The following is a 115,343-nucleotide window of genomic DNA, read 5'->3' as shown; positions in this document are numbered from 1 at the left end:
TGCGCGTGACTGGAACGATGTAATCTGGGCCATCACTACCCGTATGGACCCGGCGCGCGACACCGTTCTGGTAGAAAACACGCCGATCGATTACCTGGATTTTGCCTCGCCGGTTTCCGGTTTGGGTTCAAAAATGGGACTGGACGCCACCAACAAATGGCCCGGCGAAACCCAGCGTGAATGGGGTCGTCCGATTCAAAAAGATCCGGCGGTGGTCGAACGTATCGACGCCATCTGGGATCAACTGGCCATTTTTAATGACGGTAAAAGCGCCTGACGCAACCGTTGCGGTTTTGCAATATTGACCCGACAGAGGGAACGCATGACAACCTTAAGCTGTAAAGTGACCTCGGTGGACGCGATCACAGAAACCGTGTACCGCGTTCGTTTAGTACCCGACTCACCTTTTTCTTTTCGTGCAGGCCAGTACCTGATGGTGGTGATGGACGAGCGCGACAAGCGCCCGTTCTCGATGGCTTCAACGCCGGACGAGCAGGGTTTTATCGAACTGCATATCGGCGCATCGGAGCTTAATCTCTACGCGATGGCAGTGATGGACCGCATTCTTAAAGACCGCGAGATCGTCATCGATATTCCCCACGGCGATGCCTGGCTGCGTGACGAAGACGATCGTCCGCTGATTTTAATCGCGGGCGGCACCGGGTTCTCCTATGTGCGTTCTATTCTGTTTACCGCGCTGGCGCGTAACCCTTCCCGTGAAATCGCCATTTACTGGGGCGGCCGCGAGGAAAAACATCTCTACGATTTAGCCGAGCTGGAAGCGCTGTCGGTTAACCACCCGAATCTTTGCGTGGTGCCGGTAGTGGAACAGCCGGAAGAAGCGTGGCGTGGACGCAGCGGAACGGTGCTGACGGCGGTAATGCAGGATTTCGGTACGCTGAGCGAGCACGACATCTATATTGCCGGGCGCTTTGAGATGGCGAAAATTGCCCGCGACCTGTTCTGCAACGAGCGTGGCGCGCGTGAAGACCGGATGTTTGGCGACGCGTTTTCGTTTATTTGATCGTATAAAAAAACCCGCCCCTGACAGGCGGGAAGAACGGCAACTAAACTCTTTTCTTTCTTGCCTTTGTCACCGTAGCGGCGTTTTATTTCCTGCCGCTACGGTGTCGTGTAACACTTAAACCCGCTCAAACACCGTCGCGATGCCCTGACCTAAACCAATACACATCGTGGCAAGCCCAAACTGCGCGTCTTTGCGTTCCATCAGGTTAATCAGCGTGGTGCTGATACGCGCCCCGGAACATCCCAGCGGATGTCCTAACGCGATGGCACCGCCGTTGAGATTTATCTTCTCGTCGATCTGCTCCATCAAGCCCAGATCTTTAATGCATGGTAAGATCTGTGCGGCAAACGCTTCGTTCATCTCAAACAGATCGATATCCGCTGCGCTCAGGCCCGCTTTCTTCAGCGCCAGCTTCGAGGCTGGAACCGGGCCGTAACCCATAATCGACGGATCGCAACCGACCACCGCCATTGAGCGGATACGCGCGCGCGGCGTCAGGCCCAGTTCCCTGGCGCGGCTTTCGCTCATCACCAGCATGGCTGCTGCACCGTCGGACAGGGCAGAAGACGTCCCTGCGGTGACCGTTCCGCTGACCGGATCGAACGCGGGTTTCAACGTCGCCAGGCTTTCCACGCTGGTTTCCGGGCGGATCACTTCATCGTAGTCGTAGCGCTTCAGTACGCCGTCGGCGTCATGGCCGCTAACCGGGACGATCTCATTTTTGAAATGTCCGGCCTGAGTCGCTGCCCATGCGCGCTGGTGCGAGCGGGCGGCAAAGCTATCCTGCATCTCACGGCTGATGCCGTGCATCCGCGCCAGCATTTCCGCCGTCAGGCCCATCATGCCCGCGGCTTTCGCCACGTTGCGGCTCAGGCCGGGGTGGAAGTCTACGCCGTGGTTCATCGGCACGTGGCCCATATGCTCCACGCCGCCGATCAGGCAGGTTTGGGCATCGCCGGTCATGATCATGCGTGCGGCATCGTGCAGCGCCTGCATCGACGATCCGCACAGGCGGTTAACCGTTACCGCCGGTACGCGGTGAGGGATTTCCGCCAGCAACGCGGCGTTACGCGCAATGTTAAAACCCTGCTCCAGGGTTTGCTGCACACAACCCCAGTAAATATCATCAATCGCTGAAGGCTCCAGCGCCGGGTTACGCGACAGCAGGCTGCGCATCAAGTGCGCCGACAGATCTTCCGCCCGCACCTGGCGAAACGCGCCGCCTTTGGAACGGCCCATCGGGGTGCGGATTGCGTCAACAATTACCACCTTTTCCATCTTTCGCTCCTTAAGCCGTTTTCAAATCGCCAACCGGGCGCGCGGGTTCAACCGGGGGATAATACGGTTCGTTGAGACGCGCTTTGGCGCGCAAACCGTCCGGCACCGCATACAACGGACCGAGGTGTTGATATTGCTGAGCCATATCCAGATATTTGGCGCTGCCCAGAGTATCCAGCCAGCGGAATGCGCCACCGTGGAACGGAGGGAAACCGAGACCGTAAACCAGCGCCATATCCGCTTCCGCCGGGCTGGCGATAATGCCTTCTTCCAGGCAACGCACCACTTCGTTGACCATCGGGATCATCATGCGGGCGATAATTTCTTCATCGCTGAACTCGCGCTTCGGCTGGCTGACTTCCGCCAGCAGGCCTTCCACGGCCTCGTCCTGCTCTTTACGCGGTTTGCCTTTGTTGTCTTCTTTATAACGCCAGAAGCCAAGACCGTTTTTCTGACCGTAACGACCAGCGTCGAACAGGGCATCAATCGCATCGCGATAATCTTTCGCCATTCGCTGCGGGAAGCCTGCCGCCATGACTGCCTGAGCGTGATGCGCGGTATCAATGCCGACCACGTCGAGCAGGTATGCCGGGCCCATCGGCCAGCCAAACTGTTTTTCCATCACTTTATCGGTCTGGCGGAAATCCGCGCCGTCACGCAGCAACTGACTGAAGCCGGCAAAATAAGGGAACAGCACGCGGTTGACGAAGAAGCCAGGGCAGTCGTTAACCACAATCGGGGTTTTACCCATTTTGCTGGCCCACGCCACCACTTTGGCGATAGTGTCGTCAGAGGTTTTCTCGCCGCGGATCACTTCAACCAGCGGCATACGGTGTACCGGGTTGAAAAAGTGCATTCCGCAAAAGTTTTCCGGGCGCTTCAGCGCGCTGGCTAATTCGCTAATCGGGATGGTGGAGGTGTTCGATGCCAGTACGGTATCCGGACGGATTTTGTCTTCAGTCTCCGCCAGCACCGCTTTTTTGATTTTCGGGTTTTCGACAACCGCTTCAACCACGACATCCACACGCTCGAACCCGGCATAGTCCAGGGTCGGGTGAATGGTAGAGATCACGCCAGCCAGTTTCAGACCGTCGATTTTACCGCGCTCAAGCTGTTTATTCAGCAGTTTGGCGGCTTCTGTCATACCAAGCGTTAACGATTTGTCGTTAATATCCTTCATGATCACCGGTACGCCTTTCCACGCGGACTGATAAGCGATGCCGCCGCCCATAATCCCCGCGCCCAGCACAGCCGCCTGTTTCGGCGTCTCGACCGATTTGGACTGCTGCTTCGCCAGGCCTTTTACGTACTGATCGTTCAGGAAAATTCCCACCAGGGCGCGCGCCTGCGGCGTGTGCGCCAGCGGAACAAAGCTTTGGTTTTCTAATTTTAATGCTTCATCACGGCCCAGCGTGGCAGCGGCTTCGATGGTTTTCACCGCCGTGATGGGTGCCGGGTAGTGTTTGCCTGCCGTTTGCATCACCATGCCTTTGGCGATGGTAAAGCTCATGGCAGCTTCGATTTTGCTTAAGTGCAGCGGCTCCAGCTTCGGTGCGCGCTTCGCTTTCCAGTCCAGATCGCCGTTAATGGCCTGACGCAATACGCTTAACGCGCCGTCGACCAGTTTCTCGGGTTTAACAATCGCATCGACCAGGCCGACGCTCAGCGCCTGTTCAGCGCCCACGTCTTTACCCGCAGCAATGATTTCCAGCGCGCTGTCCGCACCCAGCAGGCGAGGCAGACGCACCGAGCCGCCAAACCCCGGCATGATCCCCAGCTTGGTTTCCGGCAGGCCAATACGCAGATCCGGCGTGGCGATACGGTAGTCGGTGGCTAACACGCATTCGCAGCCGCCGCCCAGCGCATAACCGTTAACGGCGGACAGCGTCGGTACCGGCAAATCTTCCAGGCGATTAAAGACGCTATTGGCAAAATGCAGCCACTGGCTAAGTTGCTCCTGCGGAACCAGGAACAACGAAAGGAATTCGGTAATATCCGCGCCGACAATAAATGCCGCTTTTTCTGAGCGCAGCAGCAGGCCTTTGAGTTCGCTTTGTTTTTCTAATACATCCAGCGCGTGGCCGAGGCTTGCAACCGTCGCGGTATCAAGTTTGTTTACTGAGCCGGGGGCATCGAACACCAGTTCGGCGATGCCGTCTTCCAGCCAGTTAACGTACAGGGTGTCGCCTTTGTAGAGCATGTCAGTCTCCTGAATCCAGCATGGGGATCTGGTCGTACCAGATGAGTCGGAGTGTGGAATTGATGTTAATGAAATGCAAATGACTTTTTAAATATTTGCAAAGGGGATCACGGATGGTCGAAATCACTGCGGTGCTGAATCGGTGTGCTAATATGCGAGAATTTATTGTTGAACAAGAAGAAGGGTAGATTATGGATTCGCTGGCCACACTTTATAAAAATCACCTGGCGACGCTACAGGAACGCACGCGGGATGTGCTCTCTCGTTTTCAACTTGATGCGCTACTGATCCACTCCGGTGAGCTGTTTAATGTCTTTCTTGATGACCATCCGTATCCGTTCAAAGTGAATCCGCAGTTCAAGGCGTGGGTGCCCGTCACCCAGGTGCCAAACTGCTGGTTGTTGGTAGATGGCGTGAATAAGCCCAAACTGTGGTTTTATCTGCCGGTGGATTACTGGCACAACGTCGAGCCGTTGCCGACCTCGTTCTGGACCGAGGAAATCGACATTGTTGCGCTGCCGAAAGCCGACGGCATTGCCAGCCAACTGCCTGCGGCGCGCGGTAACATGGCGTATATCGGGCCGGTGCCTGAGCGCGCGCTTCAGCTGGAGATTCCTGCCGACAATATCAACCCGAAAGGCCTGATTGATTACCTGCATTACTACCGCTCTTATAAAACCGACTATGAACTGGCCTGTATGCGTGAAGCGCAGAAAACGGCGGTAAACGGGCACCAGGCGGCGCACGAAGCGTTCCTGTCCGGGATGAGCGAGTTCGATATCAACCAGGCGTATCTCACCGCCACCGGTCATCGCGATACCGATGTGCCGTATAGCAATATCGTGGCGCTGAACGAACATGCCGCCGTGCTGCACTACACCAAACTCGACCACCGCGCGCCTTCTGAAATGCGCAGCTTCCTGCTTGACGCCGGGGCGGAATACAACGGCTATGCTGCGGATTTGACCCGCACCTGGGCGGCGAACAGCGATAACGACTATGCGCAGCTGATTAAAGACGTTAATGAAGAACAACTGGCGCTGATCGCGACCATGAAAGCGGGCGTGCGTTATACCGAATACCATGTGCAGTTCCATCAGCGCATCGCCAAATTATTGAAGCGTCATCAGATCGTCACCGATATCAGCGAAGAAGCCATGGTGGAAACCGATATTACCGGACCGTTTATGCCGCACGGGATTGGGCATCCGCTGGGTCTACAGGTGCATGATGTAGCAGGCTTTATGCAGGATAACAGCGGCACTCATCTTCCTGCCCCGGCAAAATATCCGTACCTGCGCTGCACCCGCGTGCTTGAGCCGGGCATGGTGCTGACCATTGAGCCAGGCATTTACTTTATTGAGTCGCTGCTGGCCCCGTGGCGCGAAGGGCAATACGCGAAACACTTCAACTGGCAGAAAATCGACGCGCTGAAGCCGTTTGGCGGGATTCGTATTGAAGATAACGTCGTGATCCATGAAAACAGTATTGAAAACATGACGCGGGATCTGAAACTCGCCTGATGGATAGCTGGCTTATCCCGGCGCAGCCGGTCACCCTGACGGAAGAGATTAAAAAGAGCCGCTTTATTATCCGCCTGGCGCATACGCCAGGCGTGGAGGCGGCAAAAGCGTTTGTGGCGCAGATGCGCGCGGAGTATCCCGATGCGAGGCACCACTGCTTTGCCTGGGTGGCGGGGGCGCCGGATGATTCGCAGCAGTTAGGTTTTTCGGATGACGGCGAGCCCGCAGGCACGGCGGGCAAGCCGATGCTGGCCCAGCTTATGGGGAGCGGGGTAGGGGAAATCAGCGCCGTGGTGATCCGCTATTATGGTGGCGTGAAGCTCGGCACCGGTGGTCTGGTAAAGGCCTATGGCGGCGGCGTTCAGCAGGCGCTGACGCAACTCTCCACGCTGCGCAAAGTGCCGCTGACTGAATATACTTTGCAGTGTGATTATGCGCAGTTGGCGGGCGTTGAAGCACTGGTTAAGCAGCATAATGGTCTGATTGTGCACAGCGATTTTCAGGCCAGCGTGCAGTTACGCATCGCGCTGCCGCATCTGCAACTGGCGGAATTTACAGCAAAGCTTACGGATTTTAGTCGCGGCGCATTGCATTTGTTACCGATTGAATAATAATCCACACCTCTTTTTTGACTTCTAAGGAAGTGGCTAATGCAACTTCGCGCGATTACCCGCATCGTAGGGCTACTGGTGATTCTGTTTTCAGGGACCATGATCCTGCCGGGGTTGGTGGCGTTGATCTACCGCGACGGCGCCGGGCGCGCATTTACCCAAACTTTCTTTGTGGCGCTGGTGATTGGTTCCATGCTGTGGTGGCCGAACCGCCGTGAGAAAAAAGAGCTCAAATCCCGGGAAGGCTTTTTGATTGTGGTCCTGTTCTGGACGGTGCTGGGCAGCGTCGGGGCATTACCGTTTATCTTTTCTGAACAGCCCAACCTGACTGTCACCGACGCCTTCTTTGAATCCTTCTCCGGGTTAACCACCACCGGCGCGACCACGCTGGTGGGGCTGGATTCGCTGCCGCACGCCATTCTGTTTTACCGCCAGATGCTGCAATGGTTTGGCGGTATGGGGATCATTGTACTGGCCGTGGCGATACTCCCGATACTCGGCGTCGGGGGGATGCAGCTGTATCGTGCGGAAATGCCCGGCCCGCTGAAAGATAACAAAATGCGCCCGCGTATCGCCGAAACGGCAAAAACGCTGTGGCTCATTTATGTATTACTGACTGTAGCCTGTGCGCTGGCGCTGTGGTTTGCCGGGATGCCAGCCTTTGACGCCATCGGCCATAGCTTTGCCACAATCGCGATTGGCGGGTTTTCTACCCATGACGCCAGCATCGGCTATTTCGACAGCCCGACAATTAACACCATCATCGCCATCTTCTTATTAATCTCTGGCTGTAACTACGGCCTGCATTTCTCATTGCTGAGTGGCCGTAACCTGAAGGTGTACTGGCGTGACCCGGAGTTTCGGATGTTTATCGGCGTGCAGTTTACCCTGGTAGTGATCTGCACGCTGGTGCTGTGGTTCCATGACATCTACAGTTCGGCTGTCACTACGCTCAACCAGGCGTTTTTCCAGGTGGTGTCGATGGCGACCACGGCGGGCTTTACCACCGACAGTATCGCCAAATGGCCGCTGTTTTTGCCGGTCCTGCTGTTGTGCTCTGCATTTATCGGCGGCTGTGCGGGGTCGACGGGCGGCGGGCTGAAGGTCATCCGTATTCTTCTCTTATTTAAACAAGGCAACCGCGAGTTGAAAAGGCTGGTGCATCCCAATGCCGTGTATAGCATCAAGCTCGGCAACCGTGCGCTACCCGAACGTATTCTCGAAGCGGTATGGGGCTTCTTCTCCGCCTATGCGCTGGTATTTATTGTCAGTATGCTGGCGATTATCGCGACGGGTGTGGATGACTTCTCTGCCTTTGCTTCTGTGGTGGCTACGCTGAATAACCTTGGGCCTGGCCTTGGCGTGGTGGCAGATAACTTTGCCAACATGAACCCGGTGGCGAAATGGATTTTGATCGCCAATATGTTGTTCGGGCGTCTTGAGGTCTTTACCCTCCTGGTGCTTTTTACCCCAACATTCTGGCGCGAATAACTGGAGCGTATCGTGAAAACCTTAATATTGTTCTCTTCGCGTGATGGACAGACCCGTGAGATCGCCGCTTTTATTAGCTCAGAGTTAAAAGACCAAGGGATTGAAAGTGACCTGGTGAATTTGCACCGCACCGAGGAAATCCACTGGGATAGCTATTCGGCGGTGGTGATTGGCGCGTCTATCCGCTACGGTCATTTTCATTCGTCCCTCAACGCCTTTGTGAAAAAGCACTTCCAGACGCTGAACGGAATGCCGAGCGCGTTCTTCTCGGTCAACCTGGTGGCGCGTAAAGCCGAGAAGCGTACGCCGCAAACCAACAACTATACGCGGAAGTTCCTGATGCAATCCCCTTGGCGGCCTGATATCAGCGCGGTGTTTGCCGGTGCGCTGCGCTACCCGCGCTACGGCTGGCTCGACAAGATGATGATCCGCCTGATTATGAAGATGACGGGCGGAGAAACCGATACGTCTAAAGAAGTGGTCTATACCGACTGGCAGCAAGTCACCAGTTTTGCGGGCGATATCGCACGTTTATCGACCGAAAGGCGCGTTAAATAGACGTATCGCCTGGAAAGTGAGCGAACAAAAACTTTTTTGAATTTAACACTTGTCAGATTCTGATTACTCCCTATAATGCGCCACCACTGACACGGAACAACGGCGAATGAGCCGGCCGGTCAGTGAAGTCCCTCCGGGGAGTTCGGCAGGGAAAAGCGAAAATTAACGCTTGACTCTGAAGCGGGAAGTCGTAATATACGCACCCCGCGCCGCTGAGAAAAAGCGAAGCGGCACTGCTCTTTAACAATTTATCAGACAATCTGTGTGGGCACTCGCAGGATTGATATCTCAGCATCTTCGGATGCACATAGAATTATCAAGTCTCTGAGTGAACACGTAATTCATTACGAAGTTTAATTCACGAGCATCAAACTTTTAAATTGAAGAGTTTGATCATGGCTCAGATTGAACGCTGGCGGCAGGCCTAACACATGCAAGTCGAACGGTAACAGGAAGCAGCTTGCTGCTTTGCTGACGAGTGGCGGACGGGTGAGTAATGTCTGGGGATCTGCCTGATGGAGGGGGATAACTACTGGAAACGGTAGCTAATACCGCATAACGTCGCAAGACCAAAGAGGGGGACCTTCGGGCCTCTTGCCATCAGATGAACCCAGATGGGATTAGCTAGTAGGTGGGGTAACGGCTCACCTAGGCGACGATCCCTAGCTGGTCTGAGAGGATGACCAGCCACACTGGAACTGAGACACGGTCCAGACTCCTACGGGAGGCAGCAGTGGGGAATATTGCACAATGGGCGCAAGCCTGATGCAGCCATGCCGCGTGTATGAAGAAGGCCTTCGGGTTGTAAAGTACTTTCAGCGGGGAGGAAGGGAGAGTGGTTAATAACCGCTTTCATTGACGTTACCCGCAGAAGAAGCACCGGCTAACTCCGTGCCAGCAGCCGCGGTAATACGGAGGGTGCAAGCGTTAATCGGAATTACTGGGCGTAAAGCGCACGCAGGCGGTCTGTCAAGTCGGATGTGAAATCCCCGGGCTCAACCTGGGAACTGCATCCGAAACTGGCAGGCTTGAGTCTTGTAGAGGGGGGTAGAATTCCAGGTGTAGCGGTGAAATGCGTAGAGATCTGGAGGAATACCGGTGGCGAAGGCGGCCCCCTGGACAAAGACTGACGCTCAGGTGCGAAAGCGTGGGGAGCAAACAGGATTAGATACCCTGGTAGTCCACGCCGTAAACGATGTCGACTTGGAGGTTGTGCCCTTGAGGCGTGGCTTCCGGAGCTAACGCGTTAAGTCGACCGCCTGGGGAGTACGGCCGCAAGGTTAAAACTCAAATGAATTGACGGGGGCCCGCACAAGCGGTGGAGCATGTGGTTTAATTCGATGCAACGCGAAGAACCTTACCTGGTCTTGACATCCACAGAATTCTGCAGAGATGCGGAAGTGCCTTCGGGAACTGTGAGACAGGTGCTGCATGGCTGTCGTCAGCTCGTGTTGTGAAATGTTGGGTTAAGTCCCGCAACGAGCGCAACCCTTATCCTTTGTTGCCAGCGGTCCGGCCGGGAACTCAAAGGAGACTGCCAGTGATAAACTGGAGGAAGGTGGGGATGACGTCAAGTCATCATGGCCCTTACGACCAGGGCTACACACGTGCTACAATGGCGCATACAAAGAGAAGCGACCTCGCGAGAGCAAGCGGACCTCATAAAGTGCGTCGTAGTCCGGATTGGAGTCTGCAACTCGACTCCATGAAGTCGGAATCGCTAGTAATCGTGGATCAGAATGCCACGGTGAATACGTTCCCGGGCCTTGTACACACCGCCCGTCACACCATGGGAGTGGGTTGCAAAAGAAGTAGGTAGCTTAACCTCCGGGAGGGCGCTTACCACTTTGTGATTCATGACTGGGGTGAAGTCGTAACAAGGTAACCGTAGGGGAACCTGCGGTTGGATCACCTCCTTACCTTAAAGATACCACCCGCGCAGTGCTCACACAGATTGTCTGATAGAAAGTAAGAAGCAGGGTGTCTGCGAAAGATGTATGTCCCTTTCGTCTAGAGGCCCAGGACACCGCCCTTTCACGGCGGTAACAGGGGTTCGAATCCCCTAAGGGACGCCACCTGCTTGGTACGCAAGTGAAAGGTGCGCGCCCGTGATACTTCAGAATACACCCTGTGTGTATTGCGAAGTATTTGCTCTTTAACAATCCGGAACAAGCTGAAAATTGAAACGGCATGCCGTCGCATTTCTCCGTAATAAGGAATGACGATGCCATGCCAGAGTCTCTCAAACACTTGCAGCACGAAGCAGAAACTGCTCCGGGTTGTGAGGTTAAGCGACCAAGCGTACACGGTGGATGCCCTGGCAGTCAGAGGCGATGAAGGACGTGCTAATCTGCGAAAAGCGTCGGTAAGGTGATATGAACCGCTATAACCGACGATGTCCGAATGGGGAAACCCAGTGCAATTCGTTGCACTATCGTTAACTGAATACATAGGTTAACGAGGCGAACCGGGGGAACTGAAACATCTAAGTACCCCGAGGAAAAGAAATCAACCGAGATTCCCCCAGTAGCGGCGAGCGAACGGGGAGCAGCCCAGAGTCTGAATCAGCATGTGTGTTAGTGGAACGGTCTGGAAAGTCCGACGGTACAGGGTGATAGTCCCGTACACAAAAGCGCATGTGCTGTGAACTCGATGAGTAGGGCGGGACACGTGACATCCTGTCTGAATACGGGGGGACCATCCTCCAAGGCTAAATACTCCTGACTGACCGATAGTGAACCAGTACCGTGAGGGAAAGGCGAAAAGAACCCCGGCGAGGGGAGTGAAAAAGAACCTGAAACCGTGTACGTACAAGCAGTGGGAGCCTCATTTATGGGGTGACTGCGTACCTTTTGTATAATGGGTCAGCGACTTATATTCTGTAGCAAGGTTAACCGTATAGGGGAGCCGCAGGGAAACCGAGTCTTAACTGGGCGTTAAGTTGCAGGGTATAGACCCGAAACCCGGTGATCTAGCCATGGGCAGGTTGAAGGTTGGGTAACACTAACTGGAGGACCGAACCGACTAATGTTGAAAAATTAGCGGATGACCTGTGGCTGGGGGTGAAAGGCCAATCAAACCGGGAGATAGCTGGTTCTCCCCGAAAGCTATTTAGGTAGCGCCTCGTGAATTCATCTGTGGGGGTAGAGCACTGTTTCGGCTAGGGGGCCATCCCGGCTTACCAACCCGATGCAAACTACGAATACCACAGAATGTTATCACGGGAGACACACGGCGGGTGCTAACGTCCGTCGTGAAGAGGGAAACAACCCAGACCGCCAGCTAAGGTCCCAAAGTCATGGTTAAGTGGGAAACGATGTGGGAAGGCCCAGACAGCCAGGATGTTGGCTTAGAAGCAGCCATCATTTAAAGAAAGCGTAATAGCTCACTGGTCGAGTCGGCCTGCGCGGAAGATGTAACGGGGCTAAACCATGCACCGAAGCTGCGGCAGCGACGCTTATGCGTTGTTGGGTAGGGGAGCGTTCTGTAAGCCGTCGAAGGTGGACTGTGAGGTCTGCTGGAGGTATCAGAAGTGCGAATGCTGACATAAGTAACGATAAAGCGGGTGAAAAGCCCGCTCGCCGGAAGACCAAGGGTTCCTGTCCAACGTTAATCGGGGCAGGGTGAGTCGACCCCTAAGGCGAGGCCGAAAGGCGTAGTCGATGGGAAACAGGTTAATATTCCTGTACTTGGTGTTACTGCGAAGGGGGGACGGAGAAGGCTATGTTGGCCGGGCGACGGTTGTCCCGGTTTAAGCGTGTAGGTGGGTGTTCCAGGTAAATCCGGAATGCTGTTAACACTGAGGCGTGATGACGAGGCACCACGGTGCTGAAGTAACAAATGCCCTGCTTCCAGGAAAAGCCTCTAAGCATCAGGTAACACGAAATCGTACCCCAAACCGACACAGGTGGTCAGGTAGAGAATACCAAGGCGCTTGAGAGAACTCGGGTGAAGGAACTAGGCAAAATGGTGCCGTAACTTCGGGAGAAGGCACGCTGGCATGTAGGTGAAGCGGTTTACCCGTGGAGCTGAAGCCAGTCGAAGATACCAGCTGGCTGCAACTGTTTATTAAAAACACAGCACTGTGCAAACACGAAAGTGGACGTATACGGTGTGACGCCTGCCCGGTGCCGGAAGGTTAATTGATGGGGTTAGCGGCAACGCGAAGCTCTTGATCGAAGCCCCGGTAAACGGCGGCCGTAACTATAACGGTCCTAAGGTAGCGAAATTCCTTGTCGGGTAAGTTCCGACCTGCACGAATGGCGTAATGATGGCCAGGCTGTCTCCACCCGAGACTCAGTGAAATTGAAATCGCTGTGAAGATGCAGTGTACCCGCGGCAAGACGGAAAGACCCCGTGAACCTTTACTATAGCTTGACACTGAACACTGGTCCTTGATGTGCAGGATAGGTGGGAGGCTTTGAAGCGTGGACGCCAGTCTGCGTGGAGCCATCCTTGAAATACCACCCTTTAATGGCTGGTGTTCTAACGTGGACCCGTGATCCGGGTTGCGGACAGTGTCTGGTGGGTAGTTTGACTGGGGCGGTCTCCTCCTAAAGCGTAACGGAGGAGCACGAAGGTTGGCTAATCCTGGTCGGACATCAGGAGGTTAGTGCAATGGCATAAGCCAGCTTGACTGCGAGCGTGACGGCGCGAGCAGGTGCGAAAGCAGGTCATAGTGATCCGGTGGTTCTGAATGGAAGGGCCATCGCTCAACGGATAAAAGGTACTCCGGGGATAACAGGCTGATACCGCCCAAGAGTTCATATCGACGGCGGTGTTTGGCACCTCGATGTCGGCTCATCACATCCTGGGGCTGAAGTAGGTCCCAAGGGTATGGCTGTTCGCCATTTAAAGTGGTACGCGAGCTGGGTTTAGAACGTCGTGAGACAGTTCGGTCCCTATCTGCCGTGGGCGCTGGAGAATTGAGGGGGGCTGCTCCTAGTACGAGAGGACCGGAGTGGACGCATCACTGGTGTTCGGGTTGTCATGCCAATGGCACTGCCCGGTAGCTACATGCGGAAGAGATAAGTGCTGAAAGCATCTAAGCACGAAACTTGCCCCGAGATGAGTTCTCCCTGAGACTTTAAGTCTCCTGAAGGAACGTTGAAGACGACGACGTTGATAGGCCGGGTGTGTAAGCGCAGCGATGCGTTGAGCTAACCGGTACTAATGAGCCGTGAGGCTTAACCTTACAACGCCAGAGTGGTTTTGGTGCTGGGTGATTGAGAGAGATTTTCAGCTTAACCGGATTAATGCCTGCGGCCCTGTGAGAAATAACCAGTGCGGCAGGTGAACAGAATTTGCCTGGCGGCAAGAGCGCGGTGGTCCCACCTGACCCCATGCCGAACTCAGAAGTGAAACGCCGTAGCGCCGATGGTAGTGTGGGGTCTCCCCATGCGAGAGTAGGGAACTGCCAGGCATCAAACAAAGCAGAAGCCCATCCTCACGGATGGGCTTTTTGCTGTCTGCAATCCAGAAAAATACACTTAACCTTCCTGCCAAAAGCTTTGAAACCCACTATTGCTCTCCATCGGTTAACCCATGATACAAGCCTTACGCTGCGCGATCGGGTAAACTAGCGGGATCGTAGTATCAGGAAAAAATCATGCGTATCTCCCTCAAACCTTTTAATAGTTTTAATCTGGAATGCCGCGCTAAAAAGCTGATTGAGGCGGCGACACCAGAGTCGTTACAGCAGGCCTGGCTTGATGCAGTACGGCAGGGCGAACCGGTGATGATTCTGGGAGGGGGCAGTAATGTTCTTTTTCTTAAAGACTTTGACGGTACGGTAATTATCAATCGCATTGCAGGCATCGCCGTGACAGAGACGGAAGAAGCCTGGCATATTCATGTTGGCGCAGGGGAGAACTGGCACAAGCTGGTCGAATACACGCTCAACAATGGCATGCCTGGACTTGAAAACCTGGCGCTTATCCCCGGCTGCACCGGATCGTCGCCGATCCAGAACATCGGCGCGTACGGCGTCGAGCTTAAGCAGGTCTGTGAATACGTCGACTGCATTGAGCTCGCAACCGGCAAAATATTGCGTGTCGATAATGCTGATTGTCAGTTTGGCTATCGGGATAGCATCTTCAAGCAGGCCTATCAGAACCGCTTTGCGATTATCGCAGTGGGGCTGCGCCTGAACAAACGTTGGATGCCCGTTTTGACCTATGGCGATCTCGCCCAATTAGATCCTGCGACTGTAACCCCACAACAGGTCTTTCATAGCGTCTGTCATATGCGGCAAACCAAACTGCCCGATCCCCGTGTACAGGGCAATGCAGGCAGCTTTTTTAAAAATCCTGTCATTAGCGCTGAGCAGGCTGCACGGCTCATTGAGCAGTTTCCCCGCATACCTCATTACCCTCAGGCCGACGGAAGCGTTAAGCTCGCCGCGGGCTGGCTGATCGATCAATGCCAGTTGAAGGGATACCGGGTGGGAGGCGCAGCCGTACATCGTCAGCAAGCACTGGTACTGGTTAATCTGGATAACGCGACCAGCCAGGATGTGGTAAGCCTGGCACATCATGTGCGACAGCGCGTGGGTGAGCGATTTAACATCTGGCTTGAACCGGAGGTGCGTTTTATTGGTCAGGCTGGCGAAGTGAATGCCGTGGAGACAATTTCATGAAGGATAATAAGATACCTTTAACGCTTATCTCTCTCCTTGCGGATGGCGAATTCCATTCGGGTGAGCAGCTGGGCGAAAAATTAGGTATGAGCCGTGCGGCGATTAATAAGCACATCCAGACGCTGCGCGACTGGGGCGTGGATGTGTTTACCGTACCGGGAAAAGGTTATAGCCTCCCTGAACCTATCCAACTGCTGGATGCATCGTTTATTCAGAGCCAAATTGATGCCAGATCAGTAAGCGTGTTACCGGTTATCGACTCTACCAACCAGTATCTTCTCGACCATCTGGCAAGCCTCTCTTCCGGCGATGCGTGTATTGCGGAATATCAGCAGGCCGGTCGTGGCCGTCGCGGCCGGAAATGGTTCTCGCCATTCGGCGCTAACCTCTATTTATCGATGTACTGGCGTCTTGAGCAGGGCCCAGCCGCTGCGATTGGCCTAAGTCTGGTCATCGGTATTGTCATGGCTGAAGTGCTGCATGAATTGGGCGCCGATCAGGTGCGTGTTAAATGGCCGAATGACCTGTATCTTCAGGACCGAAAGCTGGCGGGTATTCTGGTTGAATTAACCGGCAAAACTGGTGATGCGGCGCAGATTGTCATCGGTGCGGGCATTAACCTGGCAATGCGTCGGGTTGAAGAAGAGGTCGTTAACCAGGGCTGGATTAACCTGCAGGAAGCGGGTATTCATATCGATCGTAATAAGCTCGCCGTACGGCTTATTAATGAATTACGCAACGCGTTGAAAATCTTCGAGCAGGATGGCTTAGCGTCTTTCCTGAGCCGTTGGGAAAAACTGGATAACTTTATCCATCGTCCGGTGAAACTGATTATTGGCGAAAAGGAAATCTTTGGTATTTCCCGGGGCATTGACGAGCAGGGCGCATTATTACTGGAGCAGGATGGCGCGGTTAAGCCGTGGATTGGCGGTGAAATCTCGTTACGCAGCGCAGGACAATAAAAAAGGGAGCTAAGCTCCCTTTTTTATTTGCGTAACCTGACGCATTCAACAGCGTGATCGGCGCTTTTGGTCATTATCAGACTGGCTCGCTCTCGTGTTGGTAGAATGTTCTCTTTTAAATTCAGCCAGTTGATTTCTTTCCACAGTTGGGTGGCCACGTTGACGGCCTCTTCTTCTGATAGTCTGGCGTAATTATGGAAATAAGAATCCGGGTCGGTAAAAGCCCCTTCCCGGAATTTCAAAAAGCGGTTGATATACCATGTCTGTAATAAATCTTCTGGCGCATCGACATAAATAGAAAAGTCGACGAAATCAGAAACAAATACATGGTGAGGGTCGTGCGGATAATCCATGCCGCTTTGTAATACATTTAATCCCTCAAGGATTAATATATCCGGCTGGGTCACGACTTTATCCCCATCGGGAATAACATCATAAATAAGATGGGAGTAAACCGGAGCCGTAACATTCGGAACGCCGGATTTCAGATCGGAAACGAATTTAACCAGCCGATGCATATCATAGGATTGTGGGAATCCTTTCTTTTTCATCAGATTTCGGTCTTTAAGCACCTGATTGGGGTGTAGAAAGCCATCGGTGGTGATTAATTCAACGCGACGGTGCTCGGGCCAGCGCGACAATAGCGCCTGAAGCACACGCGCCGTCGTGCTTTTTCCCACGGCGACACTGCCGGCAATACTGATGATATAGGGGATACGCTGCCCGTTAGTCCCTAAAAACTGTTCTAACACTGCCTGGCGGCGAAGATTAGAGCTGATATAAAAATTCAGTAAGCGCGACAGGGGCAAATAAATTTCAGCCACTTCATCCAGCGAGAGATCTTCGTTTATACCCTTCAGGCGCGCGATTTCGCCTTCAGTTAAGGTCATTGGGACTGAGTCACGAAGCGCAGCCCACTGGCTCCGGTTAAACTGAAGATAAGGAGTCATTATTGTTTGCTCTGTATTACTTTTCAGCATGTGTTTGCCTGTCATTGCGGACAAGGATGAACGCTCTGGCTGGTTCGTTTCATTTCATAAACGGCCAGTGACACGCCATAGATATCAGTTTCAACGATGGGCAGGAGGGTAACACCAGAATGCAAAGAATAAGAAGAAAAAATCAAAAGGAGTGATGCTTTCCAGTGAAAGCATCACGTTTATAAAGCTTAGCTCGCAACGGCGCGCGGGTACGGATTTACGGCGAACAGGCGCTTATAGTAAATAACGGCGGAGTGGCAATAACCATCGGCGGAGCACACATAATCCGGCATTTCCCCCAGGTAACGGTAGCCTGCGGCCCGCCAGAAGGCCTCAGCAGGCGTTCCCGCCTGGACATCCAGATAAAGCAGCCCCCGACGAGACTGAGACGCCGCATCTTCAACCGCCTGAATAAGCTTCTTGCCTGCTCCCAGCCGCCGGGCGCGACGATGCACCATCACACCTTTGATCTCAGCACGGTTAAGCCCATCAGCATCCGCACACAGATCCAGGCGAGCATAGCCCACTACGCCGGACTCATCACGAGCGATCCATATCAGGGTTTCCTGGTTGCTTAATGCATCCCTGAGGCGGTAGAACGCGCTTTCTGCTTCTTCCCGGCTGACAGATTGCTGATAGCCTCCCAATGCGCCATCCGCCAGTACATCTAATAGGATGTTGGAGAGTTCCCGGCAATAGACGGGCAGTGTAGACGCGTTTAAGGCGATAATTTTCATAGCGGCACCTCCGGATCACAGGACACAGTAAAAGAATGCAATATGTGATCCAGCAGCAAAAAAACTGCCACAGCGCCAAAAATGACGCCATGTAAAACGGGGATGCCTCATTTAAAAGCGTTAAACCTGCGGCTATGCACAACCCTTGTGCGTCCCGATGCCGGTCAACAAACAAAATCCTGACTGTTTCTTACGCTTCGCTGGTCAAAATAGTGCCAGAAGTGACGGGCTTAGTTCAAAATGTGAGCGGTAGAGCGTTTTATGCAATTTTTTTGTTGCATGCGGGCCCGGCAGTTCCTAGAATGCGCGCTACTTGATGCCGGCTTAGCTCAGTAGGTAGAGCAACTGACTTGTAATCAGTAGGTCACCAGTTCGATTCCGGTAGCCGGCACCATCAAGTACCCGGTGGGGTTCCCGAGCGGCCAAAGGGAGCAGACTGTAAATCTGCCGTCATCGACTTCGAAGGTTCGAATCCTTCCCCCACCACCATTTTAGGTTGCGCGCTGCGTAGCCCGAGACGATAAGCGTCAGCGAATCGGCTCGAATAGTGAAGGGCTTCTCTTCATATTCAAACAGAAGAATCAGGTAGCCGAGTTCCAGGATGCGGGCATCGTATAATGGCTATTACCTCAGCCTTCCAAGCTGATGATGCGGGTTCGATTCCCGCTGCCCGCTCCAGATGTGCTGATATAGCTCAGTTGGTAGAGCGCACCCTTGGTAAGGGTGAGGTCGGCAGTTCGAATCTGCCTATCAGCACCACTTCTTTTATCCTCCCTGCTTCTTTTCTGTTTATATTCAACAAATTCAGGCTTGTGCCTGGTTGATGTGGTGATATCACCGATTTATCCGTGTCTTAGAGGGACAATCGATGTCTAAAGAAAAGTTTGAACGTACAAAACCGCACGTTAACGTCGGTACTATCGGCCACGTTGACCATGGTAAAACAACGCTGACCGCTGCCATCACTACCGTTCTGGCTAAAACCTACGGTGGTTCTGCTCGTGCATTCGATCAGATCGATAACGCGCCGGAAGAAAAAGCTCGTGGTATCACCATCAACACCTCTCACGTTGAATATGACACCCCGACTCGCCACTACGCGCACGTTGACTGCCCGGGCCACGCCGACTATGTGAAAAACATGATCACCGGTGCTGCGCAGATGGACGGCGCGATCCTGGTTGTTGCTGCGACCGACGGCCCGATGCCGCAGACCCGTGAGCACATCCTGCTGGGTCGCCAGGTAGGCGTTCCGTACATCATCGTGTTCCTGAACAAATGCGACATGGTTGATGACGAAGAGCTGCTGGAACTGGTTGAGATGGAAGTTCGCGAACTGCTGTCTCAGTACGACTTCCCGGGCGACGACACCCCGATCGTTCGTGGTTCCGCGCTGAAAGCGCTGGAAGGCGAAGCAGAGTGGGAAGAGAAAATCATCGAACTGGCTGGCTACCTGGATTCCTACATCCCGGAACCAGAGCGTGCGATTGACAAGCCGTTCCTGCTGCCGATCGAAGACGTATTCTCCATCTCCGGCCGTGGTACCGTTGTTACCGGTCGTGTAGAGCGCGGCATCATCAAAGTGGGTGAAGAAGTTGAAATCGTGGGTATCAAGGATACTGCGAAATCAACCTGTACCGGCGTTGAAATGTTCCGCAAACTGCTGGACGAAGGCCGTGCGGGCGAGAACGTGGGTGTTCTGCTGCGTGGTATCAAACGTGAAGAAATCGAACGTGGTCAGGTACTGGCTAAGCCGGGCTCCATCAAGCCGCACACCAAGTTCGAATCTGAAGTGTACATTCTGTCCAAAGACGAAGGCGGCCGTCACACTCCGTTCTTCAAGGGCTACCGTCCGCAGTTCTACTTCCGTACCACTGACGTGACTGGCACCATCGAACTGCCGGAAGGCGTTGAGATGGTAATGCCGGGCGACAACATCAAAATGGTTGTTACCCTGATCCACCCGATCGCGATGGACGACGGTCTGCGTTTCGCAATCCGTGAAGGCGGCCGTACCGTTGGCGCGGGCGTTGTTGCTAAAGTTCTCAGCTAATCGCTGATAACATTTGACGCAATGCGCATGAAAAGGGCATCATTTGATGCCCTTTTTGCACGCTTTCGAACCAGAACCTGGCTCATCAGTGATTTTTTTCTCATAATCATTGCTGAGACAGGCTCTGAAGAGGGCGTTTAGTCCGAAACATTTATCCTCCGCCATGTTACTGATTAATACAGTAACTTATTGAAAAATGACGGAAATACACGATTCGGTTCGGTTTGCCTCGCTGTAGCGGGGCAAAAATGTTTGTCTGATTTATTGTGACAGGTTGGTTTATGAGTGCGAATACCGAAGCTCAGGGAAGTGGGCGCGGCCTGGAAGCGATGAAATGGATCGCCGTGGCGGTGCTGCTTATCGTAGCTATCGTAGGCAACTACATTTATCGTGATATATCCCTGCCGTTGCGTGCCCTGGCAGTGGTGATTTTAATTGCGGCAGCGGGCGGCGTTGCGCTGCTGACCACGAAAGGCAAAGCGACCGTCGCGTTTGCCCGTGAAGCGAGAACCGAAGTCCGTAAAGTGATTTGGCCAACTCGCCAGGAAACATTGCATACCACGTTAATTGTAGCGGCGGTTACTGCTGTAATGTCACTGATCCTGTGGGGCCTGGATGGTATTCTGGTCCGCCTGGTTTCTTTTATCACTGGCCTGAGGTTCTGAGATGTCTGAAGCTCCTAAAAAGCGCTGGTACGTCGTTCAGGCGTTTTCCGGTTTTGAAGGCCGCGTAGCGACTTCCCTGCGCGAGCATATCAAATTACATAACATGGAAGAGTTGTTTGGCGACGTGATGGTCCCAACTGAAGAAGTTGTGGAAATCCGTGGCGGCCAGCGTCGCAAAAGCGAACGCAAATTCTTCCCGGGCTATGTGCTGGTCCAAATGGTCATGAACGATGCGAGCTGGCACTTAGTGCGCAGCGTACCGCGTGTGATGGGCTTCATCGGTGGTACTTCGGATCGTCCGGCTCCGATTAGCGATAAAGAAGTCGATGCGATTATGAACCGCCTGCAGCAGGTAGGTGATAAGCCGCGTCCGAAAACGCTGTTTGAGCCGGGTGAGATGGTTCGTGTTAGCGATGGTCCGTTTGCTGACTTCAACGGTGTTGTTGAAGAAGTCGATTACGAGAAAAGCCGCCTGAAAGTGTCTGTATCCATTTTCGGACGCGCAACGCCAGTCGAACTGGACTTTGCTCAGGTCGAAAAGGCCTAACAGTCAGGTTGTAAAAGCAACGATTAATCGTTGCACAGGGCGCGAGATTGGACTACAATTTCGCGCCTTTTGTTTTTATGGGCCTTGCCCGTAAGACGACTTTTATAACGGGGAGCTTCACTGAAGCGCTATCACCCAATCAGAGGATTTTAGAATGGCTAAGAAAGTACAAGCCTACGTTAAGCTGCAAGTAGCAGCTGGTATGGCGAACCCGAGTCCGCCAGTTGGTCCGGCACTGGGCCAGCAGGGCGTGAACATCATGGAATTCTGCAAAGCGTTCAACGCCAAAACTGATTCCATCGAAAAAGGTCTGCCGATCCCGGTTGTTATCACCGTTTATGCTGACCGTTCTTTCACCTTCGTTACCAAAACTCCGCCGGCAGCCGTTCTGCTGAAAAAAGCGGCTGGTGTTAAGTCTGGTTCCGGCAAGCCGAACAAAGACAAAGTGGGTAAAGTAACCCGCGCTCAGGTGCAGGAAATTGCGCAGACTAAAGCAGCGGACATGACTGGTGCTGACATTGAAGCGATGACTCGCTCAATCGAAGGTACTGCTCGTTCCATGGGCCTGGTAGTGGAGGACTAAGAAATGGCTAAACTGACCAAGCGCATGCGTGTGATCCGTGAGAAAGTTGATGCGACCAAACAGTACGACATCAACGAAGCTATTTCTCTGCTGAAAGAACTGGCTACCGCTAAATTCGTAGAAAGCGTTGACGTTGCTGTTAACCTCGGCATCGACGCGCGTAAATCTGACCAGAACGTACGTGGTGCAACTGTACTGCCGCACGGTACTGGCCGTTCAGTTCGCGTAGCTGTATTTACCCAGGGCCCGAACGCTGAAGCAGCTAAAGCTGCTGGCGCTGAGCTGGTAGGTATGGAAGATCTGGCTGAGCAGATCAAGAAAGGCGAAATGAACTTTGACGTTGTTATTGCTTCCCCGGATGCAATGCGCGTTGTTGGTCAACTGGGCCAGGTTCTGGGCCCACGCGGCCTGATGCCGAACCCGAAAGTCGGTACTGTAACGCCGAACGTTGCTGAAGCGGTTAAAAACGCGAAAGCTGGTCAAGTTCGTTACCGTAACGACAAAAACGGCATCATCCACACCACCATCGGTAAAGTGGACTTTGACGCTGACAAACTGAAAGAAAACCTGGAAGCCCTGCTTGTTGCGCTGAAAAAAGCAAAACCGTCTCAGGCGAAAGGCGTTTTCATTAAGAAAGTTAGCATCTCCACCACCATGGGTGCAGGTGTTGCGGTTGACCAGGCTGGTCTGAACGCAGTAGCGAACTAATAATTCGCTATTTACGTGGGCGGCGGATTTGTCTACAATCTTACGCCCACGATTCTGTCGAATAAGACAGAACGCTATGCGGGCCATGCGAATCGCAGCAGTGATTCAAAAGGTGAACGCATAGACAGAATTTTCGGTTGGAGCCTGGCCTTATCCAGGCCCCGTCCAAGACCGCAGGTGTTTCTTTGAAACTTAATGTCCTGCGTAGACGGTGACAGAACCTGAAGACCTTTTTAAAAGTTTTCTTTGGCTTGTTTCTGCTCACCGTATTAAGACGCTCTTTTCTTTTTGGGAAGAGTGAAGTGAGTTCCGGAACATGAGTTCCGGCAAACATCCAGGAGCAAAGCTAATGGCTTTAAATCTTCAAGACAAACAAGCGATTGTTGCTGAAGTCAGCGAAGTAGCCAAAGGCGCGCTGTCTGCAGTAGTTGCGGATTCCCGTGGCGTAACTGTAGACAAAATGACTGAACTGCGTAAAGCAGGTCGCGAAGCCGGCGTATACATGCGTGTTGTTCGTAACACCCTGCTGCGCCGTGTTGTTGAAGGGACTCAGTTTGAGTGCCTGAAAGACGCGTTCGTTGGTCCGACCCTGATTGCATACTCTATGGAACACCCGGGCGCTGCTGCTCGTCTGTTCAAAGAGTTCGCGAAAGCGAATGCAAAATTTGAGGTCAAAGCTGCAGCCTTTGAAGGTGAGTTGATCCCGGCATCGCAAATCGATCGCCTGGCAACCCTGCCGACCTACGAAGAAGCAATTGCACGCCTGATGGCAACCATGAAAGAAGCTTCGGCTGGCAAACTGGTTCGCACTCTGGCTGCTGTTCGCGATGCAAAAGAAGCTGCTTAATCGCAGTTATCTTTATAAAGCATCTGCTTACATATAACTTTATTCTGATTTTCAGGAACAATTTAAATGTCTATCACTAAAGATCAAATCATTGAAGCAGTATCCGCTATGTCCGTAATGGACGTTGTAGAACTGATTTCTGCAATGGAAGAAAAATTCGGTGTTTCTGCTGCTGCTGCTGTAGCTGTTGCTGCTGGCCCGGCTGAAGTTGCTGAAGAGAAAACTGAATTCGACGTAATTCTGAAAGCTGCCGGCGCTAACAAAGTTGCCGTAATCAAAGCTGTACGTGGCGCGACTGGCCTGGGTCTGAAAGAAGCTAAAGACCTGGTTGAATCCGCTCCGGCCGCTCTGAAAGAAGGCATCAGCAAAGACGACGCAGAAGCTCTGAAAAAATCTCTGGAAGAAGCTGGCGCTGAAGTTGAAGTTAAATAAGCCAACTTTTCTGGTTGCAGCCTGAGTAATCAGGCTGATGGCTGGTGACTTTTTGGTCACCAGCCTTTTTGCGCTACAGGGCGCCAGTAGCCTTTCACACTATTTATCTACTGGTTTCCCCCAATGGTTATTTCTATCGACGACTTAATATATTGCGACAGGGCAAGCGCGCTGTGTAAATCGCAACGAAATGGTTTAAGAGTGATAGAAACAGGCATTGCGGAAAGTGTTCCATTTTCCGGTCAACAAAATGGTGTTGCATAAACTGTCCTTATTCAATGGACAGAGTGGGTCGACTTGTCAGCGAGCTGAGGAACCCTATGGTTTACTCCTATACCGAGAAAAAACGTATTCGTAAGGATTTTGGAAAACGTCCGCAAGTGTTGGACATTCCTTATCTCCTTTCTATCCAGCTTGACTCGTTCCAGAAGTTTATCGAGCAAGATCCTGAAGGCCAGTATGGTCTGGAAGCGGCATTCCGTTCCGTGTTCCCGATCAAGAGCTATAGCGGCAACTCGGAACTGCAGTACGTCAGTTACCGTCTTGGCGAACCCGTATTTGACGTTAAAGAGTGTCAAATCCGTGGCGTAACCTATTCGGCTCCGCTGCGCGTGAAACTGCGTCTGGTGATCTACGAGCGCGAAGCGCCGGAAGGCACCGTTAAAGACATTAAAGAACAAGAAGTGTACATGGGCGAAATCCCGCTCATGACCGATAACGGTACTTTCGTTATCAACGGTACTGAGCGCGTTATCGTGTCTCAGCTGCACCGTAGCCCGGGTGTGTTCTTCGACAGCGACAAGGGTAAAACTCACTCTTCAGGTAAGGTGCTGTATAACGCACGTATTATCCCTTACCGTGGTTCCTGGCTGGACTTCGAGTTCGATCCGAAAGACAACCTGTTTGTCCGTATCGACCGTCGCCGTAAACTGCCTGCAACCATTATTCTGCGCGCGCTGAACTACACCACTGAACAGATCCTTGACCTGTTCTTTGAGAAAGTGATTTTCGAAATCCGTGACAACAAGCTGCAAATGGAGCTGGTCCCGGAGCGTCTGCGTGGCGAAACCGCCTCTTTCGATATCGAAGCAGACGGCAAAGTCTATGTCGAAAAAGGCCGCCGCATTACTGCGCGCCATATTCGCCAGCTTGAAAAAGACGACATTAAGCACATCGAAGTACCGGTTGAATACATTGCCGGTAAAGTGGCTGCGAAAGATTACGTTGATGAGTCCACCGGCGAGCTGATTTGCGCGGCGAACATGGAACTCTCTCTGGATCTGCTGGCGAAACTGAGCCAGTCCGGTCACAAGCGTATCGAAACACTGTTCACCAACGATCTGGATCACGGCGCCTACATGTCCGAAACGGTACGTGTCGACCCGACCAACGATCGTCTTAGCGCGCTGGTAGAAATCTACCGCATGATGCGCCCTGGTGAGCCGCCGACGCGCGAAGCTGCTGAAAGCCTGTTCGAGAACCTGTTCTTCTCTGAAGACCGCTACGATCTGTCCGCGGTTGGCCGTATGAAGTTCAACCGTTCTCTGCTGCGCGAAGAAATCGAAGGCTCCGGTATCCTGAGCAAAGACGACATCATCGAAGTGATGAAGAAGCTCATCGATATCCGTAACGGCAAAGGCGAAGTGGATGATATCGACCACCTCGGCAACCGTCGTATCCGTTCCGTAGGCGAAATGGCGGAAAACCAATTCCGCGTTGGCCTGGTGCGTGTTGAGCGCGCGGTGAAAGAGCGTCTTTCTCTGGGCGACCTTGATACCCTGATGCCTCAGGATATGATCAACGCCAAGCCGATCTCTGCGGCAGTGAAAGAGTTCTTTGGTTCCAGCCAGCTGTCTCAGTTTATGGACCAGAACAACCCGCTGTCTGAGATTACGCACAAGCGTCGTATCTCTGCACTCGGCCCTGGCGGTCTGACTCGTGAGCGTGCGGGCTTTGAAGTACGTGACGTACACCCAACCCACTACGGTCGTGTATGTCCTATCGAAACTCCTGAAGGTCCGAACATCGGTCTGATCAACTCCCTGTCTGTGTACGCACAGACTAACGAATACGGCTTCCTCGAAACCCCGTATCGTCGCGTTGTTGATGGCGTGGTGACTGACGAGATCCATTACCTCTCCGCAATTGAAGAAGGTAACTACGTCATCGCTCAGGCGAACACCAACCTGACCGAAGAAGGCCGTTTCGTCGACGATCTGGTCACTTGCCGTAGTAAAGGCGAATCCAGCTTGTTCAGCAACGACCAGGTTGACTACATGGACGTTTCCACCCAGCAGGTGGTTTCCGTCGGTGCGTCCCTGATCCCGTTCCTGGAACACGATGACGCCAACCGTGCATTGATGGGTGCGAACATGCAACGTCAGGCGGTTCCGACTCTGCGTGCTGATAAGCCGCTGGTGGGTACCGGTATGGAACGTGCTGTTGCCGTTGACTCCGGCGTAACCGCCGTGGCTAAACGTGGCGGTACCGTTCAGTACGTGGATGCATCCCGTATCGTTATCAAAGTTAACGAAGACGAGATGTACCCGGGCGAAGCAGGTATCGACATCTATAACCTGACTAAATACACCCGTTCTAACCAGAACACCTGCATCAACCAGATGCCGTGCGTGTCTCTGGGTGAGCCGGTTGAGCGCGGCGACGTGCTGGCAGACGGTCCGTCCACCGACCTCGGTGAACTGGCGCTCGGTCAGAACATGCGCGTAGCGTTCATGCCGTGGAATGGTTACAACTTCGAAGACTCCATCCTCGTTTCCGAGCGTGTGGTTCAGGAAGACCGTTTCACGACCATCCACATTCAGGAACTGGCGTGTGTGTCCCGTGACACCAAGCTGGGGCCGGAAGAGATCACCGCTGACATCCCGAACGTGGGTGAGGCTGCGCTCTCCAAACTGGATGAATCCGGTATCGTTTATATCGGTGCTGAAGTGACCGGCGGCGACATTCTGGTCGGTAAGGTAACGCCGAAAGGCGAAACCCAGCTGACGCCAGAAGAGAAACTGCTGCGTGCGATCTTCGGTGAGAAAGCGTCTGACGTTAAAGACTCTTCTCTGCGCGTACCGAACGGTGTTTCCGGTACCGTTATCGACGTTCAGGTCTTTACCCGCGATGGCGTGGAAAAAGACAAGCGTGCCCTGGAAATCGAAGAAATGCAGCTTAAGCAGGCTAAGAAAGACCTGTCTGAAGAACTGCAGATCCTCGAAGCCGGCCTGTTTGGTCGTATCTATGCTGTGCTGGTTGCTGGCGGCGTTGAAGCTGAGAAGCTCGACAAGCTGTCCCGCGATCGCTGGCTGGAACTGGGCCTGACCGACGAAGAGAAACAGAATCAGCTTGAGCAGTTGGCTGAGCAGTACGACGAGCTGAAGCACGAGTTTGAGAAGAAACTCGAAGCTAAGCGCCGCAAAATCACTCAGGGCGATGACCTGGCACCGGGCGTGCTGAAAATCGTTAAAGTGTATCTGGCCGTTAAACGCCAGATTCAGCCGGGTGACAAAATGGCAGGCCGCCACGGTAACAAAGGTGTTATCTCCAAGATCAACCCGATCGAAGATATGCCTTACGATGAAAACGGCACGCCGGTTGACATCGTACTGAACCCGCTGGGCGTACCGTCTCGTATGAACATCGGTCAGATTCTGGAAACCCACCTGGGTATGGCTGCGAAAGGTATCGGCGACAAGATTAACGCCATGCTGAAACAGCAGCAGGAAGTTGCGAAACTGCGCGAATTCATCCAGAAAGCGTATGACCTCGGTGCAGACGTTTGTCAGAAAGTTGACCTGAACACCTTCAGCGATGAAGAAGTCCTGCGTCTGGCTGAAAACCTGAAAAAAGGTATGCCGATTGCAACGCCGGTATTCGACGGTGCGAAAGAGTCTGAAATCAAGGAGCTGTTACAGCTGGGTGGCCTGCCGACTTCCGGTCAGATCACACTGTTCGACGGTCGTACCGGTGAGCAATTCGAGCGCCAGGTAACCGTTGGCTACATGTACATGCTGAAACTGAACCACCTGGTTGATGACAAAATGCACGCCCGTTCCACCGGCTCTTACAGCCTGGTTACTCAGCAGCCGCTGGGTGGTAAGGCACAGTTCGGTGGCCAGCGCTTCGGTGAGATGGAAGTGTGGGCACTGGAAGCATACGGCGCTGCCTATACCCTGCAGGAAATGCTGACCGTTAAGTCTGATGACGTGAACGGCCGTACCAAGATGTATAAGAACATCGTGGATGGCAACCATCAGATGGAACCGGGCATGCCGGAATCCTTCAACGTATTGTTGAAAGAGATCCGTTCGCTGGGTATCAATATCGAGCTGGAAGACGAGTAACTCTCGCTCAAACAGGTCACTGCTGCCAGGGTAAAACCTGGCGGCAGATTGTGCTAACTCCGACGGGAGCCAATCCGTGAAAGATTTATTAAAGTTTCTGAAAGCGCAGACTAAAACCGAAGAGTTTGATGCGATCAAAATTGCTCTGGCCTCGCCAGACATGATCCGTTCATGGTCGTTCGGTGAAGTTAAGAAGCCGGAAACCATCAACTACCGTACGTTCAAGCCTGAGCGTGACGGCCTTTTCTGTGCGCGTATTTTCGGGCCAGTAAAAGACTACGAGTGTCTGTGCGGTAAGTACAAACGCCTGAAACACCGTGGTGTGATTTGTGAGAAGTGCGGCGTTGAAGTCACTCAGACTAAAGTGCGCCGTGAGCGTATGGGTCACATCGAACTGGCCTCTCCGACCGCGCACATTTGGTTCCTGAAATCCCTGCCGTCCCGTATCGGTCTGCTGCTGGATATGCCGCTGCGCGATATCGAACGTGTTCTGTACTTCGAATCTTATGTGGTTATCGAAGGTGGCATGACCAACCTCGAACGTAGCCAGATCCTGACCGAAGAACAGTACCTGGACGCGCTGGAAGAGTTCGGTGACGAATTCGACGCGAAAATGGGCGCCGAAGCTATTCAGGCCCTGCTGAAAAGCATGGATCTGGAGCAGGAATGCGAACAGCTGCGCGAAGAGTTGAACGAAACCAACTCTGAAACGAAACGTAAAAAGCTGACCAAGCGTATCAAGCTGCTGGAAGCGTTCGTTCAGTCTGGCAACAAGCCGGAGTGGATGATCCTGACCGTTCTGCCGGTTCTGCCGCCAGATTTGCGTCCGCTGGTACCGCTGGATGGCGGTCGTTTCGCGACGTCCGATCTGAACGATCTGTATCGTCGCGTGATCAACCGTAACAACCGTCTGAAACGTCTGCTTGATCTGGCTGCGCCGGACATCATCGTACGCAACGAAAAACGTATGCTGCAGGAAGCGGTTGACGCCCTGCTGGATAACGGCCGTCGCGGTCGTGCGATCACCGGTTCCAACAAACGTCCTCTGAAATCTTTGGCCGATATGATCAAAGGTAAACAGGGTCGTTTCCGTCAGAACCTGCTCGGTAAGCGTGTTGACTACTCCGGTCGTTCTGTTATCACCGTAGGTCCATACCTGCGTCTGCATCAGTGCGGTCTGCCGAAGAAAATGGCGCTGGAGCTGTTCAAACCGTTCATCTACGGCAAGCTGGAACTGCGTGGCCTCGCCACCACCATCAAAGCCGCTAAGAAAATGGTTGAGCGTGAAGAAGCTGTCGTTTGGGATATCCTGGACGAAGTTATCCGCGAACACCCGGTACTGCTGAACCGTGCGCCAACCCTGCACCGTCTGGGTATTCAGGCGTTCGAACCGGTTCTGATCGAAGGTAAAGCTATCCAGCTGCACCCGCTGGTTTGTGCGGCCTATAACGCCGACTTCGATGGTGACCAGATGGCTGTTCACGTACCGCTGACGCTGGAAGCCCAGTTGGAAGCGCGTGCGCTGATGATGTCTACCAACAACATCCTGTCTCCGGCGAACGGCGAACCCATCATCGTTCCGTCTCAGGACGTTGTACTGGGTCTGTACTACATGACCCGCGACAGTGTTAACGCCAAAGGCGAAGGCATGGTGCTGACTGGCCCGAAAGAAGCTGAGCGTATTTATCGCGCTGGCCTGGCCTCTCTGCATGCGCGCGTTAAAGTGCGTATCACTGAATACGAAAAAGACGCTAACGGCGAATTCGTTGCGAAAACCAGCCTGATCGATACGACCGTTGGCCGTGCGATCCTGTGGATGATCGTACCGAAAGGTCTGCCTTTCTCCATCGTCAACCAGGCGCTGGGCAAGAAAGCGATCTCCAAAATGCTGAACACCTGTTACCGCATTCTGGGCCTGAAGCCGACCGTTATTTTTGCTGACCAGACCATGTACACCGGTTTTGCCTATGCAGCGCGCTCAGGTGCGTCCGTAGGTATCGACGACATGGTTATCCCGGAGAAGAAACACGAGATCATCTCCGAAGCGGAAGCAGAAGTTGCTGAGATTCAGGAACAGTTCCAGTCTGGTCTGGTAACCGCTGGCGAACGCTATAACAAAGTTATCGATATCTGGGCTGCGGCGAACGATCGTGTATCCAAAGCGATGATGGATAACCTGCAAACGGAAACCGTTATTAACCGTAACGGCGAAGAAGAGCAGCAGGTTTCTTTCAACAGCATCTACATGATGGCCGACTCCGGTGCGCGTGGTTCTGCTGCACAGATTCGTCAGCTTGCGGGTATGCGTGGTCTGATGGCGAAGCCGGATGGCTCCATCATTGAAACGCCGATCACCGCGAACTTCCGTGAAGGTCTGAACGTACTCCAGTACTTCATCTCCACGCACGGTGCGCGTAAAGGTCTGGCGGATACCGCACTGAAAACGGCGAACTCCGGTTACCTGACCCGTCGTCTGGTTGACGTGGCGCAGGATCTGGTGGTGACTGAAGACGATTGTGGTACCCACGAAGGTATCATGATGACCCCGGTTATCGAGGGTGGCGACGTTAAAGAGCCGCTGCGCGACCGCGTTCTGGGCCGTGTGACTGCCGAAGACGTGCTCAAGCCGGGCACTGCTGACATCCTGGTGCCGCGTAATACGCTGCTCCACGAACAGTGGTGTGACGTGTTAGAAGCTAACTCTGTTGACTCAGTGAAAGTGCGTTCCGTTGTATCCTGTGACACCGACTTTGGTGTATGTGCGCACTGCTACGGTCGTGACCTGGCGCGTGGCCACATCATCAACAAAGGTGAAGCTATCGGCGTTATCGCGGCACAGTCCATCGGTGAGCCGGGTACACAGCTGACGATGCGTACGTTCCACATCGGTGGTGCGGCATCGCGTGCGGCTGCTGAATCCAGCATCCAGGTGAAAAACAAAGGTAGCATCAAGCTCAGCAACGCGAAGTCGGTTGTTAACTCTGCCGGTAAACTGGTAGTGACTTCTCGTAACACCGAGCTGAAGCTGATCGACGAATTCGGTCGTACCAAAGAGAGCTATAAAGTGCCTTACGGTGCGGTTATGGCGAAAGGTGATGGCGAGCAGGTTGCCGGCGGCGAAACCGTTGCAAACTGGGACCCGCACACCATGCCGGTTATCACTGAAGTAAGTGGTTTTATCCGCTTTACTGACATGATCGACGGCCAGACCATTACTCGTCAGACTGACGAGCTGACCGGTCTGTCATCTCTGGTGGTTCTGGATTCTGCTGAACGTACTGCCGGTGGTAAAGATCTGCGTCCTGCACTGAAAATCGTTGATGCCAACGGTAATGACGTTCTGATCCCTGGCACCGACATGCCTGCGCAGTACTTCCTGCCGGGTAAAGCGATTGTTCAGTTGGAAGATGGTATTCAGATCGGTGCGGGTGATGCTCTGGCGCGTATTCCTCAGGAATCCAGCGGTACTAAGGATATTACCGGTGGTCTGCCGCGCGTTGCGGATCTGTTCGAAGCGCGTCGTCCGAAAGAGCCGGCAATCCTGGCGGAAATCAGCGGTATCATTTCCTTCGGTAAAGAAACCAAAGGTAAACGCCGTCTGGTGATCACGCCGGTTGATGGTAGCGATCCGTACGAAGAGATGATTCCGAAATGGCGTCAGCTCAACGTGTTTGAAGGTGAACGCGTTGAACGCGGCGACGTAGTGTCTGATGGCCCGGAAGCGCCGCACGACATTCTGCGTCTGCGTGGCGTCCATGCTGTGACCCGTTACATCACTAACGAAGTGCAGGACGTTTACCGTCTGCAGGGCGTTAAGATTAACGATAAGCACATCGAAGTTATCGTTCGTCAGATGCTGCGTAAAGCAACCATCGTTAGCGCAGGCAGCTCCGACTTCCTGGAAGGCGAGCAGGCTGAATACTCCCGCATCAAGATCGCTAACCGCGAACTGGAAGCGAACGGCAAGATTGGCGTGACTTACGCGCGCGATCTGCTGGGTATCACAAAAGCCTCTCTGGCAACCGAGTCCTTCATCTCCGCGGCATCGTTCCAGGAGACCACTCGTGTGCTGACTGAAGCAGCGGTTGCGGGTAAACGCGACGAACTGCGCGGCCTGAAAGAGAACGTGATCGTGGGCCGTCTGATCCCGGCAGGTACCGGTTATGCGTACCACCAGGATCGTATGCGTCGCCGTGCTGCGGGTGAACTCCCGGCTGCACCTCAGGTGACTGCAGAAGACGCCACTGCCAGCCTCGCAGAACTGCTGAACGCAGGTCTGGGTGGTTCTGATAACGAGTAATCGTGCTCAGCTAATAAAAAACCCGCTTCGGCGGGTTTTTTTATGGCTGAAACAAATCAGTTTGCGGGCGGCAACCGCCGGTAAAGCTCAATCATATCTTCCGCCAAATCCTGAATGACCATCGCGTTCATCAGGTGATCCTGAGAATGCACGGTAATCAGATTCACCGGCAGTTTGCCGGAGCCTTCGTCCATCCCGATAAGCTGGGTTTGGATTTTATGGGCCTGCTTAACAAATTCGCGGGATTGCACCATTGCCTGTTCGGCACCGGTAAAGTCGCCGCTTCGGGCCAGCCGCAGCGCGCTTAACGCCTCGCTGCGCGCCGCACCGGCATTCACTAACAGCTCCATAATGAGCGTTTCCAGATCGTCCATGTTTACTCCAGCAGCTTGAGCGCTTTTTCCAGCACCACATCGCCTTTCATCATGCCGTAATCCACCATATCGATTACCGCGACTTTCTTGCCCTGCGGATCGGCAAGCCCCTGAAGTTTGGCCTGCTCATACTTCACCTGCGGGCCGAGCAGAATAATATCCGCGCTGTCGAGGTTGTCCTTAAACTCGGCGACGGGCACTGCTTTAATCGACACTTCAATGCCTTTTTTCTGCGCGGCATCCTGCATGCGTTGGACCAACATGCTGGTGGACATCCCGGCAGCACAGCATAAAACGATATTCTTCATGATTCGCTCTCTGTGGCTGTAGATAATTGATAGTTATCCGATGTCCGGGAGCCCACAACTTTTTTTCACGATATTTGCGCGTCTCTTCCCAAAAAGCTGTCCCAGTCTTTCCATACCGGTTGAATGCCCGATCGGCTCAGCGCGGCAGCGACCTCTTCCGGCCTGCGTGAATCGTGGGGCGCAAACTGTTCAAGCTCAGGGTGGTCGTCGGCATAGCCGCCGGGTTGGGTTTTAGAGAATGCGCTGACGTTGGTGATCGCCAGCGGGATCACGTTATCGCGAAATGCCGGGGATTCACGGGTCGATAGCGACAGTTCGACCTCTGGCGCAAGCAGGCGAAACGCGCAGATAGTCTGCACCAGTTGGCGTTCATCCATAATCGACGCCGGTTCTACGCCGCCAGTGCAGGGGCGTAAGCGCGGAAACGAGATGGAGTAACGGCTTTTCCAGTAGTGCTGTTGCAGCCATAGCAGATGTTCCGCCACCATATAGCAATCAACGCGCCAGCTGTCGGACAGGCCGATCAATGCGCCCAGCCCGATCCGGTCGATCCCGGCGCGCCCGAGGCGATCCGGCGTTTCCAGCCGCCAGAAGAAATCCTGCTTGTTTCCGCGCAAATGGTGCCGGGCATACACGGCTTCGTGGTAGGTTTCCTGATAAACCATTACGCCATCCAGCCCCAGGGTTTTCAGCTCGGCGTATTCCTGCTCCGCCAGCGGCTGTACTTCCATTTGCAGGGAGGCAAATTGCTCGCGGATGGTCGGGAAATGCGCCCGGAAATAATCCATGCCGACTTTGCTCTGGTGCTCGCCAGTCACCAGTAGCAGGTGGTCGAACCCCAGCGCTTTTATCGCTGTGCATTCACGGGCAATCTCATCGGCATCCAGCGTCTTGCGCTTGATGCGGTTGCTCATGGAAAAGCCGCAATAGGTGCAGTCATTGGCGCACAGATTGGACAGGTACAGCGGCACATAGAAACTGACGGTATGCCCGAAGCGCTGACGGGTCAAACGCTGCGCCTGCCGGGCCAGCGGCTCCAGATACGCGTCGGCGGCGGGGGAGAGCAGGGCCATCATCTCCTCGCGTCCTGGGCGAGGGCACCGCAATGCGCGTTCAACATCATCAGGCGTTTTGCCGTTGATACACAGCCGGATGTCGTCCCAGTCCAGCTCGCGCCAGCGATCGGTGAAGGTTTTCATCGCGCCTCTCCCAGAAACTGGGTTAACGGGCTGGAGGCCTCTGCACGCCGCTGCCGCGCGCCTAAACCAGCGGCTCGCGCGGCGACGCCTGCCTCTACTGCCAGACGAAACGCCTGCGCCATCGCCACCGGATCGTCAGCCACGGCAATCGCGGTGTTCACCAGCACCGCCGAGGCACCCATTTCCAGCGCTTCGCAGGCGTGGCTCGGCGCACCGATCCCGGCGTCGACCACCACGGGCACCGTCGCCTGTTCGATAATAATGTTGAGCAACGCGCGGGTTTGCAGCCCCTGGTTAGAGCCAATCGGCGCGCCAAGCGGCATCACCGCCGCGCAGCCCACTTCCTCCAGCCGCTTGCACAGCACCGGGTCGGCGCCGCAATAGGGCAGCACCACAAAACCCGCTTTCACGAGCTGTTCGGCGGCCAGCAGCGTTTCGATGGGGTCGGGCAGCAGGTAACGCGCGTCGGGATGGATTTCCAGTTTCACCCAGCTCGTTCCTAACGCTTCCCGAGCCAGCTTTGCGGCGAATACCGCTTCCTGAGCGGTTTTCGCGCCCGAGGTATTGGGCAACAGCGTTACGCCCAGCGCCTGCAATGGCGCAAGGATAGCGTCCTGATGATGACGAAAATCGACGCGCTTCATCGCCATCGTCACCAGTTGGCTACCGCTGGCACGCAGGGCGTTGGTCATCAACTGCGATGAGGCAAATTTACCGGTGCCGGTAAACAAGTGGGAATCAAAAGTTTTATCAGCAATACGTAACATTTTAGCCTCCGGCGATAACCTGAAAAAGCAGCACGCTATCGCCGTCCTGCAAAACGTGTTCTGACCACTGGCTGTGCGGCACGATGGCGTCATTAACCGCCAGGGCGATGCCCGGCTTCAAAAGATTTTGCTGTTCCAGCAGCGCGTGCAGCGTGATCGCCTCGGCGCAGTCCGTCTGTTCGTCGTTAAGCGTAATCCGCATGGCGACCTCCGCATACCGGGCAGTGGGGGGCGGGTTGCAGATTAAGCGAGCGCCACTGGTGGCGACGTCCGTCAAACAGCCGCAACTGATTATGCGAACCGGGAATGCCGCTCAGCAGCTTGATGGCTTCCAGCGCCTGTAGTGTGCCCATTACGCCGACCACCGGGCCGAGTACGCCCGCCGTGCGGCAATTGCGTTCCGGCTCGGCATCGTCCGGCCATAAACAGCGGTAGCAGCCGTATTGCCAGGGCGGCGTCAGCATCATTAATTGCCCGCCAAACCCCACGGCGCTGGCGCTGATCAACGGCTTTTCCAGCGCCACGCAGGCGGCATTTACCGCCTGGCGGGTGGTCATGTTATCGCTACAGTCCAGCACCACATCAACATGGGCCACAGCGCGATGCAGTGTGTCGCCCGTCAGACGCTGCGCCAGCGCCTCGATCAAGATGTCCGGATTAAGCTGTTGCAGGCGACGCTGGCTGGTGGCGGCTTTGTTCTCGCCAATATCCTGGGTGGTAAACAGGATCTGGCGCGGGAGGTTGCTTACGTGTACTGCGTCGTCGTCCGCGAGTATCAGTGTACCGACGCCCGCTCCTGCCAGATACTGCGCGGCGGGGCAGCCCAGCCCGCCGAGGCCGATAATCAGCACCCGCGCGTTTTTCAGGCGCTGTTGCCCGTCAACGGCGATATCCTCCAGCAGGATTTGCCGGCTGTAGCGCATAAAATCACGATCGTTCATCGCCAACTCCTGCCAGTTTCAACAACTGTGCTGTAGCTGCTTTCCAGTCCTGCGCCTGGGTAATGGCGCTGACCACCGCAATGCTGCCGACACCCGTGGCAAGCACTGCCGGGGCGCGCTCAAGCGAGATACCGCCGATGGCGACCGTCGGGTAATCCCCCAGCCGCTGAACGTGGGCGGCCAGTTGATCGAGGCCCTGCGGGGAGGAGGGCATCTGCTTGGTTTGGGTAGGGAACACGTGCCCCAGGGCGATATAAGAGGGCTGCGCCTTCAGCGCGATGTTGATTTCCATATCATCATGGGTAGAAACGCCAAGCCGTAAACCGGCGGCGCGAATCGCCTCAAGGTCGGTGGTTTCCAGATCTTCCTGGCCCAGATGCACGCCGTACGCCTGGTGCTTAACCGCCAGCCGCCAGTAGTCATTGATAAACAGTCGCGCCTGATAGCGATGGCCTAACGCGATGGCATCAATAATGTCGCCCTCGACCTCGTCGTCCTGCTTATCTTTGATGCGCAGCTGTAGGGTGCGGACGCCCGCGTCAAGCAGACGTGCTATCCACTCGACGCTATCCACGACCGGGTATAAACCCAGCCGTTTTGGCACCGGCGGAAACAGTGGCTGAACCATTACGCTTCCTCCTGACGCAGATAAATTTCGCCGCCCCTGGCGCGGAAGTTATTCGCCATATCGCTGAGGCCCGCCTCCCGCTCCTGCGCCGCCGCGTAGTCGCGCACTTCCTGGGTGATTTTCATCGAGCAGAATTTCGGACCGCACATCGAACAGAAATGGGCGACTTTGCCAGACTCCTGCGGCAGGGTTTCATCGTGCCAGGCGCGGGCGGTGAACGGGTCCAGCGCCAGGTTAAACTGATCTTCCCAGCGGAATTCGAAGCGCGCTTTCGACATGGCGTTATCGCGTATCTGCGCGCCGGGATGGCCTTTAGCAAGATCGGCGGCGTGGGCGGCAATTTTGTAAGCGATCAGCCCCTGTTTTACATCTTCTTTGTTGGGTAAGCCGAGATGCTCTTTCGGCGTGACGTAGCACAACATCGCGCAGCCGAACCAGCCAATCATTGCTGCGCCAATGCCTGAGGTGAAATGGTCGTAGCCCGGTGCGATATCGGTGGTCAGTGGACCCAGAGTATAGAACGGCGCTTCGTGGCAGTGCTCCAGCTCTTCGGTCATATTGCGGCGGATCATCTGCATCGGGACGTGGCCCGGGCCTTCAATCATCACCTGCACATCGTATTCCCAGGCGATTTTGGTTAGCTCGCCCAGAGTATGCAGCTCGGCAAACTGCGCTTCGTCGTTGGCATCCTGAATTGAGCCGGGACGCAGGCCGTCGCCCAACGAAAGCGAGACGTCATAAGCGGCGCAGATTTCGCAGATCTCGCGGAAATGCTGATACAGGAAATTCTCCTGATGATGGGAGAGACACCACTTCGCCATGATCGAGCCGCCGCGCGAGACAATTCCGGTCAGGCGCCTGGCGGTCATCGGCACATAGCGCAGCAGTACGCCCGCGTGGATGGTGAAATAATCCACGCCCTGTTCGGCCTGCTCAATCAGCGTGTCGCGGAACATCTCCCAGTTAAGGTTTTCGGCGATGCCGTTCACTTTCTCCAGCGCCTGGTAAATCGGCACCGTACCGATCGGCACCGGGCTGTTACGCAGGATCCATTCGCGGGTTTCGTGAATATAGCGGCCCGTGGAGAGGTCCATTACCGTGTCCGCGCCCCAGCGCGTGGCCCAGACCAGTTTTTCCACTTCTTCTTCAATAGAGGAGGTCACGGCGGAGTTGCCGATATTGGCGTTCACCTTCACCAGGAAATTGCGCCCGATAATCATCGGTTCCAGTTCCGGATGGTTGATGTTGGCAGGGATAATGGCGCGCCCGGCGGCCATTTCATCCCGGACAAACTCCGGCGTGATGTTGTCCGGCAACTGTGCGCCAAAGCCGACGCCCGGATGCTGCTGGCGCAGCACGGCGGTGCGAATGCGTTCCCGGCCCATGTTTTCACGGATGGCGATAAACTCCATTTCCGGCGTCACGATGCCCTGGCGCGCGTAGTGCAGTTGCGTCACGCGGCGGCCCGCTTTGGCGCGTTGCGGCGTTAACAGGCCGGTAAAACGCAGCGCATCCAACCCTTCATCGGCCAGGCGTTCGCGGGTATAGGTGGAGCTTAAGGAGGCCAGGGATTCGGTATCGTTGCGTTCGGCAATCCAGCGACTGCGCAGCTTGCCAAGACCGGCGTGGACGTCAATCTGCACAGCCGGGTCGCCATAAGGGCCGGATGTGTCATATACCGGCACCGGCTCATTAGGTTCATAGCGCGGTGCATCCTGGTTGCCGCCAGTCAGCGTCGGGCTGAGCTGGATTTCACGCATGGGCACCCGGATGTCGTCGCGCGAGCCTGCAAGGTAGATGCGTGACGAATTTGGGAAAGCGGTGCCTTCCAGGGTATCGATAAAGTGTTGGGCCTGTGCGCGGGTTTCGCGACGGTTGGGTTTAGTAGTAACAGACATAGCGCGTTCCAGTTAATCAGCAGGAAAGGGCTTGTCAGAACAACGGAGGGAGTAACAGAACCTGGGCGTTTAAGGTGCGGCAGCCCGTTAAAAACGGTGCGTCACGGTGCAGGTCTATGCTGAATTACTCTTGTTCCCTTCGCAGGTATTAACCTGATCAGGTTCCGCGGATCCCGAATTAACGGTCTCAGCCCGTGCTTGCGCACTGGGCACTCCGACAAGAAAAACCTTGATTACCAGCGGTGACCGTAAGCAATCAAGGGCATAAATAAACTACGCGTTAACGATCCGGAGTTCAAGCCGGACGTGCAACGGCGGTGTCATCGTTGGCGCTTTCTTTCAGATTATTATCAAACGCCAGAACGATAAGCTTGTCTTCCAGCGCGAAACGCGAGGCCATCGCTTCGCCGATATCCGACAGCGCAGTCTGGAATTCCAGGCAGTTATCATGGTCGATAGCACTTTCCAGGTGGGTATCGTAATAATCCATAATTTCCTGGGTATTCGCTTCCAGAAGGGGGTAGATTTGAGTGGCGGCTAACAGCGGGTTAGTGCCTTCCATTTCGCTGGTGATGCGCTCATAAATATTAAAATGACCCGCGGACAGATAATCCACCAGAGCGTGGCAGAAATCGTCCAGCGCTTTTTCATCTAATGCGGTAACCGCTTCTTTACCCGGTTTAATGCCCACTAATTTGTAATAGGAGACCAACAGGTGGTTGCGGGCATTCAGCCAGTAATCGACCAGTTCGTTACTACCACCGACGCGCTCTGTCAGGCTCTTCAGCTGATTTAGCATGATTGACTCCGTAAGATATAAAATTTAATTGTCCAACAACCCAAAAATGTAAAAATAATGTTAACAACATGCCAGCGAAGCTGAGGTAGTGCAACCGATTATGGAACGGCTATTACAAAAAATAGACCATGGCTGGTGGATAGTCAGCCATGAACAAAAATTATGGTTACCAAAGGGAGAGTTGCCTCACGGTAATGCAGAAAATTTCGGCCTGACCGGACAAATGGCGGCGCAAATTGGTGAATGGCAAGGCGAGCCGGTGTGGCTGGTGCGCCAGGCCAAACGCCAGGATATGGGCTCGGTTCGCCAGGTCATCGATCTGGACGCCGGGCTGTTTCAACTGGCGGGAAGAGGGGTGCAATTAGCGGATTTTTATCGTGCCCACAAATTCTGCGGCTACTGCGGCCATGAGATGCATCCCAGCAAAACCGAATGGGCGATGCTGTGCCATCACTGCCGTCAGCGATATTACCCGCAAATTTCCCCTTGCATCATTGTGGCAATTCGCCACCAGGATAAAATCCTGCTGGCTCAACACACCCGTCACCGCAACGGCTTGTATACCGTGTTAGCCGGTTTTGTCGAAGTGGGCGAAACCCTGGAACAGGCGGTGGCGCGGGAAGTGATGGAGGAGAGCGGGATCACCGTGAAGAACTTGCGTTACGTGACTTCACAGCCCTGGCCTTTCCCGCAGTCGCTGATGACCGCGTTTATGGCGGAATACCACAGCGGTGAGCTGAAGATCGACCCCAAAGAATTGCTGGATGCAGGCTGGTATCGCTTTGACGATTTGCCCCTGTTGCCGCCGCCGGGCACCGTTGCCCGCCGCTTAATTGAAGATACGGTGGCGCTGTGCCGGGCAGAGTACGGCTCGTGATACACTGGCCCCTTGTCGCTTAAGGAAATGCAAAAATGACCGAACTGAAGAACGATCGTTACCTCCGTGCGCTGCTGCGCCAGCCCGTAGACGTCACGCCGGTATGGATGATGAGACAAGCCGGCCGCTATTTACCGGAATATAAGGCCACCCGCGCCCAGGCCGGGGACTTTATGTCGCTGTGTAAAAACGCGGAGCTGGCCTGCGAAGTGACGCTCCAGCCGCTGCGTCGTTTCCCGCTGGATGCGGCCATCCTCTTTTCGGACATCCTGACCATTCCTGACGCCATGGGCCTCGGGCTCTATTTTGAAACCGGCGAAGGCCCGCGCTTTACGTCGCCCATTACCTGCAAGGCCGATGTCGAAAAGCTGCCGGTTCCCGATCCGGAGCAGGAATTGGGCTATGTGATGAATGCGGTGCGTACTATTCGCCGCGAGCTAAAAGGTGAAGTGCCGTTAATCGGCTTCTCCGGCAGCCCGTGGACGCTGGCGACCTATATGGTGGAAGGCGGCAGCAGCAAAGCCTTTACCGTGATTAAAAAGATGATGTACGCCGATCCGCAAACCCTGCACAACCTGCTGGATAAGCTGGCGCAAAGCGTCACCCTGTACCTCAACGCGCAGGTCCGCGCCGGGGCCCAGGCGGTGATGATTTTCGATACCTGGGGCGGCGTGCTGACCGGGCGTGACTACCAACAGTTCTCGCTCTATTACATGCACAAAATCGTCGACGGCCTGCTGCGCGAACAGGACGGCAAACGCGTGCCGGTGACGCTGTTCACTAAAGGCGGCGGCCAGTGGCTGGAACTGATGGCGGAAACCGGCTGCGATGCGCTGGGCCTTGACTGGACCACCGATATCGCCGATGCGCGCCGTCGCGTGGGCGATAAAGTCGCCCTGCAGGGGAATATGGACCCGTCCATGCTGTATGCGGCCCCTGAGCGCATCGAACAAGAAGTAGCGTCTATACTTGCTGGTTTCGGCCAGGGTGAAGGCCACGTCTTTAATCTTGGGCACGGTATTCACCAGGATGTGCCGCCAGAACACGCGGGTGCGTTTGTTGAGGCGGTGCATCGCCTGTCGGCGCCTTATCACAAATAAAACGAGGAGGGGGAATGGATCTCGCTACGCTACGCGATCAACAACGGGAACTGGCGTCGCAGGTGATCCGCGAGGATCGGCTGTTACAGGATCCACCGCGCTTGATTGCAGGCGCGGATGTCGGATTTGAACAAGGCGGCGAAGTGACCCGGGCGGCGATGGTGCTGCTCAAGTACCCCTCTCTGGAACTCGTGGAATATCAGGTGGCGCGTATCGCCACCACCATGCCCTATATTCCCGGCTTTCTGTCCTTCCGTGAGTATCCCGCGCTGCTGAAGGCCTGGGAGATGCTGTCGCAAAAACCTGACCTGCTGTTTGTCGATGGCCACGGAATTTCGCATCCGCGCCGTCTGGGCGTCGCCAGCCATTTCGGCCTGCTGGTGGATGTGCCGACCATCGGCGTGGCGAAAAAACGCCTGTGCGGTAAGTTTGAACCGTTGGATGAAGAGCCGGGCGCGCTGCAACCGCTGATGGATAAAGGCGAACAGCTGGCGTGGGTATGGCGCAGTAAAAAGCGTTGTAATCCGTTGTTCATCGCGACCGGGCATCGTGTTAGCCAGGACAGCGCGCTGCTGTGGGTTCAGCGCTGCATGGCGGGTTACCGGCTCCCTGAGCCGACGCGCTGGGCCGATGCGGTGGCATCCGGGCGGCGGGCGTTTGTGCATTGGCAGGAAATTCAGGGGTGATTCAGGTACACTCCCGCTCAATATTCGGTTTATGAGAGTCCACTATGTTACAAAACCCGATTCACCTGCGCCTTGAGAAGCTGGAAAGCTGGCAGCATGTTACCTTTATGGCGTCGCTGTGTGAGCGGATGTATCCCAATTACGCTATTTTTTGCCAGCAAACCGGCTACGGTGATGCGCATTTATACCGCCGTATTCTGGATTTGATCTGGGAAACGCTGACGGTAAAGGATGCGAAGGTGAATTTTGATTCTCAACTCGATAAACTTGAAGAGGCTATTCCCGCTGCGGATGACTACGATGTCTACGGGGTTTACCCGGCTATCGATGCCTGTGTCGCGCTCAGCGAGCTGGTGCATTCCCGGCTAAGCGGTGAAACGCTGGAGCATGCTGTTGAAGTCAGCAAGGCGTCCATTACCACGGTCGCCATGCTGGAGATGTCGCAGGCCGGTCGTGAAATGACCGATGACGAGCTTAAAGAAAACCCGGCTGTTGAGCAGGAATGGGACATTCAGTGGGAGATTTTCCGCCTGCTGGCTGACTGCGAAGAGCGCGATGTTGAGCTTATTAAGGGCCTTCGGGCAGACCTGCGTGAAGACGGAACCAGTAATATCGGTATAAATTTGCAGCAATGAGACAATAAAACGTGACTTATCACCTGTTTTGTCTCACCTGAAGGCTTCCAATTGGCCCCCCGTCTGGTCTACATTTGGGAGGCGAAAAAAAGTGGCTATCGGTGCGTGTATGCAGGAGAGTGCTTTTCTGGCATTTTCGTCGCACTCGATGCTTAGCAAGCGATAAACACATTGTAAGGATAACTTATGAATAAGACTCAATTGATTGATGTAATTGCAGACAAGGCAGACCTGTCTAAAACCCAGGCTAAAGCAGCACTGGAATCCACTCTGGCTGCAATTACTGAGTCTCTGAAAGAAGGCGATGCTGTACAACTGGTTGGTTTTGGTACCTTCAAAGTGAACCACCGCGCTGAGCGTACTGGCCGCAACCCGCAGACCGGTAAAGAAATCAAAATCGCCGCAGCCAACGTGCCGGCATTTGTTTCTGGTAAGGCTCTGAAAGACGCTGTTAAGTAATTCGCTGTGACGGCAAAAGGTTTTAACGAAGGGGCGACATCGCCCCTTTTGTTTACCTGGCGCTCACTGGCTCTGGCAGCCGGTGCGCTGTTGCTTACTGCCTGTAGCCGCAATTCGACACTTCCTCCTTTTACCGCCAGCGGTTATGCCGCCGATCAGGGCGCAGTACGTATCTGGCGTAAAGACGACAGCAATGACGCGGTGCGCATGCTGGTGGTGTTCAGCCCCTGGCGGGCCGGCAATACCACAACACGCGAATACCGTTGGCAGGGCGAATCACTCGCGCTGATTGAAACCAATATCTACGCAAAACCCCCGGAGCATGTGAAGGTGCGCTTTGACGACCACGGCGAGCTGAGCTTTATGCAGCGCGAAGTCGACGGTCAGAAGCAGCAGCTCTCCGACGATGCGATTGCGCTGTATCGCTACCAGGCGCAGCAGATGCGCGCGACCAGCGATGCGTTACGCACCGGTAAAGTGGTGTTGAGACAAGGGCGCTGGCATGCCAACCGCACGGTAACCACGTGTGAAGGTGAAACCATCAAGCCTGCGCTGGATGAAATAGCGATAAGCCATATTGAACGCCGCCAGGCACATTCCTCTCTTGAGGTGAGCGTGGCGTGGCTGGAAGCAGCGGAAGGCACCCAACTGCTGCTGGTCGCCAATCAGGACTATTGCCACTGGCAACCCAAAGCGGATACGTTCTGAGGGCAATAAAAAGCCGCCCGAAGGCGGCTGAATGTTATTTTGCGTTTTCCCGCTCGATGGCGCGATAGCCGATATCACTGCGGCTAAAGCTGCCGTCCCAGTGAATATCCCTCATTAATGCATAAGCGCGCTGCTGAGCCTGCGCCACGCTGTCTCCCAGCGCAGTAACGCACAGCACACGGCCACCGTTGGTGAGCACGCGATCGTCATCCGCCAGTTTGGTGCCCGCATGGAATACTTTCCCGTCGGTAACTTCTTCTAATGGCAACCCGTGGATTTCATCACCGGTACGGTAGTCGGCTGGATAACCGCCCGCCGCCATCACCACGCCCAGCGATGGACGCGCGTCCCACTGGGATTGCACCTCGTCCAGTTTGCCGTCGCAGGCCGCCAGGCACAGCTCCACCAAATCGGACTGCAGACGCAGCATGATCGGCTGGGTTTCCGGATCGCCAAAGCGGCAGTTGAATTCGATAACCTTCGGATTGCCCTGCTTATCGATCATCAGCCCGGCATACAGGAAACCGGTGTAGGTATTGCCTTCCGCTGCCATGCCGCGCACGGTCGGCCATATTACGCGTTCCATGGTGCGCTGGTGGACATCGGCGGTCACCACCGGGGCAGGAGAGTACGCGCCCATGCCGCCGGTATTCGGCCCGGTATCGCCGTCGCCGACGCGCTTGTGATCCTGGCTGGTGGCCATCGGTTCAACGTGTTCGCCGTCGACCATCACAATGAAGCTGGCTTCTTCGCCGTCCAGGAACTCTTCCACTACGATACGGTGGCCTGCGTCGCCAAAGGCGTTACCGGCCAGCATGTCTTTGGCGGCGGACTCGGCTTCTTCCAGCGTCATGGCAACGATCACGCCTTTGCCTGCCGCCAGACCGTCGGCTTTAATCACGATCGGCGCGCCTTTCTCACGAATGTACGCCAGCGCGGGTTCGACCTCGGTAAAGTTCTGGTATTCCGCCGTCGGGATGTTATGACGCGCCAGGAAATCTTTGGTGAAGGCTTTAGAACCTTCCAACTGCGCGGCGCCCCGGGTTGGGCCGAAAATTTTCAGCCCGGCGGCGCGAAACGCATCCACCACGCCAATTACCAGCGGCGCTTCCGGGCCAACGATGGTCAAATCGATATTTTCGTTCTGCGCGAAGCTCAACAGCCCGGCGATATCCGTAGCGTTAATCGCCACGTTCTGTAATGCAGGCTCCTGCGCGGTCCCGGCATTACCCGGCGCGACAAAAACGGTGGATACACGCGGCGACTGGGCCGCTTTCCAGGCCAGCGCATGCTCGCGCCCGCCGTTACCAATCACTAATACTTTCATTCTCAGATCCTTAGTGGCGGAAGTGGCGCATATCGGTAAAGATCATTGCGATGCCATGCTCATCGGCGGCGGCGATGACTTCATCATCACGGATAGAACCGCCAGGCTGGATCACGCAGCGAATACCGACGGCGGCAGCGGCGTCGATGCCATCACGGAACGGGAAGAAGGCGTCGGACGCCATCGCGGAACCTTTCACTTCCAGCCCTTCGTCACCGGCTTTAATCCCGGCGATCTTCGCCGAGTACACGCGGCTCATCTGGCCTGCGCCAATGCCGATGGTCATATTTTCTTTGGCATACACAATGGCGTTGGACTTCACGAACTTCGCTACTTTCCAGCAGAACAGCGCGTCGCGCAGTTCCTGTTCGGTCGGCTGGCGTTTGGTCACCACGCGCAGGTCGCTTTCGCTCACCATGCCCAGATCGTGGTCCTGAACCAGTAAGCCGCCGTTGACGCGTTTGAAATCCAGGCCCGGAACGCGCTGCTGCCACTGGCCGCATACCAGAACGCGAACGTTCTGTTTGGCCGCCGTGATTTTCAACGCTTCTTCAGAAGCTGACGGGGCGATGATCACCTCAACAAACTGACGGGAAATAATCGCCTGCGCGGTTTCGGCATCCAGTTCGCGGTTAAAAGCGATGATGCCGCCAAACGCGGAGGTTGGGTCGGTTTTATAGGCGCGATCGTAGGCTTCAAGAATAGAAGCATTCACCGCTACGCCGCACGGGTTAGCGTGTTTCACGATCACGCACGCCGGTTCGCTGAACTCTTTCACGCACTCCAGCGCCGCGTCGGTATCAGCGATGTTGTTATAAGAGAGCGCTTTACCCTGTAGCTGGGTGGCAGTCGCAACAGAGGCTTCTTTGATTTCTTCTTCTATATAGAAGGCAGCATTCTGATGGCTGTTCTCGCCGTAGCGCATATCCTGCTTTTTAATGAAGTTCAGGTTCAGCGTGCGGGGGAAGCGGCCAGCGGGTTCTTTGCTCTCGCCATGATAGGCAGGAACCAGGCTACCGAAGTAGTTGGCGATCATGCTGTCGTACGCAGCGGTGTGTTCGAATGCTTTAATCGCGAGATCGAAACGGGTATCCAGCGTCAGGGAACCGTCGTTAGCATCCATTTCATTAATAATGGCGGTGTAGTCACTGCTCTTTACTACGATGGCGACATCTTTATGGTTCTTGGCGGCGGAGCGCACCATGGTCGGGCCGCCGATATCGATATTCTCGACGGCATCTTCCAGCGAGCAGCCTTCACGGGCGACAGTTTGCGCGAACGGATAAAGATTAACAACCACCATGTCGATTGGCGCGATAGCGTGTTCGGCCATAATCGCATCGTCCTGGCCGCGACGGCCCAGAATGCCGCCGTGGACTTTAGGGTGCAGCGTTTTGACGCGTCCATCCATCATCTCCGGAAAACCGGTGTAGTCAGACACTTCGGTTACCGGCAGGCTTTTATCTGCTAACAGACGGGCAGTGCCGCCGGTAGACAGCAGCTCCACACCACGTTGGGAAAGAGCCTGAGCGAATTCGACAATACCGGCTTTATCAGAAACACTGAGCAGAGCGCGGCGCACTGGACGACGTTGTTGCATGGTAAATCCCCTGGATTTGACAATTACAGAGAGCGTTAGCTGAATTTTTCGTTAAAAACTCAGCTAACGCCCCTCGCGGGGCATCCTTGTTTTAGCGCGGGCATTGTAACGAAAACGTTTGCGCAACGCTCGCGAATTTTTAGAATTTCGATGGAGTGTGGATAACTCTGTGTGTAAATGGGTATAAGGCGGGGTTTTGCTGTGGAATGCAGCAGTCAGTCATTTTTCTGTCATTTTCCTGTTGCGGCGACAAAAGAACTCCCTATAATGCGCCTCCATCGACACGGAACATGTGAACAACATCACAATGTAACGGCGGCGATTGAAGAGAAAAATCCTGAAATTCAGGGTTGACTCTGAAAGAGGAAAGCGTAATATACGCCACCTCGCGACAGTGAGCTGAATGCCGCGTCGCAACTGCTCTTTAACAATTTATCAGACAATCTGTGTGGGCACTCGCAGGATTGATATCTCAGCATCTTCGGATGCACATAGAATTATCAAGTCTCTGAGTGAACACGTAATTCATTACGAAGTTTAATTCACGAGCATCAAACTTTTAAATTGAAGAGTTTGATCATGGCTCAGATTGAACGCTGGCGGCAGGCCTAACACATGCAAGTCGAACGGTAACAGGAAGCAGCTTGCTGCTTTGCTGACGAGTGGCGGACGGGTGAGTAATGTCTGGGGATCTGCCTGATGGAGGGGGATAACTACTGGAAACGGTAGCTAATACCGCATAACGTCGCAAGACCAAAGAGGGGGACCTTCGGGCCTCTTGCCATCAGATGAACCCAGATGGGATTAGCTAGTAGGTGGGGTAACGGCTCACCTAGGCGACGATCCCTAGCTGGTCTGAGAGGATGACCAGCCACACTGGAACTGAGACACGGTCCAGACTCCTACGGGAGGCAGCAGTGGGGAATATTGCACAATGGGCGCAAGCCTGATGCAGCCATGCCGCGTGTATGAAGAAGGCCTTCGGGTTGTAAAGTACTTTCAGCGGGGAGGAAGGGAGAGTGGTTAATAACCACTTTCATTGACGTTACCCGCAGAAGAAGCACCGGCTAACTCCGTGCCAGCAGCCGCGGTAATACGGAGGGTGCAAGCGTTAATCGGAATTACTGGGCGTAAAGCGCACGCAGGCGGTCTGTCAAGTCGGATGTGAAATCCCCGGGCTCAACCTGGGAACTGCATCCGAAACTGGCAGGCTTGAGTCTTGTAGAGGGGGGTAGAATTCCAGGTGTAGCGGTGAAATGCGTAGAGATCTGGAGGAATACCGGTGGCGAAGGCGGCCCCCTGGACAAAGACTGACGCTCAGGTGCGAAAGCGTGGGGAGCAAACAGGATTAGATACCCTGGTAGTCCACGCCGTAAACGATGTCGACTTGGAGGTTGTGCCCTTGAGGCGTGGCTTCCGGAGCTAACGCGTTAAGTCGACCGCCTGGGGAGTACGGCCGCAAGGTTAAAACTCAAATGAATTGACGGGGGCCCGCACAAGCGGTGGAGCATGTGGTTTAATTCGATGCAACGCGAAGAACCTTACCTGGTCTTGACATCCACAGAATTCTGCAGAGATGCGGAAGTGCCTTCGGGAACTGTGAGACAGGTGCTGCATGGCTGTCGTCAGCTCGTGTTGTGAAATGTTGGGTTAAGTCCCGCAACGAGCGCAACCCTTATCCTTTGTTGCCAGCGGTCCGGCCGGGAACTCAAAGGAGACTGCCAGTGATAAACTGGAGGAAGGTGGGGATGACGTCAAGTCATCATGGCCCTTACGACCAGGGCTACACACGTGCTACAATGGCGCATACAAAGAGAAGCGACCTCGCGAGAGCAAGCGGACCTCATAAAGTGCGTCGTAGTCCGGATTGGAGTCTGCAACTCGACTCCATGAAGTCGGAATCGCTAGTAATCGTGGATCAGAATGCCACGGTGAATACGTTCCCGGGCCTTGTACACACCGCCCGTCACACCATGGGAGTGGGTTGCAAAAGAAGTAGGTAGCTTAACCTCCGGGAGGGCGCTTACCACTTTGTGATTCATGACTGGGGTGAAGTCGTAACAAGGTAACCGTAGGGGAACCTGCGGTTGGATCACCTCCTTACCTTAAAGATACCACCCGCGCAGTGCTCACACAGATTGTCTGATAGAAAGTAAGAAGCAGGGTGTCTGCGAAAGATGTATGTCCCTTTCGTCTAGAGGCCCAGGACACCGCCCTTTCACGGCGGTAACAGGGGTTCGAATCCCCTAAGGGACGCCACCTGCTTGGTACGCAAGTGAAAGGTGCGCGCCCGTGATACTTCAGAATACACCCTGTGTGTATTGCGAAGTATTTGCTCTTTAACAATCCGGAACAAGCTGAAAATTGAAACGGCATGCCGTCGCATTTCTCCGTAATAAGGAATGACGATGCCATGCCAGAGTCTCTCAAACACTTGCAGCACGAAGCAGAAACTGCTCCGGGTTGTGAGGTTAAGCGACCAAGCGTACACGGTGGATGCCCTGGCAGTCAGAGGCGATGAAGGACGTGCTAATCTGCGAAAAGCGTCGGTAAGGTGATATGAACCGCTATAACCGACGATGTCCGAATGGGGAAACCCAGTGCAATTCGTTGCACTATCGTTAACTGAATACATAGGTTAACGAGGCGAACCGGGGGAACTGAAACATCTAAGTACCCCGAGGAAAAGAAATCAACCGAGATTCCCCCAGTAGCGGCGAGCGAACGGGGAGCAGCCCAGAGTCTGAATCAGCATGTGTGTTAGTGGAACGGTCTGGAAAGTCCGACGGTACAGGGTGATAGTCCCGTACACAAAAGCGCATGTGCTGTGAACTCGATGAGTAGGGCGGGACACGTGACATCCTGTCTGAATACGGGGGGACCATCCTCCAAGGCTAAATACTCCTGACTGACCGATAGTGAACCAGTACCGTGAGGGAAAGGCGAAAAGAACCCCGGCGAGGGGAGTGAAAAAGAACCTGAAACCGTGTACGTACAAGCAGTGGGAGCCTCATTTATGGGGTGACTGCGTACCTTTTGTATAATGGGTCAGCGACTTATATTCTGTAGCAAGGTTAACCGTATAGGGGAGCCGCAGGGAAACCGAGTCTTAACTGGGCGTTAAGTTGCAGGGTATAGACCCGAAACCCGGTGATCTAGCCATGGGCAGGTTGAAGGTTGGGTAACACTAACTGGAGGACCGAACCGACTAATGTTGAAAAATTAGCGGATGACCTGTGGCTGGGGGTGAAAGGCCAATCAAACCGGGAGATAGCTGGTTCTCCCCGAAAGCTATTTAGGTAGCGCCTCGTGAATTCATCTGTGGGGGTAGAGCACTGTTTCGGCTAGGGGGCCATCCCGGCTTACCAACCCGATGCAAACTACGAATACCACAGAATGTTATCACGGGAGACACACGGCGGGTGCTAACGTCCGTCGTGAAGAGGGAAACAACCCAGACCGCCAGCTAAGGTCCCAAAGTCATGGTTAAGTGGGAAACGATGTGGGAAGGCCCAGACAGCCAGGATGTTGGCTTAGAAGCAGCCATCATTTAAAGAAAGCGTAATAGCTCACTGGTCGAGTCGGCCTGCGCGGAAGATGTAACGGGGCTAAACCATGCACCGAAGCTGCGGCAGCGACGCTTATGCGTTGTTGGGTAGGGGAGCGTTCTGTAAGCCGTCGAAGGTGGACTGTGAGGTCTGCTGGAGGTATCAGAAGTGCGAATGCTGACATAAGTAACGATAAAGCGGGTGAAAAGCCCGCTCGCCGGAAGACCAAGGGTTCCTGTCCAACGTTAATCGGGGCAGGGTGAGTCGACCCCTAAGGCGAGGCCGAAAGGCGTAGTCGATGGGAAACAGGTTAATATTCCTGTACTTGGTGTTACTGCGAAGGGGGGACGGAGAAGGCTATGTTGGCCGGGCGACGGTTGTCCCGGTTTAAGCGTGTAGGTGGGTGTTCCAGGTAAATCCGGAATGCTGTTAACACTGAGGCGTGATGACGAGGCACCACGGTGCTGAAGTAACAAATGCCCTGCTTCCAGGAAAAGCCTCTAAGCATCAGGTAACACGAAATCGTACCCCAAACCGACACAGGTGGTCAGGTAGAGAATACCAAGGCGCTTGAGAGAACTCGGGTGAAGGAACTAGGCAAAATGGTGCCGTAACTTCGGGAGAAGGCACGCTGGCATGTAGGTGAAGCGGTTTACCCGTGGAGCTGAAGCCAGTCGAAGATACCAGCTGGCTGCAACTGTTTATTAAAAACACAGCACTGTGCAAACACGAAAGTGGACGTATACGGTGTGACGCCTGCCCGGTGCCGGAAGGTTAATTGATGGGGTTAGCGGCAACGCGAAGCTCTTGATCGAAGCCCCGGTAAACGGCGGCCGTAACTATAACGGTCCTAAGGTAGCGAAATTCCTTGTCGGGTAAGTTCCGACCTGCACGAATGGCGTAATGATGGCCAGGCTGTCTCCACCCGAGACTCAGTGAAATTGAAATCGCTGTGAAGATGCAGTGTACCCGCGGCAAGACGGAAAGACCCCGTGAACCTTTACTATAGCTTGACACTGAACACTGGTCCTTGATGTGCAGGATAGGTGGGAGGCTTTGAAGCGTGGACGCCAGTCTGCGTGGAGCCATCCTTGAAATACCACCCTTTAATGGCTGGTGTTCTAACGTGGACCCGTGATCCGGGTTGCGGACAGTGTCTGGTGGGTAGTTTGACTGGGGCGGTCTCCTCCTAAAGCGTAACGGAGGAGCACGAAGGTTGGCTAATCCTGGTCGGACATCAGGAGGTTAGTGCAATGGCATAAGCCAGCTTGACTGCGAGCGTGACGGCGCGAGCAGGTGCGAAAGCAGGTCATAGTGATCCGGTGGTTCTGAATGGAAGGGCCATCGCTCAACGGATAAAAGGTACTCCGGGGATAACAGGCTGATACCGCCCAAGAGTTCATATCGACGGCGGTGTTTGGCACCTCGATGTCGGCTCATCACATCCTGGGGCTGAAGTAGGTCCCAAGGGTATGGCTGTTCGCCATTTAAAGTGGTACGCGAGCTGGGTTTAGAACGTCGTGAGACAGTTCGGTCCCTATCTGCCGTGGGCGCTGGAGAATTGAGGGGGGCTGCTCCTAGTACGAGAGGACCGGAGTGGACGCATCACTGGTGTTCGGGTTGTCATGCCAATGGCACTGCCCGGTAGCTACATGCGGAAGAGATAAGTGCTGAAAGCATCTAAGCACGAAACTTGCCCCGAGATGAGTTCTCCCTGAGACTTTAAGTCTCCTGAAGGAACGTTGAAGACGACGACGTTGATAGGCCGGGTGTGTAAGCGCAGCGATGCGTTGAGCTAACCGGTACTAATGAGCCGTGAGGCTTAACCTTACAACGCCAGAGTGGTTTTGGTGCTGGGTGATTGAGAGAGATTTTCAGCTTAACCGGATTAATGCCTGCGGCCCTGTGAGAAATAACCAGTGCGGCAGGTGAACAGAATTTGCCTGGCGGCAAGAGCGCGGTGGTCCCACCTGACCCCATGCCGAACTCAGAAGTGAAACGCCGTAGCGCCGATGGTAGTGTGGGGTCTCCCCATGCGAGAGTAGGGAACTGCCAGGCATCAAACAAAGCAGAAGCCCATCCTCACGGATGGGCTTTTTGCTGTCTGCGATATATAACCTTTCCAGTACTTTTCTTTATAACCGTCAATCATTTACCTTCATAAATCAGAAATAAACATAGTTTATTTCATCCCCGGCGCTTTTAAACTAAATACCCTGAATCTGCCAGTCATAGAGGCGAGAAGTCGTGGGTATACTTTATCTAACTATCAGTAAAAATCGAATGTGCTTGCGTAGCCTGAGCTCCGGCCAGGAAGTCATAGGCCATGGTACATTTAGCAATCAGCGCATCCTGATCGGCGCATTTTTTATCGCCGAAAAAATTCTTCGCGATCTGGTTATGCAAGTTGAGCCGCTTCATTGGTGGGATAACTTCATCAGGCTCCGCCGCTACGATGTAGTCATTGATGTGCTGGAGTTAAATGAAGGGGGCTTATCTGAGGTAGAAGAGCGCGCCATTATGGAAGTGGTGGCCGGTGGGACAGCTATGCGTTACCGCCAACTGGTTATTTCATGTGCCAGTCAACCCCGAGGTGACGATGCCGTTCGGGCCTTGCTTACAAAAGGCAGGATATAATGGCTATCCATCGCTTTCATGAGGCTCGGTTTATCTCACCAGTACGATATCTCTTGTCCCACCCCGTAGGTTAATTGCGTTTTTGTTCTAAGCTTTCCCGTTCGTGAAACTTTTTCACCTTTCACATGCAAGCTCGACATTTTGTTTAATCCTGGTTATTGTCAGGCATCTGGATGTCTAAACGTTTAAACGTATGCAGTGAGGATATAAGGTTATGCCAATTCGGGTACCTGATGAGTTGCCAGCAGTGAATTTTTTGCGCGCGGAGAACGTCTTCGTGATGACCACGTCGCGTGCCAGTGTTCAGGAGATTCGTCCGCTTAAGGTATTGATTCTCAACTTAATGCCGAAAAAAATTGAGACCGAAAATCAGTTTTTAAGATTGCTGTCGAATTCCCCGCTGCAGCTCGACATCCAGCTATTACGCATTGATTCACGTGAGTCACGCAACACGCCGGCAGAGCATCTCAATAACTTCTACTGTAATTTCGAAGATATCTGTCATGAGAACTTTGATGGATTGATCGTAACGGGCGCGCCATTGGGCCTGGTAGAATTTAACGATGTCGCTTACTGGCCGCAGATCAAACAGGTTCTGGAGTGGGCGAAAGAGCACGTCACGTCTACGCTATTTGTCTGTTGGGCGGTACAGGCTGCTTTAAATATCCTGTACGGTATCCCCAAACAAACCCGTCAGGAGAAGCTTTCCGGCGTCTATGAGCATTACATCACGCAACCCCATGCGTTGCTCACCAAAGGTTTTGACGATACTTTCCTCGCGCCGCATTCCCGCTATGCCGATTTCCCGGCAGCGTTAATTCGCGACTACACCGATTTAGAGATCCTGGCGGAAACGGAAGGCGGGGATGCCTACCTGTTTGGCAGCAAAGATAAACGTATCGCATTTGTCACCGGCCATCCTGAATATGACGCCGGAACGCTGGCGGGTGAGTACTTCCGTGATGTTGAGGCCGGGCTGACGCCTGAGGTGCCTTACAACTACTTCCCGGGCAACGATCCGCAAAACAAACCGCGCGCGACCTGGCGCAGCCACGGCAATTTGCTGTTCACCAACTGGCTCAACTATTACGTTTATCAGATCACGCCATACGATCTTCGCCATATGAATCCCACGCTCGATTAAGCGTTTCAGCACCTTATCGTAGGCACCTTCGGGTGCCTTTTTTGTTTCTGAAAATCGCTTCTTTGTATGATTTAACTTTTTTCATTTATAAAACAGACGTTTAACATATTTTTATTTTGAAAATGGAAATTGTTTTTGATTTTGGAAAATGTTTGAGTAGTCTTAATTGTGCTGAACGAAAAATACCCATGTGGGATCGCGTTCGCAATGCGCAGTTTCTGGACTGGATCAACATTGAGGATCAAGAGCATGACACAACAGGCAACGACGACCGAACTGACCTTCGAACAGCCTTTTGGCGAGCAGGAGCGGGAAATTCTCACACCGGACGCGGTGGAGTTTCTTTCTGAACTGGTAAGCCGCTTTACTGCCAAACGCAACCAACTGCTGGCTGAACGCGTAAAAGTACAGGCAGACATCGATGGCGGTAAGTTGCCAGATTTTATTTCGGAAACAGCTTCCATTCGAAATTCGGATTGGACCATCCGTGGTATTCCTGATGACTTGCAGGATCGTCGCGTTGAGATCACTGGCCCGGTTGAACGCAAGATGGTTATCAACGCCCTGAATGCTAACGTCAAAGTATTCATGGCCGATTTCGAAGATTCGCTGGCACCAAGCTGGAGCAAAGTGATCGACGGTCAAATCAACCTGCGTGACGCTATTCGCGGCACCATCTCCTGGACCAATGAAGCTGGCAAAATTTACCAGCTCAAGCCCGATCCGGCGGTGCTGATTTGCCGTGTACGCGGTTTGCACCTGCCTGAAAAACACGTTACCTGGCAGGGTGAAGCCATCCCCGGCAGCCTGTTTGATTTCGCACTCTACTTCTTCCACAACGTGGATGCCCTGCTGGCCAAAGGCAGTGGCCCTTACTTTTATCTGCCGAAGACTCAGTCATGGCAGGAAGCCGCCTGGTGGAGCGACGTATTTAGCTTTGCGGAAGACCGTTTCGAACTGCCGCGCGGCACCATCAAAGCCACGTTGCTGATTGAAACCCTGCCTGCGGTGTTCCAGATGGACGAAATTCTTCACGCCCTGCGTGACCATATTGTTGGGCTGAACTGTGGCCGCTGGGACTATATCTTCAGCTACATCAAAACGTTGAAAAACCATCCTGACCGCGTATTACCGGATCGCCAGAGCGTGACGATGGAAAAACCCTTCCTCAACGCCTATTCGCGCCTGCTGATCAGAACCTGCCATCGCCGTGGCGCTTTCGCCATGGGCGGCATGGCGGCATTTATCCCCAGCAAAGACGCGGAGCGCAACAACTGGGTGCTGAATAAAGTCAAAGCTGACAAAGAGCTGGAAGCCCGCAACGGCCACGATGGCACCTGGATTGCCCATCCGGGCCTGGGTGATACCGTCATGGAGGTATTCAATAAGGCGCTCGGCAGCCATAAAAACCAGCTCGACGTCACCCGCGAAGAAGATGCCCCGATTACCGCCGCTGATCTGCTGGAGCCTTGCCCCGGCGAACGCACCGAAGAAGGCATGCGCGCCAATATTCGCGTCGCGGTGCAGTACATCGAAGCCTGGATCTCCGGCAACGGTTGCGTACCCATTTACGGCCTGATGGAAGACGCCGCCACCGCTGAAATTTCCCGTACCTCTATCTGGCAATGGATCCACCACCAGAAAACGCTCAGCAACGGCAAACCCGTCACCAAAGTGCTGTTCCGCCAGATGCTGGCCGAAGAGATGCAGGTGATTCAGGAAGAGCTCGGCGAGCATCGCTTCAGCCAGGGGCGCTTTGACGACGCGGCGCGCCTGATGGAGCAGATCACTACCTCTGACGAACTGGTCGACTTCCTGACCCTGCCGGGCTACCGCTTGCTGGCGTAATCAACCCTTAATAACAACTACCCTATGGAGCATCTGCACATGACGACAACTCGTACCCAACAAATTGAAAAATTAGAACAAGAGTGGAAACAGGCGCGTTGGGAAGGGATCACGCGCCCGTACAGCGCGGAAGAGGTGGTGAAGCTGCGCGGTTCGGTTAACCCGGAATGCACCCTGGCGCAGCTGGGCGCGGCCAAAATGTGGCGTCTGCTGCATGGCGAATCGAAAAAAGGCTACGTGAACAGCCTCGGCGCGCTGACTGGCGGCCAGGCGCTGCAACAGGCGAAGGCGGGCATCGAGGCGGTTTATCTCTCCGGCTGGCAGGTGGCCGCAGACGCCAACCTGGCCTCCAGCATGTACCCGGATCAATCGCTGTATCCGGCTAACTCGGTCCCGGCAGTGGTGGAGCGGATCAACAATACTTTCCGCCGTGCGGATCAGATCCAGTGGGCATCCAATATCGAGCCGGGCGATCCGCGCTATGTGGATTACTTCCTGCCGATCGTCGCGGATGCCGAAGCCGGCTTTGGCGGCGTGCTAAACGCGTTTGAGCTGATGAAATCGATGATTGAAGCCGGTGCAGCGGCTGTTCACTTCGAAGATCAGCTCGCGTCGGTGAAGAAATGCGGACACATGGGCGGTAAAGTGCTGGTGCCCACTCAGGAAGCCATCCAGAAATTGGTTGCCGCACGTCTGGCTGCCGACGTGATGGGCGTACCGACATTGTTGATTGCGCGTACCGATGCCGATGCCGCTGACTTGATCACTTCCGACTGTGACGAATACGACCGCGAATTTATCTCCGGCGAGCGCACCTCGGAAGGCTTCTTCCGCACCCATGCGGGCATTGAGCAGGCGATTAGCCGTGGCCTGGCCTATGCGCCGTATGCCGATCTGGTGTGGTGTGAAACCTCAAAGCCGGACCTGGAGCAGGCACGCCGCTTTGCGGACGCCATCCATGCCAAATTCCCCGGCAAGCTGCTGGCCTACAACTGTTCGCCGTCGTTTAACTGGAAGAAAAACCTCGATGACAATACCATCGCCAGCTTCCAGCAGGAACTGTCGGACATGGGCTACAAGTACCAGTTCATCACCCTCGCGGGCATCCACAGCATGTGGTTCAACATGTTCAACCTGGCGCATGCCTATGCGCAGGGCGAAGGCATGAAGCACTATGTTGAACGCGTTCAGGAGCCGGAATTCGCCGCCGCGAAAGAGGGCTACACCTTCGTTTCCCATCAGCAGGAAGTGGGCACCGGCTATTTCGATAAAGTCACCACCATCATTCAGGGCGGAACCTCATCCGTCACGGCGTTGACTGGTTCGACGGAAGAGTCGCAGTTCTGATAAGCCTGACGCCCTCTCCTGTCAGGAAGAGGGCATTCACCTGATGGAGAATGCTATGCCGCGTGGGTTGGAACTGTTGATCGCGCAAACCATCCTGCAAGGGTTTGACGCGCAGTATGGCCGTTTTCTGGAAGTGACCTCCGGAGCGCAGCAGCGCTTCGAGCAGGCGGACTGGCAGGCTGTTCAGCAGGCCATGAAAAAGCGTATCCATCTGTATGACCATCACGTCGGCCTGGTGGTCGAGCAGTTGCGCTGTATCACCAATGGCAAAAGCACCGACGCCGACTTTTTATTGCAGGTCAAAAAGCACTATACCGAGCTGCTGCCCGACTATCCCCGTTTTGAAATTGCCGAGAGCTTCTTTAACTCCGTTTACTGCCGGCTGTTCGATCACCAGTCCCTGACGCCAGAGCGGCTGTTTATTTTCAGCTCGCAGCCGGAACGGCGGTTTCGCACCATTCCCCGTCCGCTGGCGAAAGACTTTTACCCAAAACAGGGCTGGCCCGCGCTGCTCACCCGGTTATTAAAAGATTTGCCGCTGCGTCTGCCCTGGCAGGATCTGACCCGCGATGTGGGGTACATCATCAATCACCTCACCGAAACGCTGGGCGAGGAGATGCTGGATAAGGTGCATTTACAGGTCGCCAACGAGCTGTTTTACCGCAACAAAGCGGCCTGGCTGGTGGCAAAACTGGTGTTGCCGTCCGGCACGCTGCCGTTCCTGTTACCCATCCACCGCCGCAATGAAGGCGAGCTGTTTATCGATACCTGCTTAACCCGCTCGGCGGAAGCCAGCATCGTGTTTGGCTTCGCGCGCTCTTATTTTATGGTGTACGCACCGCTGCCCGCTGCGCTGGTGGAGTGGCTGCGCGAGATCCTACCCGGCAAAACTACCGCCGAACTGTATATGGCGATTGGCTGCCAGAAGCACGGCAAAACCGAAAGCTATCGCGAATACCTGAACTACCTGGCCCAGAGCAACGAACGGTTTATCGAAGCGCCGGGTATTCGCGGCATGGTGATGCTGGTTTTCACGCTGCCTGGCTTCGATCGGGTGTTCAAAGTCATTAAAGATAAATTCGCCCCACAGAAAGAGATGGACGAAGCCCACGTGCGCGCCTGCTACCAGTTGGTGAAGGAGCATGACCGCGTCGGGCGCATGGCGGATACCCAGGAGTTTGAAAATTTTGTGCTGGAAAAGCGCCAGATCGACCCGGCGCTGATGGCGCTGCTGTTGCAGGAAGCGCCACAGAAAATTACTGACCTGGGCGATAAGATAGCCATCCGCCACCTGTATATCGAACGGCGTATGGTGCCGCTGAATATCTGGCTGGAACAGGTGCAGGGCCAACAGCTGCGCGACGCCATCGAAGAGTACGGCAACGCCATTCGCCAACTGGCTGCCGCCAATATTTTCCCCGGTGATATGCTGTTTAAAAACTTCGGCGTTACCCGTCATGGCCGGGTGGTGTTCTATGATTACGACGAAATTTGCTACATGACCGAGGTGAATTTCCGCGATATTCCGCCGCCGCGTTACCCGGAAGATGAAATGGCGTCGGAGCCGTGGTACAGCGTCGCGCCGGGGGATGTCTTTCCGGAGGAGTTCCGGCACTGGCTGTGCGCCGATCCGCGCATCAAACCGCTGTTCGAGGAGATGCACGCCGAGCTGTTCCAGGCGGAGTACTGGCGCGCCTTACAGGAGCGTATTCGTCACGGTCACGTGGAGGATGTATATGCCTATCGACGGCGGCAGCGCTTTTGCCAGCGCTATGCGCGTCAGTCTGCCGATATTACCGCCTCCTGAACAGGAGGCGGTATCGCTTTTAACGCACGCCGCCGTAAGCCAGCGTCACGTCTTTCGCCGCTTTGATCGCCATTGCGCCCAGCTCGGTTACCCGGTCATCGGTGATACGGGAAACCGGGCCGGAAATGGAGATCGCCGCAAACGGCTGGTGGTGCTCGTCATAAATGCACGACGCCACGCAGCGTAAACCCAGCGCATGCTCTTCATCATCGAACGAATAACCGCGCTTGCGGGTCTGCGCCAGGTCCTCTTTCAGATGGGCTGGCGACACCAGCGTAGCGTGGGTGTAGGCGTGCAGCCCTTTGCGGTGCAGCAGCGCGGTAACGTCATCTTCAGGAAGTTGGGCCAGAAACGCTTTGCCCGCGCCGGAAGCATGCATCGGCAGCTTACCGCCAATAGGGGCGGACATACGCATTAACTGGGTGCACTGCACCTGGTCGATAATAATCGCCTGATGATCGCTCTGGTCCAGCACCGCCAGGTTAACGGTTTCGCCGGAGGCCTCCATCAGTTTACGCAGCATCGGGTGCACGATCGCCAGCAAGTTGCGGCTTTGCAGGAAACTGCTGCCGACAATAAACGCATGGGCGCCAATTGACCAGTGGCCTAAATCGCCGACCTGACGAACAAACCCAAGCTGTTGCATGGTGGTGAGCAGGCGGTGGGTCGTAGAGTTTGGCAGCCCGGCCTGCTGAGCAAGCTCCGTCAGCGCCACGCTGCCGTGAGATTCGGAAATCCATTCAAGGAGCTTAAGCCCGCGCGTCAGCGATTGCACCTGGCCGGTAGCCTGGGGCGCAGGCGCCGCAGCGGCGGTGCGAGGTTTTTTTCCACGTTTAACGGGAACGGCGGCAACCATGGGTGTCTCCTTTTTCTGTATCGTGGAAATAGTTTTCGTTTTATTTGAGTATAATGCAACCCTGGAGAAACTGATCGGATGAGTGCTGCGGCTGAACGGCAATTTTCATGAAATCCGCGCATGTGGCGCGTTTTATGAATGAACATCTCTCATGTTGCCGTCCTGTGACTTTTCGCCTGGGGCCGAGTGTGCCAGTATGAGCGCATGGCCTGACAGGGCTGAATATTGATCCGGGAGTAAGCGTGACTAACAACAGAGAAAAACTGCTTCAGCAGTTGAATGAACGTATTCTGGTGCTGGATGGCGGTATGGGTACCATGATCCAGAGCTATCGTCTGGAAGAAGCGGACTATCGCGGCGAGCGCTTCGCCGACTGGCCGTCCGATTTAAAAGGCAACAACGACCTGCTGGTCCTCACGAAACCGGAAACCATCGCCGCCATTCACTACGCCTATTTCGAAGCTGGCGCAGATATTGTTGAAACCAACACCTTCAACGCCACCACTATCGCCATGGCCGATTACCAGATGGAATCGCTGTCGGCGGAAATAAACTACGAGGCCGCGAAGCTGGCGCGCGCCTGCGCCGACGAGTGGACGGCACGCACGCCGGAAAAACCGCGCTATGTCGCCGGGGTACTTGGCCCAACCAACCGTACTGCGTCGATTTCCCCGGACGTTAACGATCCGGCATACCGCAACGTCAGCTTTAACCAACTGGTGGAAGCCTACCGCGAATCGACGCGGGCGCTGGTGGAAGGCGGCTCGGACCTGATCCTGATCGAAACCGTCTTTGACACCCTTAACGCCAAAGCCGCGATTTTTGCGGTCAAAACCGAATTCGAAGCGCTGGGCGTCGATTTGCCGATCATGATTTCCGGCACCATCACCGACGCGTCAGGCCGAACCCTTTCCGGGCAAACTACCGAAGCGTTTTATAACTCCCTGCGTCATGCCGATGCGCTGTCGTTTGGCCTGAACTGCGCGCTCGGCCCGGATGAGCTGCGCCAGTACGTGGCGGAACTGTCGCGCGTGGCTGAATGCTACGTCACCGCGCACCCTAACGCCGGTCTGCCGAACGCCTTCGGCGAATACGATTTAGATGCCGATGTTATGGCGGCGCAAATCGGCGAATGGGCGCAGGCGGGCTTCTTAAATATCGTTGGCGGCTGCTGCGGCACCACGCCCGCGCACATCGCTGCCATGAGCAAAGCAGTGGAAGGCGTCGCGCCGCGTAAACTGCCGGACATCCCGGTGGCCTGCCGTCTTGCCGGCCTTGAGCCGCTCAACATCGGTGCCGACAGCTTGTTCGTTAACGTAGGCGAGCGCACCAACGTCACCGGCTCTGCCAAATTTAAGCGCCTGATCAAAGAAGAAAAATACAGCGAAGCGCTGGAAGTGGCGTTGCAGCAGGTGGAAAGCGGTGCGCAAATCATCGATATCAACATGGATGAAGGGATGCTCGACGCTGAAGCGGCGATGGTGCGTTTCCTGAATTTGATTGCCGGTGAGCCGGATATCGCCCGCGTGCCGATCATGATCGACTCCTCAAAATGGGACGTTATTGAAAAGGGCCTCCAGTGCATTCAGGGTAAAGGCATCGTTAACTCTATCTCAATGAAAGAGGGGGTTGAGACCTTTATCCACCACGCGAAGTTGGTGCGCCGCTACGGCGCAGCCATGGTGGTGATGGCATTTGACGAAGTCGGCCAGGCCGACACCCGCGAGCGCAAAATCGAGATCTGCCGCCGGGCCTACAAGATCCTCACTGAAGAAGTAGGCTTCCCGCCGGAAGACATTATTTTCGACCCCAATATCTTCGCTGTGGCGACGGGGATTGACGAGCACAATAACTACGCCCAGGACTTTATCGGCGCGTGTGAAGACATCAAGCGCGAACTGCCGCATGCCATGATTTCCGGCGGCGTGTCGAACGTGTCGTTCTCCTTCCGCGGCAACGACCCGGTGCGCGAAGCCATTCATGCTGTGTTCCTTTACTACGCCATTCGCAACGGCATGGACATGGGGATCGTCAACGCCGGGCAACTGGCGATTTATGACGATCTGCCAGCGGAACTGCGCGGCGCGGTGGAAGATGTGATCCTCAACCGCCGCGAAGACGGCACCGAGCGTTTGCTGGAACTGGCGGAAAAATACCGTGGCAGCAAAGGTGACGATGCTGCTAATGCCCAGCAGGCCGAGTGGCGCAGTTGGGATGTGGCGAAACGCCTCGAATACTCGCTGGTGAAAGGCATCACCGAATTTATCGAAGACGATACCGAGCAGGCGCGCCAACAGGCAGCGCGCCCAATTGAGGTGATTGAAGGGCCGCTGATGGCGGGTATGAACGTGGTGGGCGATCTGTTCGGCGAAGGGAAAATGTTCCTGCCGCAGGTTGTAAAATCCGCGCGCGTAATGAAGCAGGCGGTGGCCTACCTCGAACCCTTTATAAACGCCAGCAAAGAGCAGGGCAGAAGCAACGGCAAAATCGTACTGGCGACGGTGAAAGGCGACGTTCACGACATCGGTAAAAACATCGTCGGGGTGGTATTGCAGTGTAATAACTACGAAATCATCGATCTTGGCGTGATGGTGCCGACGGAAAAAATCCTCAAAACCGCGCGCGAAGTGAATGCCGATATTATCGGCCTCTCCGGGCTTATTACCCCGTCGCTGGATGAAATGGTCAACGTTGCTAAAGAGATGGAGCGCCAGGGCTTTACGCTGCCGCTGCTGATCGGTGGTGCGACCACGTCTAAAGCGCATACCGCAGTGAAGATTGAACAGAACTACAGCGGCCCGACGGTTTACGTGCAGAACGCCTCGCGTACCGTGGGCGTGGTATCGTCGCTGCTGTCCGATACGCTGCGCGATGATTTTGTGGCGCGGACGCGTAAAGAATACGACACCGTGCGAATTCAGCATGGCCGTAAAAAACCCCGCACGCCGCCGGTTAGCTTACAGGTGGCGCGCGATAACGATCTGGCGTTCGACTGGGAGAGCTACACCCCGCCGGTGGCCCATCGCCTGGGCGTGCAGGAAGTCACGGCGAGCATTGAAACCCTGCGTAATTATATCGACTGGACCCCGTTCTTTATGACCTGGTCGCTGGCTGGTAAATATCCGCGCATTATGGAAGATGAAATTGTTGGCGAAGAGGCGAAGCGCCTGTTTAAAGACGCTAACGATTTGCTCGACCAGCTCAGCGCCGAAAAAACGCTGAATCCGCGCGGCGTCGTGGGGCTGTTCCCGGCTAACCGCGTGGGCGACGATGTTGAGGTGTATCGTGACGAAACGCGCACGCATGTGCTGGCGGTCAGCCGCCATCTGCGCCAGCAAACTGAAAAAGTCGGCTTTGCGAACTACTGCCTGGCGGATTTCGTGGCGCCGAAACTGAGCGGCAAAGCGGATTACCTGGGTGCCTTTGCGGTGACCGGGGGGCTGGAGGAAGACGCGCTCGCCGAGGCGTTCGAAGCGCAGCACGATGATTACAACAAAATCATGGTCAAAGCGGTGGCTGACCGTCTGGCTGAAGCGTTTGCTGAATATCTGCACGAGCGGGTGCGTAAAGTCTACTGGGGCTACGCCGCCAATGAAAACCTCAGCAACGAGGAGCTGATCCGCGAGAACTACCAGGGCATCCGTCCTGCGCCAGGCTATCCGGCCTGCCCGGAGCATACCGAGAAGGCCACCATCTGGCAGTTACTGGATGTAGAAACCCGCATCGGCATGAAGCTCACCGAATCATACGCCATGTGGCCAGGGGCGTCGGTTTCCGGCTGGTACTTCAGTCATCCTGACAGTAAGTACTTCGCGGTGGCACAGCTGCAAAAGGATCAGATTGAGGATTATGCGCAGCGTAAAGGGATGAGCGTGAGTGAGGTAGAACGGTGGTTGGCGCCGAACCTCGGCTACGACGCCGACTGACATGGCTGGCCTGGCTTACTTGCCATTTTGAACCTGGGCAGTGCTCGTGACAGTCACGTACTGCGTGTACGCTCCTGTCACTGCGCGCTGTCCGTGTTCAAACTGGCTGCGCCGCCGACGGCCAGCCACTCGGCTGGTTGAAATAAAATCTCTCGCTGTCATCAAAATGTCATTTTTATTTACAACATACAGGGCGCCATCACGGCGCCTTGTCTCTTTCTTACGTTTATCCCCTTATACTGAGTTAGGGGTTAGCCCTTTTGTGATGCCCATTCGCAGGCAGTACGGCAATGAAAGCGGCTGGCCCCAGGGAACCATAACGAGAAGGAGAAACTGTGTTAACACTTTTGCACCTGCTTTCGGCAGTGGCGCTGCTGGTGTGGGGCACGCATATCGTGCGCACCGGGGTAATGCGCGTGTACGGTGCGCGGCTTCGTAGCGTACTCAGCCGGAGTGTCGAGAAAAAACCGCTCGCCTTCTGTGCGGGCATTGGCGTAACCGCGCTGGTTCAGAGCAGTAATGCCACCACCATGCTGGTGACCTCGTTCGTCGCCCAGGATCTGGTGGCGTTAGCGCCCGCGCTGGTGATTGTGCTGGGGGCTGATGTGGGGACCGCCATCATGGCGCGTGTCCTGACCTTCGACCTCTCATGGGTTTCGCCGCTGCTGATTTTTCTCGGGGTGGTGTTCTTCTTAAGCCGCAAACAGAGCCGCGTCGGGCAACTGGGGCGGGTCTCTATCGGGCTTGGCCTGATTCTGCTGGCGCTGGAACTGATCGTCCAGGCCATGACGCCGATTACCGAAGCGTCTGGCGTTAAAGTTATCTTCGCCTCGCTGACCGGCGACATCCTGCTGGATGCCCTGATTGGCGCGATGTTTGCGGTAGTGAGCTACTCCAGCCTTGCTGCCGTCCTGCTCACCGCAACGTTCGCCGCTACAGGTGTGATCTCCTTCGATGTGGCGCTGTGCCTGGTCATCGGTGCCAACCTCGGCTCCGGCATCCTGGCGATGCTCAACAACGGCACCGCGACGCCCAACGCCCGCCGCGTGGCGCTGGGGAGCCTGCTGTTCAAGCTGGTGGGCAGCCTGCTGGTGCTGCCGTTCGTCCACGTACTGGCGGACGCGATGCAGAAACTGCCGCTTCCCGATTCGGAACTGGTGATCTATTTCCACGTCTTCTACAACCTGATTCGCTGCATTGTGATGGTGCCCTTTACCGGGCCGATGGCGCGCTTCTGCCGACGGGTTATCGCCGATGCGCCGGAACTGGATACGCGCCTGAAGCCGAAACACCTCGATCGCACCGCGCTGGATACCCCGGCGCTGGGCCTGGCCAATGCCGCGCGTGAAACGCTGCGTATGGGGGATGCCCTTGAGCAGATGCTGGAGCTGTGGAGCAAGGTGATGCACGGCGAGCCGCGTCAGGAAAAAGAGCTGCGCAAACTGGCGGACGATGTAGAAGTGCTGCATATCGCCATCAAGCTTTATCTGGCGCAGATGCCGAAAGAGGATCTGGCTGAGGAAGAGTCGAAGCGCTGGGCGGAAATCATCGAAATGTCGCTTAACCTCCAGCAAGCCGCCGAGATCCTCGAGCGTATGGGCAGTGAAGTGGCGGATAAATCTCTGGCGGCGCGACGGGCCTTTTCCCCTGCGGGACTTGAAGAACTGGACCACCTGCTGGGGCAACTGAGTAACAATCTGAAACTGGCGCTGTCGGTATTTTTCTCGGGCGACGTCGCCAGCGCTCGGCGTCTACGCCGCAACAAGCACCGCTTCCGGATCATGAACCGTCGCTACGCCCATGCGCACGTTAATCGTCTGCATCAGCAGAACGTGCAAAGCATCGAAACCAGTTCGTTGCACCTCGGTCTGCTGGGGGATATGAAGCGTCTGAACTCGCTGTTTTGCTCGGTGGCTTATAGCGTACTGGAACAGCCGGATGACGATGACGAACGCGACGAGTAGCGTTTGCGAGACAGATTCAACCACCCCGCGTAATGCGGGGTGGTTGTTTAAGAATGATGGGAAAGCGATCGTTTAGTTGTTAATTCAATACCCAAAGCTTTCATAACGGATAAGGTGGTTTTAAGCGTGGGATTTCCGTTATCACTAAAAGAGCGATAAAGCTGCTCGCGAGATAACCCTGTTTCAGAGGCAATTTTGGTCATCCCTTTTGCGCGTGCCACCACGCCTATCGCTTTCGCGATATATGCTGCGTCGCCGGTTTCCAGTGCATCCGCCATAAATACGGCAATTTCATCATCATCAATCAATGCAACTGCAGGATCGTAAGACGTTAATTTATTCATCATCAATTTCCACGGTTCCAGTCCAGTTTCTGGCGAGCAGTTTAGCAAGGGCAATATCATTGGCTTGCGTTTGTTTATTTCCACCATTGAGCAAAAGCAGGGTGGCTTCACCTTTTTGCTGAAAGTAAATGCGATAGCCTGGACCGTAATGGATTCGCAGCTCGCTAATCCCTTCACCAACGGGTTCAACATCTCCCGTCAACCCATTTGCTAATCGAAACAGGCGAGTAGCGATCAGCGTCCGAGCTCTTTTATCTTTAAGTTTTGACTCCCAATGACGAAATGTCTCCGTCTGCAAAATAATAAACATAACGCTCCATGTAGTTTATAAACTACTCATTGCGAACACAAGATGCGGCAAAGATAATCCTGTGAAAAGAGAGATAAAAATGCATCGGCAGGAATTAGAAGACATCTCGCAAGATATTAACGTGGACATGGAGATGTGATTCTCGCTGTACGAAACCAGCGTCAGGTAAGGTATAGTCCGCTTTTTACGGAGGAACCATGCTGCCAAACTCATCAACCCGTCTTAATAAATACATCAGCGAGAGCGGTATCTGCTCCCGTCGTGAAGCCGATCGCTATATCGAACAGGGAAACGTTTTTATCAACGGTAAGCGCGCCGGGATTGGCGATCAAGTTGTTGCCGGAGACGTGGTAAAAGTGAACGGGCAGCTGATCGAACCCCGTAATGAAGAAGATTTGGTGTTTATCGCGCTCAACAAACCGGTCGGCGTGGTCAGCACTACCGAGGACGGCGAGAAAGACAACATCGTCGATTTCGTGAACCACAGCACCCGTATTTTCCCGATTGGCCGCCTGGATAAAGATTCCCAGGGGCTGATTTTCCTGACTAACCACGGCGACCTGGTGAATAAGATCCTGCGCGCCGGCAACGACCACGAAAAAGAGTATCTGGTGACGGTGAATAAACCGGTGACCGATGAGTTTATTCGCGGTATGGGAGCGGGCGTACCGATGCTGGGCACGGTAACCAAAAAGTGCAAAGTGAAGCGTGAAGCGCCGTTTGTGTTTCGCATCACCCTGATTCAGGGGCTTAACCGCCAGATCCGCCGGATGTGCGAGCACTTTGGGTTTGAAGTCACGAAGCTTGAGCGCGTACGTATCATGAACGTGAGCCTGAAAGGGCTACCGCTGGGGGAATGGCGTGATTTAACCGATGACGAGTTAATCGAGCTGTTTAAGCTGATTGAAAACTCTTCTTCTGAAGCCAAACCCACGAAGAAAGCAAAACCGAAATCGGCGCCTGTTAAAAGCCCGGCGGCAAAACCCGCCAATAAAAGCGGCGCGAAAACCCCGGCAGAGCTTGGGCAGCGCAAGCGCTTTACGCAGCCCGGTCGCAAGAAGAAAGGCCGCTAGTTTAGCGTTTACCGCGGGTAGGGGGGCTGGCACTCCAGGAAAAGGTGCTGGTGGTATCGGGTTTTAGCGCCTGCTTTTTCTTAACGGCGCGCGCCTGTTTAGCCGCTTTTTCGCGTTCGGCCATCAGTTTGTCGATGTACTCTTTTTTGACGTGGTTGGCTTCTGAGTTGGTCAGCGGTCTGCCGTGGGCGATCCTGGCGCGGTCGAGCAGGGTTTTGAGTTCGCGCTGCTCGCTTTCGGTCATCTCTTTTTGGGTCAGTCGGGGCGTTGCCATGGTAAACCTCTCAAGTCGGGGGCTGTCTGTAGACTACTGCCCCGGCGTGTTTACCACAATCGCATTACCGATAAAAAAACAGCCCGGCGAGCGGGCTGAGTTTTCTAGGCTTTGCGTTTTTTCAGGCGCTTAGCGGGTGAGCCATCGACCGGTTTGCCTGACCAGTAGCCCGCCAGCAGCGAACCCGACAAGTTGTGCCATACCGAGAACAGCGCGCCAGGCAGCGCCGCAAGCGGGGAAAAGTAGATTTTACCCAGCGCGGCGGCGAGACCGGAGTTCTGCATCCCTACTTCAATCGCCAGGGTGCGGCAGGTGGATTCGTCGAAGCCAAACAGCCGTCCGCCCCAGTAACCGCCCAGCAAACCGATGGTGTTATGCAGGATCACCGCCACAATCACCACCAGACCGACCGAGGCGATATGCGCGGCGGAACCGGCCACCACGGCGCTGATAATCGCCAGAATACACACCATCGAAAATGCGGGCAGGTAAGGCTCCACGGCTTTTACCAGCCGGGGAAACAGATGGTGGACAATCAGGCCCAGGCCGATTGGGATCACCACAATCTGTAAAATGCTCAACAGCATACCCATTACGTCGACCTGAATATGCGCATCTACATACAGACGGGTCAGCAGCGGCGTCGCCACCACACCCACCAGGGTGGAGACGGACGAGATGGTCACGGATAGCGCCACATCGCCTTTCGCCAGATAAATCATCACGTTTGACGCGGTGCCGCTGGCCACACTGCCGACCAACACCATCCCGGCGGAAAGGTCGGGCGGCATCTTAAACAGCATTGCCAGCAGCCACGCCGCGAGCGGCATCACCAGATAATGCAGGAAAATCCCGGCGGCCACTGGCGCGGGGCGCGACAGCACCCGTTTAAAATCGTCGAATTTCAGGTGTACGCCCATGCCGAACATAATCAGCATTAGCAAGGTGGCGACCCAGGGACCGATTGGCGTGAAGGTGGATGGCGTGTAATACGCGATAACCGAGAGCAGCAGTGCCCAGAGCGGGAACAGCCGCGTCAGTAATGCCAGCATGTTGTTTTCCTTTAAGTGTGTTGGTGTGTTCCCCTGCCACTGTGATCGCGGCGGTGCGTTATCGCTGTAGGGGAAAAGGCCCGAACGAGAGCCATAAGTATTGTGTATCGTGTGGGGAGGTTTTATTCAATTGAATTATGGTCATCTACCCCTTCTGAGGCCGCAACGCCCCAGAAGGGAAATCCTGACTCACTCGAATAAGTTGTGATGCAGTTTCTGAACCACTTGTTCCGCGTCGCTGCCCGGCACCAGGAAGCACAGGTTGTAGCTGGATGCGCCGTAGCAAATCATGCGGATATTGAACGGCTCCAGTACGCCGAACACTTCTTTGCCCACGCCGCAGGCTTTCGACAGGTTATTGCCAATTAGCGCCACCAGCGCCAGGTCCTGCTCGACTTCCACGCGGCACAGGGAAGAGAGCTCGGTCAACAGCGCCTGGGTCAGCAGGGTATCGCCGGTTGACGTAGAGCCCGTGGTATCGAGGGTCAACGCCACGCTCACTTCAGAGGTGGTGATCAGGTCGACCGAAATATTATGGCGCGCCAGGATGCTGAACACTTCGGCAAGGAAGCCGCGTGAGTGCAGCATATTCAGGCTGTGCAGCGTCAGCAGCGTTTGCTTGCGGCGCAGCGCCAGCGCACGGAACAGCGGAGGATTATTCGTTTGATTGCACACCAGCGTGCCGCCCGCTTTCGGGTCTTTGCTGGAACCGACGAACACGGGAATATCGCTGCGCACCGCAGGTAGCAGGGTCGCCGGGTGCAGCACTTTTGCGCCAAAGGTCGCCATTTCGGCGGCTTCTTCGAAAGCGATTTCATCAATGCGTTTTGCCGACGGCACTACGCGCGGGTCGGTGGTGTAGATGCCCGGTACGTCGGTCCAGATATCCACGCGGCTGGCTTTTAACGCTTCGCCCAGCAGCGCGGCGGTGTAGTCGCTGCCGCCACGCCCCAGCGTGGTGGTGCGGCCTTTGGACTCGCTGCCGATAAAACCCTGGGTGATCACCAGCCCTTCCGCCAGGCGCGGAGCCAGTTGCAGGTTGCTCAGTTCAGCAAGGGCGCTGACGTCCGGCTCGGCGCGGCCAAAGCGGTCGCTGGTGCGCATCACTTTACGCACGTCAAACCACTGGGCCACTACGCCGCGCTCGCGCAGGATCTCAACAAACAGCAATGTAGACATCAGCTCGCCGTGGCTGACCAGTTCGTCGGTCAGGGCGTTTGACGTCGCCAGCGAGGCGGCTTCCGCCAGGGTAGTAATGTTTTCCAGCAGGCGGTCGATCTCTTCGCGGATCACCTGCGGATTCGCCAGATGGCCTAAAATGTCATGCTGGATTTTGCGGATGGCGTCCAGCTTCACAAAGCGTTCCGGGGCTTCCAGGCCTTCGGCCAGCGCAACCAGCAGGTTGGTCACGCCCGCAGAGGCGGAAAGCACCACCAGGCGCACATTAGGATCGGAAAGCACCACGTCGGCGCTGCGGTTCATGGCGTCGAAGCTGGCGACGCTGGTGCCGCCGAATTTAGCGACGACCATAGATGAAGCTGAATATGACATAACTACCTCGTGTGATTCCCTTCGCCTTTCGCGCTGTAGCTGCGTTGGGTCGCTTGCTACAACACGAAATGCTTTGGGAATATTTCTACTCCCTTCGCCTTTCACGTTGTAGTTGCGTTGGGTCGTTTGCTTTGGGAATGCTAATTAATCATTTTTTTAACGCTCGCTTTTATAAATAAAGTTTCCACCGGGCCCTTGTCAACGCTGGGGTTATGTGGATTTTTCATGTTCCGGGATAGCCCAGGAAAATAACTTATAACCGCTATACTTTGCCGGGAAGCTCGATTCAGCAATCTGGCGGCGGCGTATTCGTCGAGTGGTACGGGCAGGGCACAAAAGTCATCGCAATTGCCCGGAGTAGCGCTACAATCGACGGCAGTCACATTTTTCAAATCCACATGAGTATTGCTATGAAAAATATCAATCCAACGCAGACTTCTGCCTGGCAGGCACTACAAAACCATTACGCTGAAATGAAAGATGTCACCATCGCGTCGCTGTTCGCCGACGATGCTGACCGTTTCGCTAAGTTTTCCGCAACCTTCAACGATCAGATGCTGGTGGATTACTCCAAAAACCGCATCACGCAGGAGACGCTGGATAAACTGTTAGCGCTGGCGAAAGAGACCGATTTGCAGGGCGCGATTAAATCGATGTTCTCCGGCGAGAAAATCAACCGTACCGAAGACCGTGCGGTGCTGCATGTGGCGCTGCGTAACCGCAGCAACACCCCGATTCTGGTGGATGGCAAAGACGTCATGCCGGAAGTCAACGCGGTGCTGGAGAAGATGAAGTCTTTCTCCGAAGCCATTATCTCCGGTAACTGGAAAGGCTACACCGGCAAAGCCATTACCGACGTGGTGAACATCGGTATCGGCGGCTCTGACCTCGGTCCGTTTATGGTGACCGAAGCGCTGCGCCCGTATAAAAATCATCTCAATATGCATTTCGTTTCTAACGTTGATGGAACGCACATTGCTGAAGTGCTGAAGAAAGTGAACCCGGAAACCACCCTGTTCCTGGTAGCGTCCAAAACCTTCACCACGCAGGAAACCATGACCAACGCCCACAGCGCGCGCGACTGGTTCCTGAAAGCGGCTGGCGATGAAAAACACGTGGCAAAACACTTCGCTGCCTTGTCTACCAACGGTAAAGCGGTCGGTGAATTCGGTATTGATACTGCCAACATGTTTGAATTCTGGGACTGGGTCGGTGGCCGTTACTCCTTGTGGTCGGCGATTGGTTTGTCGATCATTCTGTCCGTGGGTTACGACAACTTCGTTGAACTGCTGTCCGGCGCGCACGCCATGGACCAGCACTTCTCCACCACCGAACTGGACAAAAACTTGCCGGTTCTGCTGGCGCTGATTGGCATCTGGTATAACAACTTCTTTGGCGCGGAAACCGAAGCGATCCTGCCGTACGACCAGTACATGCACCGTTTCGCGGCTTACTTCCAGCAGGGCAACATGGAATCCAACGGTAAGTTCGTTGACCGTAACGGTAATGCCGTGGACTACCAGACCGGCCCAATCATCTGGGGCGAACCGGGCACCAACGGCCAGCACGCGTTTTATCAGCTGATCCACCAGGGCACCAAGCTGGTGCCGTGCGACTTTATCGCCCCGGCGATCACCCACAACCCGCTGTCCGATCACCACCCGAAGCTGCTGTCTAACTTCTTCGCGCAGACCGAAGCGCTGGCGTTCGGTAAATCCCGCGATGTGGTTGAACAGGAGTTCGCCGATCAGGGTAAAGATCCGAAAACCCTCGATCACGTAGTACCGTTCAAAGTGTTCGAAGGCAACCGCCCGACCAACTCCATTCTGCTGCGTGAAATCACGCCGTTCAGCCTGGGCGCGTTGATTGCGCTGTATGAGCATAAAATCTTCACCCAGGGCGCAATCCTGAACATCTTCACCTTCGATCAGTGGGGTGTGGAATTGGGTAAACAGCTGGCCAACCGTATTTTGCCGGAGCTGAACAATAACACCGATATTAGTAGCCACGACAGTTCTACCAACGGCTTAATTAACCGCTATAAATCCTGGCGCGGATAATTAGCGATAATGTTAAAAAAGCCAGCGTAATGCTGGCTTTTTTTATCGGATTTATCCCGTTGCCGTAGGTTTATTTAAATAATAGCCGCTGAGGTTTATCTGAAAATAAATTCTTCCACATATTAATGAACAAGATAATTTAGGATTAACCGGAGGGTTTGTTTTAATTTTTTATTTTTAAATATCTGTTTTTAAAGTTTATTTGTTACTTATCCCGGTGATTTTCTCCCGCATTGTTTAATTGTCCGAAAGCCGTCCAGCTATTTCCCCATCACGTCAAATCTCCGTGTCAGGTTATGTATACTCGGTAGCGCCTGAATAATTCAGGTTAATCTCCATTCATTCAATGAAAGGAACCTGGTATGAAAAAAATAACCTACGGCGTATTTGCCGTGTCTCTGCTTGCCGCATCGTCTGCTTTCGCCGCTCCGGTGGAAGTGGGTGAAGCGGCGGGCAGTGCCGCGACATCGGTCTCAGCAGGTACCTCTACTGCGACCAGCGCCAGTACGGTTGGTTCGGTAGTCGGTGTGGCGCTTGCCGCAACGGGCGGAGGCGACGGTTCAAACACCGGAACCACGACAACCACCACAACCAGTACCACCCAGTAACGTAACGGGTGTTTTAACCATAACCACACTGCGGTGTGGTTATTTTGACCCTGGGGAAACGCGTGAAGCGAGTCGCGATCATTACAGTTTGCCTGCTGCTGCAGGCGTGTTCTGCCAATCTCACCGGTATGGGTAAGTCACTCTGGCACAGCGTGACGGCGCAAGACGGCGTCACGCTCACCGATGACGAAATCCACAATATGCCTTATGCCAGCCAGTACATGACGCTTAACAACGGCCCGCAGCTGTTTGTGGTGCTCGCCTTCTCGGAAGATGGGCAGCACAAATGGGTGACGCAGGATCAGGCCATGTTGATTACCCAACACGGACGGCTGGTTAAAACCACCGGATTGAGTGACAACCTGCTCCAGGTGAGCAATCTGGACGCCGACCCGTTGAAGGCACCGGGGCAAATCCGCGACGGCGCAGGCTGGACGCGAGTGATGGGCTGGACCGAGCATCAGCAGGTGCGTTATGCCACCGCGCGCTCGCAGTTTCGCTGGCAGGGCAGCGACAGCCTGAAAACCGGCAGCGACATCACCCCCGTTCGGGTACTGGAAGAGACGGTGACGACCGATCGCACACGCTGGCGCAACCGTTACTGGATCGACAGCGATGGGCAGATTCGCCGCTCTGAACAGGGGATCGGAGCCGACTATTACCCGGTTACTACGCAACTCATCAAGGCGGCGAAATCATGAGAATGCTTCCTTTCACCGCCCTCATTCTGAGCCTGCTAAGCCAGTGTCTCCACGCGGCGGGTACGGTGACAGTACATCGCACCGACAGCGGCGAGACGTTGAAAATTGAGGATGCCCAACGCTTATCGGATGTGGTCACCCAACCCGCGCTGACGCACAGCTGGTGGCCCGGTGCCGTGATTGGCGTCACCGGGAAAACCCGTGATCAACAGGCACGCCATCAGCAGTTACTCTCTCGCCTGGCCTCTCTTGCCGCCCAAGAATCGGGCGAAGACGCTGCGGCTATCCGCCAGGTTCAACAGCAAATGGCGGCGATCGGGGTTACCGACCGCCAGTTTGTCGATCTCGATCCCGACATACTGAGAGTAAAGACCGCTGCCAATAAGCCGCTGGCAGGAGAATACACCCTGTGGGCCGGGAAGATGCCCGACCATATCACGCTGTACGGCCTGGTCAGCGGCGCGGGGAAAAAACCGTTCACGCCGGGCAAAAGTGTGGCGGAGTATCTCGACGAAACCGCGTTGCTCAGCGGCGCAGAGCGCAGTGTCGTTTGGGTAATTTACCCGAACGGACGGGTGCAAAAAGCGCCGGTGGCGTACTGGAACCAACGCCACGTCGAGCCTGTGCCGGGCAGCGCTATTTTAGTCGGCTTTTCGGAGCGGCTGTTTTCATCGGCGTATGACGACCTCAACGCGCAACTTGTTGATTCCCTGACGCATCGGATACCGCAATGATAAAAAAACGCTACCTGTATAGCCTCGTGGCGCTGGCCGTGGCGTCGGCGTGCCAGGCGGAAACCTGGCCTGCGCCGGTTGGCCCGTCGCAATCGGATTTCGGCGGCGTGGGCCTGATGCAAACGCCTACGGCGCGGATGGCACGCGAAGGCGAACTGAGCCTCAACTATCGCGATAACGATCAGTACCGCTATTACTCCGCCTCGGTGCAACTGTTTCCGTGGCTGGAAACCACGTTGCGCTACACCGATGCCCGCACCCGGCGCTACAGCAGCGTCGAGGCGTTCTCCGGCGATCAAACCTACAAAGATAAAGCTTTCGATCTCAAACTGCGGCTGTGGGAAGAGAGTTACTGGATGCCGCAGGTTGCCGTCGGCGCGCGAGATATCGGCGGGACCGGGCTGTTCGATGCTGAATACATCGTGGCGAATAAAGCCTGGGGGCCGTTTGATTTCTCGCTGGGATTAGGCTGGGGCTATCTGGGCACCAGCGGCAACGTCAAAAACCCGTTCTGCTCGTACAGCGATAAATACTGCGTGCGCGACAACAGCTATAACAAAGCCGGTTCGGTAGATGCAGGCCAGATGTTCCACGGCCCGGCGTCGCTGTTTGGCGGGGTGGAGTATCAAACGCCGTGGCAGCCGCTGCGCCTGAAGCTGGAATATGAAGGCAATAACTATACCCAGGACTTCGCCGGTAAGCTTGAACAGAAGAGCAAGCTTAACGTCGGCGCTATTTATCGCGCCACCGATTGGGCCGACGTTAACCTGAGCTATGAGCGCGGCAACACCTTTATGTTCGGCGTCACGCTGCGTACCAATTTCAACGACCTGCGTCCACGCTACAACGATAACCGCCGCCCGGAATACCAGCCGGAGCCGCAGGAAGCGATTATCCAGCACAGCGTGGCGGCCAACCAGTTGACCCTGTTGAAATACAACGCCGGGTTGAACGACCCGCAGATTCAGACCCAGGGCGACACGCTGTACGTCACCGGCGAGCAGGTAAAATACCGCGACTCGCAGGAGGGCATTGCGCGCGCCAACCGGATCGTGATGAACGATCTGCCCGACGGCATCCGTACCATCCGCGTCACCGAGACGCGCGCCAAAATGCCGCAGGTCACCACCGAAACCGACGTCGCCAGCCTGCAACGTCACCTTGAAGGCGAACCGTTAGGCCAGGAAACCGCGCTGGCGCAAAAACGTATTGAACCGGTAACGCTGGAAAACCCGGAGCAGGGCTGGTATATCGAGCCATCGCGCTTTAGCTTCCACCTCGACCCGGTGTTGAATCAGTCCATCGGCGGGCCAGAGAGTTTCTATATGTACCAGGTGGGCGTGATGGGCACCGCCGACTGGTGGGTCACCGACCATCTGCTGACCACCGGTAGCCTGTTCGCCAACATCGCCAACAACTACGACAAATTTAACTACACCAATCCGCCGAAGGATTCGTCCTTGCCGCGCGTGCGAACCCACGTGCGCGAGTACGTAGAAAACGATGTCTACGTGAACAACCTGCAAGCCAACTATTTCCAGTATTTCGGCAACGGTTTTTACGGCCAGGTTTACGGCGGTTATCTGGAAACCATGTACGGCGGCGCAGGGGCGGAAGTGCTGTATCGCCCGGTGGACAGCAATTGGGCCTTCGGCCTGGACGCCAACTACGTCAAACAGCGTGACTGGCGCAGCGCGCAGGACATGATGAAATTCACCGACTACAGCGTGAAAACCGGCCACCTGTCTGCGTACTGGACGCCGCCGTTTGCCCAGGACGTGTTAATCAAAGCCAGCGTCGGGCAGTATCTGGCCGGGGATAAGGGCGGTACGCTGGAGGTGTCCAAACGCTTCGACAGCGGCGTGGTGGTGGGCGGCTACGCTACCCTCACTAACGTGTCACCGGATGAATACGGGGAAGGGGACTTCACCAAAGGCGTGTACGTGTCCGTGCCGCTCGATCTGTTCTCGTCTGGCCCGACGCGCAGCCGCGCAGCTATCGGCTGGACGCCGCTCACCCGCGACGGCGGGCAGATGCTGGGCCGTAAGTTCGATCTCTACAGCATGACCAGCGATCGCAGCGTCAACTTCCGCTGATTATCGCCGCCGCGCGCCCTGGGTTTCATACGCAGGCGCGCTGGCTGCTGGTTAAAACATAAGCAAATAAAACTAGATCTGGATCACATTTCTGACGTATAACGATTCCTCACTCCTGAGATGAGGACGCTGTTATGTCCACGCTATCCGCTTCGTCGCGCGCGCGCGGGGAATGGGTCTCTTCCATCCTGCAAACGGTGCTGAATCTTGGCTTACTCAGCCTGGGCCTGATCCTGGTTATCTTTCTCGGTAAAGAGACCCTGCATCTGGCCGATGTGCTCTTCTCACCCATTCAGGCCAGCAAGTATGAGCTGGTGGAAGGGCTGGTGGTTTACTTCCTCTATTTCGAATTCATCGCCCTGATCGTGAAGTATTTTCAGTCCGGCTACCACTTCCCGCTGCGCTATTTCATCTACATCGGCATCACCGCCATTGTGCGGTTGATCATCGTCGATCATAAATTGCCGATGGACGTGCTGATCTATTCCGGCGCGATCCTGCTGTTAGTGATCACGCTGTGGCTGTGCAACTCAAAACGGCTGAAACGCGAATAAAAATGGCGGCCCGAAGGCCGCCGAAGGGAGTCACAGATAAGGAAAATCACAACGGCAATTGAGGATAATAACAGTGGCATATAACGATGAAACTTAGCCTTTCACGCCCCCCGCCGTCAGCCCGCTGACCAGCCAGCGCTGGGCCAGCAGGAAAACCAGGGTGATCGGGATAGCGGAAAGTACCGCAGCCGCAGCAAAGTCGCCCCACAGGTAGTTTTGCGGGTTGAGGTATTGCTGCATGCCCACGGCCAGGGTGTAGCTATTTACATCACGCAACAGCAGCGACGCCACCGGCACTTCGGTAATGGCGGCGATAAACGACAGAATAAATACCACCGCCAGAATCGGCACCGACAGCGGCAACAATACTAAGCGGAACGCCTGCCACGGCGTTGCGCCATCCAGCGCGGCGGCTTCTTCCAGCGAACCGTCGATGGTTTCGAAATAGCCTTTGATCGTCCAGACGTGCAGCGCAATACCGCCGAGGTAAGCGAAAATCACCCCGCCGTGGGTATTCAGACCGATAAACGGAATGTACTGGCCGAGGCGATCGAACAACGCATACAGCGCCACCAGCGACAGTACCGCCGGGAACATCTGGAAAATCAGCATGCCTTTCAGCAAGGTAGCCTTGCCAGGGAAACGCATACGGGCAAAAGCGTAGGCGCAAGTGGTGGAAAGCGCCACTATGCCAACCGCAGTAATGCCCGCAATTTTCACCGAGTTCCACAGCCACAGCAGGACCGGGAACGGCGGCGGCGTGACGCTGCCGTTGGCATGAACCACGCTAAAGCCCAGCGCCAGCTTCCAGTGTTCCCAGGAGATTTGCTCCGGGATCAGGCTGCCGGTGGCGAAGTTGCCCGAGCGCAGCGAGATCGCCACCACCATCAACAGCGGGAACATAATGGCGGCGATAAACATCAGCAGTAACAAGTGCGTGATAAACAGACGCAGCTTTTGAGATTTCGGTTGAACCATAGCCATGTGTCGTCTCCTTAATCAAACTTGATGCGCGTGGCTTTGAGGTTAACAATCGCGAGCGCGCCCACCAGCAGGAAGATCAGCGTGGCGATAGCGGCTGCGAGGCCGAAATCCTGACCGCCGCCGCCTTCAAAGGCGATGCGGTAGGTGTAACTCACTAACAAATCGGTATAGCCTGCCGGTGTGGTGGTGCCGAGACGGTCCGGTCCGCCGTTGGTTAGCAGCAGGATCAGCACGAAGTTATTAAAGTTGAACGCAAAGCTGGCGATCATTAACGGCGTTAGCGGCTTGAGCAGCAGCGGGAACGTGATTTTAAAGAAATTCTGGAACGGCGTAGCGCCATCCATCGCCGACGCTTCATAGAGATCGTCGGGAATCGCCTTCAGCAGCCCCATGCACAGGATCATCATGTACGGATAACCCAGCCAGGTGTTCACAATGATAATCATGGCGCGGGCGGTGGTAGGGTCGGTAAACCAGGCGGGGCGGATGCCGAATACCGCGCTGAGCATCATGTTGATTTCACCGAAGCTCTGGTTGAACAACCCTTTGAAAATCAGAATCGAGATAAACGACGGCACCGCGTAAGGCAGGATCAACAGTACCCGGTAAATCGCTTTGCCTTTCAGCGCTTCCCACTGAACTACGCAGGCCAACACCATGCCCACTGCCACGGTCAGTACCACCGTCAACACCGAGAACACCACCGTCCAGACAAAGATGGCAAAGAACGGTTTTTGAATGCCTTCGTCGGTAAAGACGCGCATAAAGTTGTCCCAGCCGGTGGTCACCGTGTAGCCAGGACTGAGTTTTTCGCTGCCCCAACTGCCATCGGCGTTTAATGCCTGATAGAAGCCCACATCGGCATTCGGTGCGTATACCGCGCCGCTTTGGTTGTTGGTCAGTTTGCCGTCTTTCGCCAGCGTGTACAGCGGGCGTGTGCCCGAGAACTGGCGTAATGAACTCATCACCAGTTGGCTTTCATCCGGCAGTTCGGCGGTGATCTGGGTCAGCGCCTGACGGTTTTGGGTAATGATGCGCAGCGTGGCACGTTCACCGCTCGGCAGCGCGTCGGCTTCATTCAGTTTCAGGGTCTGCTCGCCGCCAAAGGTAAAGGCGTCGGAGACGTAGTTTTTGCCGCTTTCGCCATCGGTGAGCGCGAGCCGCCATTTTTCGTTATCCGGGTAAAGGCCGAAGCTGAAGGTTTTCCCCGCCTGGTACTGGCGGTCCATTAACACTTGCTGCGCGCGCTCGAACGTGAGCTGGTTGGTGCTGCTGTAGTTGGTAAACGCGATAGCGATGGTGCAGATCAGCGGGAACAGTACAAACAGCCCCATGCCGGCGAGGCCAGGGTAAACGTAGCGCCATGCGTAAGCGCGGCGGTTAGCGAAGATGTACAGGCCAACGGAGCTTAAGATCAGCGTCACGATGGCGAACAGATATTCCCCCTGGGCATACATCAATACCACAAGATAACCCACCATCAGGCCGAGCAGGGCGACGGCTGACCACTTCAGCTTATCGCTTTGCCACCAGGGTCTCTTTTTAACTACATCCATGGGGTTTCCTTTTACAACGTATTTTATCGGCAAATCAACGCGGGCGGCGCAGGGCCACCCGCGATTGCTTCTTACTTGGCGATACGGCCCTGTGCGTCTTTCATCGCTTCATCTACAGTCTGACGACCGCTAACGGCGTTGATAACCGCAGTACGAACGGCATACCAGAAGGCGGACATCTGCGGGATGTTCGGCATGATTTCGCCTGTCTCAGCGTTCGCCATGGTGGCGGCGATGCGCGGATCTTTCGCCAACTGATCCTGGTAGGATTTCAGCGCCACGGCGCCCAGCGGTTTATCCTTGTTCACTGCCGCCAGACCTTCGTCAGTCAGCAGGTAGTTTTCCAGGAACTCTTTCGCCAGTTCTTTGTTCGGGCTGGCGGCGTTGATACCGGCGCTCAGTACCCCAACGAACGGTTTCGACGGCTTGCCTTTGAAGGTCGGCAGCTGTGCGACGCCGTAGTTGATTTTGCTCTTATCGATGTTGGTCCACGCCCACGGACCGTTGATGGTCATGGCGGTTTCGCCTTTGTTAAAGGCGGCTTCTGCGATGGAGTAATCGGTATCGGCGTTCATCTGTTTGTTTTTGATCATATCGACCAGGAAAGTCAGGCCCGCTTTCGCGCCTGCGCTGTCCACGCCGACATCTTTCACATCATATTTGCCGTTAGCGAATTTAAACGCGTACCCGCCGTCTGCCGCAATCAGCGGCCAGGTGAAGTACGGTTCTTGCAGGTTGAACATCAGGGCGCTCTTACCTTTGGCCTTGAGTTCTTTATCTAATGCCGGGATCTCTTCCCAGGTTTTCGGCGGGTTAGGGACTAAATCTTTGTTGTAGATAAGCGACAGGGATTCAACCGCGACCGGATACGCGATCAGCTTGCCGTCATAACGCACCGCGTCCCAGGCGAAAGGAACCAGTTTGTCCTGGAAGGCTTTGTCCGGCGTGATCTCAGCCAGTAAGCCAGACTGCGCGTAACCCCCGAAACGGTCATGCGCCCAGAAAATGATATCCGGGCCGTCACCGGTGGCTGCAACCTGCGGATATTTCTCTTCCAGTTTATCCGGATGCTCAACGGTCACTTTAATGCCGGTGTCTTTTTCGAACTTCTTACCCACTTCGGCAAGGCCGTTATAGCCTTTATCACCGTTGATCCAGATTACCAGTTTGCCTTCTTCTATCTTGGCGAGAGCAGAGGCGGAGAACATCATCGTTGTCAGTGCAGACAACGCGAGGATGCGTGCGCCAGTGTTGAGTTTCATATGTCCCATCCTTTTTGGTGATGTGCACGTGGATACACGTAGTGGCTTTACCCTGCTTAGTCTGCGCATCTGGCAAGCGCTTCTCATCCTCCTTTACGCTACGCCCCTGGGCTGACTTGTGTGATCTACGTTGCATAAGCGCGGGTTATGTGGGCTGGCGCACACAAAAAACCCCGCTTTTTTGACGCCACGATCACGATTTTCCCCGGCGAGCTGTGCCTGCGGTGGCAGACCTGCTTCTCTCATCCTCCCGTCTCCTCCCCCATCAAAAAGCGCGGGGGTGGAGGATTCATCCACACAGCTAATGACGGATAGTCGGGCAATACAGACGTTCTGCGGTATTGCAAAAAGTTGTTGAGGGAGAAGGGGATGGCAAGCGTTCAGCTGCGTAATGTAACGAAAGCCTGGGGCGATGTGGTGGTATCAAAGGATATCAACCTTGATATCACTGAAGGTGAGTTCGTGGTGTTCGTCGGACCATCGGGCTGCGGTAAATCGACATTGCTGCGAATGATTGCCGGGCTGGAAACAGTAACCAGCGGCGATTTATTGATTGGCGATAAACGCGTTAACGATGTGCCGCCCGCCGAGCGCGGCGTGGGCATGGTGTTTCAGTCTTATGCGCTTTATCCGCATCTGTCGGTGGCTGAAAACATGTCTTTCGGCCTGAAGCTGGCCGGGGCGAAGAAAGAGGTCATTAACCAGCGGGTGAACCAGGTTGCGGAGACGCTGCAACTGGCGCACCTGTTGGATCGCCGTCCGAAAGCGTTGTCCGGCGGCCAGCGCCAGCGTGTGGCGATTGGCCGTACCCTGGTGGCGGAACCACGCGTGTTTCTGCTTGATGAGCCGCTCTCCAACCTTGATGCCGCGCTGCGCGTGCAGATGCGTATCGAAATCTCCCGTCTGCATAAGCGCCTGAAGCGCACCATGATTTACGTCACTCACGACCAGGTCGAAGCCATGACCCTCGCCGACAAAATCGTGGTACTGGACGCCGGGCGCGTCGCCCAGGTGGGTAAGCCGCTTGAGCTGTATCACTACCCGGCAGACCGCTTCGTTGCGGGGTTTATCGGCTCGCCGAAGATGAATTTCTTACCGGTGAAAGTCACCGCCACCGCCATCGACCAGGTGCAGGTGGAGTTACCGAACCGCCAGCAAATCTGGCTGCCGGTAGACAGCGCAGGCGTGCAGGTGGGGACCAATATGTCGCTGGGCATTCGCCCGGAACATTTGCTGCCCAGTGAAATTGCCGACGTCACGCTGGAAGGCGAGGTCCAGGTGGTCGAGCAGCTCGGCCACGAAACGCAAATTCATATCCAAATTCCGGCCATTCGTCAGAACCTGGTCTACCGCCAGTCTGACGTGGTGTTGGTAGAAGAGGGTGCCACATTCGCCATCGGCTTGCCGCCAGAGCGTTGCCATTTGTTCCGAGAGGATGGTACGGCCTGTCGTCGTCTGCACCACGAGCCCGGCGTTTAAGCATTCCATAAAAAAACAACACAAAACCCTTCGCGCTGCGTTGTAGCACCCTGAAAGGCGATGTGTACAAAGAAAAGCAATGATCTCAGGAGATAGAATGATGATTACTCTGCGCAAAGTCCCACTGGCGGTCGCCGTTATGGCAGGCATCTTGTCTGCCCAGGCAGGCGCCGTTGATTTTAAAGGCTACGCCCGTTCTGGTATCGGCTGGACTGGCAGCGGCGGTGAGCAGGAATGTTTCCAGGCTACCGGCGCTCAAAGTAAATATCGTCTGGGCAACGAATGCGAAACCTACGCAGAACTCAAACTGGGTCAGGAAGTGTGGAAAGAGGGCGATAAGAGCTTCTATTTCGATACTAACGTGGCGTACTCCGTATCACAACGTAATGACTGGGAATCCACCAGCCCGGCTTTCCGTGAAGCTAACGTCCAGGGTAAAAACCTGATCGACGCGCTGCCGGGCTCCACCATTTGGGCAGGTAAGCGCTTCTACCAGCGTCATGACGTCCACATGATCGACTTCTACTACTGGGATATCTCCGGCCCGGGCGCGGGTCTGGAAAATATCGACCTCGGCTTTGGTAAACTCTCTCTGGCGGCCACCCGTTCTTCTGAATCCGGCGGCTCCTCTGCATTCTCTGATTTCGATGCCGACGGCAACCGTATTTATGACAACGTAGTGCCGAACGACGTGTTCGACGTGCGTTTAGCCGGTATGGAAATCAACCCGGGCGGTACCCTGGAACTGGGCGTTGACTACGGTCACACCAACATTCCTGACGACTACTACCTGCAGCCTGGCGCATCCAAAGACGGTTGGTTGTTCACTGCCGAGCACACCCAGAGCATGATGAAAGGCTTTAACAAATTCGTGGTTCAGTACGGCCTGGATTCTATGACCTCTAACGGTAAGGGCATCCCGCAAGGCGCCAGCCTGAATAACGATGGCCACCTGCTGCGCTTTATCGACCACGGTGCCATCTCCCTGGGCGACCGTTGGGACCTGATGTACGTCGGTATGTACCAGGACATCGATCTGGACAACAACAACGGCACCCGTTGGTGGACCGTGGGCGTGCGTCCGATGTTCAAATGGACCCCGATCATGAGCACCCTGCTTGAAGTGGGCTATGACAACGTGAAGTCCCAGCGCACCGATTCCACCAACGACCAGATTAAAGTGACCCTGGCGCAACAATGGCAGGCTGGCGACAGCATCTGGTCCCGTCCGGCCATCCGCGTGTTCGCGACCTATGCCAAATGGGATGAGTCCTTCGGTTACGCCAACAACGATTCCGGCGCGGGCTACACCGCAGGTTACGCTTATCAGGATACTTCCGCGCGCACCTTCAGCCGTGGCGATAACGATGAGTGGACCTTCGGTGCCCAGATGGAAATCTGGTGGTAATACAGCACGTGAGTTCATAAAACAAAGAGGGGCGAAAGCCCCTCTGTCTGACCATGCCTGTCCTGGGTGAGCGCGCTATTGCCTGGCTCCCGCTTACCCGCACGTTTGAGGTTATAACAATGAAAATGAATAAAAGTTTAATCGCGTTGTGTCTCTCTGCGGGTTTACTGGCAAGCCTCCCGGCCACCACCCTCGCAGCGGTGAATCTGGTTCCACAGGACGTTTCTGCTGCGCCAGCTATTCCGGCTCAGTCATTGCAGCAACTGCAATGGACGCCAGTCGACCAGTCTAAAACCCAAACCACCACCCTGGCGACCGGCGGCCAATCGCTGAACGCGCCGGGCATTGCCGGGCCGGTTGCCGCGTACAGCGTACCGGCGAATATCGGCGAACTGACAATCACCCTGACCAGCGAAGTGGATAAGCAAACCTCGGTGTTTGCGCCGAACGTGCTGGTTTTAGATCAGAATTTAACCCCGGCGGCATTTTTTCCCAGCAGCTTCTTTACCTACCAGGAACCGGGCGTGATGTCCGCCGATCGCCTTGAGGGTGTGATCAAGCTGACCCCGGCGCTGGGGCAACAGAAACTCTATTTACTGGTGTTCACCACCGATAAAGACCTACAACAAACCACCCAATTACTCGATCCGGCGAAGTCTTATGCCAAAGGCACCGGCAATGCGGTACCGGATATCCCTGACCCGATCGCCCGTCACACTACGGACGGTACGCTAAAACTGAAAGTCAAAACGTCTTCGGGCTCCAGCATTCTGGTGGGACCGCTGTTCGGTTCCTCGGACCCTGGCCCGGTCACCGTGGGTAATACCGCCGCGCCGGCAACCGCCTATGCCGCGCCAGCGCCGGCACCTGTGGCTGCGCCTGCCACGGCTCATGCTGCGTCGGCACCTGCACCTGCCGCGAAGAGCGAGCCGGTATTAAACGACACGGAAAACTATTTCAATCAGGCCATTAAGCAGGCCGTTAACAGCGGGGATATCGACAAAGCCCTGAAACTGCTGAATGAAGCCGAGCGTCTGGGTTCTACCTCCGCCCGTTCAACGTTTATCAGCAGTGTAAAAGGCAAGGGGTGATCCACCCCGCATTGTTGATGCTTGTAAGGTTGGTGCGCTTCGGCGCACCTTTTTTTATTTGCCGCCGCGTTTGTTGCGCATTTGTTGCGCTAAATCGTTATTGGTGACGTTTCCTCCGCCAACTTCCTGCCTTTCTGCGCTACAATGCCGGAAGACCTGGTTCCGGAGAGCAACACATGTCCCATCCTGCGCTCACGTCACTGCGTGCGCTGACCTTTTTCGATACCCTTCCCGAGCTGGATAGCGAATTGCGCGACTGGCTGCTGCTTGAAGACTCGATGACCAAACGCTTCGAGCAGTTTTGCCGTAAAGTGCATGTCGATATTATCTTTGAAGGCTTTATCGGGCAGGAATTGCCCGATGACGAACGCGCCTGCCTGCCGCAGGAATCACGCTACTGGCTGCGCGAAATTGTGTTGTGCGGCGATGGCGAACCCTGGCTGATTGGCCGCACCGTGGTGCCGGAGTCGACGCTGTGCGGGCCGGAACTGGCATTGCAGCAGTTGGGCGGAACCCCGCTGGGCCGCTATCTTTTTACCCAGTCAACGTTGACGCGCGACTATATTGAGGTGGGGCGCAGCGAAAATTTATGGGGGCGCCGTTCCCGTCTGCGTTTATCCGGTAAACCGTTACTGTTGACTGAATTATTTCTGGCTGCATCGCCGTTGTACCAGGAGGAGAAATAATGGAGTGGAGCCTCAAGCAAAATAAGCTGCTGGCTTATCACCGCCTGATGCGCACAGATAAACCTATCGGCGCGCTGTTACTGCTTTGGCCGACGCTATGGGCGTTATGGATTGCCACCCCAGGCCTGCCGCCGCTGTGGATCCTGGCGGTGTTTGTCGCAGGCGTATGGCTGATGCGTGCGGCGGGCTGCGTGGTGAATGATTATGCCGATCGCAAATTCGACGGGCATGTAAAACGTACCGCCAACCGTCCGCTGCCCAGCGGTGCGGTAACCGAAAAAGAAGCGCGTAATTTGTTTGTCGGGCTGGTGCTGCTGTCGTTCCTGCTGGTGCTAACGCTCAACACCATGACCATTTTGCTGTCGGTAGCGGCGCTGGCGCTGGCGTGGGTGTATCCGTTTATGAAGCGCTATACCCATCTGCCGCAGGTAGTGCTGGGCGCTGCGTTCGGCTGGTCTATCCCAATGGCCTTTGCCGCCGTGAGTGAAAGCGTGCCGCTCAGCTGTTGGCTGCTGTTTATCGCTAACATCTGCTGGGCCGTGGCTTACGATACGCAATACGCCATGGTCGACCGTGATGACGACGTTAAAATCGGCATCAAATCCACGGCCATTCTGTTCGGTCGTCACGACAAGCTGATTATCGGTATTTTGCAGGTGGTGGTGATGGGCCTGATGGCGCTGGTGGGCTGGCTAAACGGGCTGGGCGCGGTGTTTTACGCGGCGATCCTGATTGCGGGCGGGCTGTTCGCGTATCAGCAAAAACGGATTGCGCATCGCGAGCGCGCGGCCTGTTTCCAGGCGTTTATGAACAACAACTATGTGGGCTTAGTGTTGTTTATCGGGCTGGTGTTCAGTTACCAACATCTCTAAATAAAACAGGCGGGATTTCCCGCCTGTTTTGTCTTTATGCGTCGCTCGCCTGAGCCGCCGCGCTTTCGATAGTCAACCGAATATCCGAGGTAATCAGGTCTGCCAGAAGCTGGTAAACCTTCATGGTCTCGGCCGGTTCGGCATCGCCGGTATCGCTGATAAAGCCTTCGTCGCGCAGTGTCGACACCAGGGTGCTGAATACCGCTTTGTCGAAGAATTCCGGCGCGTTAATCCCGTGCAACACCGATAGACGCTGCGCCACCGTACGGCTCTCTTTTTCCAGAGTGCCGCGGTTGATCGACGGGTTGGCGCTCAGCAGCCAGAAGGTGATGGCGTAGCGTTGCAGCGTTTCGCGCACCCCTGCCGCCAGCAACTGGAGCGTACGTGAACGGGCCGGGTTAAGCTGCAATTTCTCGCCGTTTTCCACGATTAACTGCTGCTGCAACAGCTCATCCACCAGCGCATCAAGCACTGCGCCCAGCTCGCTTTTCTCCCAGCGCAGGAACAACTCCGCCTTCAGCATCGGGTAGAGCACTTCAACCTGGCGCAGCAACTCTTCACGGGTAATGTGGCGATGCTGGGCGATCATGGCCGCCAGCAGCGATGGCAGCACCAGCATATGATGGATGTTGTTGCGGTAGTAGGTCATCAACACGGCCTGCTCGCGCGGCAGAATGATAATGTCGCCGATGGTGTCTTTTTCGACTTCAAACTTGTTCATTTGCAGCGCGTGCTCAATCAGCTCGTTGGCGGATTGGGCTGGTGTCGTTGCATCCGGCGCATAAGGCACGTTACGCAGCAGGCTTAAGTAACAGCCGAGCTGTTCGGTCAACTGCTCGCGGGTAAGCGAACGTTGACGCGACGCCAGCAGCGCCGTACAGCACAGGTTCATGGCATTAGCCGCGCCCGCGTTGTTGATGCGCACCATCAGGTCGGCGGCGATGGCATTCACTGTCGGCGTCAGCCAGGCAGGTCGGATCGCTTCAATCGGGTCGATGGAGTCGCGCCATTCGGGCACGTGCTGGTTCAGGTACGTCATCAACGGCATTGGTTCGCCGAAGTTTACGTAGCCCTGGCCCAGGTTGCGCAGCTTGCTCAGCCCGCTAACCATCTTCGCGAAGTTCTCTTTCTCTTTGGTCGCGCCACGCAGCTCTTTGGCGTAAGTACCCACTTCCATCACGTGTTCATAGCCGATGTAGATAGGAACCAGCGTGATAGGGCGGGTGCCGCCGCGCAGCATCGCCTGGATGGTCATCGACAGGGTGCCGGTTTTCGGGTCCAGCAGGCGACCGGTACGGGAACGGCCCCCTTCAACAAAATATTCCACCGAATAGCCGCGGCTGAACAGTTCGCCCAGATACTCGCGGAACACCGTGGAGTAAAGTTTGTTGCCCTTGAACGTACGACGAATAAAGAACGCGCCCAGGCGGCGGAACATCGGGCCCGCTGGCCAGAAGTTCAGGTTGATACCCGCAGCGATGTGCGGCGGCACAAGGCCCTGGTGATACAGCACATAGGACAGCAGCATATAGTCCATATGGCTGCGGTGGCAGGGAACGTACACCAGTTCGTGACCGTCATGCGCCAGTTGGCGCACCCGCTCGGCGTTGTGCACATTAATGCCCTGATAGAGGCGGTTCCAGGTAAAGCCCAGAATGCGATCCATCAGACGAATGGTTTCGTAAGAGAAGTTCGCCGCAATCTCTTCCATCAACGCCACGGCATTTTGCTGGGCTTTTTCATGGGAGATTTTTTTGCTGCGCGCTTCGTCTTCTACCGCGCGGGCAATGGCTTTAGAGGCCAGCAGCTTATTAAACAGGTCCTGACGCGCCGGTAAACGCGGCCCTACGGCGGCCAGGCGCTGGCGGGCGAAGTGCATACGCGCCACTCGCGCCAGCTTCTGGGCAATGGTTTTATCGGTGCCGTGTTCATCCGCCATGCGGCGCAGCGACAGCGAGGGCGAAAAGCGTACAAAGCTGTCGCGCCCTAACCAGGAAACGGCAAAAAATTTCTGCAAGCCGTTCAGCATCCGCAGCGGCGGGTTCACTTCGCCTTTTTCACGGCCCGGCGCGCGCCCGAACATCACCGACACCGGCACCATCTGCACATCAAGTTGCGGATTGCTGCGATGCAGATCGAGATAGTCGTGGAATAACTTAATCGACTCCTCTTTCGGCGTGTAATAGGTGAATACCCGCGGCCCGCCGTGAATAAACACATGGCGCGGCAGCAGAGTGCCGTCAATTTCGAGAGGCTCCAGCGGATCGGGCAAATCGTGTGCCAGACATTGTTGGCGCAGCGTCAGCAAGTCCGCCTTCGAGTTGTACGGAAGAACGTACATAATCGGGCGCGAGGTATCGAGCCCCAGTTCGGCGCACGGATCCGCCGGAATGGATTTGCTTTTTACCAGTACGCGTAATGGTAAATTAAGTAATTTGTAGTAAATTCGTGGCCAGCCGGACATAAACGATGTAAAGCCTCTGGTTAACAATGCAATTGCACCGCAAGAATATCAGAAACAACCGGGAATTTCTGTGGTGCTTACGTTTCGTTGCTCACTGCTATTGATGCGCGTTTTTTAAAAAGGTTTCCTTTCATGGCGAATAACACCACCGGGTTGATACGAATAATTAAAGCAGCAGGTTACTCCTGGAAAGGCATTTGCGCCGCCTGGAAGAACGAAGCGGCGTTTCGCCAGGAGGGCGTCGCGGCGATTGTCGCCATTGCTATCGCCTGCTGGCTGGATGTCGATCCGATTACCCGGGTGTTGCTGATTGGCTCCGTCATTCTGGTGATGATAGTTGAGATCCTTAATAGCGCCCTCGAAGCGGTGGTCGATCGCATCGGCCCGGAATTTCATGAGCTTTCCGGGCGCGCCAAAGACATGGGCTCGGCGGCGGTACTGTTTGCTATTTTACTGGCGCTGATGACCTGGGGCATATTGCTCTGGTCAAATTTGCGATAACTCTTCCAGATGTCGCTAACATGCGGATATTTGCTCATTTTGTGGTTTCAAAATCACCGTTAGCTGTATATACTCACAGCATTACTGTATATGCACCCAGGGGGCGGAATGAAAAGTTTAACGGCCAGACAGCAAGAGGTGTTTGATCTCATTCGGGATCACATCAGCCAAACCGGCATGCCTCCCACTCGTGCGGAGATTGCACAGCGTCTGGGCTTTCGTTCTCCTAACGCTGCAGAAGAACATTTAAAAGCCCTGGCGCGTAAAGGGGTGATTGAAATCGTTTCTGGCGCATCGCGCGGTCTGCGTTTGCTGGTGGAAGAGGAAGAGGGGTTGCCGCTGGTTGGGCGCGTTGCCGCGGGCGAACCGCTGTTAGCTCAGCAGCATATCGAAGGCCATTACCAGGTCGATCCCGGCTTGTTTAAGCCCAGCGCGGATTTCCTGCTGCGCGTTAGCGGTATGTCGATGAAAGATATCGGGATTATGGACGGCGATTTGCTCGCGGTGCATAAAACTCAGGATGTACGTAACGGCCAGGTGGTGGTCGCGCGCATCGATGACGAAGTGACCGTTAAGCGCCTGAACAAACAGGGCAACACGGTGCAGTTACTGCCGGAAAACAGCGAATTCTCCCCAATCGTTGTTGACCTGCGCCAGCAGGCCTTTTCTATCGAAGGGCTTGCTGTCGGCGTGATCCGCAACGGCGAGTGGCTGTAAGCTCTGCTGTCTGATTTGAAGCCGTAGCGCGCCGCGTTACGGCTTTTTGCTTTCCAGAATTCCCTACCGCTACGGATTGCGTCATGCCATTTTTCACGTCTGCTGATAAAGCATTGTGGCGCCTGGCGCTACCCATGATCTTCTCCAATATTACCGTGCCGCTGCTCGGCCTGGTGGATACCGCCGTTATCGGCCATCTCGATAGCCCCGTTTATTTAGCCGGTGTCGCCATTGGCGCAACCGCCACCAGTTTTCTGTTTATGCTGCTGCTGTTTCTGCGAATGAGCACCACCGGGTTAACCGCCCAGGCATTTGGTGCAAAAAACCCGCAGGCGATGGCGCGAGCCCTGGTGCAACCGCTACTGCTGGCGGTGCTGGCCGGGGTGGCGATTATGCTGTTACAGACCCCGCTGATTAACCTGGCGTTGCATATCGTAGGCGGCAGCGAAGAAGTATTACATCAGGCGCGGCGCTTTCTGGAAATCCGCTGGCTAAGCGCGCCTGCGACGCTGGCGAACCTGGTGCTGTTAGGCTGGTTATTGGGGGTGCAGTACGCGCGAGCGCCAGTGATCCTGCTGGTTGTTGGCAATGTGCTGAATATCGCACTCGACCTGTGGCTGGTGGTGGGGCTGGATATGAACGTGCAGGGCGCTGCGCTGGCAACGGTGGCGGCGGAATACATCACGCTGATCGTCGGATTGCTGATGGCCTGGCATGTCATGACGCTGCGGGGCATCAATCCGGCAATGCTGCTCTCTGCCTGGCGCGGCGATATCTGGCGTTTACTGGCGCTCAATCGCGACATTATGCTGCGTTCGCTGCTGCTGCAAATCTGTTTCGCCAGCGTCACGATTTTAGGGGCGCGGATGGGTAGCGATGTGGTGGCGGTGAATGCCGTCCTGATGACGCTGCTGACGTTCACCGCCTACGCACTGGATGGTTTCGCCTATGCGGTGGAAGCCCATTCCGGGCAGGCTTACGGCGCAGGTAACAGCAACCAACTGATTAAAGTCTGGCATGCCGCCTGTCGCCAGGCGGGCCTGGTGGCGCTGATGTTCGCTACGGTTTATGCGCTTTGGGGCGAGCATATTGTTGCGCTACTGACCTCGCTGCCGGTTTTACAACAGCAAGCGGATCGTTACCTCGGCTGGCAGGTTGTGCTGCCGCTGGTTGGCGTGTGGTGTTATCTGCTGGACGGCATGTTTATCGGCGCTACCCGTGGCGCGGAAATGCGTAACAGTATGGCCGTGGCGGCTGCGGGTTTCGGCGTGACATTAATCGCTTTGCCCTGGCTGGGTAATCACGGGCTATGGCTGGCGGTAGCGGTATTTCTGGCATTGCGCGGGCTGTCGTTATGGCTCATCTGGCGGCGCCACTGGCAGCGCAATAGCTGGTTCAACGAGACGGGTCATGGTTAGTTACATCTGCTGACTCTCATTTAATTTCTGAATATCTGTTTGATATATAAAATTTTTGTATCATTAATGCCGATTTTTATCTTTCGCGCTTGGTTAAAGATTCTGAATGTTTCAAACGAGTCGGAATGGTCGACTAAACTCATTATCACGTCCAGCAGATAATAACTGTTAAACACGGACGATAAACATTTAGCGTTTATAACCGAACGATGAGGACTACATCATGAATAAAGACGAAGTCGGCGGTAACTGGAAACAGTTCAAAGGTAAAATGAAAGAGCAGTGGGGTAAACTCACTGACGACGATATGACCGTTATCGAAGGTAAACGCGATCAGCTCGTAGGGAAAATCCAGGAACGTTATGGATACGAGAAAGATCAGGCAGAGAACGAAGTAAAAGACTGGGAAACCCGTAACGATTACCGCTGGTAATCCCCGTCGTTTCTCTGCTTAGCCACCCTCATGGCTACCCTGCCAGGTACAAGGATGTACCATTAACGCCTTCACTTACCGCGTTTTTTCACCTGAACTGAATGGTCGTGACCACAGTGTTCCGGGTGACGGCACGATTCTACCTCTTTGCAGCCTGAGCACAGCCCGTGCGCTTCAATGACATTATGCCGCAGCGTAAAGCCCATATCGGCGGCTAACGCATCCATGATCTTCTCTACACCCTGCGCGCTCTGCTCTTTGACGACGCCGCAGCGGTCGCAAATAAACATCGCTGAAGTATGCGTCGGTTGATCGAACAGATGGCACAGAACATAGCTGTTGGTTGATTCAACCTTGTGAACAAACCCTTGCTCCAGCAGGAAGTCCAGCGCCCGATAGACTGTCGGCGGCTTAGCCTGCGGCTCGGATTCGCGCAGCAAATCCAGGAGATCGTAAGCGCTAATCGCGCCTTTTTGTAACGTCATTAAGCGCAACACTTCGAGGCGCTGCGGGGTCAGGCGTACGTTTCGTTGCTGGCAAAGATCTTCTGCCAGGGCAAGCATATGTTGTGACGTCGTCGTATCCATCAGCATCCCCATGGGTCACGTAAAACGCTTATTTTATCATGATCCGTCCAAAACGCCGACAGTGCGCAGGATCGTTCTTCCGCTTCGTTTTTCGCAAGCTCATCCATACGTATCAGTTCGATTGAAAAAAACCACATCTATAAATATTAAAGACTTACAAATAATGAACATGAGCCGCCTGAAGGCGGCGCGCTTTCAGGGCTCTGACGCCTGTCTTTCATAGGGACATTTGCCGCCAACATTTTCCGCTGTGCAGGGACACAGCGCCTGTTACGCAACCTATGACGAGACAAACTCCTGTGAAAAAAATAAAACTTTCTATAACAGCATTAGCAGTTTTTTTGGTGGTAACGAGTGAGGCCAGGGCGGCTAATACCTGGACGGAAGCGCGTGGAGATGCAATGGGAGGAACCGGCGTCGCGTCTGCGCATTATGGCAGCGGGGTACTGATTAACCCGGCGTTGCTGGCAAAAGCGCAGCCAGAAGATTCTGTCACCATTATTTTCCCCACCGTGGGCGCGCAAATCAGCGATAAAGACAATTTACAGGACGAAATCGATAACATTAGTGATCGTATTGATTACTACAAAGAGGTGATTAACGATTTTGGTCCGGAAGACTTATTGAACCTCGGCGAATCAGTCCAACAGTTTCAGAATGCCGCAGGTGAACTGGCGGATCAGCTAGAGTCGCTGGAGGGCAAAATCGCCACCGCGCGAGCGGGGGCCGGGCTGGCCGTCAGTATTCCCAGCGATATGCTCTCGGTCGCTTTTGTGGCGAAAGGCTATGCCCATGCCCGGGTCAGTTCCTGGATCGATCAGGAGGATATTACGTACCTGAGAGGGATCCAGGGAAGCGAGGCCATTGCCATTGACGTTGCGCGCGATGCCATCCTGAACGGTAGTGATGAGATCACCGATAACCTTCACTCTACCGGTTTTGGTCGCGTGGCGATTGTTTCCGACTATGGCGTTGCTTTTGCAAAGCAATTCGATATGGGCGGCGTGCCGGTTTCTTTCGGCGTGACCCCGAAGCTGCAAAAAACCTGGCTGTATAATTACAGTGTGCCAATTTATGCCTACGACAGTAGCGACTGGAACAGTAGCCGTTACCGTACTGACAATACCGGTTTCAACGTTGACGCCGGTTTAGCCGCCGATCTTAGTGAAAACTGGACCGTTGGCCTGAGCGGGCAGAACCTGATTTCTCGCGATATTAATGCCAAAGAGGTCAACGGTTTTCGCGATAGTTATGAAATTACGCCGCTGGTCACGGCGGGTGTTGCCTGGCATAGCGGTATTTTGACCCTGGCGGCTGATGGCGATCTCACCGAAACCAAAGGATTCAAAAGCGAAGATAACAGCCAGTACGCCGGCGTGGGGGCGGAAGTGCGCCCACTCCCCTGGTTGGCGGTGCGCGCCGGTTATCGTGCCGATATGAAAGGCAATGATAATGACGTGTTTACCGCCGGGCTGGGCTTCGCGCCGTTTAACCGGGTGCATATCGATTTAACCGGTATTGTCGGCGAGAAAGAAACCTGGGGAGCAGGAGCGCAACTTAAAGTCACCTTCTAAAATCACTGGACGGAATGGCGACATTCCGCCCATTTTTACAGAGTGTGGTATAGTGTCGCCCCTTTTTTAACCTGATACGCCATCGTTTGATTATGCTGCCAGAATCTCAACCCACCGTTTTTGCCGCCCATCGCTTTTCTATCGCGCCGATGCTCGACTGGACTGACAGACATTGCCGTTATTTCCTGCGCCTGCTGTCAAGCCATACGCTGCTGTATACCGAAATGGTGACCACCGGGGCGATTATCCACGGCAAAGGCGACTATCTGGCATTCAATGAAGAAGAGCATCCGGTGGCATTGCAGCTCGGCGGTAGCGATCCGGCAGCGCTGGCGCAGTGCGCGAAACTGGCTGAAGCGCGCGGCTACGACGAGATCAACCTTAACGTCGGCTGCCCGTCCGACCGTGTACAGAACGGTATGTTCGGTGCCTGCCTGATGGGCAATGCGCAGCTGGTAGCGGACTGTATCAAGGCGATGCGCGACGTGGTGTCCATTCCGGTCACTGTAAAAACCCGTATCGGCATTGACGCCCAGGACAGCTACGAATTCCTTTGTGATTTTATCAACACCGTGTCCGGCAAGGGCGAATGCGAGATGTTTATCATCCATGCCCGTAAAGCCTGGCTTTCCGGCCTGAGCCCGAAGGAAAACCGCGAAATCCCGCCGCTGGACTATCCGCGCGTGTATCAACTGAAGCGTGATTTTCCACATTTGACCCTGTCGATTAACGGCGGCATCACGTCTCTTGAGCAGGCGAAAGTCCATCTGGCGCATATGGATGGGGTGATGGTCGGGCGTGAGGCGTATCAAAACCCAGGGATTCTGGCGGCGGTCGATAGAGAAATCTTCGGCGTGGAGAGCCACCTGGCCGATCCGGTTGCGGTGGTGCGCGCCATGTACCCCTATATCGAGCGCGAGCTGAGCCAGGGGGCGTATCTTGGCCACATCACCCGTCATATGCTCGGGCTGTTTCAGGGCGTACCCGGTGCGCGCCAGTGGCGGCGCTATTTAAGCGAAAATGCCCATAAAGCGGGCGCGGATGTGGATGTGCTGGAACGCGCGCTGCAAAAAGTCGCTAATCCGCAATAAATTTTTCACTAAAAAGTAGTCAAATTCGCTACGCCTCGTCCGTCGTGACGGGGCGTAGCTCTTTAAAATCAACGAATTAACTTTGGCATGTTTCTTGTAATAGCACTCTCAGGAACGTATTTTTTTGGGAGAGAAAGCCATGCTGGAAATTCTGTTCGTGTTAGGGTTTTTTGTGATGCTACTGGTGACCGGCGTGTCGCTGCTCGGCATACTGGTGGCGCTGGCAGTGGCGACGGCATTAATGTTTGTCGGCGGATTATTCGCGATTATTTTTAAAGTTTTGCCCTGGTTATTACTGGCAATCGCCATCGTTTGGGTGGTACGGACAATAAAACAGCCGAAGCTTCCGCTTTATCAGCGCAACAACCGTTGGCGTTACTAAGGATTGCGGCATGGGTCACAACCTGATGATCCGGTAAGGATTTATTCAGGGTGCTGCGTAGGAATTGCAGGGTTAATCTGTCAGTATGCACGGGTTAACGAATTCATCGCAGCTGTACCCTACATACGGCGCGAACTATAAAAAGAAAGGGCTTCCTGCGGGAAGCCCTAATTCTTTCTACGGTATCAACAAACTGGAACCCTGGGTTGCCCGGCTTTCCAGCGTTTCATGGGCTTTTTGCGCATCCTTTAACGCAAAGCGCTGCTCTGGCGAGACATCCACTTTGATGACTCCGCTGGCGATCAGCGAGAACAGTTCGTTGCTGGCTTCTTCCAGTTCTGCGCGGTTAGTGACGTAGCCGTTCAGCGAGGGACGCGTGACAAACAATGAGCCTTTCTGGTTGAGAATGCCGAGATTGACGCCAGTCACCGGCCCCGAGGCGTTACCGAAGCTGACCATCAGGCCGCGGCGTTGCAAACAGTCCAGCGACGCTTCCCAGGTCTCTTTACCCACCGAGTCGTAAACCACCCGCACTTTTTTGCCGCCGGTAATTTCGCGTACCCGCTCAGCGATGCTTTCTTCTTTATAGTTGATAACCTGCCACGCACCGGCCTGTTTGGCGCGTTCCGCTTTTTGCGCAGAGCCGACGGTGCCGATCAGTTTTGAACCCAGCGCTTTGGCCCACTGGCAGGCGATAAGCCCCACGCCGCCCGCCGCCGCGTGGAACAGGAACGGTTCGTCGGGTTTAATCTCATAGGTTTTGCGCAGCAGATAGAACACCGTCAGCCCTTTCAGGAACGACGCGGCGGCCTGTTCATAAGAGATAGCGTCGGGCAATAGGGCGACTTTATCGGCAGGGACGTTGTGTATTTCGCTGTAGGCACCGAGGGACGACTGGGCATACACCACGCGATCCCCCGCTTTGATATGCGTAACGCCTTTGCCGACTTTGCTTACCACGCCAGCGGCTTCGCTGCCCAGCCCGCTGGGCAGCGCTGGCGGCGGATATAGCCCGCTGCGGATATAGGTATCGATGTAGTTAATACCGATGGCTTTATTCTCGACCTGGACTTCATTTTCCGCCGGATCGCCAGGGGTGAACTCAACCGCTTTGAGCACGTCGGGGCCGCCATGCTTTTGAAACTCAATGCGTATTGCCATGTATCCTCCGCTGTCATATCGTTTGGGCGCGGGTACCTCGTGAAATCACGCGGCATTGCGGGTGTGTGCGCGATGCAACTTGTTTCCCCAGGGTATATAATGCCCGTCCCCCTAATCTAACTCGGTAACTCCATTCACTATGGCAGGAAATAAACCCTTCAACAAACCCACTGAACCTCGCGATCCGCAAGTCGCCGGGTTGAAAATCCCCCCGCATTCGATTGAAGCGGAACAGTCGGTGTTGGGTGGTTTAATGCTGGATAACGAACGCTGGGACGATGTGGCTGAACGCGTCGTCGCGGAAGATTTCTATACTCGCCCGCATCGCCATATCTTTACCGAAATGCACCGTTTACAGGAGATGGGCAAACCCATCGACCTGATTACGCTGTCTGAATCGTTAGAGCAACAGGGGCAGCTTGATAGTGTCGGTGGTTTCGCCTATCTGGCGGAGTTATCGAAAAACACGCCGAGCGCCGCGAACATCAGCGCGTATGCCGACATCGTGCGCGAACGCGCGGTGGTGCGCGACATGATTTCCGTCGCCAACGAAATCGCCGATGCCGGTTTCGACCCGCAGGGGCGCAGCAGCGAAGACCTGCTGGATCTGGCGGAGTCGCGGGTGTTTCAGATTGCTGAAAACCGCGCCAATAAAGACGAAGGCCCAAAGAGTATCGATCAGATCCTCGAAGCGACGGTGGCGCGTATCGAAACGCTCTACCAACAGCCTCATGACGGCGTAACCGGGGTCGATACCGGCTACCAGGATCTGAACAAGAAAACTGCTGGGTTGCAGCGTTCCGACCTGATTATCGTGGCGGCACGTCCTTCAATGGGTAAAACCACCTTCGCCATGAACCTGTGCGAAAACGCCGCCATGTTGCAGGATAAACCGGTGCTGATTTTCAGCCTGGAGATGCCCGGCGAGCAGATTATGATGCGTATGCTGGCGTCGCTGTCGCGCGTGGACCAGACGCGTATCCGTACCGGCCAGTTGGATGACGAAGACTGGGCGCGGATCTCCGGCACCATGGGCATCCTGCTTGAGAAGCGCAATATGTATATTGATGACTCCTCCGGCCTGACGCCCACCGAAGTGCGCTCCCGCGCGCGGCGTATTTTTCGCGAGCACGGCGGGTTAAGCATGATCATGATCGACTACCTGCAATTGATGCGTGTGCCGTCGCTTTCCGATAACCGTACCCTGGAAATTGCTGAAATCTCCCGCTCGCTGAAAGCGCTGGCGAAAGAGTTGCAGGTGCCGGTGGTGGCGCTCTCCCAGCTTAACCGCTCGCTGGAACAGCGTGCCGATAAACGCCCGGTTAACTCCGACCTGCGTGAATCCGGCTCCATCGAACAGGACGCCGACTTAATTATGTTTATCTATCGTGATGAGGTGTATCACGAGAACAGCGACCTGAAAGGGATCGCGGAAATCATTATTGGTAAACAGCGTAACGGGCCGATCGGTACGGTGCGGCTGACGTTTAACGGGCAGTGGTCGCGGTTTGATAATTACGCAGGTCCCCAATACGATGACGAATAAATCCCCGTCATCATTCACGCCGCAGGTGCGTTGACTTCGCGCGCTCACCCCAGTCACTTACTTATGTAAGCTCCTGGGGATTCACGCACTCGTCGCCTTCCTGCAACGCGAATGATTTAGGGATTCCCCATGAAATCCACACAAATGCAAGGAATGACATGCAAGCGGCAACCGTAGTGATTAACCGCCGCGCTCTGCGACACAACCTGCAACGCCTGCGCGAACTGGCTCCGGACAGTCGCATGGTGGCGGTTGTGAAAGCAAACGCCTATGGCCACGGTCTACTGGAGACCGCGCGTACCTTAACTGACGCCGATGCCTTCGGCGTTGCCCGTCTGGAAGAAGCGCTGCGCTTGCGGGAAGGGGGCATCAAACAGCCTGTCCTGCTGCTCGAAGGTTTCTTCAATGCCGACGATCTACCAGCTATCTCCCGCGAAGGCTTCCATACGGTGGTGCATAACGACGCGCAACTGGCGGCGCTGGAACAGACGACGCTGGATGAACCTGTCACCGTCTGGATGAAACTGGATACTGGCATGCACCGTCTGGGCGTACTGCCGGAACACGCCGAGGCGTTCTATGCCCGGCTTAGCGCCTGTAAAAACGTGCGTCAGCCGGTGAATATCGTCAGCCATTTTGCCCGCGCCGATGAACCGGAATGCGGCGCAACCGAAAAACAGCTCGCCATCTTTAATCAATTCACCGAAGGGAAGCCGGGCCAGCGCTCTATTGGCGCGTCGGGCGGCATCCTGCTGTGGCCACAATCCCATCTTGAGTGGGTGCGCCCGGGCATTATTCTTTACGGCGTCTCTCCACTGGATAACAAACCCTGGGGCGAGGACTTCGGGTTTAAACCGGTGATGACGCTGACCTCCAGCCTGATCGCCGTGCGCGAGCACAAAGCGGGCGAACCGGTGGGCTACGGCGGTACTTGGGTCAGCGAGCGAGATACCCGGCTGGGCGTGATTGCGCTGGGTTATGGCGATGGCTACCCGCGCAGCGCGCCGTCCGGTACGCCGGTACGGGTTAACGGCCGCGAAGTGCCCATCGTTGGGCGCGTGGCGATGGATATGATTTGCGTCGACCTCGGCCCGGATGCGCAGGAGCGGGTGGGTGACGGCGTAGTAATGTGGGGTGAGGGTTTGCCCGTTGAACGTATCGCGGCCATGACAAAAGTGAGCGCTTACGAACTTATCACCCGGTTAACGCCGCGCATGGCGACGCGCTATCTCGATTAACGCTACAGGCCGTTTTTCCTCGCAGAAACGGCTTTGCAAACTTCCTCTCGATCTCCTGTGGTCTCCGGTTTATTGTGTGACGTTACTACACCGTAAACCAGGAGTACCTCAGCGTGTTTCAAAAAGTTGACGCCTATGCGGGCGACCCCATTCTGTCTTTGATGGAGCGTTTCAAAGAAGATCCTCGCGCCGATAAAGTGAACCTGAGCATCGGGCTGTATTACAACGAAGACGGTATTATTCCGCAGCTTCAGGCCGTCGCCAGGGCTGAGGAGCGCCTGAACGCGCAGCCGCATGGCGCATCGCTGTATCTGCCAATGGAAGGACTAAACAGCTACCGTCACACCATTGCGCCGCTGCTTTTTGGTGCCGATCATCCTGTTCTCCGGCAACAGCGCGTGGCGACTATTCAGACGCTGGGCGGTTCAGGGGCGCTAAAAGTCGGCGCGGATTTCCTGAAACGCTACTTTCCTGATTCCGGCGTGTGGGTCAGCGACCCGACGTGGGAAAACCACGTTGCCATATTTGAAGGGGCTGGATTCGAAGTAAGTACTTACCCCTGGTTTGATAACGACTCCAAAGGCGTACGTTTTGAGGCATTGCTGGAGAAACTCAATACCCTGCCAGCACGCAGCATTGTGCTGCTGCATCCGTGCTGCCACAACCCGACCGGTTCCGATCTCAATAACGCCCAGTGGGATGCCGTGGTTGAGGTACTGAAAACGTGTGAGCTGATCCCCTTCCTGGATATCGCTTATCAGGGCTTTGGCGCAGGCATGGAGCAAGACGCTTACGCGATCCGCGCTATCGCCAGCGCGGGTTTGCCAGCACTGGTCAGTAATTCATTTTCTAAAATCTTCTCGCTGTATGGTGAGCGCGTAGGGGGCCTGTCAATTGTCTGCGAAGATGCGGAAACGACCGGTCGCGTGCTGGGCCAGCTTAAAGCCACCGTGCGTCGCAACTACTCCAGCCCGCCGAATTTTGGTGCGCAGGTGGTGGCGCTGGTTCTGGGCGATGATGAACTGAAAGCCAACTGGCTGGCGGAAGTGGAAGCGATGCGTACCCGCATTCTGGCGATGCGTCAGGCCCTGGTCGAGGTGCTGAAAGACGCGGTGCCGGGTCGTAACTTTGATTACCTGCTCCAGCAGCGCGGTATGTTTAGCTATACCGGATTGAGTGCGGCGCAGGTGGATCGGTTGCGTGATGAGTTCGGTGTCTACCTGATCGCCAGCGGCCGCATGTGCGTCGCCGGGCTTAACAGCCGTAATGTACATCGTGTGGCCCAGGCGTTTGCTGCCGTGATGTAATACACGACATCCGTTGGTTTATAAGAAAGCATCGCAAAGTATGGCGATGCTTTTTTGCAGGCGTTCCATTGTTAAGTTATGAGATCAATATTTTCATTTGTAAATTCCGGGAAATATATAATCACAGTAAATCATATGGTTTACTGTGATTATATGAACAAAAATCTCTCAGCAGCAAAGCAATTAAAGCGAGAATTTTAAATGTATTCTTAAAACCCCATTGCATCGATAAATATATTACATTGCTGAATTATACAGTTATGATTAAAGATGATCGCTTTTCCTTCATTTATTCTTCATGAGCAATATATTTTTTTACAATGCCAATTAGCCTCTAAGTCCCAACGATAATATAAAGACGCAGTTTTCGCTTTCTGCAAGCCACATCTACTTCAGCATAGAGCAAAAATAAAAAGGGTTCTATAAAAATAGCATTGTTTTACAAGGATAAGTTTATGAATACTACTATTGTGCGCCGCGCTAATAATAAACGGGTTTTACACGCAAAAATGGCGCCGGCATGTTTCGCCACTATGCTGGCGCTGGGTATGGTTATGCCGGTACAGGCAGCGATTATTGCTGATAATTCATCTTCTCAGCAGCCATCTATTCACACCAATGCCAATGGTGCGACAATTGTCGACATCAACAAAGCCAGTGCAGAAGGTGTTTCCCATAACGTTTATTCACAATTCAATGTGGATCAGAATGGCGTTATTCTGAACAACAGCGGCGCTTCCACTAACACGCAACTGGCTGGTCAGATTGACGGCAACGCGAATATGGCGAATGGCAGCGCGAAAGTCATTCTGAACGAAGTGCGCTCTTCTGACCCGAGCCAGTTAAATGGCATGGTGGAAGTGGCGGGTCAATCAGCCCGCGTGATTATTGCTAACCCGTCAGGCATTACTTGCGATGGTTGCGGCTTTATCAATACCAATCACGCTACGCTCTCTACGGGTACCGCGACCTTTGATGCCAAAGGTAATGTGAATGGTTTTGACGTGAAGAGAGGCCAGGTGGTGATTACGGGTAAGGGGATGGATACATCTTCTACCCAGTACACCGATATCATCGCGCGTTCCGTGAAAGTGAATGCTCAGCTTAAAGCGAACGAGCTGAATATCACCACCGGCAGCAACCATTTTGATAAAAATGGCCGGGCAACGGCGATTAAAGGCGAAGGCAATGCGCCGCAGCTGGCACTGGATGTTTCCAGCCTGGGCTCCATGTATGCCAACAAAATCTACATGAAAGGCACTGAAACGGGCGTGGGCGTGCGTATCGATCATGCCGATTTGACTGCCAATGATTCTCTGTCCATTGATACCAAGGGCGTGCTGGAAAACAATGGCGGTCGTATTAGCGGTGCTAATAATGTGGTATTGCATGGTAACGATGTACTTAACCATAATGGGCAGATCGTTTCCAACAATATGGTTTCCGTTAATGCTGATAGCACCGTTGACAACATCCAAGGAAAAATCTCCGGTCAGTCCGTGAGTATTAATGGTAAAAATGCGCTGAACGACCGGGGCACTATTCATGGTGACCGCGATGTTAACGTGACCACCGACTCACTGGTGAATACCAACGGTAATATCAACAGTGATGGTAGCCTGGCTCTGAACCGTGCGACATCAAACTACTATTACAGTAATCCAGGCGATGGTCTGAATAACCGTAACGGTAGCATTAGCGCGAAAGGCGATCTGAACATTAATACTGCCAATATCGATAACGCAAGTGGCCATATTACCACCAACGGTGCGTTGAATATCAGCACGGGTACGCTGATTAACGATCACGGCGTTATTTCTTCAGGCAATGCGAATGCTGCAACCTTTAGTTCAATCAGCGCACAAACGCTTAACAACAATAACGGCACTATCGTCGCGAAGGGTGCTGACGATATGTTAAACGTTGATGCTGGATATGATCTGACTAACCGTGGCGGCGATATTCACAGCAACGGTTCACTGTCAGTGAGCGGTATGAATGCCATGCTGGATAACACATTGGGTTCACTATCTGCCGACAAAGATTTAAGCATTTACGCTAACGCTTATTCTTCAGACGCAAATAGCAAGATGACGGCGGGCAAGCGTGCTGATATCAATGTAACCCACTCTTTCCAGAACGCGGGCCTGATCAAGGCGGGTCAGGATATGTCGCTGAACCTGAACTCTAAGGGCTGGTACAATAATGCGTCTGTCGCTCAGAACAGCGGTGTTATTGATGCCAACGGCAACATGCTGGTTCAAATGAACAGCAGCGAGTTCAGGAACACTGGCAGCATTACCGCTAACATGATGGACTGGCAAGTAAACTCGCTGACCAATAACGGCACCATTAACAGCCGCAACGATCTCGCCATGTATGCTAATAATCTGTACAACGATGGTCAGATTCATGCTGATGGTTCGGCAGTAATCAACGGGAGCTGGCTGACCAATAATCTGCAAGGCGAGATTTCAGCAAACCGTGACGTTAGCGTAATAGCAGATAATTATTTAAGCAACGCAGGTAGTATTCTGGCTGATAATAATGCCAATGTTATGACTATGTCTTACGGCTATTCTCCGATGACAGCGGAAAACACCGGTAAGATAGCGGCAGGTAATGGCCTTAACCTGAGCATGAACGGTGCTAACTTTTATAACAGCGGTACACTGGATGCTGGTAATACCTTGAATATCGATGCGCGTTATATTAATAACGATGGCGTGATTAGCAGTGAAGGCGATGTTCATCTGAACGCTGACGGCGGTATTAACAACAACGCATCAGGAAAAATTACAGGTAATAAAGTTACTACCACGGGTTATGTCAACAATATGGGTACTATTACTCAGACTGGTGATAACGGCAATACTGATAACAGCAATACCGATAACAGCAATACCGATAACAGCAATACCGATAACGGCAATACCGATAACGGTAACAGCTCTGCTGACGTTCAGCCGAACGGTACTCCTGATGGTAAAGGTGGCGTTTGGGAAAATGGTGTCGTTTATGCGCCGGGTGATATGTATTACGGGCACGTGGTCCAGGACATTATTTACTATCCGGGCGGTTACTCTATCGCTACTGCATGGTAATTTAATCAGATAATATTCAAGCCCCATTTTAGATGGGGCTTTTTAAATTGCTTTATTATTAATTACTTTAATATTCGCTTAAGCGAATATTTTTTAATCTTAACTATATAATGTTCTGAAGAGCGCGGCTACCAGGACAAGAATCAAAGGATTGAATGTGGTAACTCGTCGCTCCAGGATCAATATCGCCCTTTTATGCGTGCTTACCGGGATGAATGTTCCCGCTTATGCAGAAGCCACGGTCAATCAACAGGCGTTAAGTCAGCAACAACAGGATGCGGCCAGGCGCAACCAGCTTACGCCAGAGTCAAAATCGCTGCTGACTCCAGAGGTAGAACGCGTTAGCGATGAACTTATCCTGCCGGAGGAAAAAAATTGCTATCCCATCCAACACGTGACGCTGGAAGAAAGAGATGCGCTTCCACACTGGATGGTTTTCCGTGATCTGACCCATCAGGTTGAAGGAAAATGTATCGGGATCAATGGCATTAAAGCCCTGCATAAAGCGGTGCAAAACCGCTTGATCTCCCACGGTTTTATTACCACCCGCGTTCTGGTGCCTAATCAGGATCTCGGCAAAGGTACGTTGGCGTTACGGTTTCTGCCCGGAAAGATAAGTGAAATCGAATTCAAAGACGGTTCGGGAAGTTATATACACGCACTGAATAACTTCCCCGAAAAGAAAGGCGATTTGTTGGATCTACGCGGCCTTGAACAGGGGATTGAAAATTTACAGCGTATCCCAGGCAGCACGGCGCAAATCAACCTTGTGCCCGGTGAAAATGCCGGTGAAACGAAAGTGGAAGTGAACCGTAAGCAGCTTAAATCCTGGCGTCTTGGCGCCTGGGCTGATGATTCAGGCAGCAAGTATACCGGGCGCTATCAGGGCGGCCTGGCATTCTATCTTGATAACCCCTCCTCGCTGAACGACATGTTTTATGCCGCCTATGGCGGAGGAATGAAAAATGAAGATGGCCGCCGTAGCGATAACGTTTCTGCGTTTTATTCTGTTCCCTGGGGCTACTGGCTAATGGAGCTGTATGGCAGTAAATACCGCTATACCCAGACCATTCGCAGCGGTGATTTTAGCTATCTTTATAGCGGCATTGAAAAACTGATCACCGCCCAACTCAGCCGGGTAATGTATCGCAGCGCCAGCCAAAAAACGACGCTCAGCCTGAAAGCGATAAAGCGCGATTCCAGTTACTTTTTGAATGATGTGGAAGTTGAAGTGCAGAAGCGTGATACCAGCGCCTGGAAACTCAACCTTGAACATTTGGCTTATTTCTCCTTTGGGCAGCTTAAAGCTAACCTGGGCTACCAGCATGCTGCTCCCTCGTTCGGCCAGAAGCCAGATGCTGAAGAAATGGCTGGCAGCGCAGACAGGCTGGCGCGGATATTTACCCTGGGCGCGGATGGCACCTTCCCCTTTAAAATCGGCGGGCTGTCGATGAGCTATGAACCGCACTTTATGAAGCAAACCACGCCCGATCGCCTGACTCAGCCGGATAAATTCACGCTGGGCAACCGTTGGAACGTACGGGGGTTCGATGGTGAAAACACCCTGTATGCCGACAAAGGCTGGTATTTGCGGAACGACATTAACCTGAATCTACCGGAATGGGGTATGCAGCCTTATATTGGCGTGGATTACGGCGAAGTGAGAGGGTCGAAAAACGATTACTGGAGCGGCAAGCACATCGCGGGCGCGGCGGCAGGCGTTCGAGGCGTTAAAGGCAAATTTGGCTATGATCTTTTTGTCGGCGTCCCGTTGTTAAAACCTGATGAATTGCATACCAGCCCGGTCAGCGTCGGCTTTGCCGTACAATGGCAATATTGAGCCAGGGCGACAGGCAAATACGCTCGATTATCTCAGCCTGTTCGCCGATAAATCACTTTCCTTATTTTACCTTTCGACCATTAGGCTACACACTTAACAGAACTGATTTCTATTAAGGGAGTAGCTTATGTGGTTGCAGCAGACTCTGGCGCTAAAAGCGAGGCCGAGGGGCTTTCATCTCATCACGGAAGAAATCCTCAGCCAGATAGACGCGCTTTCAGACATCAAGGTCGGGTTACTGCATCTGCTGCTTCAGCACACCTCTGCTTCTATCACGCTGAATGAAAACTGCGATCCTTCGGTTCGCTGCGATATGGAGCGCCATTTTCTTCAGGCGGTGCCGGATAACGCCTTCTGGGAACATGACGATGAAGGGCCCGACGATATGCCCTCACACATTAAGTCGTCAATGCTGGGTGTTTCGCTGTTGCTGCCCGTCAAGAATGGCCGGGTGCAGCTTGGCACATGGCAGGGGATTTGGTTAGGGGAACATCGCATCGACGGCGGTTCACGCCGTATTGTCGCCACATTACAAGGGGAATAATGATGACCAACTCGGAGCTACTGCAATATTGCATGAGTAAACCAGGTGCTGAACAAAGTGTACATAGCGACTGGAAAGCAACTCAGATTAAAGTGGCGGATGTGCTGTACGCGATGGTGCATGATGTTAATGACCGCCAGGCGGTGTCATTGAAAACCAGCCCTGGTCTTGCCGATCTGCTACGGCAGAAACATGAAGATGTTTTTCCGAGCGCGCATCTCAACAAGGCGCACTGGAGCACGCTGTATTTAGATGGCAGCCTGCCAGATTCACAAATTTATTATCTGGTCGATGCATCTTATCAACAGGCGCTGGGGCTATTACCCGAGCAAACCCGGCAACAGCTTTCTGTCTAGCGGAATGGCGTAGGGCTCTGGCTCTACGCTGATTTTTTAAAAGTAGAAATTGATGAGAGTAACTGTCTTTATCAAAAATAAATCATGCGATAGCGATTAGTAATGGATGCGTAATAAATGGAATATTCCCCTATGGTTATCAAAATGTTTTATTTTGAACTAAACAACGGATGACTTTTTTAATGGATATTGCTTTATGAATGGTTTGACCAAATAAGGCCGCATTGCTCCAGTTATTAGGTTGGATTTATAGTTTGCGGTGATGTATTTTAAAATGTATTTTTTGGTAATTTATTTCGTTTTGTGTTGGGGTTTTTAATTATTCTCCCCATAATAAAAACGCGCCTGATTAAATTCATTATTTATTATTGGTTTTGATGAAATATTTCAGCTAATGCATTTGGTGAATAAAAAGGGGCTTTTTAAGAAGGTGTGAAAGGAGAATAAAATGCGAAATGGGAAATTAAACAACATGAAAAATAAATCAACGCTACACGCTACGCTAGGCCCTGTATGCTTCGCTACATTACTGGCACTGGGCATGGTCCAACCCACTCATGCAGCTATCACTGCGGATACCAGTACTGCTAATCAACCTGGCATCCATACAGGTGCTAGCGGCGCAACGATCGTAGATATTAATAAAGCAAGCGATCAGGGTGTATCCCACAATATTTATTCTGAATTTAATGTAGATAAAAATGGTGTGGTCCTGAATAACAGCACAACTAACACCAACACTCAGCTCGCAGGTAATATTAACGGCAACAGCAATCTGGCAGAGCAAAGTGCAACCATCATTCTTAATGAAGTGCGCTCTTCCGATCCGAGCCAGTTGAATGGCATGGTAGAAGTCGCGGGTAAATCCGCCCAGGTCATTATCGCCAACCCATCGGGTATTACCTGTGACGGCTGCGGCTTTATCAATACCAACCGCGCTACCCTGACCACGGGTACGCCGACCGTTGACGAAAACGGCAAGCTGACCGGTCTGGACGTTAAACGCGGCCAGGTTGAGATCACGGGTAACGGCATGGATGCGGGTAATACGGGTACGCCGATGTATACCGATATCATTGCGCGCTCTGTGAAATTAAATGCCAATTTACAGGCCCAAAACCTCAATATTGTTACCGGTACGAATCATCTTGATAAGCAAGGCACTCTTACCCAAATTGAAGGTGAAAGCGTCGCGCCGACCCTGGCGCTGGATGTCTCAACGCTGGGTTCAATGTATGCCGGCAAGATCAATATGATTGGTACAGAATCCGGTGTCGGTGTTCGTCTGGATCATGCGGATTTAACGGCGACAGATGATATTGCTATTTCAGTTGATGGCAAACTGGATAATAACGGCGGTCGTATTCAGGCAGGCCACAATATCATTTTGGACAGCGCGTCGCTTAATAATGAAGATTCTGTCATTCAGGCTCATGATACGTTGAGCATTTCTACTCAAGGAGAGTTCAACAATAAAAATGGTAGCGTGGCAGGTAATGCAGTGACAATCCGCTCCGATGCCCTGAATAACCAGGATGGCTATATCACTTCCCAGGGAAGAATGTCTCTCGTCGGCTCAGAACTCAATAACGTCCGTGGTAATATCCACAGCGGGGACGATATGTCGATGAGTTACAGCTACGACTACCATACCAAAACGACGATAAACACCATTGATAATAATCAGGGACGCATTGTTTCAAATGGCAATCTCTATGTACAAAGTACGGTGATCAACAATGATGCCGGCCTGATTAAAACGGATGGGCAACTTTCGTTAAATGCAGGGACATTGAATAATAACAACAGCGCTCAGTTTAAGGGTGACAATAATCAGAAAGGTGGGATTTATGCTGGCGGTGTGCTGACGCCGACCAGTGATGTCCATTCTCATTATTTAAATAACACTTCATATGTACATGCTGACACGCTTAATAATGATGAGGGTATTATCCGCTCGTCAGGCAACGGTGTTGTGCTAGACGTATCAGGGTCAAATACCATGACCAATAAGGGTGGGATTATCGGCTCGGCGGGTGATTTGTCGATTAATTATGGGAGTCAAGTCAACAACACTGACGGTATTATTGAAAGTACCGGGAACATGGCGTTGACGGCGGGCAAATACATTGCAGATACCACCGGGGTAGTGAACGCGGGTCATAATCTGGACCTGATGATGAGTAGCGGGTTTGAGAATGCTGGCCTTATTAAGGCTGCTAACGACTTGAATTTCGGTTTTATAAAATCGCATCAGCCAGTAAATGTCACCTTTACCAATAAAGGACAAATGCGGGCGGATGGGCAGGTGACAATGAACCTCCAGGGCGTGAACTTTATTAATGAAGGCAACGTTTACGGTAATAAAGGCATTAACTGGTACGGTCAGGACGTCACCAATAAAGGCCAAATAAACAGTAATGGTGACATTTACTTCGGCGTGAATACGCTGACGAATGAAAAGTCTGCTGTTATTAAAGGCGAAAGCGTCAAAATCAGTGCTGCAAGCGTGAAGAACGAGGGAACAATCACTCCTGACTATACGCCAGTACAACCAGATAATGGTGGCTCGTCTGGTGGTGGATCACATACGCCTTCAAACAACGATGGCTCACGTACACCGATTTCACATCACTAATTTTTATCGATAATAAAAAGCCCCGCTGATGCGGGGCATTTCTTTTATTTTAATAAGGGTTTTAAGAAGCGCGCGGTATAGGACTCTTTGCATGCCGACACCGTTTCAGGCGTGCCGGAAACCAGAATTTCGCCGCCGCCGCTACCGCCTTCCGGGCCGAGATCCACAATCCAGTCTGCGGTTTTGATTACGTCCAGGTTGTGTTCAATCACCACAATGGTATTACCCTGATCGCGCAGCTGATGCAGCACGTCGAGCAATTGCTGGATATCGGCAAAATGCAGGCCGGTAGTGGGTTCATCCAGGATATACAGCGTCTGGCCGGTGCCGCGTTTTGACAGTTCGCGCGCCAGTTTCACACGTTGCGCCTCGCCGCCGGATAACGTAGTGGCAGACTGCCCAAGACGGATATAGGACAGCCCCACGTCCATCAGGGTTTGCAGCTTACGCGCCAGCGCAGGCACCGCGTCGAAGAACGCACGCGCATCTTCAATCGTCATGTCCAGCACTTCATGAATGCTCTTGCCCTTGTACTTAATTTCCAGGGTTTCGCGGTTATAGCGTTTGCCTTTGCACTGGTCGCACGGCACGTAGATGTCCGGCAGGAAGTGCATTTCAACTTTAATGACGCCATCACCCTGGCAAGCCTCGCAGCGGCCACCGCGCACATTAAAACTGAAACGTCCCGGCGTATAGCCGCGTGTACGCGATTCCGGCACACCGGCAAACAGCTCACGCACCGGCGTAAACACGCCAGTATAGGTCGCGGGGTTAGAGCGCGGCGTACGACCAATAGGGCTCTGATCGATATCGATAACCTTATCGAAATGCTCCATGCCATGAACTTCGCGATACGGCGCGGGCTCGGCGATAGTTGCGCCGTTAAGCTGGCGCTGGGCAATCGGGAACAGCGTATCGTTGATCAGTGTTGATTTACCCGAACCGGATACGCCGGTAATACAGGTAAACAGACCCACCGGCAGCGTCAGGGTCACGTCTTTCAGGTTGTTGCCTTTTGCGCCCACCAGTTTAAGCACTTTCGCCGGGTCCGCCGGTACGCGCTGTTTCGGCACCGCAATTTCACGTTTGCCGCTCAGGTACTGGCCGGTCAGCGATTCCTGAACCGCCATGATGTCTTTCATGGTGCCTTCAGCGACCACCTGGCCACCATGTACGCCCGCGCCCGGACCGATATCGATAATATGGTCGGCGGCGCGAATCGCGTCTTCATCATGTTCCACCACAATCACCGTGTTACCGAGATCGCGCAGGTGGATTAAGGTTTCCAGCAAGCGTTCGTTATCACGCTGGTGCAGACCGATTGACGGTTCATCCAGCACATACATCACGCCTACCAGGCCCGCGCCGATTTGGCTTGCCAGACGGATACGCTGGGCTTCGCCGCCGGACAGCGTTTCTGCCGAACGGGAGAGCGTCAGATAATTCAGACCAACATTGACCAGGAATTTCAGACGATCGCCAATCTCTTTCAGCACTTTTTCGGCGATTTTCGCGCGCTGGCCAGAAAGTTTCAGATTGGTAAAGAAATCCATCGCGTGGCCGATGCTCATATCAGAGATGGTCGGCAGCGCGGTGTTTTCGACAAACACATGGCGCGATTCACGGCGCAGACGGGTGCCTTCGCAAGTGGCACAGGGGCGGTTGCTGATAAATTTCGCCAAATCTTCGCGTACGGCAGAAGACTCGGTTTCTTTATAGCGACGCTCCATATTGTGCAGCACCCCCTCAAACGGATGGCGGCGCACGGAGGTGTCGCCACGATCGTTCATGTATTTAAATTCGATGGTTTCTCGCCCTGAACCGTTAAGCACGACGTTTTTCACGGTAGCGCTGAGTTCATTCCACGGTGTTTCCACATCGAATTTGTAGTGATCCGCCAGCGAGCGCAGCATGGTGAAATAGTAAAAGTTACGGCGATCCCAGCCGCGGATCGCGCCGCCAGCCAGCGACAGCTCGCCGTTTTGCACCACGCGATCCGGGTCGAAATATTGCTGAACGCCCAGGCCGTCGCAGGTCGGGCATGCGCCTGCCGGGTTGTTGAACGAAAACAGGCGCGGTTCAAGCTCGCGCATGCTGTAGCCGCACACCGGGCAAGCAAAGTTAGCCGAGAACAACATTTCTTCCGCGTCGGGGCTATCCATATCCGCCACCATCGCCGTGCCGCCAGAGAGTTCCAGCGCGGTTTCAAACGATTCCGCCAGACGCTGCGCCAGATCCTCACGCACTTTGAAACGATCGATAACGACTTCGATGGTGTGCTTTTTATGCAGTTCGAGCGTCGGCGGATCGGAAAGATCGCACACCTCGCCGTCAATACGGGCGCGGATATACCCCTGGCTTGCAAGGTTTTCCAGGGTTTTAGTGTGTTCGCCTTTACGCTCTTTGATGACCGGCGCCAGCAGCATCAGGCGCTTGCCTTCCGGTTGCGACAGCACGTTATCCACCATCTGGCTAACGGTTTGCGCCGCCAGCGGGACGTTGTGATCCGGGCAGCGCGGTTCGCCGACGCGAGCAAACAGCAGGCGCAGATAGTCGTGAATTTCAGTAATGGTGCCCACCGTGGAACGGGGGTTATGCGACGTCGATTTTTGCTCAATGGAAATCGCAGGGGAGAGCCCCTCGATATGATCGACATCCGGCTTTTCCATCAGTGACAGGAATTGACGGGCGTACGCCGACAGCGATTCGACGTAGCGACGCTGCCCTTCGGCATACAGAGTGTCAAAAGCCAGTGAGGATTTGCCTGAGCCCGACAGCCCTGTCACGACAATAAGCTTGTCGCGGGGGATGACGAGATTGATATTCTTGAGATTGTGGGTGCGGGCGCCCCGTACTTCTATCTTATCCATTCACCTTTCCCGGTAGAAACGCTGTTTGCCTGGTCTTTCATGTTGCGCAAGAAAAGAGAACCGGCTGCCAGAAACGGCTAATTATGACACAATTTGACCTGAATGGATATACAGTATTGGAATGCATCTTCCAGCATTTTGTGCGAAAATGTCGCCCTGGCGCTTTTTTCTGGAATACTGCTCGCAGCTATTAAACTGCGGCTTTGTGATGGTACAATCGCGCGTTTACACTATTTAGAAACCTTTCAGGAGACTCGATCATGGCCAGCAGAGGCGTAAACAAGGTTATTCTCGTGGGTAATCTGGGCCAGGACCCGGAAGTACGCTATTTGCCGAGTGGTGGCGCAGTCGCTAACTTCACGCTGGCTACTTCGGACTCCTGGCGCGACAAGCAGACCGGCGAAATGAAAGAACAGACGGAATGGCACCGCGTTGTGATGTTCGGCAAACTGGCGGAAGTAGCTGGCGAATATCTGCGTAAAGGTTCCCAAGTCTATATTGAAGGACAGCTGCGTACCCGCAAATGGACCGATCAATCCGGTCAGGAGCGCTATACCACCGAGATTAACGTACCGCAAATTGGCGGCGTTATGCAGATGCTGGGTGGACGCCAGGGCGGCGGCGCACCGGCAGGCGGCGGCCAGCAGCAGGGCGGTTGGGGCCAGCCTCAGCAACCGCAGCAGCAGCAAGCTCAGGGCGGTCAGTTCAGCGGCAGCGCGCAACCACGTCCGCAGCAACAGGCTCCGGCACAGTCTAACAACGAACCGCCGATGGATTTCGACGACGATATCCCGTTCTGATGTCGAATTAAGCATCAAGCAAGAAGCCCGCGATATATATTGCGGGTTTTTTATTTTCATCTTCTTTTATGCATGTGCATGAATAATATTGTCCCACCCTGGTATCCTCACCAGGATTAATGGGCGACTGCTACTCTCCTGCCGGTTACCTCTACCTCTTTGTTAGGATTTTCGCCTTATACATCTAATGCGAAACTAGCCCCTACAAAATAAGTGGCTTTATATTAGGTAATAATCCCGTCAATAAATAATTTCCAGCGGGTGTTAAATAAAGCCGGAAAAAATATTTAATATGACAGGGAGATCGGATGACTGTTGTAAGTAATCCTTTTAACGCAGACTGGAGCCGCCGCGGCAATTTGCTTTGTCATGGGCACTGGATCATTACGTTTGAAGGCCGGCCAGTAGAACTTCCTGAAGCCCGGCGGGAGAAAGATATGGGCACCCGGGGGATCTATTCTATTATTGACCCGGAGGATGAAACCTTCGCCGATGGATTGCCAGAAGATGAATGGATAATCGAAAATGTTGAATGGTTAACCGACTGCTTTTTTGATAACACTATACCGCTGGACGAAGAGAATTATCGGGGCTTTTGGAAAGCGGTCAACAAGCAGGACTGGCGCTGCACCAGTTGCGCAGGCTGCATGTAAAAAAAAGCCTCTGCAGAGCAGAGGCCAGAAAATCAGGTCAGGATCATCGGCCACTCAGGCGGCGTCTTGCTAAGCACATCCCACATCACATCCTTGACGTGAGTCCATGTCGCCGCAAAATCGATAGACAAGCCCAGCAGTCCCGTCGCAAAGGCGCAGGATGCTGCAATGCCTATTCCGCTGCTGATTACCGCCAGCACTGCATAATCAGATTTACGAAATTGAATATTCAGGGTGCTGGCAAGAAACATCATCACTGCGCTGATAATTTGCCAGCGCATCATAACAATGCCAGTAGTCAGGGTAGCCATGTCACTGATTCCTTTATATAAAGGCAACACTTGTCAGCGCAGGAGGCAATACTCCAGGAGGGTGGCTGGCAAGCGTGGGGTTACTAACAATGAACGCAAATGCTGTAGTTGCATCTGATATGTGAACTATATCACATTTGTTCTTTTATTAGCCACATCGAAGCGCGAAATTTTTAAGCAATTATATCCTTTGTATTTTTGTGGAATTACGTCTGGATTAAACGGAGCGTTATTCCATTCGGTAATTAAAATTGTTAAAAACTCATCCTTTTGTCGTATTTATTTCCTGGCCAGTGGCTGAAATAGTGAACAGAGCTATGTTAAATAACATTTGGTTAATATTTACATAACTCTGGTCCTGCATTATGCTGGAACATCACATTGCCTTTACGTGTAATAAATAATTCAACTCTATGATTTAAAGAGCGTTAGTAAGTGATGTCATTATTAATTTACGCATCGGTGTACATTTGCTTTAGCCGCTTAAATTCGTTATTTGCGCTTCGCTGAATTGAATTATTCATTGCAGGTAAGTGTTTATTATTTTTATTTTCAACAACATGTGAAAATGATAAAAAATGAATACTGCACAAAAACACAATCTCTTAGGGGATGGTGCTCAAGTATTACGAATCCTGACTCAGGTTATTCCCCAGCTGTTACCGCATCGTTCTCTGTCGGATATCGTTGGAGATATCCAACATGCTCTGGGCAGCTCCGTCACCTGGATTGCCGTTGAGCGTGACGGCGAACTTCAGGTTAACCACTCTGGCGAGGGCAGCGATTGTTATGCCCAGGCATGCCAGGTTCTGATGCACCCGCGAATCATCGACCATCCTTACGCCTGGCGTATTCTTTCCTGGCCGCACAGCGTAGGGGAGCTATTTTATCCAGATGAGGAAGCGCATCTCAGAGAGTTGCAAACCGGTATTTTATGCAAATTATCCCTGCGGGATTACGGTTCAACCGCCTGGCTTTTTTTGGCCTATCAGCACACCTTGCCGTCCATTACTATTCTCAAACATGGCGTGACTATTCTGGCAGACAAGCTGCGGGATTATTTGCTCGAGCAATCCGCCCGGGAATTCGCTTTTCATGAATTACAGCATATTTCCGAGCAATATAAGATACTTTTTGAGCGCGCCCCGGTATTAATGAATTCATTCGATCGCAATGGCCGATGCACTCTCTGGAACGGTGAATGTGAAAGAGTGTTTGGCTGGACGATCGATGAAATTAACC

The 115,343-nt window shown here is 54.2% G+C and carries 89 protein-coding genes, 6 tRNA genes, 6 rRNA genes and 1 riboswitch (2 of these 102 cut by a window edge); of the genes, 72 read left to right on the top strand and 29 right to left on the bottom strand.

All coding sequences use genetic code 11. The annotated features are described in order from the left end of the window. Positions 1 to 277, top strand: partial view of a 4-hydroxy-3-polyprenylbenzoate decarboxylase gene (gene ubiD / locus ACVV26_RS20945; RefSeq protein WP_312984606.1) — the end only. The gene continues 1,220 nt to the left of window position 1, outside the view; the window shows 277 of its 1,497 coding nt (coding positions 1,221-1,497); its start codon lies off the left edge, out of view; the stop codon is at positions 275 to 277. Between the two features lie 45 nt (positions 278 to 322). Next, a complete protein-coding gene (gene fre / locus ACVV26_RS20940; RefSeq protein ID WP_474799167.1) occupies positions 323 to 1,024 on the top strand; it encodes an NAD(P)H-flavin reductase in 702 nt (233 codons plus the stop codon). 117 nt (positions 1,025 to 1,141) lie between these two features. On the opposite strand, the gene fadA is transcribed toward fre, so the two are convergent. Then, the gene (fadA, locus tag ACVV26_RS20935; RefSeq protein ID WP_474799166.1) at positions 1,142 to 2,305 is read right to left on the bottom strand and encodes an acetyl-CoA C-acyltransferase FadA; all 1,164 of its coding nucleotides are present in this window, start codon (positions 2,303 to 2,305) and stop codon (positions 1,142 to 1,144) included. Positions 2,306 to 2,315: 10 nt separating this feature from the next. Next, complete coding sequence (gene fadB, locus ACVV26_RS20930) at positions 2,316 to 4,505, bottom strand: fatty acid oxidation complex subunit alpha FadB (RefSeq protein WP_474799164.1); 2,190 nt, start codon at positions 4,503 to 4,505, stop codon at positions 2,316 to 2,318. A gap of 191 nt (positions 4,506 to 4,696) precedes the next feature. On the opposite strand from fadB, the gene pepQ reads away from it, so the two are divergent. The 10 genes from pepQ to birA all read left to right on the top strand — a co-directional run bounded on the left by pepQ (position 4,697) and on the right by birA (position 16,287). Further along, the gene (gene pepQ / locus ACVV26_RS20925; protein ID WP_474799163.1) at positions 4,697 to 6,028 is read left to right on the top strand and encodes a Xaa-Pro dipeptidase; all 1,332 of its coding nucleotides are present in this window, start codon (positions 4,697 to 4,699) and stop codon (positions 6,026 to 6,028) included. Further along, positions 6,028 to 6,639 carry an IMPACT family protein gene (locus tag ACVV26_RS20920; RefSeq protein WP_474799162.1) on the top strand — a complete coding sequence of 204 codons (612 nt, stop codon included), beginning with the start codon at positions 6,028 to 6,030 and terminating at the stop codon, positions 6,637 to 6,639. Before pepQ ends, ACVV26_RS20920 begins: the two co-directional genes overlap by 1 nt. Positions 6,640 to 6,678: 39 nt before the next feature. Beyond that, entirely contained in the window at positions 6,679 to 8,130 is a 1,452-nt protein-coding gene (gene trkH, locus ACVV26_RS20915) for a Trk system potassium transporter TrkH (protein ID WP_183172374.1), read from the top strand. 12 nt (positions 8,131 to 8,142) lie between these two features. Next, complete coding sequence (hemG, locus tag ACVV26_RS20910; protein ID WP_474799161.1) at positions 8,143 to 8,688, top strand: menaquinone-dependent protoporphyrinogen IX dehydrogenase; 546 nt, start codon at positions 8,143 to 8,145, stop codon at positions 8,686 to 8,688. Positions 8,689 to 9,065: 377 nt separating this feature from the next. Then, a 16S ribosomal RNA gene (locus ACVV26_RS20905) occupies positions 9,066 to 10,607 on the top strand. 80 nt (positions 10,608 to 10,687) lie between these two features. Continuing rightward, positions 10,688 to 10,763, top strand: a tRNA-Glu gene (locus ACVV26_RS20900). A gap of 210 nt (positions 10,764 to 10,973) precedes the next feature. Beyond that, positions 10,974 to 13,882 (top strand): 23S ribosomal RNA (locus ACVV26_RS20895). Positions 13,883 to 13,994: 112 nt separating this feature from the next. Next, a 5S ribosomal RNA gene (gene rrf / locus ACVV26_RS20890) occupies positions 13,995 to 14,110 on the top strand. Together the 16S, 23S and 5S rRNA genes with 1 tRNA gene alongside form the textbook arrangement of a ribosomal RNA operon. A 186-nt stretch (positions 14,111 to 14,296) precedes the next feature. After that, complete coding sequence (gene murB, locus ACVV26_RS20885; RefSeq protein ID WP_474799160.1) at positions 14,297 to 15,325, top strand: UDP-N-acetylmuramate dehydrogenase; 1,029 nt, start codon at positions 14,297 to 14,299, stop codon at positions 15,323 to 15,325. Continuing rightward, complete coding sequence (gene birA / locus ACVV26_RS20880; protein ID WP_474799158.1) at positions 15,322 to 16,287, top strand: bifunctional biotin--[acetyl-CoA-carboxylase] ligase/biotin operon repressor BirA; 966 nt, start codon at positions 15,322 to 15,324, stop codon at positions 16,285 to 16,287. The genes murB and birA overlap by 4 nt, the downstream gene beginning before the upstream one ends. Before the next feature lie 23 nt (positions 16,288 to 16,310). On the opposite strand, the gene coaA is transcribed toward birA, so the two are convergent. Both coaA and ACVV26_RS20870 read right to left on the bottom strand, forming a co-directional pair. Continuing rightward, entirely contained in the window at positions 16,311 to 17,267 is a 957-nt protein-coding gene (coaA, locus tag ACVV26_RS20875) for a type I pantothenate kinase (RefSeq protein WP_312985950.1), read from the bottom strand. 188 nt (positions 17,268 to 17,455) lie between these two features. Further along, on the bottom strand, positions 17,456 to 18,004 hold the full coding sequence (locus tag ACVV26_RS20870) for a GNAT family N-acetyltransferase (protein WP_474799157.1): 549 nt from the start codon (positions 18,002 to 18,004) through the stop codon (positions 17,456 to 17,458). A 318-nt stretch (positions 18,005 to 18,322) separates the two neighbouring features. Between ACVV26_RS20870 and ACVV26_RS20865 the strand changes: the two genes are divergently transcribed. From ACVV26_RS20865 to rpoC, 13 genes are all read left to right on the top strand, one after another. Further along, positions 18,323 to 18,398 (top strand) — tRNA-Thr (locus tag ACVV26_RS20865). A gap of 10 nt (positions 18,399 to 18,408) precedes the next feature. After that, a tRNA-Tyr gene (locus tag ACVV26_RS20860) sits at positions 18,409 to 18,493 on the top strand. 114 nt (positions 18,494 to 18,607) lie between these two features. Continuing rightward, a tRNA-Gly gene (locus ACVV26_RS20855) sits at positions 18,608 to 18,682 on the top strand. A gap of 5 nt (positions 18,683 to 18,687) precedes the next feature. Further along, a tRNA-Thr gene (locus ACVV26_RS20850) sits at positions 18,688 to 18,763 on the top strand. A gap of 109 nt (positions 18,764 to 18,872) precedes the next feature. After that, positions 18,873 to 20,057: an elongation factor Tu gene (gene tuf, locus ACVV26_RS20845; RefSeq protein ID WP_148051980.1), complete on the top strand. Its 1,185-nt coding sequence runs from the start codon at positions 18,873 to 18,875 to the stop codon at positions 20,055 to 20,057. Between the two features lie 281 nt (positions 20,058 to 20,338). After that, complete coding sequence (gene secE / locus ACVV26_RS20840; RefSeq protein WP_002438629.1) at positions 20,339 to 20,722, top strand: preprotein translocase subunit SecE; 384 nt, start codon at positions 20,339 to 20,341, stop codon at positions 20,720 to 20,722. Position 20,723: 1 nt separating this feature from the next. Continuing rightward, entirely contained in the window at positions 20,724 to 21,269 is a 546-nt protein-coding gene (gene nusG, locus ACVV26_RS20835) for a transcription termination/antitermination protein NusG (RefSeq protein ID WP_125295710.1), read from the top strand. Between the two features lie 154 nt (positions 21,270 to 21,423). After that, on the top strand, positions 21,424 to 21,852 hold the full coding sequence (gene rplK / locus ACVV26_RS20830) for a 50S ribosomal protein L11 (protein WP_312985778.1): 429 nt from the start codon (positions 21,424 to 21,426) through the stop codon (positions 21,850 to 21,852). A 3-nt stretch (positions 21,853 to 21,855) separates the two neighbouring features. After that, entirely contained in the window at positions 21,856 to 22,560 is a 705-nt protein-coding gene (rplA, locus tag ACVV26_RS20825; protein WP_474799156.1) for a 50S ribosomal protein L1, read from the top strand. Positions 22,561 to 22,909: 349 nt separating this feature from the next. Next, positions 22,910 to 23,407 carry a 50S ribosomal protein L10 gene (gene rplJ / locus ACVV26_RS20820; protein ID WP_002438625.1) on the top strand — a complete coding sequence of 166 codons (498 nt, stop codon included), beginning with the start codon at positions 22,910 to 22,912 and terminating at the stop codon, positions 23,405 to 23,407. Between the two features lie 66 nt (positions 23,408 to 23,473). After that, positions 23,474 to 23,839, top strand: a complete 366-nt coding sequence (rplL, locus tag ACVV26_RS20815) for a 50S ribosomal protein L7/L12 (protein WP_002438624.1) — start codon at positions 23,474 to 23,476, stop codon at positions 23,837 to 23,839. 320 nt (positions 23,840 to 24,159) lie between these two features. After that, positions 24,160 to 28,188 (top strand): DNA-directed RNA polymerase subunit beta, encoded by a 4,029-nt coding sequence (rpoB, locus tag ACVV26_RS20810; protein ID WP_312985781.1) that lies wholly within the window; start codon positions 24,160 to 24,162, stop codon positions 28,186 to 28,188. Positions 28,189 to 28,264: 76 nt separating this feature from the next. Continuing rightward, positions 28,265 to 32,488: a DNA-directed RNA polymerase subunit beta' gene (rpoC, locus tag ACVV26_RS20805; RefSeq protein WP_474799154.1), complete on the top strand. Its 4,224-nt coding sequence runs from the start codon at positions 28,265 to 28,267 to the stop codon at positions 32,486 to 32,488. A 56-nt stretch (positions 32,489 to 32,544) separates the two neighbouring features. Here the strand turns inward: rpoC and ACVV26_RS20800 are convergent, their stop codons facing one another. The 9 genes from ACVV26_RS20800 to rsd all read right to left on the bottom strand — a co-directional run bounded on the left by ACVV26_RS20800 (position 32,545) and on the right by rsd (position 39,402). Next, on the bottom strand, positions 32,545 to 32,862 hold the full coding sequence (locus ACVV26_RS20800) for a PTS lactose/cellobiose transporter subunit IIA (RefSeq protein WP_474799152.1): 318 nt from the start codon (positions 32,860 to 32,862) through the stop codon (positions 32,545 to 32,547). 2 nt (positions 32,863 to 32,864) lie between these two features. After that, positions 32,865 to 33,170 carry a PTS sugar transporter subunit IIB gene (locus ACVV26_RS20795; protein ID WP_474799150.1) on the bottom strand — a complete coding sequence of 102 codons (306 nt, stop codon included), beginning with the start codon at positions 33,168 to 33,170 and terminating at the stop codon, positions 32,865 to 32,867. Between the two features lie 65 nt (positions 33,171 to 33,235). Further along, positions 33,236 to 34,369 (bottom strand): 2-iminoacetate synthase ThiH, encoded by a 1,134-nt coding sequence (thiH, locus tag ACVV26_RS20790; RefSeq protein WP_474799149.1) that lies wholly within the window; start codon positions 34,367 to 34,369, stop codon positions 33,236 to 33,238. Beyond that, a complete protein-coding gene (gene thiG / locus ACVV26_RS20785) occupies positions 34,366 to 35,136 on the bottom strand; it encodes a thiazole synthase (RefSeq protein WP_474799148.1) in 771 nt (256 codons plus the stop codon). Before thiG ends, thiH begins: the two co-directional genes overlap by 4 nt. Before the next feature lies 1 nt (position 35,137). Further along, complete coding sequence (gene thiS / locus ACVV26_RS20780) at positions 35,138 to 35,338, bottom strand: sulfur carrier protein ThiS (protein ID WP_474799146.1); 201 nt, start codon at positions 35,336 to 35,338, stop codon at positions 35,138 to 35,140. Further along, a complete protein-coding gene (locus ACVV26_RS20775) occupies positions 35,322 to 36,077 on the bottom strand; it encodes a HesA/MoeB/ThiF family protein (protein ID WP_474799145.1) in 756 nt (251 codons plus the stop codon). The genes thiS and ACVV26_RS20775 overlap by 17 nt, the downstream gene beginning before the upstream one ends. After that, positions 36,064 to 36,705 (bottom strand): thiamine phosphate synthase, encoded by a 642-nt coding sequence (gene thiE / locus ACVV26_RS20770; RefSeq protein WP_474799143.1) that lies wholly within the window; start codon positions 36,703 to 36,705, stop codon positions 36,064 to 36,066. The genes ACVV26_RS20775 and thiE overlap by 14 nt, the downstream gene beginning before the upstream one ends. Beyond that, positions 36,705 to 38,603: a phosphomethylpyrimidine synthase ThiC gene (thiC, locus tag ACVV26_RS20765; RefSeq protein ID WP_474799142.1), complete on the bottom strand. Its 1,899-nt coding sequence runs from the start codon at positions 38,601 to 38,603 to the stop codon at positions 36,705 to 36,707. The genes thiE and thiC overlap by 1 nt, the downstream gene beginning before the upstream one ends. Positions 38,604 to 38,720: 117 nt before the next feature. Next, a riboswitch (TPP riboswitch) is annotated at positions 38,721 to 38,830 on the bottom strand. Positions 38,831 to 38,898: 68 nt separating this feature from the next. After that, positions 38,899 to 39,402 carry a sigma D regulator gene (gene rsd, locus ACVV26_RS20760; protein WP_312985804.1) on the bottom strand — a complete coding sequence of 168 codons (504 nt, stop codon included), beginning with the start codon at positions 39,400 to 39,402 and terminating at the stop codon, positions 38,899 to 38,901. Positions 39,403 to 39,502: 100 nt separating this feature from the next. On the opposite strand from rsd, the gene nudC reads away from it, so the two are divergent. From nudC to ACVV26_RS20730, 6 genes are all read left to right on the top strand, one after another. Next, complete coding sequence (gene nudC, locus ACVV26_RS20755; RefSeq protein ID WP_312985806.1) at positions 39,503 to 40,279, top strand: NAD(+) diphosphatase; 777 nt, start codon at positions 39,503 to 39,505, stop codon at positions 40,277 to 40,279. Positions 40,280 to 40,314: 35 nt separating this feature from the next. Beyond that, positions 40,315 to 41,379 carry a uroporphyrinogen decarboxylase gene (hemE, locus tag ACVV26_RS20750; RefSeq protein WP_474799140.1) on the top strand — a complete coding sequence of 355 codons (1,065 nt, stop codon included), beginning with the start codon at positions 40,315 to 40,317 and terminating at the stop codon, positions 41,377 to 41,379. Positions 41,380 to 41,393: 14 nt separating this feature from the next. Continuing rightward, positions 41,394 to 42,065 carry a deoxyribonuclease V gene (gene nfi, locus ACVV26_RS20745; RefSeq protein WP_474799139.1) on the top strand — a complete coding sequence of 224 codons (672 nt, stop codon included), beginning with the start codon at positions 41,394 to 41,396 and terminating at the stop codon, positions 42,063 to 42,065. 44 nt (positions 42,066 to 42,109) lie between these two features. Beyond that, positions 42,110 to 42,700 (top strand): YjaG family protein, encoded by a 591-nt coding sequence (locus ACVV26_RS20740; RefSeq protein WP_474799138.1) that lies wholly within the window; start codon positions 42,110 to 42,112, stop codon positions 42,698 to 42,700. Between the two features lie 186 nt (positions 42,701 to 42,886). Next, a complete protein-coding gene (hupA, locus tag ACVV26_RS20735; protein ID WP_002438605.1) occupies positions 42,887 to 43,159 on the top strand; it encodes a nucleoid-associated protein HU-alpha in 273 nt (90 codons plus the stop codon). 6 nt (positions 43,160 to 43,165) lie between these two features. Then, complete coding sequence (locus ACVV26_RS20730; RefSeq protein WP_474799137.1) at positions 43,166 to 43,867, top strand: DUF1481 domain-containing protein; 702 nt, start codon at positions 43,166 to 43,168, stop codon at positions 43,865 to 43,867. A gap of 34 nt (positions 43,868 to 43,901) precedes the next feature. Here the strand turns inward: ACVV26_RS20730 and purD are convergent, their stop codons facing one another. Then, the gene (gene purD, locus ACVV26_RS20725; protein ID WP_474799135.1) at positions 43,902 to 45,194 is read right to left on the bottom strand and encodes a phosphoribosylamine--glycine ligase; all 1,293 of its coding nucleotides are present in this window, start codon (positions 45,192 to 45,194) and stop codon (positions 43,902 to 43,904) included. Between the two features lie 10 nt (positions 45,195 to 45,204). Beyond that, positions 45,205 to 46,794: a bifunctional phosphoribosylaminoimidazolecarboxamide formyltransferase/IMP cyclohydrolase gene (gene purH / locus ACVV26_RS20720; RefSeq protein WP_474799133.1), complete on the bottom strand. Its 1,590-nt coding sequence runs from the start codon at positions 46,792 to 46,794 to the stop codon at positions 45,205 to 45,207. A gap of 561 nt (positions 46,795 to 47,355) precedes the next feature. On the opposite strand from purH, the gene ACVV26_RS20715 reads away from it, so the two are divergent. The 9 genes from ACVV26_RS20715 (at position 47,356) to aceK (ending at position 59,125) form a co-directional block, all read left to right on the top strand. Next, a 16S ribosomal RNA gene (locus ACVV26_RS20715) occupies positions 47,356 to 48,897 on the top strand. Between the two features lie 80 nt (positions 48,898 to 48,977). Then, positions 48,978 to 49,053 (top strand) — tRNA-Glu (locus tag ACVV26_RS20710). A gap of 210 nt (positions 49,054 to 49,263) precedes the next feature. Then, positions 49,264 to 52,172 (top strand): 23S ribosomal RNA (locus tag ACVV26_RS20705). A gap of 112 nt (positions 52,173 to 52,284) precedes the next feature. Continuing rightward, positions 52,285 to 52,400: ribosomal RNA gene (gene rrf / locus ACVV26_RS20700) — 5S ribosomal RNA — on the top strand. 189 nt (positions 52,401 to 52,589) lie between these two features. Beyond that, positions 52,590 to 52,979, top strand: coding sequence for a YjaA family stress response protein (locus ACVV26_RS20695; protein ID WP_474799132.1), 390 nt, complete (start codon positions 52,590 to 52,592; stop codon positions 52,977 to 52,979). A 214-nt stretch (positions 52,980 to 53,193) separates the two neighbouring features. Next, positions 53,194 to 54,123: a homoserine O-succinyltransferase MetA gene (gene metA / locus ACVV26_RS20690; protein WP_474799131.1), complete on the top strand. Its 930-nt coding sequence runs from the start codon at positions 53,194 to 53,196 to the stop codon at positions 54,121 to 54,123. 249 nt (positions 54,124 to 54,372) lie between these two features. Beyond that, positions 54,373 to 55,971 carry a malate synthase A gene (gene aceB, locus ACVV26_RS20685; protein ID WP_474799130.1) on the top strand — a complete coding sequence of 533 codons (1,599 nt, stop codon included), beginning with the start codon at positions 54,373 to 54,375 and terminating at the stop codon, positions 55,969 to 55,971. Between the two features lie 24 nt (positions 55,972 to 55,995). Continuing rightward, positions 55,996 to 57,318 (top strand): isocitrate lyase, encoded by a 1,323-nt coding sequence (gene aceA / locus ACVV26_RS20680; protein ID WP_474799129.1) that lies wholly within the window; start codon positions 55,996 to 55,998, stop codon positions 57,316 to 57,318. A gap of 55 nt (positions 57,319 to 57,373) precedes the next feature. Further along, a complete protein-coding gene (gene aceK, locus ACVV26_RS20675; protein WP_474799128.1) occupies positions 57,374 to 59,125 on the top strand; it encodes a bifunctional isocitrate dehydrogenase kinase/phosphatase in 1,752 nt (583 codons plus the stop codon). A 19-nt stretch (positions 59,126 to 59,144) separates the two neighbouring features. Here aceK and iclR read toward each other — a convergent pair whose 3' ends face one another. Continuing rightward, on the bottom strand, positions 59,145 to 59,981 hold the full coding sequence (gene iclR, locus ACVV26_RS20670) for a glyoxylate bypass operon transcriptional repressor IclR (RefSeq protein ID WP_312982085.1): 837 nt from the start codon (positions 59,979 to 59,981) through the stop codon (positions 59,145 to 59,147). Between the two features lie 242 nt (positions 59,982 to 60,223). Here iclR and metH point away from each other — a divergent pair, with 242 nt between their 5' ends. Beyond that, a complete protein-coding gene (metH, locus tag ACVV26_RS20665) occupies positions 60,224 to 63,907 on the top strand; it encodes a methionine synthase (protein ID WP_474799127.1) in 3,684 nt (1,227 codons plus the stop codon). Positions 63,908 to 64,242: 335 nt separating this feature from the next. Beyond that, positions 64,243 to 65,871 carry a Na/Pi cotransporter family protein gene (locus tag ACVV26_RS20660; protein ID WP_474799125.1) on the top strand — a complete coding sequence of 543 codons (1,629 nt, stop codon included), beginning with the start codon at positions 64,243 to 64,245 and terminating at the stop codon, positions 65,869 to 65,871. Positions 65,872 to 65,918: 47 nt separating this feature from the next. Here the strand turns inward: ACVV26_RS20660 and ACVV26_RS20655 are convergent, their stop codons facing one another. Together ACVV26_RS20655 and ACVV26_RS20650 are read right to left on the bottom strand one after the other, a co-directional pair. After that, positions 65,919 to 66,215 carry an addiction module antidote protein gene (locus tag ACVV26_RS20655; protein ID WP_474801948.1) on the bottom strand — a complete coding sequence of 99 codons (297 nt, stop codon included), beginning with the start codon at positions 66,213 to 66,215 and terminating at the stop codon, positions 65,919 to 65,921. Next, complete coding sequence (locus ACVV26_RS20650) at positions 66,208 to 66,525, bottom strand: type II toxin-antitoxin system RelE/ParE family toxin (protein ID WP_474799124.1); 318 nt, start codon at positions 66,523 to 66,525, stop codon at positions 66,208 to 66,210. The genes ACVV26_RS20655 and ACVV26_RS20650 overlap by 8 nt, the downstream gene beginning before the upstream one ends. A 197-nt stretch (positions 66,526 to 66,722) precedes the next feature. Between ACVV26_RS20650 and rluF the strand changes: the two genes are divergently transcribed. Further along, entirely contained in the window at positions 66,723 to 67,598 is an 876-nt protein-coding gene (rluF, locus tag ACVV26_RS20645) for a 23S rRNA pseudouridine(2604) synthase RluF (protein WP_474799123.1), read from the top strand. Position 67,599: 1 nt separating this feature from the next. Here rluF and ACVV26_RS20640 read toward each other — a convergent pair whose 3' ends face one another. The 3 genes from ACVV26_RS20640 to lysC form a co-directional block, all read right to left on the bottom strand. Next, a complete protein-coding gene (locus ACVV26_RS20640; protein ID WP_474799122.1) occupies positions 67,600 to 67,872 on the bottom strand; it encodes a YjbD family protein in 273 nt (90 codons plus the stop codon). A 104-nt stretch (positions 67,873 to 67,976) separates the two neighbouring features. Next, entirely contained in the window at positions 67,977 to 68,924 is a 948-nt protein-coding gene (gene panS, locus ACVV26_RS20635) for a ketopantoate/pantoate/pantothenate transporter PanS (protein ID WP_474799121.1), read from the bottom strand. Positions 68,925 to 69,113: 189 nt separating this feature from the next. Next, positions 69,114 to 70,475, bottom strand: coding sequence for a lysine-sensitive aspartokinase 3 (lysC, locus tag ACVV26_RS20630; protein WP_474799120.1), 1,362 nt, complete (start codon positions 70,473 to 70,475; stop codon positions 69,114 to 69,116). Positions 70,476 to 70,885: 410 nt separating this feature from the next. Here lysC and pgi point away from each other — a divergent pair, with 410 nt between their 5' ends. The 6 genes from pgi (at position 70,886) to psiE (ending at position 77,228) form a co-directional block, all read left to right on the top strand. Next, positions 70,886 to 72,535 (top strand): glucose-6-phosphate isomerase, encoded by a 1,650-nt coding sequence (gene pgi, locus ACVV26_RS20625; RefSeq protein WP_474799119.1) that lies wholly within the window; start codon positions 70,886 to 70,888, stop codon positions 72,533 to 72,535. 362 nt (positions 72,536 to 72,897) lie between these two features. Next, positions 72,898 to 73,143 carry an exopolysaccharide production protein YjbE gene (yjbE, locus tag ACVV26_RS20620; RefSeq protein WP_220267236.1) on the top strand — a complete coding sequence of 82 codons (246 nt, stop codon included), beginning with the start codon at positions 72,898 to 72,900 and terminating at the stop codon, positions 73,141 to 73,143. Between the two features lie 62 nt (positions 73,144 to 73,205). Continuing rightward, positions 73,206 to 73,844, top strand: a complete 639-nt coding sequence (locus ACVV26_RS20615; RefSeq protein ID WP_474799117.1) for a YjbF family lipoprotein — start codon at positions 73,206 to 73,208, stop codon at positions 73,842 to 73,844. After that, on the top strand, positions 73,841 to 74,578 hold the full coding sequence (locus tag ACVV26_RS20610) for a capsule biosynthesis GfcC family protein (RefSeq protein WP_474799115.1): 738 nt from the start codon (positions 73,841 to 73,843) through the stop codon (positions 74,576 to 74,578). The genes ACVV26_RS20615 and ACVV26_RS20610 overlap by 4 nt, the downstream gene beginning before the upstream one ends. After that, positions 74,578 to 76,674 carry a YjbH domain-containing protein gene (locus ACVV26_RS20605; protein ID WP_474801945.1) on the top strand — a complete coding sequence of 699 codons (2,097 nt, stop codon included), beginning with the start codon at positions 74,578 to 74,580 and terminating at the stop codon, positions 76,672 to 76,674. The genes ACVV26_RS20610 and ACVV26_RS20605 overlap by 1 nt, the downstream gene beginning before the upstream one ends. Before the next feature lie 134 nt (positions 76,675 to 76,808). Then, positions 76,809 to 77,228, top strand: coding sequence for a phosphate-starvation-inducible protein PsiE (gene psiE / locus ACVV26_RS20600; protein ID WP_474799113.1), 420 nt, complete (start codon positions 76,809 to 76,811; stop codon positions 77,226 to 77,228). A gap of 93 nt (positions 77,229 to 77,321) precedes the next feature. Here psiE and malG read toward each other — a convergent pair whose 3' ends face one another. The 3 genes from malG to malE all read right to left on the bottom strand — a co-directional run bounded on the left by malG (position 77,322) and on the right by malE (position 81,030). Then, the gene (gene malG / locus ACVV26_RS20595) at positions 77,322 to 78,212 is read right to left on the bottom strand and encodes a maltose ABC transporter permease MalG (protein WP_474799112.1); all 891 of its coding nucleotides are present in this window, start codon (positions 78,210 to 78,212) and stop codon (positions 77,322 to 77,324) included. A gap of 11 nt (positions 78,213 to 78,223) precedes the next feature. Continuing rightward, positions 78,224 to 79,768 (bottom strand): maltose ABC transporter permease MalF, encoded by a 1,545-nt coding sequence (malF, locus tag ACVV26_RS20590; protein WP_474799111.1) that lies wholly within the window; start codon positions 79,766 to 79,768, stop codon positions 78,224 to 78,226. A gap of 71 nt (positions 79,769 to 79,839) precedes the next feature. Then, positions 79,840 to 81,030: a maltose/maltodextrin ABC transporter substrate-binding protein MalE gene (malE, locus tag ACVV26_RS20585; RefSeq protein WP_474799109.1), complete on the bottom strand. Its 1,191-nt coding sequence runs from the start codon at positions 81,028 to 81,030 to the stop codon at positions 79,840 to 79,842. A 369-nt stretch (positions 81,031 to 81,399) separates the two neighbouring features. On the opposite strand from malE, the gene malK reads away from it, so the two are divergent. The 5 genes from malK to ubiA all read left to right on the top strand — a co-directional run bounded on the left by malK (position 81,400) and on the right by ubiA (position 86,566). Then, positions 81,400 to 82,509, top strand: coding sequence for a maltose/maltodextrin ABC transporter ATP-binding protein MalK (gene malK / locus ACVV26_RS20580; protein ID WP_312982104.1), 1,110 nt, complete (start codon positions 81,400 to 81,402; stop codon positions 82,507 to 82,509). A gap of 97 nt (positions 82,510 to 82,606) precedes the next feature. Then, positions 82,607 to 83,917: a maltoporin gene (locus tag ACVV26_RS20575; RefSeq protein WP_474799107.1), complete on the top strand. Its 1,311-nt coding sequence runs from the start codon at positions 82,607 to 82,609 to the stop codon at positions 83,915 to 83,917. A 119-nt stretch (positions 83,918 to 84,036) separates the two neighbouring features. After that, entirely contained in the window at positions 84,037 to 85,008 is a 972-nt protein-coding gene (gene malM, locus ACVV26_RS20570) for a maltose operon protein MalM (protein ID WP_474799105.1), read from the top strand. A gap of 176 nt (positions 85,009 to 85,184) precedes the next feature. Beyond that, positions 85,185 to 85,694 (top strand): chorismate lyase, encoded by a 510-nt coding sequence (ubiC, locus tag ACVV26_RS20565; protein WP_474799103.1) that lies wholly within the window; start codon positions 85,185 to 85,187, stop codon positions 85,692 to 85,694. Continuing rightward, positions 85,694 to 86,566 carry a 4-hydroxybenzoate octaprenyltransferase gene (gene ubiA / locus ACVV26_RS20560; protein WP_474799102.1) on the top strand — a complete coding sequence of 291 codons (873 nt, stop codon included), beginning with the start codon at positions 85,694 to 85,696 and terminating at the stop codon, positions 86,564 to 86,566. The genes ubiC and ubiA overlap by 1 nt, the downstream gene beginning before the upstream one ends. Before the next feature lie 34 nt (positions 86,567 to 86,600). Here ubiA and plsB read toward each other — a convergent pair whose 3' ends face one another. Continuing rightward, complete coding sequence (plsB, locus tag ACVV26_RS20555) at positions 86,601 to 89,030, bottom strand: glycerol-3-phosphate 1-O-acyltransferase PlsB (protein ID WP_312982110.1); 2,430 nt, start codon at positions 89,028 to 89,030, stop codon at positions 86,601 to 86,603. Between the two features lie 132 nt (positions 89,031 to 89,162). On the opposite strand from plsB, the gene ACVV26_RS20550 reads away from it, so the two are divergent. The 4 genes from ACVV26_RS20550 to ACVV26_RS20535 all read left to right on the top strand — a co-directional run bounded on the left by ACVV26_RS20550 (position 89,163) and on the right by ACVV26_RS20535 (position 92,099). Then, complete coding sequence (locus tag ACVV26_RS20550; protein ID WP_312982112.1) at positions 89,163 to 89,531, top strand: diacylglycerol kinase; 369 nt, start codon at positions 89,163 to 89,165, stop codon at positions 89,529 to 89,531. A 108-nt stretch (positions 89,532 to 89,639) separates the two neighbouring features. Next, positions 89,640 to 90,248, top strand: a complete 609-nt coding sequence (gene lexA / locus ACVV26_RS20545) for a transcriptional repressor LexA (RefSeq protein ID WP_125294750.1) — start codon at positions 89,640 to 89,642, stop codon at positions 90,246 to 90,248. A gap of 83 nt (positions 90,249 to 90,331) precedes the next feature. Further along, complete coding sequence (gene dinF, locus ACVV26_RS20540) at positions 90,332 to 91,666, top strand: MATE family efflux transporter DinF (protein WP_474799100.1); 1,335 nt, start codon at positions 90,332 to 90,334, stop codon at positions 91,664 to 91,666. A gap of 223 nt (positions 91,667 to 91,889) precedes the next feature. Next, complete coding sequence (locus ACVV26_RS20535) at positions 91,890 to 92,099, top strand: CsbD family protein (protein WP_002438376.1); 210 nt, start codon at positions 91,890 to 91,892, stop codon at positions 92,097 to 92,099. A 71-nt stretch (positions 92,100 to 92,170) separates the two neighbouring features. Here the strand turns inward: ACVV26_RS20535 and zur are convergent, their stop codons facing one another. Then, entirely contained in the window at positions 92,171 to 92,686 is a 516-nt protein-coding gene (gene zur, locus ACVV26_RS20530) for a zinc uptake transcriptional repressor Zur (protein WP_312982115.1), read from the bottom strand. 281 nt (positions 92,687 to 92,967) lie between these two features. Between zur and ACVV26_RS20525 the strand changes: the two genes are divergently transcribed. The 3 genes from ACVV26_RS20525 (at position 92,968) to pspG (ending at position 95,733) form a co-directional block, all read left to right on the top strand. Then, positions 92,968 to 94,260: a conjugal transfer protein TraF gene (locus tag ACVV26_RS20525; RefSeq protein ID WP_474799098.1), complete on the top strand. Its 1,293-nt coding sequence runs from the start codon at positions 92,968 to 92,970 to the stop codon at positions 94,258 to 94,260. Positions 94,261 to 94,352: 92 nt separating this feature from the next. Further along, the gene (gene dusA, locus ACVV26_RS20520; protein ID WP_474799096.1) at positions 94,353 to 95,351 is read left to right on the top strand and encodes a tRNA dihydrouridine(20/20a) synthase DusA; all 999 of its coding nucleotides are present in this window, start codon (positions 94,353 to 94,355) and stop codon (positions 95,349 to 95,351) included. Positions 95,352 to 95,490: 139 nt separating this feature from the next. Beyond that, the gene (gene pspG, locus ACVV26_RS20515; protein WP_474801942.1) at positions 95,491 to 95,733 is read left to right on the top strand and encodes an envelope stress response protein PspG; all 243 of its coding nucleotides are present in this window, start codon (positions 95,491 to 95,493) and stop codon (positions 95,731 to 95,733) included. 177 nt (positions 95,734 to 95,910) lie between these two features. On the opposite strand, the gene ACVV26_RS20510 is transcribed toward pspG, so the two are convergent. Continuing rightward, a complete protein-coding gene (locus ACVV26_RS20510; protein WP_474799095.1) occupies positions 95,911 to 96,894 on the bottom strand; it encodes a quinone oxidoreductase in 984 nt (327 codons plus the stop codon). A 139-nt stretch (positions 96,895 to 97,033) separates the two neighbouring features. On the opposite strand from ACVV26_RS20510, the gene dnaB reads away from it, so the two are divergent. The 8 genes from dnaB to ACVV26_RS20470 all read left to right on the top strand — a co-directional run bounded on the left by dnaB (position 97,034) and on the right by ACVV26_RS20470 (position 109,467). Then, positions 97,034 to 98,440: a replicative DNA helicase gene (dnaB, locus tag ACVV26_RS20505; RefSeq protein WP_125294743.1), complete on the top strand. Its 1,407-nt coding sequence runs from the start codon at positions 97,034 to 97,036 to the stop codon at positions 98,438 to 98,440. A 158-nt stretch (positions 98,441 to 98,598) separates the two neighbouring features. After that, positions 98,599 to 99,678, top strand: coding sequence for an alanine racemase (gene alr / locus ACVV26_RS20500; RefSeq protein WP_474799093.1), 1,080 nt, complete (start codon positions 98,599 to 98,601; stop codon positions 99,676 to 99,678). Positions 99,679 to 99,791: 113 nt separating this feature from the next. Continuing rightward, the gene (gene tyrB, locus ACVV26_RS20495; RefSeq protein ID WP_474799091.1) at positions 99,792 to 100,985 is read left to right on the top strand and encodes an aromatic amino acid transaminase; all 1,194 of its coding nucleotides are present in this window, start codon (positions 99,792 to 99,794) and stop codon (positions 100,983 to 100,985) included. Between the two features lie 455 nt (positions 100,986 to 101,440). Further along, complete coding sequence (locus ACVV26_RS20490) at positions 101,441 to 104,089, top strand: two-partner secretion domain-containing protein (protein ID WP_474799090.1); 2,649 nt, start codon at positions 101,441 to 101,443, stop codon at positions 104,087 to 104,089. Between the two features lie 157 nt (positions 104,090 to 104,246). Next, positions 104,247 to 105,929: a ShlB/FhaC/HecB family hemolysin secretion/activation protein gene (locus tag ACVV26_RS20485; RefSeq protein WP_474799089.1), complete on the top strand. Its 1,683-nt coding sequence runs from the start codon at positions 104,247 to 104,249 to the stop codon at positions 105,927 to 105,929. 127 nt (positions 105,930 to 106,056) lie between these two features. Continuing rightward, a complete protein-coding gene (locus ACVV26_RS20480) occupies positions 106,057 to 106,473 on the top strand; it encodes a secondary thiamine-phosphate synthase enzyme YjbQ (RefSeq protein WP_474799088.1) in 417 nt (138 codons plus the stop codon). 2 nt (positions 106,474 to 106,475) lie between these two features. After that, positions 106,476 to 106,829 (top strand): MmcQ/YjbR family DNA-binding protein, encoded by a 354-nt coding sequence (locus ACVV26_RS20475; RefSeq protein ID WP_312982309.1) that lies wholly within the window; start codon positions 106,476 to 106,478, stop codon positions 106,827 to 106,829. 448 nt (positions 106,830 to 107,277) lie between these two features. Next, positions 107,278 to 109,467: a two-partner secretion domain-containing protein gene (locus ACVV26_RS20470; RefSeq protein ID WP_474799087.1), complete on the top strand. Its 2,190-nt coding sequence runs from the start codon at positions 107,278 to 107,280 to the stop codon at positions 109,465 to 109,467. Positions 109,468 to 109,511: 44 nt separating this feature from the next. Here ACVV26_RS20470 and uvrA read toward each other — a convergent pair whose 3' ends face one another. Continuing rightward, a complete protein-coding gene (uvrA, locus tag ACVV26_RS20465; protein WP_474799085.1) occupies positions 109,512 to 112,337 on the bottom strand; it encodes an excinuclease ABC subunit UvrA in 2,826 nt (941 codons plus the stop codon). Positions 112,338 to 112,597: 260 nt separating this feature from the next. Here uvrA and ssb1 point away from each other — a divergent pair, with 260 nt between their 5' ends. Next, the gene (gene ssb1, locus ACVV26_RS20460; RefSeq protein ID WP_474799083.1) at positions 112,598 to 113,137 is read left to right on the top strand and encodes a single-stranded DNA-binding protein SSB1; all 540 of its coding nucleotides are present in this window, start codon (positions 112,598 to 112,600) and stop codon (positions 113,135 to 113,137) included. Positions 113,138 to 113,445: 308 nt separating this feature from the next. After that, entirely contained in the window at positions 113,446 to 113,790 is a 345-nt protein-coding gene (locus tag ACVV26_RS20455; protein ID WP_474799082.1) for a hypothetical protein, read from the top strand. A gap of 32 nt (positions 113,791 to 113,822) precedes the next feature. Here the strand turns inward: ACVV26_RS20455 and ACVV26_RS20450 are convergent, their stop codons facing one another. Further along, complete coding sequence (locus ACVV26_RS20450) at positions 113,823 to 114,101, bottom strand: YjcB family protein (protein WP_312982134.1); 279 nt, start codon at positions 114,099 to 114,101, stop codon at positions 113,823 to 113,825. Positions 114,102 to 114,679: 578 nt separating this feature from the next. Between ACVV26_RS20450 and ACVV26_RS20445 the strand changes: the two genes are divergently transcribed. Further along, positions 114,680 to 115,343, top strand: the 5' portion of a protein-coding gene (locus tag ACVV26_RS20445) for a GGDEF domain-containing protein (protein ID WP_474799080.1). 734 nt of this gene lie beyond the right edge of the window; only the first 664 of its 1,398 coding nucleotides appear in the window; it begins with the start codon at positions 114,680 to 114,682; the stop codon falls past the right edge of the window.

It is taken from the genome of Atlantibacter sp. MEI4A-1023, assembly GCF_056155425.1.
Note: the sequence above shows the minus strand (reverse complement) of the source record. Positions and strands in the feature narration are given on the sequence as shown.

Coding starts and splice junctions, on each gene's coding strand:
- fre (WP_474799167.1), top strand. CDS start 323: ATGACAACCTTAAGCTGTAAAGTGACCTCGGTGGACGCGATCACAGAA.
- fadA (WP_474799166.1), bottom strand. CDS start 2,305: ATGGAAAAGGTGGTAATTGTTGACGCAATCCGCACCCCGATGGGCCGT.
- fadB (WP_474799164.1), bottom strand. CDS start 4,505: ATGCTCTACAAAGGCGACACCCTGTACGTTAACTGGCTGGAAGACGGC.
- pepQ (WP_474799163.1), top strand. CDS start 4,697: ATGGATTCGCTGGCCACACTTTATAAAAATCACCTGGCGACGCTACAG.
- ACVV26_RS20920 (WP_474799162.1), top strand. CDS start 6,028: ATGGATAGCTGGCTTATCCCGGCGCAGCCGGTCACCCTGACGGAAGAG.
- trkH (WP_183172374.1), top strand. CDS start 6,679: ATGCAACTTCGCGCGATTACCCGCATCGTAGGGCTACTGGTGATTCTG.
- murB (WP_474799160.1), top strand. CDS start 14,297: ATGCGTATCTCCCTCAAACCTTTTAATAGTTTTAATCTGGAATGCCGC.
- birA (WP_474799158.1), top strand. CDS start 15,322: ATGAAGGATAATAAGATACCTTTAACGCTTATCTCTCTCCTTGCGGAT.
- coaA (WP_312985950.1), bottom strand. CDS start 17,267: ATGCTGAAAAGTAATACAGAGCAAACAATAATGACTCCTTATCTTCAG.
- ACVV26_RS20870 (WP_474799157.1), bottom strand. CDS start 18,004: ATGAAAATTATCGCCTTAAACGCGTCTACACTGCCCGTCTATTGCCGG.
- tuf (WP_148051980.1), top strand. CDS start 18,873: ATGTCTAAAGAAAAGTTTGAACGTACAAAACCGCACGTTAACGTCGGT.
- secE (WP_002438629.1), top strand. CDS start 20,339: ATGAGTGCGAATACCGAAGCTCAGGGAAGTGGGCGCGGCCTGGAAGCG.
- nusG (WP_125295710.1), top strand. CDS start 20,724: ATGTCTGAAGCTCCTAAAAAGCGCTGGTACGTCGTTCAGGCGTTTTCC.
- rplK (WP_312985778.1), top strand. CDS start 21,424: ATGGCTAAGAAAGTACAAGCCTACGTTAAGCTGCAAGTAGCAGCTGGT.
- rplA (WP_474799156.1), top strand. CDS start 21,856: ATGGCTAAACTGACCAAGCGCATGCGTGTGATCCGTGAGAAAGTTGAT.
- rplJ (WP_002438625.1), top strand. CDS start 22,910: ATGGCTTTAAATCTTCAAGACAAACAAGCGATTGTTGCTGAAGTCAGC.
- rplL (WP_002438624.1), top strand. CDS start 23,474: ATGTCTATCACTAAAGATCAAATCATTGAAGCAGTATCCGCTATGTCC.
- rpoB (WP_312985781.1), top strand. CDS start 24,160: ATGGTTTACTCCTATACCGAGAAAAAACGTATTCGTAAGGATTTTGGA.
- ACVV26_RS20800 (WP_474799152.1), bottom strand. CDS start 32,862: ATGGACGATCTGGAAACGCTCATTATGGAGCTGTTAGTGAATGCCGGT.
- ACVV26_RS20795 (WP_474799150.1), bottom strand. CDS start 33,170: ATGAAGAATATCGTTTTATGCTGTGCTGCCGGGATGTCCACCAGCATG.
- thiH (WP_474799149.1), bottom strand. CDS start 34,369: ATGAAAACCTTCACCGATCGCTGGCGCGAGCTGGACTGGGACGACATC.
- thiG (WP_474799148.1), bottom strand. CDS start 35,136: ATGTTACGTATTGCTGATAAAACTTTTGATTCCCACTTGTTTACCGGC.
- thiS (WP_474799146.1), bottom strand. CDS start 35,338: ATGCGGATTACGCTTAACGACGAACAGACGGACTGCGCCGAGGCGATC.
- ACVV26_RS20775 (WP_474799145.1), bottom strand. CDS start 36,077: ATGAACGATCGTGATTTTATGCGCTACAGCCGGCAAATCCTGCTGGAG.
- thiE (WP_474799143.1), bottom strand. CDS start 36,705: ATGGTTCAGCCACTGTTTCCGCCGGTGCCAAAACGGCTGGGTTTATAC.
- thiC (WP_474799142.1), bottom strand. CDS start 38,603: ATGTCTGTTACTACTAAACCCAACCGTCGCGAAACCCGCGCACAGGCC.
- rsd (WP_312985804.1), bottom strand. CDS start 39,402: ATGCTAAATCAGCTGAAGAGCCTGACAGAGCGCGTCGGTGGTAGTAAC.
- nudC (WP_312985806.1), top strand. CDS start 39,503: ATGGAACGGCTATTACAAAAAATAGACCATGGCTGGTGGATAGTCAGC.
- hemE (WP_474799140.1), top strand. CDS start 40,315: ATGACCGAACTGAAGAACGATCGTTACCTCCGTGCGCTGCTGCGCCAG.
- nfi (WP_474799139.1), top strand. CDS start 41,394: ATGGATCTCGCTACGCTACGCGATCAACAACGGGAACTGGCGTCGCAG.
- ACVV26_RS20740 (WP_474799138.1), top strand. CDS start 42,110: ATGTTACAAAACCCGATTCACCTGCGCCTTGAGAAGCTGGAAAGCTGG.
- hupA (WP_002438605.1), top strand. CDS start 42,887: ATGAATAAGACTCAATTGATTGATGTAATTGCAGACAAGGCAGACCTG.
- purD (WP_474799135.1), bottom strand. CDS start 45,194: ATGAAAGTATTAGTGATTGGTAACGGCGGGCGCGAGCATGCGCTGGCC.
- purH (WP_474799133.1), bottom strand. CDS start 46,794: ATGCAACAACGTCGTCCAGTGCGCCGCGCTCTGCTCAGTGTTTCTGAT.
- metA (WP_474799131.1), top strand. CDS start 53,194: ATGCCAATTCGGGTACCTGATGAGTTGCCAGCAGTGAATTTTTTGCGC.
- aceB (WP_474799130.1), top strand. CDS start 54,373: ATGACACAACAGGCAACGACGACCGAACTGACCTTCGAACAGCCTTTT.
- aceA (WP_474799129.1), top strand. CDS start 55,996: ATGGAGCATCTGCACATGACGACAACTCGTACCCAACAAATTGAAAAA.
- aceK (WP_474799128.1), top strand. CDS start 57,374: ATGCCGCGTGGGTTGGAACTGTTGATCGCGCAAACCATCCTGCAAGGG.
- iclR (WP_312982085.1), bottom strand. CDS start 59,981: ATGGTTGCCGCCGTTCCCGTTAAACGTGGAAAAAAACCTCGCACCGCC.
- ACVV26_RS20655 (WP_474801948.1), bottom strand. CDS start 66,215: ATGAATAAATTAACGTCTTACGATCCTGCAGTTGCATTGATTGATGAT.
- ACVV26_RS20650 (WP_474799124.1), bottom strand. CDS start 66,525: ATGTTTATTATTTTGCAGACGGAGACATTTCGTCATTGGGAGTCAAAA.
- rluF (WP_474799123.1), top strand. CDS start 66,723: ATGCTGCCAAACTCATCAACCCGTCTTAATAAATACATCAGCGAGAGC.
- ACVV26_RS20640 (WP_474799122.1), bottom strand. CDS start 67,872: ATGGCAACGCCCCGACTGACCCAAAAAGAGATGACCGAAAGCGAGCAG.
- panS (WP_474799121.1), bottom strand. CDS start 68,924: ATGCTGGCATTACTGACGCGGCTGTTCCCGCTCTGGGCACTGCTGCTC.
- lysC (WP_474799120.1), bottom strand. CDS start 70,475: ATGTCATATTCAGCTTCATCTATGGTCGTCGCTAAATTCGGCGGCACC.
- pgi (WP_474799119.1), top strand. CDS start 70,886: ATGAAAAATATCAATCCAACGCAGACTTCTGCCTGGCAGGCACTACAA.
- yjbE (WP_220267236.1), top strand. CDS start 72,898: ATGAAAAAAATAACCTACGGCGTATTTGCCGTGTCTCTGCTTGCCGCA.
- ACVV26_RS20610 (WP_474799115.1), top strand. CDS start 73,841: ATGAGAATGCTTCCTTTCACCGCCCTCATTCTGAGCCTGCTAAGCCAG.
- psiE (WP_474799113.1), top strand. CDS start 76,809: ATGTCCACGCTATCCGCTTCGTCGCGCGCGCGCGGGGAATGGGTCTCT.
- malG (WP_474799112.1), bottom strand. CDS start 78,212: ATGGCTATGGTTCAACCGAAATCTCAAAAGCTGCGTCTGTTTATCACG.
- malF (WP_474799111.1), bottom strand. CDS start 79,768: ATGGATGTAGTTAAAAAGAGACCCTGGTGGCAAAGCGATAAGCTGAAG.
- malE (WP_474799109.1), bottom strand. CDS start 81,030: ATGAAACTCAACACTGGCGCACGCATCCTCGCGTTGTCTGCACTGACA.
- malK (WP_312982104.1), top strand. CDS start 81,400: ATGGCAAGCGTTCAGCTGCGTAATGTAACGAAAGCCTGGGGCGATGTG.
- ACVV26_RS20575 (WP_474799107.1), top strand. CDS start 82,607: ATGATGATTACTCTGCGCAAAGTCCCACTGGCGGTCGCCGTTATGGCA.
- malM (WP_474799105.1), top strand. CDS start 84,037: ATGAAAATGAATAAAAGTTTAATCGCGTTGTGTCTCTCTGCGGGTTTA.
- ubiC (WP_474799103.1), top strand. CDS start 85,185: ATGTCCCATCCTGCGCTCACGTCACTGCGTGCGCTGACCTTTTTCGAT.
- ubiA (WP_474799102.1), top strand. CDS start 85,694: ATGGAGTGGAGCCTCAAGCAAAATAAGCTGCTGGCTTATCACCGCCTG.
- plsB (WP_312982110.1), bottom strand. CDS start 89,030: ATGTCCGGCTGGCCACGAATTTACTACAAATTACTTAATTTACCATTA.
- ACVV26_RS20550 (WP_312982112.1), top strand. CDS start 89,163: ATGGCGAATAACACCACCGGGTTGATACGAATAATTAAAGCAGCAGGT.
- lexA (WP_125294750.1), top strand. CDS start 89,640: ATGAAAAGTTTAACGGCCAGACAGCAAGAGGTGTTTGATCTCATTCGG.
- dinF (WP_474799100.1), top strand. CDS start 90,332: ATGCCATTTTTCACGTCTGCTGATAAAGCATTGTGGCGCCTGGCGCTA.
- ACVV26_RS20535 (WP_002438376.1), top strand. CDS start 91,890: ATGAATAAAGACGAAGTCGGCGGTAACTGGAAACAGTTCAAAGGTAAA.
- zur (WP_312982115.1), bottom strand. CDS start 92,686: ATGGATACGACGACGTCACAACATATGCTTGCCCTGGCAGAAGATCTT.
- ACVV26_RS20525 (WP_474799098.1), top strand. CDS start 92,968: ATGACGAGACAAACTCCTGTGAAAAAAATAAAACTTTCTATAACAGCA.
- dusA (WP_474799096.1), top strand. CDS start 94,353: ATGCTGCCAGAATCTCAACCCACCGTTTTTGCCGCCCATCGCTTTTCT.
- pspG (WP_474801942.1), top strand. CDS start 95,491: ATGCTGGAAATTCTGTTCGTGTTAGGGTTTTTTGTGATGCTACTGGTG.
- ACVV26_RS20510 (WP_474799095.1), bottom strand. CDS start 96,894: ATGGCAATACGCATTGAGTTTCAAAAGCATGGCGGCCCCGACGTGCTC.
- dnaB (WP_125294743.1), top strand. CDS start 97,034: ATGGCAGGAAATAAACCCTTCAACAAACCCACTGAACCTCGCGATCCG.
- alr (WP_474799093.1), top strand. CDS start 98,599: ATGCAAGCGGCAACCGTAGTGATTAACCGCCGCGCTCTGCGACACAAC.
- ACVV26_RS20490 (WP_474799090.1), top strand. CDS start 101,441: ATGAATACTACTATTGTGCGCCGCGCTAATAATAAACGGGTTTTACAC.
- ACVV26_RS20480 (WP_474799088.1), top strand. CDS start 106,057: ATGTGGTTGCAGCAGACTCTGGCGCTAAAAGCGAGGCCGAGGGGCTTT.
- ACVV26_RS20475 (WP_312982309.1), top strand. CDS start 106,476: ATGACCAACTCGGAGCTACTGCAATATTGCATGAGTAAACCAGGTGCT.
- ACVV26_RS20470 (WP_474799087.1), top strand. CDS start 107,278: ATGCGAAATGGGAAATTAAACAACATGAAAAATAAATCAACGCTACAC.
- uvrA (WP_474799085.1), bottom strand. CDS start 112,337: ATGGATAAGATAGAAGTACGGGGCGCCCGCACCCACAATCTCAAGAAT.
- ssb1 (WP_474799083.1), top strand. CDS start 112,598: ATGGCCAGCAGAGGCGTAAACAAGGTTATTCTCGTGGGTAATCTGGGC.
- ACVV26_RS20455 (WP_474799082.1), top strand. CDS start 113,446: ATGACTGTTGTAAGTAATCCTTTTAACGCAGACTGGAGCCGCCGCGGC.
- ACVV26_RS20450 (WP_312982134.1), bottom strand. CDS start 114,101: ATGGCTACCCTGACTACTGGCATTGTTATGATGCGCTGGCAAATTATC.